Origin of the sequence: Streptomyces sp. NPDC014623, from assembly GCF_043088245.1 — a bacterium.
Classification (GTDB): Bacteria; Actinomycetota; Actinomycetes; order Streptomycetales; family Streptomycetaceae; genus Streptomyces.
This window is the reverse complement of record NZ_JBIBZU010000010.1, coordinates 1-114,666: the sequence shown is the minus strand read 5'-3', so window position 1 is coordinate 114,666 and position 114,666 is coordinate 1. Positions and strand designations below refer to the sequence as shown.

At 71.0% G+C, this 114,666-nt stretch carries 96 protein-coding genes and 3 pseudogenes; 53 read left to right on the top strand and 46 right to left on the bottom strand.

Annotation, left to right across the window (positions count from 1 at the left end; all coding sequences use genetic code 11):
- The first annotated feature begins 27 nt into the window (after nt 1-27).
- From ACF1FZ_RS18025 to ACF1FZ_RS17970, 12 genes are all read left to right on the top strand, one after another.
- The gene (locus ACF1FZ_RS18025; protein WP_391774351.1) at nt 28-621 is read left to right on the top strand and encodes a GNAT family N-acetyltransferase; all 594 of its coding nucleotides are present in this window, start codon (nt 28-30) and stop codon (nt 619-621) included.
- 133 nt (nt 622-754) lie between these two features.
- A complete protein-coding gene (locus tag ACF1FZ_RS18020) occupies nt 755-838 on the top strand; it encodes a putative leader peptide (protein WP_351391960.1) in 84 nt (27 codons plus the stop codon).
- A 114-nt stretch (nt 839-952) separates the two neighbouring features.
- The gene (locus tag ACF1FZ_RS18015) at nt 953-2,650 is read left to right on the top strand and encodes a nitrite/sulfite reductase (RefSeq protein WP_391774350.1); all 1,698 of its coding nucleotides are present in this window, start codon (nt 953-955) and stop codon (nt 2,648-2,650) included.
- Nucleotides 2,647-2,826, top strand: a complete 180-nt coding sequence (locus ACF1FZ_RS18010; RefSeq protein WP_391774349.1) for a hypothetical protein — start codon at nt 2,647-2,649, stop codon at nt 2,824-2,826. Before ACF1FZ_RS18015 ends, ACF1FZ_RS18010 begins: the two co-directional genes overlap by 4 nt.
- Nucleotides 2,823-3,539 carry a phosphoadenylyl-sulfate reductase gene (locus ACF1FZ_RS18005; protein ID WP_391774348.1) on the top strand — a complete coding sequence of 239 codons (717 nt, stop codon included), beginning with the start codon at nt 2,823-2,825 and terminating at the stop codon, nt 3,537-3,539. The genes ACF1FZ_RS18010 and ACF1FZ_RS18005 overlap by 4 nt, the downstream gene beginning before the upstream one ends.
- Nucleotides 3,539-4,108 carry an adenylyl-sulfate kinase gene (gene cysC / locus ACF1FZ_RS18000; protein ID WP_391774347.1) on the top strand — a complete coding sequence of 190 codons (570 nt, stop codon included), beginning with the start codon at nt 3,539-3,541 and terminating at the stop codon, nt 4,106-4,108. Before ACF1FZ_RS18005 ends, cysC begins: the two co-directional genes overlap by 1 nt.
- Complete coding sequence (gene cysD, locus ACF1FZ_RS17995) at nt 4,105-5,040, top strand: sulfate adenylyltransferase subunit CysD (RefSeq protein ID WP_391774346.1); 936 nt, start codon at nt 4,105-4,107, stop codon at nt 5,038-5,040. Before cysC ends, cysD begins: the two co-directional genes overlap by 4 nt.
- Entirely contained in the window at nt 5,041-6,378 is a 1,338-nt protein-coding gene (locus ACF1FZ_RS17990; RefSeq protein WP_391774345.1) for a sulfate adenylyltransferase subunit 1, read from the top strand.
- A 234-nt stretch (nt 6,379-6,612) separates the two neighbouring features.
- On the top strand, nt 6,613-7,722 hold the full coding sequence (locus ACF1FZ_RS17985; protein WP_391774344.1) for an aliphatic sulfonate ABC transporter substrate-binding protein: 1,110 nt from the start codon (nt 6,613-6,615) through the stop codon (nt 7,720-7,722).
- A gap of 48 nt (nt 7,723-7,770) precedes the next feature.
- Complete coding sequence (locus ACF1FZ_RS17980; protein ID WP_391774343.1) at nt 7,771-8,562, top strand: ABC transporter ATP-binding protein; 792 nt, start codon at nt 7,771-7,773, stop codon at nt 8,560-8,562.
- A complete protein-coding gene (locus ACF1FZ_RS17975; RefSeq protein WP_391774342.1) occupies nt 8,549-9,427 on the top strand; it encodes an ABC transporter permease in 879 nt (292 codons plus the stop codon). The genes ACF1FZ_RS17980 and ACF1FZ_RS17975 overlap by 14 nt, the downstream gene beginning before the upstream one ends.
- Nucleotides 9,428-9,433: 6 nt before the next feature.
- Nucleotides 9,434-10,198 carry a sirohydrochlorin chelatase gene (locus tag ACF1FZ_RS17970; protein ID WP_391774341.1) on the top strand — a complete coding sequence of 255 codons (765 nt, stop codon included), beginning with the start codon at nt 9,434-9,436 and terminating at the stop codon, nt 10,196-10,198.
- Between the two features lie 150 nt (nt 10,199-10,348).
- Here the strand turns inward: ACF1FZ_RS17970 and ACF1FZ_RS17965 are convergent, their stop codons facing one another.
- The 8 genes from ACF1FZ_RS17965 to ACF1FZ_RS17930 form a co-directional block, all read right to left on the bottom strand.
- Nucleotides 10,349-11,266, bottom strand: coding sequence for a S1 family peptidase (locus ACF1FZ_RS17965; RefSeq protein WP_391774340.1), 918 nt, complete (start codon nt 11,264-11,266; stop codon nt 10,349-10,351).
- Between the two features lie 541 nt (nt 11,267-11,807).
- Nucleotides 11,808-12,191 carry a DUF4440 domain-containing protein gene (locus ACF1FZ_RS17960; RefSeq protein ID WP_391774339.1) on the bottom strand — a complete coding sequence of 128 codons (384 nt, stop codon included), beginning with the start codon at nt 12,189-12,191 and terminating at the stop codon, nt 11,808-11,810.
- Nucleotides 12,184-12,732: a DUF1697 domain-containing protein gene (locus tag ACF1FZ_RS17955; protein ID WP_391774338.1), complete on the bottom strand. Its 549-nt coding sequence runs from the start codon at nt 12,730-12,732 to the stop codon at nt 12,184-12,186. Before ACF1FZ_RS17955 ends, ACF1FZ_RS17960 begins: the two co-directional genes overlap by 8 nt.
- An 87-nt stretch (nt 12,733-12,819) precedes the next feature.
- A complete protein-coding gene (locus tag ACF1FZ_RS17950) occupies nt 12,820-14,022 on the bottom strand; it encodes a S8 family peptidase (RefSeq protein ID WP_391774337.1) in 1,203 nt (400 codons plus the stop codon).
- Nucleotides 14,023-14,347: 325 nt separating this feature from the next.
- Nucleotides 14,348-15,556, bottom strand: a complete 1,209-nt coding sequence (mgt, locus tag ACF1FZ_RS17945) for a macrolide-inactivating glycosyltransferase (RefSeq protein WP_391774336.1) — start codon at nt 15,554-15,556, stop codon at nt 14,348-14,350.
- A 63-nt stretch (nt 15,557-15,619) separates the two neighbouring features.
- Nucleotides 15,620-16,909 carry an ABC transporter substrate-binding protein gene (locus ACF1FZ_RS17940; RefSeq protein ID WP_391774335.1) on the bottom strand — a complete coding sequence of 430 codons (1,290 nt, stop codon included), beginning with the start codon at nt 16,907-16,909 and terminating at the stop codon, nt 15,620-15,622.
- Nucleotides 16,909-17,748: a carbohydrate ABC transporter permease gene (locus ACF1FZ_RS17935; RefSeq protein ID WP_391774334.1), complete on the bottom strand. Its 840-nt coding sequence runs from the start codon at nt 17,746-17,748 to the stop codon at nt 16,909-16,911. The genes ACF1FZ_RS17940 and ACF1FZ_RS17935 overlap by 1 nt, the downstream gene beginning before the upstream one ends.
- Nucleotides 17,745-18,683, bottom strand: a complete 939-nt coding sequence (locus ACF1FZ_RS17930) for a carbohydrate ABC transporter permease (RefSeq protein ID WP_391774333.1) — start codon at nt 18,681-18,683, stop codon at nt 17,745-17,747. Before ACF1FZ_RS17930 ends, ACF1FZ_RS17935 begins: the two co-directional genes overlap by 4 nt.
- A 125-nt stretch (nt 18,684-18,808) precedes the next feature.
- On the opposite strand from ACF1FZ_RS17930, the gene ACF1FZ_RS17925 reads away from it, so the two are divergent.
- From ACF1FZ_RS17925 to ACF1FZ_RS17915, 3 genes and pseudogenes are all read left to right on the top strand, one after another.
- A complete protein-coding gene (locus ACF1FZ_RS17925) occupies nt 18,809-19,675 on the top strand; it encodes a phosphotransferase enzyme family protein (protein ID WP_391774332.1) in 867 nt (288 codons plus the stop codon).
- A gap of 37 nt (nt 19,676-19,712) precedes the next feature.
- Nucleotides 19,713-20,099, top strand: coding sequence for a hypothetical protein (locus tag ACF1FZ_RS17920; RefSeq protein ID WP_391774331.1), 387 nt, complete (start codon nt 19,713-19,715; stop codon nt 20,097-20,099).
- A pseudogene (locus tag ACF1FZ_RS17915) lies at nt 20,096-20,584 on the top strand (DUF4333 domain-containing protein); the annotation flags it as partial. The gene ACF1FZ_RS17920 and the pseudogene ACF1FZ_RS17915, both read left to right, overlap by 4 nt.
- Before the next feature lie 51 nt (nt 20,585-20,635).
- Here the strand turns inward: ACF1FZ_RS17915 and ACF1FZ_RS17910 are convergent.
- Together ACF1FZ_RS17910 and ACF1FZ_RS17905 are read right to left on the bottom strand one after the other, a co-directional pair.
- Nucleotides 20,636-21,394 (bottom strand): 3'-5' exonuclease, encoded by a 759-nt coding sequence (locus tag ACF1FZ_RS17910; protein WP_391774330.1) that lies wholly within the window; start codon nt 21,392-21,394, stop codon nt 20,636-20,638.
- A gap of 93 nt (nt 21,395-21,487) precedes the next feature.
- Nucleotides 21,488-22,720 (bottom strand): SAV2148 family HEPN domain-containing protein, encoded by a 1,233-nt coding sequence (locus ACF1FZ_RS17905; RefSeq protein ID WP_391774329.1) that lies wholly within the window; start codon nt 22,718-22,720, stop codon nt 21,488-21,490.
- A 380-nt stretch (nt 22,721-23,100) separates the two neighbouring features.
- On the opposite strand from ACF1FZ_RS17905, the gene glgX reads away from it, so the two are divergent.
- Nucleotides 23,101-25,257 (top strand): glycogen debranching protein GlgX, encoded by a 2,157-nt coding sequence (glgX, locus tag ACF1FZ_RS17900; RefSeq protein WP_391774328.1) that lies wholly within the window; start codon nt 23,101-23,103, stop codon nt 25,255-25,257.
- Between the two features lie 98 nt (nt 25,258-25,355).
- The gene (gene treY, locus ACF1FZ_RS17895; RefSeq protein ID WP_391774327.1) at nt 25,356-27,755 is read left to right on the top strand and encodes a malto-oligosyltrehalose synthase; all 2,400 of its coding nucleotides are present in this window, start codon (nt 25,356-25,358) and stop codon (nt 27,753-27,755) included.
- An 86-nt stretch (nt 27,756-27,841) separates the two neighbouring features.
- Here the strand turns inward: treY and ACF1FZ_RS17890 are convergent, their stop codons facing one another.
- A complete protein-coding gene (locus ACF1FZ_RS17890; RefSeq protein WP_391774326.1) occupies nt 27,842-28,501 on the bottom strand; it encodes a TetR/AcrR family transcriptional regulator in 660 nt (219 codons plus the stop codon).
- 307 nt (nt 28,502-28,808) lie between these two features.
- Between ACF1FZ_RS17890 and ACF1FZ_RS17885 the strand changes: the two genes are divergently transcribed.
- Nucleotides 28,809-30,692, top strand: coding sequence for an RICIN domain-containing protein (locus ACF1FZ_RS17885; RefSeq protein WP_391774325.1), 1,884 nt, complete (start codon nt 28,809-28,811; stop codon nt 30,690-30,692).
- A gap of 135 nt (nt 30,693-30,827) precedes the next feature.
- On the opposite strand, the gene ACF1FZ_RS17880 is transcribed toward ACF1FZ_RS17885, so the two are convergent.
- Nucleotides 30,828-31,394, bottom strand: a complete 567-nt coding sequence (locus ACF1FZ_RS17880) for an FHA domain-containing protein (protein ID WP_391774324.1) — start codon at nt 31,392-31,394, stop codon at nt 30,828-30,830.
- A 291-nt stretch (nt 31,395-31,685) separates the two neighbouring features.
- Between ACF1FZ_RS17880 and ACF1FZ_RS17875 the strand changes: the two genes are divergently transcribed.
- Nucleotides 31,686-32,129 carry a VOC family protein gene (locus ACF1FZ_RS17875; RefSeq protein WP_391774485.1) on the top strand — a complete coding sequence of 148 codons (444 nt, stop codon included), beginning with the start codon at nt 31,686-31,688 and terminating at the stop codon, nt 32,127-32,129.
- Between the two features lie 140 nt (nt 32,130-32,269).
- Here the strand turns inward: ACF1FZ_RS17875 and ACF1FZ_RS17870 are convergent, their stop codons facing one another.
- Nucleotides 32,270-33,685: a GH1 family beta-glucosidase gene (locus tag ACF1FZ_RS17870; RefSeq protein WP_391774323.1), complete on the bottom strand. Its 1,416-nt coding sequence runs from the start codon at nt 33,683-33,685 to the stop codon at nt 32,270-32,272.
- 203 nt (nt 33,686-33,888) lie between these two features.
- On the opposite strand from ACF1FZ_RS17870, the gene treZ reads away from it, so the two are divergent.
- Together treZ and ACF1FZ_RS17860 are read left to right on the top strand one after the other, a co-directional pair.
- Nucleotides 33,889-35,649: a malto-oligosyltrehalose trehalohydrolase gene (gene treZ / locus ACF1FZ_RS17865; protein WP_391774322.1), complete on the top strand. Its 1,761-nt coding sequence runs from the start codon at nt 33,889-33,891 to the stop codon at nt 35,647-35,649.
- Nucleotides 35,625-36,287 (top strand): annotated as a pseudogene (locus ACF1FZ_RS17860) (aldo/keto reductase); the annotation flags it as partial. The gene treZ and the pseudogene ACF1FZ_RS17860, both read left to right, overlap by 25 nt.
- Before the next feature lie 96 nt (nt 36,288-36,383).
- Here ACF1FZ_RS17860 and ACF1FZ_RS17855 read toward each other — a convergent pair.
- Complete coding sequence (locus tag ACF1FZ_RS17855; RefSeq protein ID WP_391774321.1) at nt 36,384-37,514, bottom strand: M24 family metallopeptidase; 1,131 nt, start codon at nt 37,512-37,514, stop codon at nt 36,384-36,386.
- A 94-nt stretch (nt 37,515-37,608) separates the two neighbouring features.
- Entirely contained in the window at nt 37,609-38,235 is a 627-nt protein-coding gene (locus tag ACF1FZ_RS17850) for a nucleoside/nucleotide kinase family protein (RefSeq protein WP_391774320.1), read from the bottom strand.
- An 89-nt stretch (nt 38,236-38,324) separates the two neighbouring features.
- Here ACF1FZ_RS17850 and ACF1FZ_RS17845 point away from each other — a divergent pair, with 89 nt between their 5' ends.
- The gene (locus ACF1FZ_RS17845) at nt 38,325-38,711 is read left to right on the top strand and encodes a VOC family protein (RefSeq protein WP_391774319.1); all 387 of its coding nucleotides are present in this window, start codon (nt 38,325-38,327) and stop codon (nt 38,709-38,711) included.
- A gap of 251 nt (nt 38,712-38,962) precedes the next feature.
- On the opposite strand, the gene ACF1FZ_RS17840 is transcribed toward ACF1FZ_RS17845, so the two are convergent.
- The 4 genes from ACF1FZ_RS17840 to ACF1FZ_RS17825 all read right to left on the bottom strand — a co-directional run bounded on the left by ACF1FZ_RS17840 (nt 38,963) and on the right by ACF1FZ_RS17825 (nt 42,908).
- Complete coding sequence (locus ACF1FZ_RS17840) at nt 38,963-39,868, bottom strand: LysR family transcriptional regulator (RefSeq protein WP_391774318.1); 906 nt, start codon at nt 39,866-39,868, stop codon at nt 38,963-38,965.
- A 29-nt stretch (nt 39,869-39,897) separates the two neighbouring features.
- Nucleotides 39,898-41,130 carry a glycine C-acetyltransferase gene (locus ACF1FZ_RS17835; protein ID WP_391774317.1) on the bottom strand — a complete coding sequence of 411 codons (1,233 nt, stop codon included), beginning with the start codon at nt 41,128-41,130 and terminating at the stop codon, nt 39,898-39,900.
- Between the two features lie 42 nt (nt 41,131-41,172).
- Nucleotides 41,173-42,201, bottom strand: coding sequence for an L-threonine 3-dehydrogenase (gene tdh / locus ACF1FZ_RS17830; protein ID WP_391774316.1), 1,029 nt, complete (start codon nt 42,199-42,201; stop codon nt 41,173-41,175).
- A 251-nt stretch (nt 42,202-42,452) separates the two neighbouring features.
- Nucleotides 42,453-42,908 carry a MarR family winged helix-turn-helix transcriptional regulator gene (locus ACF1FZ_RS17825; protein WP_391774315.1) on the bottom strand — a complete coding sequence of 152 codons (456 nt, stop codon included), beginning with the start codon at nt 42,906-42,908 and terminating at the stop codon, nt 42,453-42,455.
- A 133-nt stretch (nt 42,909-43,041) separates the two neighbouring features.
- Here ACF1FZ_RS17825 and ACF1FZ_RS17820 point away from each other — a divergent pair, with 133 nt between their 5' ends.
- Nucleotides 43,042-43,515, top strand: a complete 474-nt coding sequence (locus ACF1FZ_RS17820; RefSeq protein WP_391774314.1) for a MarR family winged helix-turn-helix transcriptional regulator — start codon at nt 43,042-43,044, stop codon at nt 43,513-43,515.
- 135 nt (nt 43,516-43,650) lie between these two features.
- Nucleotides 43,651-45,243: an MFS transporter gene (locus ACF1FZ_RS17815; RefSeq protein WP_391774313.1), complete on the top strand. Its 1,593-nt coding sequence runs from the start codon at nt 43,651-43,653 to the stop codon at nt 45,241-45,243.
- A gap of 79 nt (nt 45,244-45,322) precedes the next feature.
- Here the strand turns inward: ACF1FZ_RS17815 and ACF1FZ_RS17810 are convergent.
- A pseudogene (locus ACF1FZ_RS17810) lies at nt 45,323-45,632 on the bottom strand (alpha/beta hydrolase); the annotation flags it as partial.
- A gap of 196 nt (nt 45,633-45,828) precedes the next feature.
- Here ACF1FZ_RS17810 and ACF1FZ_RS17805 point away from each other — a divergent pair.
- Nucleotides 45,829-48,243 carry a GTPase-associated protein 1-related protein gene (locus tag ACF1FZ_RS17805; RefSeq protein WP_391774312.1) on the top strand — a complete coding sequence of 805 codons (2,415 nt, stop codon included), beginning with the start codon at nt 45,829-45,831 and terminating at the stop codon, nt 48,241-48,243.
- A gap of 80 nt (nt 48,244-48,323) precedes the next feature.
- Here ACF1FZ_RS17805 and ACF1FZ_RS17800 read toward each other — a convergent pair whose 3' ends face one another.
- Nucleotides 48,324-49,208 carry a peptidoglycan-binding protein gene (locus ACF1FZ_RS17800; protein ID WP_391774311.1) on the bottom strand — a complete coding sequence of 295 codons (885 nt, stop codon included), beginning with the start codon at nt 49,206-49,208 and terminating at the stop codon, nt 48,324-48,326.
- Between the two features lie 28 nt (nt 49,209-49,236).
- Entirely contained in the window at nt 49,237-49,395 is a 159-nt protein-coding gene (locus ACF1FZ_RS17795) for a hypothetical protein (RefSeq protein WP_391774310.1), read from the bottom strand.
- A 404-nt stretch (nt 49,396-49,799) separates the two neighbouring features.
- On the opposite strand from ACF1FZ_RS17795, the gene ACF1FZ_RS17790 reads away from it, so the two are divergent.
- From ACF1FZ_RS17790 to ACF1FZ_RS17780, 3 genes are all read left to right on the top strand, one after another.
- On the top strand, nt 49,800-50,273 hold the full coding sequence (locus ACF1FZ_RS17790) for a hypothetical protein (protein WP_391774309.1): 474 nt from the start codon (nt 49,800-49,802) through the stop codon (nt 50,271-50,273).
- Between the two features lie 298 nt (nt 50,274-50,571).
- Nucleotides 50,572-51,120, top strand: a complete 549-nt coding sequence (locus tag ACF1FZ_RS17785) for a TetR/AcrR family transcriptional regulator (protein ID WP_391774308.1) — start codon at nt 50,572-50,574, stop codon at nt 51,118-51,120.
- A 40-nt stretch (nt 51,121-51,160) separates the two neighbouring features.
- On the top strand, nt 51,161-53,332 hold the full coding sequence (locus ACF1FZ_RS17780; RefSeq protein WP_391774307.1) for an MMPL family transporter: 2,172 nt from the start codon (nt 51,161-51,163) through the stop codon (nt 53,330-53,332).
- Between the two features lie 102 nt (nt 53,333-53,434).
- Here the strand turns inward: ACF1FZ_RS17780 and msrB are convergent, their stop codons facing one another.
- The 4 genes from msrB to ACF1FZ_RS17760 form a co-directional block, all read right to left on the bottom strand.
- Entirely contained in the window at nt 53,435-53,842 is a 408-nt protein-coding gene (gene msrB, locus ACF1FZ_RS17775) for a peptide-methionine (R)-S-oxide reductase MsrB (RefSeq protein ID WP_391774306.1), read from the bottom strand.
- Between the two features lie 10 nt (nt 53,843-53,852).
- Nucleotides 53,853-55,247, bottom strand: a complete 1,395-nt coding sequence (murC, locus tag ACF1FZ_RS17770; protein ID WP_391774305.1) for a UDP-N-acetylmuramate--L-alanine ligase — start codon at nt 55,245-55,247, stop codon at nt 53,853-53,855.
- A 45-nt stretch (nt 55,248-55,292) separates the two neighbouring features.
- On the bottom strand, nt 55,293-55,745 hold the full coding sequence (locus ACF1FZ_RS17765) for an indole-3-glycerol phosphate synthase (protein ID WP_391774304.1): 453 nt from the start codon (nt 55,743-55,745) through the stop codon (nt 55,293-55,295).
- Between the two features lie 157 nt (nt 55,746-55,902).
- Nucleotides 55,903-56,682: a pyrimidine reductase family protein gene (locus tag ACF1FZ_RS17760; protein WP_391774303.1), complete on the bottom strand. Its 780-nt coding sequence runs from the start codon at nt 56,680-56,682 to the stop codon at nt 55,903-55,905.
- 118 nt (nt 56,683-56,800) lie between these two features.
- Between ACF1FZ_RS17760 and zapE the strand changes: the two genes are divergently transcribed.
- From zapE to ACF1FZ_RS17740, 4 genes are all read left to right on the top strand, one after another.
- Nucleotides 56,801-57,895, top strand: a complete 1,095-nt coding sequence (gene zapE / locus ACF1FZ_RS17755) for a cell division protein ZapE (RefSeq protein ID WP_391774302.1) — start codon at nt 56,801-56,803, stop codon at nt 57,893-57,895.
- Between the two features lie 81 nt (nt 57,896-57,976).
- Nucleotides 57,977-58,402, top strand: a complete 426-nt coding sequence (locus tag ACF1FZ_RS17750; protein WP_391774301.1) for an OsmC family protein — start codon at nt 57,977-57,979, stop codon at nt 58,400-58,402.
- Nucleotides 58,403-58,535: 133 nt separating this feature from the next.
- Entirely contained in the window at nt 58,536-59,912 is a 1,377-nt protein-coding gene (locus tag ACF1FZ_RS17745; protein WP_391774300.1) for an alkaline phosphatase PhoX, read from the top strand.
- Nucleotides 59,913-60,011: 99 nt separating this feature from the next.
- Complete coding sequence (locus ACF1FZ_RS17740) at nt 60,012-60,899, top strand: polysaccharide deacetylase family protein (RefSeq protein ID WP_391774484.1); 888 nt, start codon at nt 60,012-60,014, stop codon at nt 60,897-60,899.
- A gap of 19 nt (nt 60,900-60,918) precedes the next feature.
- Here ACF1FZ_RS17740 and ACF1FZ_RS17735 read toward each other — a convergent pair whose 3' ends face one another.
- The 3 genes from ACF1FZ_RS17735 to ACF1FZ_RS17725 are packed head-to-tail and all read right to left on the bottom strand — an operon-like array spanning nt 60,919 to nt 63,385.
- On the bottom strand, nt 60,919-61,098 hold the full coding sequence (locus tag ACF1FZ_RS17735) for a hypothetical protein (protein ID WP_391774299.1): 180 nt from the start codon (nt 61,096-61,098) through the stop codon (nt 60,919-60,921).
- Nucleotides 61,099-61,112: 14 nt separating this feature from the next.
- Nucleotides 61,113-62,714, bottom strand: coding sequence for an ATP-binding cassette domain-containing protein (locus ACF1FZ_RS17730; RefSeq protein WP_391774298.1), 1,602 nt, complete (start codon nt 62,712-62,714; stop codon nt 61,113-61,115).
- Nucleotides 62,711-63,385 carry an AIM24 family protein gene (locus tag ACF1FZ_RS17725; RefSeq protein ID WP_391774297.1) on the bottom strand — a complete coding sequence of 225 codons (675 nt, stop codon included), beginning with the start codon at nt 63,383-63,385 and terminating at the stop codon, nt 62,711-62,713. The genes ACF1FZ_RS17730 and ACF1FZ_RS17725 overlap by 4 nt, the downstream gene beginning before the upstream one ends.
- A gap of 74 nt (nt 63,386-63,459) precedes the next feature.
- Between ACF1FZ_RS17725 and ACF1FZ_RS17720 the strand changes: the two genes are divergently transcribed.
- A complete protein-coding gene (locus ACF1FZ_RS17720) occupies nt 63,460-64,224 on the top strand; it encodes a peptidyl-tRNA hydrolase (protein ID WP_391774296.1) in 765 nt (254 codons plus the stop codon).
- A gap of 172 nt (nt 64,225-64,396) precedes the next feature.
- Here the strand turns inward: ACF1FZ_RS17720 and ACF1FZ_RS17715 are convergent, their stop codons facing one another.
- Nucleotides 64,397-66,094, bottom strand: coding sequence for a DUF4157 domain-containing protein (locus ACF1FZ_RS17715; protein ID WP_391774295.1), 1,698 nt, complete (start codon nt 66,092-66,094; stop codon nt 64,397-64,399).
- A gap of 847 nt (nt 66,095-66,941) precedes the next feature.
- On the opposite strand from ACF1FZ_RS17715, the gene ACF1FZ_RS17710 reads away from it, so the two are divergent.
- The 3 genes from ACF1FZ_RS17710 (at nt 66,942) to ACF1FZ_RS17700 (ending at nt 70,162) form a co-directional block, all read left to right on the top strand.
- Nucleotides 66,942-68,234, top strand: a complete 1,293-nt coding sequence (locus tag ACF1FZ_RS17710; RefSeq protein WP_391774294.1) for a DUF692 domain-containing protein — start codon at nt 66,942-66,944, stop codon at nt 68,232-68,234.
- Between the two features lie 4 nt (nt 68,235-68,238).
- The gene (locus ACF1FZ_RS17705) at nt 68,239-69,267 is read left to right on the top strand and encodes a TIGR04222 domain-containing membrane protein (RefSeq protein ID WP_391774293.1); all 1,029 of its coding nucleotides are present in this window, start codon (nt 68,239-68,241) and stop codon (nt 69,265-69,267) included.
- Nucleotides 69,268-69,385: 118 nt separating this feature from the next.
- Entirely contained in the window at nt 69,386-70,162 is a 777-nt protein-coding gene (locus ACF1FZ_RS17700; RefSeq protein WP_391774292.1) for a TIGR04222 domain-containing membrane protein, read from the top strand.
- A gap of 284 nt (nt 70,163-70,446) precedes the next feature.
- Here the strand turns inward: ACF1FZ_RS17700 and hemQ are convergent, their stop codons facing one another.
- Together hemQ and hemG are read right to left on the bottom strand one after the other, a co-directional pair.
- Nucleotides 70,447-71,160 (bottom strand): hydrogen peroxide-dependent heme synthase, encoded by a 714-nt coding sequence (gene hemQ / locus ACF1FZ_RS17695; RefSeq protein ID WP_391774291.1) that lies wholly within the window; start codon nt 71,158-71,160, stop codon nt 70,447-70,449.
- A 4-nt stretch (nt 71,161-71,164) separates the two neighbouring features.
- Entirely contained in the window at nt 71,165-72,652 is a 1,488-nt protein-coding gene (gene hemG / locus ACF1FZ_RS17690; protein ID WP_391774290.1) for a protoporphyrinogen oxidase, read from the bottom strand.
- Nucleotides 72,653-72,853: 201 nt separating this feature from the next.
- Between hemG and ACF1FZ_RS17685 the strand changes: the two genes are divergently transcribed.
- Nucleotides 72,854-73,111, top strand: a complete 258-nt coding sequence (locus ACF1FZ_RS17685) for a hypothetical protein (RefSeq protein WP_391774289.1) — start codon at nt 72,854-72,856, stop codon at nt 73,109-73,111.
- Nucleotides 73,112-73,161: 50 nt separating this feature from the next.
- Entirely contained in the window at nt 73,162-74,541 is a 1,380-nt protein-coding gene (locus ACF1FZ_RS17680; protein WP_391774288.1) for an FAD-dependent oxidoreductase, read from the top strand.
- A gap of 10 nt (nt 74,542-74,551) precedes the next feature.
- Here the strand turns inward: ACF1FZ_RS17680 and hemE are convergent, their stop codons facing one another.
- Entirely contained in the window at nt 74,552-75,661 is a 1,110-nt protein-coding gene (gene hemE, locus ACF1FZ_RS17675; protein ID WP_391774287.1) for a uroporphyrinogen decarboxylase, read from the bottom strand.
- Nucleotides 75,662-75,753: 92 nt separating this feature from the next.
- On the opposite strand from hemE, the gene ACF1FZ_RS17670 reads away from it, so the two are divergent.
- The 9 genes from ACF1FZ_RS17670 to ACF1FZ_RS17630 all read left to right on the top strand — a co-directional run bounded on the left by ACF1FZ_RS17670 (nt 75,754) and on the right by ACF1FZ_RS17630 (nt 88,306).
- Entirely contained in the window at nt 75,754-76,413 is a 660-nt protein-coding gene (locus ACF1FZ_RS17670; protein WP_391774286.1) for a DUF3000 domain-containing protein, read from the top strand.
- A 219-nt stretch (nt 76,414-76,632) separates the two neighbouring features.
- Nucleotides 76,633-77,295 (top strand): response regulator transcription factor, encoded by a 663-nt coding sequence (locus tag ACF1FZ_RS17665; protein WP_033300087.1) that lies wholly within the window; start codon nt 76,633-76,635, stop codon nt 77,293-77,295.
- A gap of 117 nt (nt 77,296-77,412) precedes the next feature.
- The gene (locus ACF1FZ_RS17660; protein ID WP_391774285.1) at nt 77,413-78,687 is read left to right on the top strand and encodes an HRDC domain-containing protein; all 1,275 of its coding nucleotides are present in this window, start codon (nt 77,413-77,415) and stop codon (nt 78,685-78,687) included.
- Nucleotides 78,688-78,959: 272 nt separating this feature from the next.
- Nucleotides 78,960-80,180, top strand: a complete 1,221-nt coding sequence (locus tag ACF1FZ_RS17655) for a thiolase family protein (RefSeq protein ID WP_391774284.1) — start codon at nt 78,960-78,962, stop codon at nt 80,178-80,180.
- The gene (locus tag ACF1FZ_RS17650; RefSeq protein ID WP_391774283.1) at nt 80,177-82,309 is read left to right on the top strand and encodes a 3-hydroxyacyl-CoA dehydrogenase NAD-binding domain-containing protein; all 2,133 of its coding nucleotides are present in this window, start codon (nt 80,177-80,179) and stop codon (nt 82,307-82,309) included. The genes ACF1FZ_RS17655 and ACF1FZ_RS17650 overlap by 4 nt, the downstream gene beginning before the upstream one ends.
- 309 nt (nt 82,310-82,618) lie before the next feature.
- Nucleotides 82,619-84,454 carry a stealth family protein gene (locus ACF1FZ_RS17645; RefSeq protein WP_391774282.1) on the top strand — a complete coding sequence of 612 codons (1,836 nt, stop codon included), beginning with the start codon at nt 82,619-82,621 and terminating at the stop codon, nt 84,452-84,454.
- Nucleotides 84,444-84,623, top strand: a complete 180-nt coding sequence (locus ACF1FZ_RS17640; protein ID WP_391774281.1) for a hypothetical protein — start codon at nt 84,444-84,446, stop codon at nt 84,621-84,623. Before ACF1FZ_RS17645 ends, ACF1FZ_RS17640 begins: the two co-directional genes overlap by 11 nt.
- Nucleotides 84,624-84,734: 111 nt before the next feature.
- Nucleotides 84,735-86,327, top strand: coding sequence for a stealth family protein (locus ACF1FZ_RS17635; protein WP_391774280.1), 1,593 nt, complete (start codon nt 84,735-84,737; stop codon nt 86,325-86,327).
- Complete coding sequence (locus ACF1FZ_RS17630; protein ID WP_391774279.1) at nt 86,324-88,306, top strand: glycosyltransferase; 1,983 nt, start codon at nt 86,324-86,326, stop codon at nt 88,304-88,306. The genes ACF1FZ_RS17635 and ACF1FZ_RS17630 overlap by 4 nt, the downstream gene beginning before the upstream one ends.
- A gap of 78 nt (nt 88,307-88,384) precedes the next feature.
- On the opposite strand, the gene ACF1FZ_RS17625 is transcribed toward ACF1FZ_RS17630, so the two are convergent.
- Complete coding sequence (locus ACF1FZ_RS17625) at nt 88,385-89,419, bottom strand: hypothetical protein (RefSeq protein ID WP_391774278.1); 1,035 nt, start codon at nt 89,417-89,419, stop codon at nt 88,385-88,387.
- A 465-nt stretch (nt 89,420-89,884) separates the two neighbouring features.
- Between ACF1FZ_RS17625 and ACF1FZ_RS17620 the strand changes: the two genes are divergently transcribed.
- Nucleotides 89,885-90,946 carry an LCP family protein gene (locus tag ACF1FZ_RS17620; RefSeq protein WP_391774483.1) on the top strand — a complete coding sequence of 354 codons (1,062 nt, stop codon included), beginning with the start codon at nt 89,885-89,887 and terminating at the stop codon, nt 90,944-90,946.
- A gap of 17 nt (nt 90,947-90,963) precedes the next feature.
- Nucleotides 90,964-91,365, top strand: a complete 402-nt coding sequence (locus ACF1FZ_RS17615; protein ID WP_391774277.1) for an NTP pyrophosphohydrolase — start codon at nt 90,964-90,966, stop codon at nt 91,363-91,365.
- Between the two features lie 5 nt (nt 91,366-91,370).
- On the opposite strand, the gene ACF1FZ_RS17610 is transcribed toward ACF1FZ_RS17615, so the two are convergent.
- From ACF1FZ_RS17610 to ngcE, 9 genes are all read right to left on the bottom strand, one after another.
- Nucleotides 91,371-92,873 (bottom strand): amino acid permease, encoded by a 1,503-nt coding sequence (locus ACF1FZ_RS17610; protein ID WP_391774276.1) that lies wholly within the window; start codon nt 92,871-92,873, stop codon nt 91,371-91,373.
- A gap of 144 nt (nt 92,874-93,017) precedes the next feature.
- On the bottom strand, nt 93,018-94,931 hold the full coding sequence (dxs, locus tag ACF1FZ_RS17605) for a 1-deoxy-D-xylulose-5-phosphate synthase (RefSeq protein WP_391774275.1): 1,914 nt from the start codon (nt 94,929-94,931) through the stop codon (nt 93,018-93,020).
- Nucleotides 94,932-95,103: 172 nt separating this feature from the next.
- The gene (locus tag ACF1FZ_RS17600; RefSeq protein WP_391774274.1) at nt 95,104-96,381 is read right to left on the bottom strand and encodes a sugar ABC transporter permease; all 1,278 of its coding nucleotides are present in this window, start codon (nt 96,379-96,381) and stop codon (nt 95,104-95,106) included.
- Nucleotides 96,378-97,166 (bottom strand): ATP-binding cassette domain-containing protein, encoded by a 789-nt coding sequence (locus ACF1FZ_RS17595; protein WP_124275349.1) that lies wholly within the window; start codon nt 97,164-97,166, stop codon nt 96,378-96,380. The genes ACF1FZ_RS17600 and ACF1FZ_RS17595 overlap by 4 nt, the downstream gene beginning before the upstream one ends.
- Before the next feature lie 198 nt (nt 97,167-97,364).
- The gene (locus tag ACF1FZ_RS17590; RefSeq protein WP_391774273.1) at nt 97,365-98,474 is read right to left on the bottom strand and encodes a sugar ABC transporter substrate-binding protein; all 1,110 of its coding nucleotides are present in this window, start codon (nt 98,472-98,474) and stop codon (nt 97,365-97,367) included.
- A 119-nt stretch (nt 98,475-98,593) separates the two neighbouring features.
- A complete protein-coding gene (locus tag ACF1FZ_RS17585) occupies nt 98,594-99,793 on the bottom strand; it encodes an ROK family protein (RefSeq protein ID WP_391774272.1) in 1,200 nt (399 codons plus the stop codon).
- 275 nt (nt 99,794-100,068) lie between these two features.
- The gene (locus ACF1FZ_RS17580) at nt 100,069-100,986 is read right to left on the bottom strand and encodes a carbohydrate ABC transporter permease (RefSeq protein ID WP_391774271.1); all 918 of its coding nucleotides are present in this window, start codon (nt 100,984-100,986) and stop codon (nt 100,069-100,071) included.
- Nucleotides 100,987-101,083: 97 nt separating this feature from the next.
- Nucleotides 101,084-102,007 carry a carbohydrate ABC transporter permease gene (locus tag ACF1FZ_RS17575; protein WP_391774270.1) on the bottom strand — a complete coding sequence of 308 codons (924 nt, stop codon included), beginning with the start codon at nt 102,005-102,007 and terminating at the stop codon, nt 101,084-101,086.
- A gap of 50 nt (nt 102,008-102,057) precedes the next feature.
- The gene (ngcE, locus tag ACF1FZ_RS17570) at nt 102,058-103,506 is read right to left on the bottom strand and encodes an N-acetylglucosamine/diacetylchitobiose ABC transporter substrate-binding protein (RefSeq protein ID WP_391774269.1); all 1,449 of its coding nucleotides are present in this window, start codon (nt 103,504-103,506) and stop codon (nt 102,058-102,060) included.
- Between the two features lie 499 nt (nt 103,507-104,005).
- Here ngcE and ACF1FZ_RS17565 point away from each other — a divergent pair, with 499 nt between their 5' ends.
- The 3 genes from ACF1FZ_RS17565 (at nt 104,006) to ACF1FZ_RS17555 (ending at nt 109,597) form a co-directional block, all read left to right on the top strand.
- The gene (locus ACF1FZ_RS17565) at nt 104,006-107,854 is read left to right on the top strand and encodes a GH92 family glycosyl hydrolase (RefSeq protein ID WP_391774268.1); all 3,849 of its coding nucleotides are present in this window, start codon (nt 104,006-104,008) and stop codon (nt 107,852-107,854) included.
- Between the two features lie 329 nt (nt 107,855-108,183).
- Nucleotides 108,184-108,894 carry a hypothetical protein gene (locus ACF1FZ_RS17560; protein ID WP_391774267.1) on the top strand — a complete coding sequence of 237 codons (711 nt, stop codon included), beginning with the start codon at nt 108,184-108,186 and terminating at the stop codon, nt 108,892-108,894.
- A gap of 52 nt (nt 108,895-108,946) precedes the next feature.
- Nucleotides 108,947-109,597, top strand: a complete 651-nt coding sequence (locus ACF1FZ_RS17555) for a class F sortase (RefSeq protein WP_391774266.1) — start codon at nt 108,947-108,949, stop codon at nt 109,595-109,597.
- Here the strand turns inward: ACF1FZ_RS17555 and ACF1FZ_RS17550 are convergent.
- Nucleotides 109,574-110,416, bottom strand: a complete 843-nt coding sequence (locus ACF1FZ_RS17550; RefSeq protein WP_391774265.1) for an LCP family protein — start codon at nt 110,414-110,416, stop codon at nt 109,574-109,576. The two genes, ACF1FZ_RS17555 and ACF1FZ_RS17550, sit on opposite strands and share 24 nt — an antisense overlap.
- Nucleotides 110,417-110,857: 441 nt before the next feature.
- On the opposite strand from ACF1FZ_RS17550, the gene ACF1FZ_RS17545 reads away from it, so the two are divergent.
- On the top strand, nt 110,858-111,112 hold the full coding sequence (locus tag ACF1FZ_RS17545; protein ID WP_391774264.1) for a Scr1 family TA system antitoxin-like transcriptional regulator: 255 nt from the start codon (nt 110,858-110,860) through the stop codon (nt 111,110-111,112).
- A gap of 205 nt (nt 111,113-111,317) precedes the next feature.
- Here ACF1FZ_RS17545 and ACF1FZ_RS17540 read toward each other — a convergent pair whose 3' ends face one another.
- Nucleotides 111,318-111,944, bottom strand: a complete 627-nt coding sequence (locus ACF1FZ_RS17540; protein ID WP_391774263.1) for a histidine phosphatase family protein — start codon at nt 111,942-111,944, stop codon at nt 111,318-111,320.
- A 65-nt stretch (nt 111,945-112,009) separates the two neighbouring features.
- Entirely contained in the window at nt 112,010-114,238 is a 2,229-nt protein-coding gene (gene yicI, locus ACF1FZ_RS17535; RefSeq protein WP_391774262.1) for an alpha-xylosidase, read from the bottom strand.
- Between the last annotated feature and the right edge of the window lie 428 nt (nt 114,239-114,666).

Genomic DNA, 114,666 nt, shown 5'->3' with positions numbered 1-114,666 from the left:
GGCCCGAGCCGTGGTTCTCTGACCCCCATGAGCAATACCACGCGTTCCGCCACTCCTGCCCCCGACGTGACCGTCTGGTACCTGGAGCAGACGTCGCCCGCCGACCTGAGCCCCGCCGCCGCCCCCGAGGGGCCGGTCACGGTCGTCCGGTCGGAGACACCGCTGCCGGAGTTCAGCCGGTTCCTGTACACCGCGGTGGGCGGTGACATCCGGTGGACCGACCGGCTGGGCCTCACGTACGCGCAGTGGCAGGAGATCCTGGAGCGGCCGGGGGCCGAGACCTGGGTGGCGTACGAGAGCGGGACCCCCGCCGGGTTCATCGAGTTCGACCCCCAGGAGGGCGGGGCGGTCGAGATCTCCTACTTCGGTCTGGTCCCCGCGTTCCGGGGGCGCCGGATCGGCGGGCACCTGCTGTCGTACGGCGTGGCGCGCGCCTGGGACCTCGCGGACCGCCACCCGGAGCGGACCCCCACCGAACGGGTATGGCTGCACACCTGTTCCGATGACGGCCCGCACGCGATGGCCAACTACCTGCGGCGGGGATTCCGGCTGTTCGACACCAGGACCGAGCAGGGCTCCGCGGTCGCCACCCCCGGCCCCTGGCCCGGTGCGCACTCCTGATCACCCGCCCCTTTGTCACCTTGTCGACGTCCCCGGCGTGATCGATGCCACAGCGTCTCATACTTCGGGACCATCGCGTCCACATATTGGATCGTGGTGGACTGGTCCGAGATCCGCGTGACACGCTTCCGTCATGCCTGGAACTGGAATTGCCTTGGTGAGTCGGCGGCACGTCGACCTCGGCCGCATGTCCAGCGCCATCTGTCCGGTCCGCTGAGAGTCTCCAGCACCGCGATCCCCTGATGTTCCGCCTCACCCCTGCGCACCGCCGCGCTTCACGCGAGTGTGCAGTTCAGAGCCGCCCTCCTGCAGTCCCGAAGGACGTATTGCCATGGCCGCCAGCCCCGAGAAGCCTGCTACCGCCACGCCCCGCCGCAAGGCGGGACGTCACCGTGGTGAAGGTCAGTGGGCCATGGGTCACTTCACCCCGCTGAACGGGAACGAGCAGTTCAAGAAGGACGACGACAGTCTCAATGTGCGGACACGCATCGAGACGATCTACTCGAAGCGCGGATTCGACTCCATAGACCCGAACGACCTGCGCGGGCGCATGCGCTGGTGGGGGCTGTACACCCAGCGCCGGGCAGGTATCGACGGCGGGAAGACCGCCGTGCTGGAGCCCGAGGAGCTGGAGGACCGCTACTTCATGCTGCGTGTGCGCATCGACGGCGGGAAGCTGACCACCACCCAGCTGCGCGTCATCGGCGAGATCTCGCAGGAGTACGCGCGGGGCACCGCCGACGTCACCGACCGGCAGAACGTCCAGCTGCACTGGATCCGCATCGAGGACGTCCCGGCGATCTGGGCGAAGCTCGAGGCCGTGGGGCTCTCGACCACCGAGGCCTGTGGTGACTGCCCCCGCGTGATCATCGGGTCGCCCGTGGCGGGCATCGCCGCCGACGAGATCATCGACGGCACGTCCGCGGTCGACGAGATCCACGAGCGGTACATCGGCAGCAAGGAATTCTCCAACCTGCCCCGTAAGTTCAAGACCGCGATCTCGGGTTCACCGGTCCAGGACGTCGTCCACGAGATCAACGACATCGCCTTCGTGGGCGTCGACCACCCCGAGCACGGTCCCGGCTTCGACCTGTGGGTCGGCGGCGGACTCTCCACCAACCCGCGTTTCGCCGAGCGTCTGGGCGCCTGGGTGCCGCTGGACGAGGTCCCCGACGTCTGGGCCGGTGTCGTCGGGATCTTCCGCGATTACGGCTACCGTCGGCTGCGCAACCGTGCCCGGCTGAAGTTCCTGATGGCCGACTGGGGCCCGGAGAAGTTCCGCCAGGTCCTCGAGGACGAATACCTCAAGCGCCCGATGCTGGACGGCCCGCCGCCCGCCCAGCCCTCCTCCCGCTGGCGCGACCACATCGGTGTGCACCCGCAGCAGGACGGCCGCTTCTACGTGGGCTTCGCCCCGCGCGTCGGCCGGGTGGACGGCTCCACCCTGGCCAAGATCGCCGACCTGGCCGAGGCACACGGCTCGGGCCGGGTGCGCACCACCGTCGAGCAGAAGATGCTCGTCCTGGACGTGGAGCAGGATCAGATCGAGTCCCTGTCCGCCGGCCTGGAGGCACTGGACCTCCAGGTCAAGGCGTCCCCCTTCCGACGCGGCACGATGGCCTGCACCGGTATCGAGTTCTGCAAGCTGGCGATCGTCGAGACCAAGGCGCGCGGCGCCGCGCTCATCGACGAACTGGAACGCCGCATGCCGGACTTCGACGAGCCGCTGTCCATCAACATCAACGGCTGCCCCAACGCCTGCGCCCGCATCCAGACCGCGGACATCGGCCTCAAGGGCCAGCTCATGCTGGACGACGACGGCAACCAGGTCGAGGGCTACCAGGTGCACCTCGGCGGCGCACTCGGCCTGGAGGCCGGCTTCGGCCGCAAGGTGCGCGGCCTGAAGGTCACCTCGGCCGAACTCCCGGACTACGTCGAGCGGGTGCTCGGCAACTTCCAGGAGCAGCGCGAGGACGGCGAACGTTTCGCGACGTGGGCGGCGCGCGCCGACGCGGAGTCACTGTCATGAGCGAGCGAGCCGCGCCGTTCCACTGCCCGTACTGCGGCGACGAGGACCTGCGCCCGCACGAGGCAGGCCACGGCGCCTGGGAATGTGCTTCCTGCAACCGCGCGTTCCAGCTGAAGTTCCTGGGTCTGCTGACCCGGGGGCTCCAGCGCGACGACGCCGAAGGGAACGGGACATGACGGACACCCTGCAAGCGGCCGGACTCACCGACGAGGCCCTGAAGGACCTGGCGGTACGGGCCGGGCGCGAGCTGGAGGACGCCTCCGCGAGCGACATCCTGAAGTGGGCGGCCGACACCTTCGGCAAGCGCTTCTGCGTCACCTCCTCCATGGAGGACGCGGTCGTCGCGCACCTGGCCTCCCGGGTCTTCCCCGGCGTGGACGTCGTCTTCCTGGACACGGGCTACCACTTCGAGGAGACCATCGGCACGCGGGACGCGGTGGACGCCGTGATGGACGTCAGCCTCATCACCCTGACCCCGCGTCAGTCGGTGGCCGAACAGGACGCCGAGTACGGGCCGAAACTGCACGACCGCGATCCCGACCTGTGCTGCGCGCTGCGCAAGGTCAAGCCCCTGGAGGAGGGGCTGACGGCGTACGCCGCCTGGGCGACCGGGCTGCGCCGCGACGAGTCCCCCACCCGGGCGGACACCCCGGTCGTGGGCTGGGACGAGAAGCGCCGCAAGGTCAAGGTCTCTCCCATCGCCCGCTGGACCCAACAGGACGTGGACGCCTACGTCACCGAACACGGCGTGCTGACCAACCCGTTGCTGATGGACGGTTACGCCTCCGTCGGCTGCGCGCCCTGCACCCGGCGGGTGCTGGAGGGTGAGGACGCACGGGCCGGCCGCTGGGCCGGACGCGGCAAGACCGAATGCGGGCTGCACGGCTGATGACGACTGATCAGGAGATATCGATGAGCGTGACGGAGACGGGAGCCACCGTCTGGCTCACCGGTCTGCCGAGCGCCGGCAAGACCACCCTCGCCTACGAGCTGGCGGGACGGCTGCGCGCCGAGGGACACCGGGTCGAGGTCCTCGACGGCGACGAGATCCGGGAGTTCCTCTCCGCGGGCCTCGGCTTCTCCCGCGAGGACCGGCACACCAACGTCCAGCGGATCGGCTTCGTCGCCGAACTGCTGGCCGCCAACGGTGTGAAGGCCCTCGTCCCGGTCATCGCGCCGTACGCCGACAGCCGTGACGCGGTGCGCAAGCGCCACCAGCAGGAGGGCACCGCGTATCTGGAGGTGCACGTCGCGACCCCGGTCGAGGTCTGCTCCGAGCGCGATGTGAAGGGGCTGTACGCCAAGCAGGCGGCGGGCGAGATCAGTGGGCTCACCGGGGTCGACGACCCCTACGAGGCTCCTGCGTCGCCGGATCTTCGGATCGAGTCGCACCAGCAGACCGTGCAGGAGTCCGCAGCGGCGCTTCGTGCGCTGCTCACCGAGAGGGGCCTGGCGTGAGCACTGTCGCCACCGTGCCGGAAGGCACTGCCAATCCGTACGCGCTGAGCCACCTGGACTCCCTGGAGTCGGAGGCGGTGCACATCTTCCGTGAGGTGGCGGGTGAGTTCGAGCGGCCGGTGATCCTCTTCTCCGGCGGCAAGGACTCGATCCTGATGCTGCACCTCGCGCTGAAGGCGTTCGCCCCGGCCCCCATCCCCTTCACGCTGCTGCACGTGGACACCGGGCACAACTTCCCCGAGGTCCTCGAATACCGTGACCGCACCGTCGAGAAGCACGGGCTGCGCCTGCACGTCGCCTCCGTCCAGGAGTACATCGACGCCGGCAAGCTCCGTGAGCGTCCCGACGGCACCCGCAACCCCCTGCAGACGGTCCCGCTCACCGAGGCCATCCAGCAGCACCGCTTCGACGCCGTTTTCGGCGGCGGGCGGCGTGACGAGGAGAAGGCCCGGGCCAAGGAGCGGGTCTTCTCGCTCCGCGACGAGTTCTCCCAGTGGGACCCCCGCCGCCAGCGCCCCGAGCTGTGGCAGCTCTACAACGGCCGCCACGCCCCCGGCGAGCACGTCCGCGTCTTCCCCATCTCCAACTGGACCGAGCTCGACGTCTGGCAGTACATCGAGCGTGAGGGCATCGAGCTCCCCGGGATCTACTTCGCCCACGAACGCGAGGTCTTCAGCCGTTCGGGCATGTGGCTGACCGCGGGCGACTGGGGCGGCCCCAAGGACCACGAGAAGGTCGAGACCCGTCAGGTGCGCTACCGCACCGTCGGTGACATGTCCTGCACCGGCGCCGTCGACTCCGACGCCACCACCCTGGAAGCGGTGATCACCGAGATCGCCGCCTCCCGGCTCACCGAGCGGGGCGCGACCCGGGCCGACGACAAGATGTCCGAGGCCGCGATGGAAGACCGCAAGCGCGAGGGGTACTTCTAAATGAGCATCACCACCGAGCAGTCGTCGGCCACCACCCTGCTGCGGTTCGCCACCGCCGGGTCCGTCGACGACGGCAAGTCCACCCTCGTCGGACGTCTCCTGCACGACTCCAAGTCGGTCCTCACCGACCAGCTGGAGGCCGTCGCACTGGCCTCCACCAACCGTGGCCAGCAGGCGCCGGACCTGGCGCTGCTGACCGACGGGCTGCGGGCCGAGCGCGAGCAGGGCATCACCATCGACGTGGCCTACCGCTACTTCGCCACCCCGCGCCGCCGTTTCATCCTCGCGGACACCCCGGGCCACGTGCAGTACACCCGCAACATGGTCACGGGCGCCTCGACGGCCGAGCTGGCCGTCGTCCTCGTCGACGCCCGCAACGGCGTGGTCGAGCAGACCCGCCGCCACGCCGCCGTCGCCGCCCTCCTGCGCGTGCCGCACGTCGTCCTCGCCGTGAACAAGATGGACCTCGTGGACTACGCCGAGCCCGTTTTCGCCGCGATAGCGCAGGAGTTCACCGCGTACGCCGCCTCGCTCGGCGTCCCGGAGATCACCGCCGTCCCCATCTCGGCGCTGGCCGGCGACAACGTGGTGGAGCCCTCCGCCCACATGGACTGGTACGGCGGCCCGACGGTCCTGGAGCACCTGGAGACGGTGCCGGTCAGCCATGACCTCACCGAGTGCCACGCACGTTTCCCGGTGCAGTACGTGATCCGCCCGCAGACCGCCGAGCACCCCGACTACCGGGGGTACGCCGGCCAGATCGCCGCCGGCGTACTGCGGGTCGGCGAGACGGTCTCCGTACTGCCGTCCGGACGCACCACGACGATCGAGGGGATCGACGCGCTCGGTGAGAGCGTCGACATCGCCTGGGCCCCGCAGTCGGTGACGATCCGGCTGGCCGACGACATCGACGTCTCGCGCGGTGACCTGATCGCCCCCGCGGACGACGCTCCCACCGTCACGCAGGACGTCGAGGCGACCGTCTGCCACGTGGCCGACCAGCCGCTCACGGTGGGCCAGCGGGTGCTGCTCAAGCACACCACCCGCACGGTCAAGGCGATCGTCAAGGACATCCCCTCACGGCTCACACTGGACGACCTCTCCCAGCACCCGGCTCCCGGGCGGCTGGTGGCCAACGACATCGGCCGGGTCGTCGTCCGCACCGCCGAACCCCTGGCTCTCGACGCGTACGCGGAGTCGCGGCGTACCGGCTCGTTCCTGCTGATCGATCCCGCCGACGGCACGACCCTCACGGCCGGCATGGCGGGCGCGTCGTTCGCCGCCGTCGACGGCGCGGAGACGGACACCTCCGCGGAGGACGCGGAGTGGGACTTCTGATGGCCAGGGATTTCTTCTCGACCTTCGCGAAGGAGGGCGGCCGGGTCGGCAGCGGCGCCCTCGGCAGCGGACAGGGCGGGGTCGGGCGATGTGCGTGATGACGTACGCGCACCGCCTGCGCGCCCGCCTGAACCGACCGCACCACCAGTCCGTACGAAGACCTGCCGACTTCCCGGCCACGCCGCCCGACTCCAGGAGGGCGTGAGCACCGGGCCGACGAGAGGAAACCCTCCCGTGCCTGCCACCCGCACCACGCTCCGCCGCAGCCTGGCCACTGCCGCCGCCCTGCCGCTGCTCGCCGTGGCGCTCACAGCCTGCGGCTACGGCTCCCAGGCCGAGGAGAACGACACCGAGAACCCCTCCGCGGGCGGCAAGAAGCTCTCGGCGGACACCGTGAAGATCGGTTACTTCCCGAACCTCACGCACGCCACCGCCCTGGTGGGTATCCAGGAAGGCCTCATCGCCGAGGAACTGGGCGGCACCACGCTCAAGCCCTCGACGTTCAACGCCGGGCCCTCCGAGATCGAGGCGCTCAACGCGGGCGCGATCGACATCGGCTTCATCGGCCCCTCCCCCTCGGTCAACGGCTACAGCAAGTCCAAGGGCCAGAGCCTGCGGATCATCGGCGGCGCGGCCTCCGGCGGCGTGAAGCTCGTCGTGAACCCCAGGAAGATCAAGACCCTGGACGACCTCAAGGGCAAGAAGATCGCCACCCCCCAGCTCGGCAACACCCAGGACGTGGCGTTCCTCAACTGGCTCTCCGACAAGGGCTGGGAGGTCGACGCCCAGAGCGGCAAGGGCGACGTCTCCGTGGTCCGTTCGGACAACAAGGTGACCCCGGACGCCTTCAAGGCCGGTTCCCTGGACGGCGCCTGGGTCCCGGAGCCGACCGCTTCGAAGCTGGTCGCCGAGGGCGGCGAGGTCCTGCTCGACGAGTCGACGCTGTGGCCGGACGACAAGTTCGTCATCACGAACATCATCGTGTCGCAGAAGTTCCTCTCCGCGCACCCGGACGTCGTGGAAGCCGTGCTGCGCGGCACCGTGAACACCAACAAGTGGATCAACGCCAACCCCGACAGGGCGAAAGTCTCCGCCAACGCCGCTCTCGAGGAGCTGAACGGCAAGGCCCTGCCCGCCGAGGTCCTCGACCCGGCGTGGGAGTCCATCCGGATCACCGACGACCCGCTGGCCGCTACGCTCCAGGCCCAGGCGGACCACGCGGTCGAGGCCGGTCTGCTGGAGAAGCCCGACCTCAGCGGCATCTACGACCTGAGACCGCTGAACAAGATCCTCAAGGCCGCAGGCCGGCCCGAGGTCGCCGATGCCGGTCTCGGCGTCAAGTAACCCCCCGACCGCACCAGGATCCCTGAAGATTCCCAGGAGGTGACGACCATGGCGACCACCACCCTCACCAAGGCCGAGGACCGTACAGCGGTCGAGCACGCCGCTCGCGTCGAACACGTCTCCAAGTCCTTCACCGGGCCCACGGGGCAGCAGCTCGTCCTGGACGACATCACGCTCGACGTCGCGCCGGGGGAGTTCGTCACCCTCCTGGGAGCTTCCGGGTGCGGCAAGTCGACACTGCTCAACCTCGTGGCCGGACTCGACCGCCCGACCGCGGGGTCCATCGAGACCCCCGGCGGGCGGCCGGCCCTGATGTTCCAGGAGCACGCTCTCTTCCCCTGGCTGACCGCGGGAAAGAACATCGAACTGGCCCTGCGGCTGCGCGGGGTCCCGAAGCCGGACCGCCGCCCGGAGGCGGAGCGGCTGCTCGAACTCGTACGCCTCGGCGGGGCGCACGGGAAGCGGGTGCACGAACTCTCGGGCGGGATGCGCCAGCGGGTCGCGATGGCGCGTGCTCTCGCCCAGGACAGTCAGCTGCTGCTGATGGACGAGCCGTTCGCGGCACTCGACGCCATCACCCGCGACGTGCTGCACGACGAACTGACCCGGATCTGGCGGGAGACGAACGCCTCCGTCCTCTTCGTCACCCACAACGTGCGCGAGGCGGTGCGGCTCGCCCAGCGCGTCATCCTGCTGTCGTCGCGTCCCGGCCGGATCGCCCGGGAGTGGACGGTCGACATCGAGCAGCCCCGCCGCATCGAGGACACCGCCGTGGCGGAGCTGTCCGTCGAGATCACCGAACAACTGCGTGGGGAGATCCGCCGACATGGCCAGCACTGAATCGAAGGCCGACGACCTGGCGGGGCTCGAGGCGGGCCTGGACGCGCTCGACGCCGTACAGGTACGCAGGACCCCTGCCCGCGAGATCCTGACCGGCAAGGTCCTGCCGCCGGTCGTCGCCGTCGTCCTGGTGGTCCTTGTCTGGCAGATCCTGGTCTGGGCGAAAGTCACGGACGACTACAAGCTGCCGCCGCCGGCCGAGGTCTGGAACAGCCTGAAGGACATGTGGCTGCAGGGCACCCTGCTGGAGGTCGTCTGGACCAGCGTGTCGCGCGGTCTGCTCGGTTTCGTGATGGCCGTCGCGATCGGTACCCCGCTGGGCCTGCTGGTCGCACGGGTCAAGCTCGTCCGGGCCGCGATCGGCCCGGTCCTGTCCGGGCTGCAGTCCCTTCCTTCCGTGGCGTGGGTGGCGCCGGCCATCATCTGGCTCGGCCTCGACGACAGGACGATGTACGCGGTGATCCTGCTCGGCGCGGTACCCTCCGTGGCCAACGGTCTGGTCTCCGGCGTCGACCAGGTGCCGCCCCTGTTCCTGCGCGCGGGCCGCACGATCGGCGCGACGGGGCTGCGGGGGACGGTCCACATCGTCCTGCCGGCGGCGCTGCCCGGCTATCTGGCGGGCCTGAAGCAGGGCTGGGCGTTCTCCTGGCGCTCGCTCATGGCCGCCGAGATCATCGCCTCATCGCCCGATCTGGGCCTGGGGCTGGGCCAGTTGCTGGAGAACGGCCGGAACAACTTCGACATGCCGGGGATCTTCCTGGCGATCCTCCTCATCCTGTTCGTCGGTATCGCGATCGACCTGCTGATCTTCAGTCCGCTGGAGCGGCGGGTCCTGCGCAGCCGCGGCCTCCTCGTCAGGAGCTGAGCCTCCGTGTCCGCCCCCGTTCTCCTCGTCATCGCCCACGGAAGCCGTGACCCGCGGCACGCGGCGACCGTGCACGCGCTCACCGCGCGGGTCCGGTCGCTGCGGCCCGGGCTGCGCGTGGAGACGGGCTTCCTGGAGTTCAACGCCCCGTCCGTCCCCCGGGTCCTGGAACGTCTGGCCGCGGAGGGGGCGGACGAGGTCGTCGCGCTCCCCCTGCTGCTGACCCGGGCCTTCCACGCCAAGTCGGACATCCCCTCGGTGCTGCGCGAGGCCCGCGCACGGTTCCCCCGGCTGCGGATCGGCCAGGCCGACGTCCTGGGACCGTCCCCGCTGCTGAACGCGACAGTGGAACAGCGGTTGTACGAGGCCGGCGTGAGCCCCGGTGACAAGGGCTCGACCGGGCTGGTCCTGGCCTCGGCGGGCTCCACGGACCCGGAGGCGATCGCAGTGATCGCTGAAATCGCGCGGGAGCTGCGGCACACCGGTTGGTGCGCCGTGCGGCCTGCGTTCGCCTCCGCTGTAGTTGCCGGCGGCTTCTCCCGCACCGCCGACGTCGTACGCGCCCTGCGGGCCGACGGCGTACGGCGGGTCGCGGTGGCGCCGTACGTCATCGCCCCCGGCCGGCTCCCCGACCGCATCGCCGCGGGCGCCGGGGAGGCCGGGGCCGATGTCCTGGCCGGCGTCCTCGGGGCGTCCCCCGCGCTCGCCCGGCTGCTGCTCACCCGGTACGACGGGGCATCCGCCCCGGTGGACAGGGCGATGAGCGCCTAAGGGCTCAGTTAGCCACCCCCGGGGGTGGTGAGGTGCGGCCCGGCGCATGGCCGCCGGCCCGGTAGGGCGTTCGCCCCCGCGGAAAGCGGACACGGCAACGGGCCGCGCTCGAGGAGCGCGGCCCGTCGGCAGGTGGGTCCGGAGGAGGTCCTAGAAGATGCTGACGCCGTAGGCGCTCAGCGCCTCGGTGACGGGCTGGAAGAACGTGGTGCCGCCCGAGCTGCAGTTACCGCTGCCGCCCGAGGTGAGGCCCAGAGCCGTGGTGCCCGCGAAGAGCGAGCCGCCGCTGTCGCCGGGCTCGGCGCAGACGTTGGTCTGGATCATGCCGTAGACGACGTCACCGCCGCCGTAGTTCACCGTGGCGTTGAGGCCGGTGACGGTGCCGCTGTGGACGCCGGTGGTGGAGCCGCTGCGCTTGACGGCCTGGCCCACGCGGGCGCTCCCCGCAGAGGTGATCTCCTGGTAGCTGCCGTTGTAGAGGTAGACCCGGCCGTCCGCGGCGCCGGAGTTGGCGTGCCGGATGATCCCGTAGTCGTTGACGGGGAAGCTGGAACCGGTCCTGGTGCCGAGGGTGGAGCTCTGGCTGGAGTTGGTGTACCAGGTGCTGCCGATCTCGGTGCAGTGCCCGGCGGTCAGCGCGTAGTAGGTGCTGCCGCTGCGGACGTTGAAGCCGAGGGAGCAGCGTCCGCCGCCGGCGTAGATGGCCTGTCCGCCCGCGATCAGCTTGTTGAACGTGCCCGGGGTGCGGTTGATGTCGGCCTTCGCGCCGGAGTCGGTGACCGACTTCTTGATCTCGGCGATCTCGGCGGCGGTGACCGTGCTGTCGACGGTCACGACGACCTTGCCGGTGCTCGCTTCGGTGTACCAGGCGGTACCCGCGATGTCGGCACCGCGCACGGCCGAACTGGCCGAGGCCAGTTCGGCCTTCGTCACGGTGGTGTCCGGGGCCGCCTGGGCGACCGCGGTGGGTGCCGCAAGCGCCACGGCGGTGACCAGACCTGAGGTCGCGGCGATGAGGCGAGCACGTCTGGAGATCGAGCCGAGGGGAGCGAAGCGCTTGAAGGTCACAGGATCCTCCGTCTTTGGGGGGTGTCCGGCCGCTGGGTGGGCGGGCCGAGGGTGTGCGGCTGTCCGTGACCATCGGGTACTGGTCGTGGACCTGCCAACCGCACGCCTCGAATCCTTGACTTCGCTCGAACAGGTGACAAGGTCCTCTTCCGGACCACGGCGGACAACGGACCGTGAACTCCGATATGCGTGCGGATGACCTCCGGGCAACGGCATCCGCTCACCGAACGGAAGCGATCAGCGAATTGCAGCAAAGCCCGGAACGAGGGGCGGACGTCGGCCGCTGTCCGTACACATCGCTTTCCCACACGCCGCCCTTGCCCGGGAAGGACGTGCGTGCGGGCACCGGCGGTCCGGGCCGGACCCGTCGGGCCACGGCCTCTTCGGGTGGCTTACCGGCGTTTTGCCCAGGTGCTCCGAGTGGCCGGAATCAATCCTTCCGGCGAGATCCGGCCGGACTCCGGGGCCGGATCAGACCGGGGCGGCGCTCTTGCGGCGCCACTCCGGGATGTGCTGCCGGGCGATGCCGGGGAGCCGCGGGTCAGACCTCGGCGAACGGGTCGTCGATGAAGGGCGTGGCCTGGTGGAAGTAGAGCAGCCAGCCGCTCCCGGTCAGCCGCCACAGTGAACTGCGGTGCGAACGCAAGCCCTTGGACTCGGTGTCGAAGGTGAGGTGCACCAGGTCCACCGCGAGCTGGTCGCCCCGCATCCGCGACGCGGTGAGCGGACCGGGGCGTGGTGCGTCCGGGGCTGTGAGCATCGCGATGATCGTGTCCCGCTCCCAGAGCCGGCCACTGGTGCCGATCTCCCGGAAGTCGGGGTGCAGCAGAGAGGCCAGCATGTCCTCCGAGGCCCGCACCACGGGATCGAGGAGCCGGAGCTCCCCCTCGATGGCTGCGGCCACGGCGGGCGAGGGCTCAGTCACGCGTCATCTCCACGAGCTTGGCCACGGTGTTCCAGTTGCGGCTGGTGGCGACGAGGCCACGGGTGAAGGCGGGCCGCCCGAGCGCCACGGCGAGCTTGGAGCGCCCGAGCCCGTCGGGCGTGTACAGGTAGAGGGCACGGTCCCCCAGGCGGAACTCCTCCGGGCGGAAGGCGTCCGCGTCGAGCGATGCGAATCCGGCGGAGTCGACGGCCTTGTCGAAGTACGTGACGTGCACCTGCTTGCCTTCGAGTTCGGCGGCCGGGAACGGACAGGCGCCGGCCACACCCGCGAGGTAGGCGCCCGACCGCACGAGACAGTCGACCGGAAAGCCGAACCGTTCCTCGATCGCCCGCTCCAGCCCGGCGGCGAGGGCGCTCTCGTCGCCCGTCGCACTGCGGAACACGGCGTTCCCGCTCTGCAGATACGTGGCGACGTCCTCGTGCCCCAGCTCTTCGAGCAGCGTCCGGAGTTCCGCCATCGGGACCCGGCGGTGCCCGCTGACGTTGATCCCGCGCAGCAGCGCCGCGTACATCGTGCTCATGGGCCCTACCTTAGAGCTCTCCACAGGCGGCGGCCGCCGCGCCCCGTGGGGGGAGGGCGCGGCGGCCGCCTGTCCGTTCCGGTCCGCCTACTCCACGATCTTCAGGAGCTTGTTCGCCGTGCCCTCGGTCGCGTTGGAGATGACGTCCGGGGTGGCCCCGCCGGTGAGCGCCGTGGCGACCTCCTCAGGGGTGGCGTCCGGGTGTCCGCCGAGGTAGACGGCCGCGGCGCCCACGACGTGCGGGGTCGCCATGGACGTGCCGGAGATGGTGTTCGTGGCGTCGTCGCCGTCCTTCCAGGCCGACGTGATGTCCGAGCCGGGAGCGTAGATGTCCACCACGGACCCGAAGTTGGAGAACGACGACTGCTCGTCGTCCACCGTGGACGAGGCGACGGTGATGGCCTCGGGGACGCGGGAGGGGGAGCCCGCACCCGCGTCGGCGGCCTCGTTGCCCGCGGCGACGCCGAAGGTGACACCGGAGGCGATGGCCTTCTGCACCGCGGCGTCGAGGGCGGGGTCCGCGGTTCCGCCGAGACTCATGTTGGCGACGGACGGGCCCTCGTGGTTCGCGGTGACCCAGTCGATCCCCGCGACGACCTGCTCGGTGGTGCCCGAGCCCGCGTCGTCCAGGACGCGGACGGCCACGATCTTCGCCTTCTTGGCCACCCCGTGCGAGGCACCCGCGATGGTCCCGGCCACGTGGGTGCCGTGTCCGTTGCCGTCGTCGGCGTCGTCGTCGTCGTCCACGGCGTCGAAGCCCGAGGTGGCCCGGCCCTCGAAGTCGCTGTGGGTGACGCGGACACCGGTGTCGATGACGTACGCGGTGACGTCCCCGCCCGCGGCGTCCGGGTAGGTGTACGCGCCGTCACCGGCGGTTTCGGACTGGTCGACCCGGTCCAGCCCCCAGGACGGCGGGTCGTCCTGGGTGGCGTCGATGTGGAATTTCTTGTTCTGGACGACCTTGGAGACGGCCGGGTCGGCGGCGAGCCGCCTGGCCTCGGTCTCCGAAAGCCCGTCGGCCGAGAAGCCGTTGATGGCCGACTTGTAGGTCCGCCGGAGCTTGCCGCCGTACTCCTCGGCCAGACCGGCCTTGTCCGCCTTCTGGTCCAGCATCACGATGTAGCTGCCGGCGACGGCCGTCGCCGCGTCCGCGCCGTGGACGGTGCCCATCGCGGGCGCCGTCGCGGCCCCGGCGAACGGGGTGCTGAGCAGGGTGACACCGGCGGCCGCCGCCACCGCGGTTATCGCGGCGGTGAGCCTGAGGGAGCGTGCGCGCTTGTGCATTGCCATGAAGAGGGGTCTCCTCGTCATTCTTTGTGGGGGGATCGGCCCTCGGCCGGAAGATCTCCGTGGGCTGGCTCGAAACACTGCTCGATTGACGCGCCCAGATCAAGACCTTCATGTAGCCGTCACGCACTCGGCAAGCTTCCGCCACAGAAAACCGGTGCACTCCCCGCCATGTCGGGCAAGCGGCCGGCCCTCTCCCGGACCTCTGGGCGCACATGACTTCCGGGCAGGTGGACTTGACGCGTCCGGGCGCCCTCGGCGCCAGCTCCTCGCCCGGCAGGGCGGAACGGAATGACATGACCCTGTTTCCGTACGGCGAAGGGCTTCCTCAGGAAGCCAGTTCGGCCTCGATGAGGTCGGCCGCCCGCTTCGTCCCGCCCTCCCCCGCCATCCGCTCCTTGATCGCCGCCAGCCTCGCGGCGACCTCCGGATCGTCCGCCAGGGCGAGGACCGCGGCGCGCAGGGACGCGGCGTCGGCCTCCTCCTTCGGGAGGTGCCGGGCGACACCGAGGGCCTGGAGCATGTCCGCGTTGCCGAACTGGTCGACGGCCTGCGGGACCGCCACCATGGGGGTGCCGGTGGCGAGCCCTTCCTGACTGCCACCCGCACCCGCATGGGTGATGAAGGCGTCCGCCTGCTTCAGCACGGACAGCTGGGGGACCCAGGAGTGCACCTCGACGTTGTCGGGTACACCGCCGAGTTCGGACGGATCGACGTGCGCGCCGATCTGGAGCACCACGTGCCAGTCCGGCAGGTCCCCGAAGGCCTTGAGGCACTCGCGGTAGAACGCGGGCTCGTCGGTGTACGACGAGCCGAGCGAGACCAGCAGGACCTTTCCGGCGCCGGCCGGCCGCTTCCACTCCCCCTGGTCGGCCCGCTCGCCCTGGCACGCGCCGACGAAGGTGAACCGGGCGTGGTCCACGCGGTCGGCGTTCGGCTGGAGCGCCTCGGGGATCAGCACCAGACCGCGGCGCGGCCGGGCCACGAAGTCGTCCGCCGAGAGGCCGCCCAGGCCGTTCTCCGTGAGCCAGGCCGCGAAGCGTCCGAAGTACGCCCGGCCCTGCTCGGTCTGCTTCAGTTCGGCGTTCGCGGGGTCGCCGACCTCTTCCGCGTACCCCTCCCAGGGCACCAGGTTGGGCCAGAGCTGGACGGCGGGCACGCCCCAGCGGTGGGCGAGGACGCGGGCCGGGTACGCGGTGATGTCGTGCAGGACGAGGTCCGGTTCGTCTCCCTCGAAGGCGTCGACGAGCTGCGGGAGTGCCTGGACCGCGTCATCGAGGAACGGCTCGATGTAGTCGATGGGTTCGCTGCCCCAGTCCTCCGGAGCGGTGGGCAGCGTGGAGGTGTAGATCACCGGCTCGGCTCCGGTGGCGGCGACCTTCTCGGCGAAGGAGGCCGGAATGGCGTAGCTGACGCGGTGCCCGCGGGTGACGAGCTCCCGGATCACTTCGAGGCTCGGGTTCACGTGCCCGTGGGCGGCGATGGAGAACATGGCGAGGTGGGCACGGGGAGGCGCGGCATGCGGGCGCGTTGTCATGCCGCCAACGTATGCGAGACGAAACGTCTCGTCCAGTTATTTTCCGGCCCGTGTCCGGCCGGCTCAGCGCTGATAGCGCGCCAGGACCCGGTTACCGTCCTCGACCAGGCGTTTCCTCAGCTCCTCGGTGTCGATGGCCCCGCTGTAGTACTCCTGGAGCGCGGGCGTGGCGACCTTGTCCTTCCACTCGGGATAGCCGCGCACCGACTGCGCGGGGGCGGGGTGCAGTGTTCCGGCAAGAGCGGTGCCCGTCGCCCAGCCGTTCTCCTCGGTGTGCAGCGCGGGATCCGCCAGCGCCTCGGTGCCGGTCGGAAGCATCCAGTCGCCCCTGGCCAGCCGCACCATGTTCGCGGGGCGCAGCAGGAAGTCGATGAACCGCACGGCCTCCTTCTTGTGCGGGCTGTCCTCGGCGACCGAGAGGGTCTGCGGGCTGACCCCCTGCGCGAGTCCGCCACTGCCGGCCGGGGTGGGCAGCACCGTCCACCCGAAGCCCTCGGGCGCCTGCTCGACGACTTGCTGACGGTAGGAGAAACCCAGCGGGACCATGGCGTACCTGCCGCCGAAGAAGCCGGGGAGTGTGTCCGAACCTCCCATACCGAGCGCTGAACGAGCCGCGCTCCGGGCGGAGTTGACCTGGTCCCGGACCGTACCGGGCATGACCCGGTCACCTTCGTGGAACCGGACGGTCACTTTGCCGTCCGCACCGCGGTGGAAGAGCTGCCCTCCGGCGGAAAGACCCAGGTTCAGGGTGACGGAGACCGGCTCCTTGAGCGGCCAGGCGACCCCGTACGTCCCTTTCTTGGTCAGTTCCTCGGTGACCTGCCGGAATTCCGGCCAGCTCCAGGGGTCCCCGGGGGTCGGGATCCGCACGCCCGACGATTCGAGGATCTTCGTGTTCGCGATCAGGACCTTGGGCTCCTGGAGGAAGGGGACGCCGTAGACACCGCCGCCGAAGGTGGTCGCGTCCCAGGACCGCTGCGGAATGTCCCCGGTCAGCCGGTCCGGCAGCAGGGCCCGCAGATCGGCGAGGTAACCGCCGTACGCGAAGTCCGCCAGGTCGTCCGAGGCGTCGTGGATGACGTCGGGCGCCTCACCGCCCTCGAAGGAGGTGAGCAGCTGGTCGTGGACGTTGTCCCAGCTGCCCTGGACGTAGTCCACCTGGATGTCCGGGTGGGCGGCGTTCCACTCGCGCACGAGCCGCTTGTTGACGTCGACCGACTCCTTCTGCCAGGCCAGCGACTGGAAGCGGAGCCGGATCGTGCCGTCCTCGTCCCGTTCGCCCTCCCCCGAGCAGCCGGCCAGCAGGAGGGCGAGCGCGGTCACCGCGGCGCAGAACCCGGGCAGCCGGCGCATCAGTCCTTCACCGCCCCGGCCGTCAGACCACCCGTGATGCGCTTCTGGATGACCGCGAAGAGCACCAGTGAGGGGAGGGTGGCGAGGAACGCGGCGGCGGCGAGCGGCCCGAGGTCGGCCACGCCCTCCGCGCCGAGGAAGTGCGTGAGCACGACCGGCAAGGTCTGCTTCTCCGGGGTCTTGAGCAGGACGAGCGCGAAGAAGAACTCGTTCCATGCGGTGATGAACGCGAAGAGCGCGGTGGCGACGATCCCCGGGGCCAGCAGCGGCGCGGTGACCGAGAGGAGGATCCGCCCTCTCCCGGCCCCGTCGACAGCGGCGGCTTCCTCCAGTTCGGGTGGCACGGCCCGTACGTAACCGGCCAGCATCCACAGGGCGAAGGGCAGCGACCAGACGACGTACACCAGGATCAGCCCCCACAGCGAGTTGATCAGATGCAGGTACTTGAGGACCAGGAACAGCGGAATGATCACCAGGACGAAGGGGAACGCCTGGCTGACCACGACCCATCCGGTGGCGGCGGTGGAGAGCCGGCCCCGATGACGGGCCATCACATAAGCCATGGGTGTCGCGATGAGGACCGCGACGAGAGCGGCGCAGAGCGCGGCGGTGAGCGAGTTGGCCGCGGCCCGCAGCAGCGGCTGTTCGTCGAAGGCCTGCCGGAAGTTGTCCGTCGTCGGGTCCTGGGGGATCCACGTCGGGTGCAGCGAGCCGAGCTCGCGGGCCGGCTTGAAGGCGGTGGAGATCAGCCAGAGGAAGGGGAACGCCAGGAAGACCAGATAACACAGGAGGGCGGTGTACTGTCCGGCGCGCGCGATCCTGCCCGTACGGAGGCTCATGCGTCCTCGCCTCCCCTGAGCCGGCCTACGAGGTGGACGGCGAGGAGCACCGAGATGACGGCGACCATCACGCATCCCATCGCGGCGGCGTAACCGAACTGTCCGTAGCGGAACGCCTCCTCGTAGGCGAAGAGCATGGGCAGACGGGTGCGGCCTCCCGGTCCGCCGCTGGTCAGGACGTAGACCAGGGCGAAGGAGTTGAAGTTCCAGATGAGGTTGAGCGCGCTGACGGCGAGTGCCACGGGCCGGAGGGCGGGCCAGGTGACGGCACGGAAGCGGCGCCAGGCCCCGGCTCCGTCGAGGGCGGCCGCCTCGTGGAGTTCGTGCGGGGTGTTCTGCAGCCCGGCCAGCAGCGCCACGGTGGTCTGCGGCATGCCGGCCCAGATGCCGACGATCACCACGGCGGGCAGCGCGGTGGCGAGTCCGGTCAGCCAGTCCCTGCCGTCCCCGAGGCCGAGATCGCGGATGGTCTCGTTGAGGATGCCGGCGTCGGGGTTGTAGACCAGGCGCCACATGATGCCGACGACGACCTCGGGCATGGCCCAGGGGATGATCGCCAGCGCCCTGGCGAGCCAGCGCATCCGCAGGTTCGCGTTGAGCAGCAGGGCGAGGCCCAGGGCGAGCACGAACTGCGGGACCGTGACCCCGACCGCCCACAGCAGGCCGATCCGGAACGAATCCCAGAACAGGGTGTCGTGCAGCAGGTCCTGGAAGTTGAGGACGCCGACCCACTGGGTGGAGCGGGTGCGGCCCGACTGGGCGTCGGTGAAGGCCAGCACGATGCCGTACAGCAGCGGGCCGACGCTCAGGATCAGGATGGGGATCAGTGCGGGCAGCACCAGGAACCAGGCGGCGCCGTCCCGTCGGCGGCCTTCGCCCCGCCCGCCCTGCGGGGCCTTGCGCCCGGACCGCGTCATCGCGGTCGCCGGTGTCATGAATTCGACCCCTTTGTCCTCTTGGATCGGTTTCATTCCTGTATTGCCGCTCCGGTGGCCCCCGTCATCGTGCTGACGGGCCGCCCGTTCGTCAAGGTGGCCTGCGGAGATGAGAAAATCGGGTCATGGACGACATGCGTGCGCGCGAGGTACTGACCGCCGCCGGACTGCCCGCCGGTGCGGAGCTCCTCGCACTCGGCGAGAACGCGGTGTTCGCCGTCGGTGACCTGGTGGTCAAGGTCGGCCGGGACGCCACGCACCACCCGGAGCTGCGGGAGAGGGCCGAGCGCGAGGTGGCCGTCGCCCTGTGGCTCGCCGACTCGGGCGTGCCCGCCGTACGGGCCGCCGAACCTCTGGCCCGCCTGGTGGAGGGGCACCCGGTGACCCTGTGGCACCGGCTGCCCGAGGCCGTGCGCCCGACCGAGCCGCGCGATCTGGCCCCGTTGCTCACCCTGGTGCACGCGCTGCCCGCTCCTGAAGGCTTCGCCCTGCCGCGCCGTGAGCTGCTCGGCGGGGTCGAGCGGTGGCTGCGGCTCGCGGGCGACGCGATCGATCCCGCCGACGCGGACTATCTGCGCGGCCGGCGCGACGGCTTCGCGAAGGCCGCCGCGGCCCTCACCCCGCACCTGCCGCCGGGCCCCGTCCACGGCGACGCCCTTCCGCGCAATGTCCACGTCGGTCCGGACGGGCCGGTGCTGGTCGACCTGGAGACCTTCTCCGCCGATCTGCGCGAGCACGACCTGGTGGTACTCGCGCTCTCCTGCGACCGGTACGGCCTGCCCGCCCCCGCGTACGACGCGTTCACCGAAGCGTACGGATGGGACGTACGCACCTGGGAAGGGTGCGCGGTGCTGCGCGGTGCCCGCGAGACGGCGAGCTGCGCCTGGGTCTCCCAGCACGCCCCGGCGAACCCCAGGGCTCTGGCCGAGTTCCGGCGCAGGGTGGCGTCACTGCGCCAGGACGACCCCGAGGTTCGCTGGTACCCCTTCTGAGCCTCACGGCCATCCGGCCCGCACGGATCGTTGCTTCATGGGGCTCTTCGGCAAGATCACCGGAACCAGGCACCCCGAGGGCGGGATCACGCCACGCGCAGCCGGGGGGCTGCGGACTTCCCTGTTCAGCCTCAACCAGCCGGACGTCCCCTACGTCATCCGCGACGACACGGCGCATGATGCCGGTCTGGCGGCGGAGTGGCGGATCGCCGAGCCGGCCCGGCAGACCTTCTTCATCGGATCCCAGCTGACGCACGCCCCCCGGATCCGGATGCGCCTGGTCGAGGAGAGCCCCCAGGTACGTGCCGCCGAGGAGCAGGGGGAGGTCACGCGGGCCGGGAATCCCCCGCGGCTCCCGGCTTCGGCGGAGCACTCGCGCGGCTCGGGCAGGGCGGTCTCCCGGCGCTGGACGCTCCGCGCGTGAGGAGGACGGCCGCCTCGAAGCGGCGGAGACCTTCGGTTTCGGCAGTGTGCGACCGGCCGGCCCCCCGCGGAGCACCGCCCCCGAGTCGGGCTGGACCTGGCGCGGAGCGGTCTTCGGCAAGCCGTGAGGGCCGACGGGGCCGTTTCGTGGTGCCGCGTGTCCTTCCGCCGTCTGTCTTGATCATCCGAAACGGGGCCCTCAGGACCACAGTCCGCGTGGCCGCAGCGAAGTGGGGCCTCTCGGCCGTGGCCGCCGGTGTGCTGCTCGTGGGCTGCTCCACGCCGGCCGACGTCAATACGTCCGAGCCGAAGCTGTCCGCGGACAAGCCGGCCACCACCGTCTCCGAGAAGCTCGCCGGCACGACGGGCCAGCCGAAACCGGACCTCACCCGCCCCGAAGACCTCGCCGGGAAGGCCGGCACCACCACCCGTTGCAAGCTCACAGCGGGCGACGGCAGCACTCTGGGCGTGGTGGTCGAGATCACCTCGGTCGAAGGAAAGCAGATCAGCTTCGCCATCAAGACCGACGAGACGGCTTCACCGGCTCCGAACCGACACCCCCGGGCCGCCTTCCTCCGCCGGCCGCCGCCTCCGGGGAATGAGCGGCCAGGCCGGTTCGACGACGGCCGCCGGATCCGCGGTGCGCCGCAGATAGGCCTGCAGGGAGAGCGACTGCTCGGCTGCCGCGTCCGTCTGAAGGCTGTGCAGGTCCTCCAGCGGCATCACTGCGACCTGCTGGTGCCTCTCCCCCATGCGTCGCACCACGCGGGCAGCGGCGACGGCATCGGCCCTGGCATCGTGCGCGTCGTCGAGCGGCACCCCGTAGTGGGCACACAGCGCGTGGAGGGCCCGCTTCCCCTTCCGGTACCTGTCGACGTGCTTGTCGATCACCAGTGGGTCGATGACGGGCGAAGGAGTGCCCCCCAGTCGCTCGCTGACCGACTCCACCGCGTACCGCAGGCATTCACGGTCCAGCAGGGACAGGTCGTAGCGTGCGTTCATCACCACCAGCGGCGTCCCTGAGCGCAGCCCGTCGGCGACGGCACGTGTGATCTCCTCGATCGCGGCCGCGGCCGGCGCCCCGTGCTCGCGGGCACGCTCCGTCGAGATGCCGTGGATCGCCGAGGCCTGCTCGGGTATGGCCACGCCGGGATCCAGCAGCCAGGTCCGCTCCCGCGACACGGATCCGTCCGCTTCCAGCCGGACGACCGCCGCCGTCACGATCCGGTCGGTCTCGACGTCCGTTCCCGTGGTCTCCAGGTCGAACGCCAGCAGCGGCCCGCTGATCCAGCTCATCCCGTACCTCCTTCTGTGGTGCTTTCCCCCAGGTGCTGACCACCTTCGCACGCACCACTGACAGCAACAGGGGCACCAACGCCGGAAGAGATGTCAGGAGACGGGCCGGGAATCCGTCCAGACCGACTCGAACTCCTCCCGGTACGTCTCGAAGAGGCCGTGCTCACTGTCCTGCCCCGCCCTGACGACCGCACGCCCTCCGCCGCGCAGCACCAGCACGGGCGCCTCCATACCGCGTGCGCGCCGCAGATACGGCTGGACGACACCGACCGCGCCGGGGCCGTCGCCGTCCACCAGGTAGGCCGTGAAGCGCGGAGTCTCGTCGAAGACGTGGATCTGGAAGGCGCCCGGGTCGCGGAGCTTGGAGCGGACCCGGCGCATGTGGAGGATGTTCATCTCCACGGAGCGGCTCAGTTCACCCTTCTTGAGGCCCAGTTCCCGCTCCCGGCGTTTCACCGCGCTGCTCGCCGGGTTGATGAACAGCAGCCGGACCCGGCATCCGGACTCCGCGAGGCGGACGAGCCGGCGCCCCGAGAAGTTCTGCGTGAGGAGGTTGAGCCCGATGCCGATCGCGTCCAGCCGGCGCGCCCCGCCGAACAGGTCCTCGGCGGGCAGCTGCCGCTGCAGCCGGACCCGGTCCGGGTGGACGGAGACCACGTCGGCATAGCGGTCACCGACCAGCTCCTCCACCGCGTCCACGGGCAGCCGGTCGGCCGACGGGACCGCGGCCCCGCTGCCGAGGATCTCCAGGAGCCGCGCGGAGGCCCGCTCGGCCTGCGCCAGGACCGCCTCGTTCAGCGCACGGTTACGGGAGACGACGTTGCGCGCCACCTCCAGCTCGTCCAGGGCGAGCTCCACCTCGCGGCGGTCGTCGAAGTACGGCTCGAAACACGGCCAGTGCTGGACCATCAGCTCACGCAGCTGCGGCAGCGTCAGGAAGCTCAGGACGTTGTCGTCCGCCGGGTCGAGCAGGTAGCCCTTGCGACGCGAGACCTCCCGGACCGCGACGGCGCGCTGCACCCACTCCTGCCCCGCGGGTCCGGCGGCGGCCACCACCCAGTCCTCGCCGTGCACCGGCTCGTAGATGGGCCGGACCACGGCGGAGACCACGGCTCGCAGCCTCTGTTCCACCAGATTCAGCCAGATGTACGCACGCCCCGCCCGCTGGGCCCGTGTGCGCACCTCGTTCCAGGAGTCCGCTCCCCAGTCCAGCGCAGCGCCGATCTCCATGGGCTGTGCGAGGGAGACAGCCCCTGGCGGGGCATCGGTCGATTCCCCCTCGTGACCTGCGTCACCTGGGGGCAGCTCGAACCCTCCCGAGCTCACCCGTGTACCGCCTTCCAGTCCCCCCCACCAACGATCAAGGAAGGGTACTCCGGCAGTGGGAGCCGGTGCAGCCGGATGCACAGGCTCCTCACTCAACTCCCCGATGTGGCGGGCCCGTTCCTTGCGGTGAGATCAGATGGAGTGAGATGGTTCATAGCGATTGCGCACCCCCTGGCAAGGGTCGCACCGGACGGAGGAGCTGCCCGGCGGCCCGGGCCCCCCGTCCGGGCGACACCCCGGTGTCGCAGGTTGACCGGTCCGGCGGGATCGCACGACGGCACCCGGCCGCACCGGCCGACGTACTAGGTACAGGACCGCCTTTCGGGGAGTATCGGGTCGAAAACCCCTGAACCCGGATCAGAAGTGGAAGAATCCTATCTATGCAGGTCTGGCCGGGACACGCGTATCCCCTCGGCGCCACCTACGACGGCGCCGGAACCAACTTCGCGGTCTTCTCGGAGGCCGCCGACCGAATCGAGTTGTGCCTGCTGCACGACGACGGTTCGGAAACGGCGGTGGAGCTCCGTGAGACCGACGCCTTCGTCCGTCACGCCTATCTGCCCGGCGTGATGCCGGGGCAGCGCTACGGCTTCCGGGTGCACGGGCCCTACGAGCCGCAACGCGGGAAGCGCTGCAATTCGGCGAAGCTGCTCCTCGATCCGTACGCCCGTGCGATCTCGGGGCAGATCCAGTGGGGCGAGGCGGTGTACGGCTATCCGTTCGGCAAGCCGGACGAGCGCAACGACCTCGACTCGGCGCCGCACACCATGAGCTCGGTCGTGGTCAACCCCTACTTCGACTGGGGCGACGACCGCCGCCCGCGCACGGACTACCACCGCACGGTGATCTACGAGGCCCACGTGAAGGGCCTGACGATGCTCCACCCGGGCCTGCCCGAGGAGCTGCGCGGCACCTACGCGGGTCTCGCGCATCCCGAGATCATCGCCCATCTGACGGAGCTGGGTGTCACCGCGATCGAGCTGATGCCGGTGCACCAGTTCGTCCAGGACCACCGTCTCGCCGACGCCGGCCTGGCCAACTACTGGGGTTACAACACCATCGGTTTCTTCGCCCCGCACAACGCGTACGCCTCCTGGGGTGACCGCGGCGAACAGGTGCTGGAGTTCAAGCAGGCGGTGAAGGCGCTGCACCAGGCCGGCATCGAGGTGATCCTCGACGTCGTCTACAACCACACCGCCGAGGGGAACCACCTCGGTCCGACCCTCTCGTTCCGGGGTCTCGACAACGCCTCCTACTACCGCCTGGCCGACGACCAGAAGTACTACATGGACACCACCGGCACCGGGAACTCCCTGCTGATGCGGTCGCCGCACGTCCTGCAGCTGATCATGGACTCGCTTCGGTACTGGGTGACCGAGATGCACGTGGACGGTTTCCGCTTCGACCTGGCGGCGACGCTCGCGCGCCAGTTCCACGAGGTGGACCGGCTGTCCTCCTTCTTCGACCTCGTGCAGCAGGACCCGGTGGTCAGCCAGGTCAAACTGATCGCCGAACCCTGGGACGTGGGCGAGGGCGGATACCAGGTGGGTAATTTCCCGCCGCTGTGGACCGAGTGGAACGGCAAGTACCGGGACACGGTGCGGGACCTGTGGCGGGGCGAGCCCCGGACCCTCGCGGAGTTCGCGGGGCGCCTGACGGGCTCCTCGGACCTCTACCAGGACGACGGCAGACGCCCGCTGGCCTCGATCAACTTCACCACCTGCCACGACGGTTTCACCCTGCACGACCTCGTCTCGTACAACGAGAAGCGCAACGATGCCAACGGCGAGGGCAACCGGGACGGCGAGAGCCACAACCGTTCATGGAACTGCGGGGTGGAGGGAGAGACCGAGGACAAGGAGGTCCTGGAGCTGCGCAGCCGCCAGATGCGCAACTTCGTCGCCACGTTGATGCTCTCCCAGGGCGTGCCCATGCTGAGCCACGGCGACGAGTTCGCGCGGACGCAGCGGGGCAACAACAACGGTTACTGCCAGGACAACGAGCTCTCCTGGGTCCACTGGCCCGATCCGGCCGCCGCGTCGCACGCCGGGGACGGCGAGGAGGACGCGGGCGGCACCGACACGAGTCTGCTGGAGTTCACCCGGGCGATGGTCTGGCTGCGCCGCGACCATCCGGTCTTCCGGCGCAGGCGTTTCTTCCACGGCCGACCGGTGGAGGGCACGCACGACGAGCTGTCCGACATCGCGTGGTTCACTCCCCGGGGGGAGGAGATGACCCAGCGGGACTGGCAGGCCGCTCACGCCAAGGCCATGACGGTCTTCCTGAACGGTCGTGCGATCTCCGAGCCGGGCCCGCGCGGTGAGCGGATCACCGACGACTCGTTCCTGCTCATGTTCAACGCGGCCGCGGAGAGCCTGGAATTCACCGTCCCGATGAACCACGGCAAGCGGTGGCAGGTCGTCGTGGACACCGCCGTTCCGGACGGGGTGCCGCCCGGTGCGGGGCCCAAGGTGTCCGCGGGCGAGCGGGTGACGCTGGTCGGGCGCAGTCTGACCGTGCTCAAGCGTCCGGCGTAGGCCGATGAGGTGAGGGGCACCGGCCGGGCCGCCGCCGGGCCGGTGCCGGGTGGCCGGGAAGGTGGGAGAGAGGCGCCCGGCTGGGTACGTACGCATTCATGACGCCCACTGCCACGTACAGGCTGCAGCTCCAACCGGATTTCCCGTTCGCCGCCGCTGCGGACGCCGTGCCGTATCTCGCCGAGCTCGGCGTCTCCCACCTGCACCTGTCCCCCGTCCTGGAGGCCGTGCCCGGTTCCGGACACGGTTACGACGTCGTCGACCACAGCAGGGTGCGGGCCGAGTTCGGGGGCGAGGAAGGCTTGCGGGAGCTGGCCGCCACGGCACGCGCCCACGGCCTCGGGCTGATCCTGGACATCGTGCCGAACCACATGGCCGCCGTGCCCCGGCACAATGTGCCGCTGTGGGAGGTCCTGCGTGAGGGCCCCGGGTCCCCGTACGCCCGCTGGTTCGACATCGACTGGGCGGCCGGCGGCGGGAAGGTGCTGCTGCCCGTGCTGGCGGGACGCGTCGGCGAGGAGAGCGGCGGCCTGGAGCCGGGCACCAGGGACGACGGCACGCCCGTGCTGCGCTACGGCGACCTGGAGTTCCCCCTGCGCGCGGGTACGGAGGGCCTCGCGCTGCCCGAGCTGCTGGCCGCCCAGCACTACCGGCTCGCCTGGTGGCGGCTGGCCAGGACCGAGCTGAACTACCGGCGGTTCTTCACCATCTCCGATCTGATCGGTGTCCGGGTGGAGCACCCCGAGGTGTTCGACGCCACCCACGGCAAGATCCTCGAACTGGTCCGCGACGGAGTCGTCGACGGGCTGCGCATCGACCACCCGGACGGGCTGGCCGATCCCGCCGCGTATCTCGGGCGGCTCGGTGAAGCCACGGGCGGGCGGTGGACGGTGGTGGAGAAGATCCTCACCGGTCCCGAGGCGCTGCCGGCCGGCTGGGCGGTCGCGGGGACGACCGGATACGACGCGCTGCACCGGATCGACGGCGTGTTCACCGACCCGATGGGTGCGGCGGATCTGCTCGGCCGCTACCGGGACTTCGCAGGCCCTCCCGGGGACCGCGGCGGCTACTGGACAGCGACCGTCCGCCGCGCGGCGTACCGCGTGGTCACCCATGAGCTGGCCGCCGAGACGGAATGGCTGACCCGCCTCGCCGTCGAGGCGTGTGCCGGGGATCCCGCGCTGCACGACCACGCGCCGTGGGCCCTCCACACGGCGGTGCGCGAGCTGCTGGTGCGGGTGCCCGTGTACCGGCCGTACGTGACGGCGGGCGGCCCGCTCACCGGGATCGCCGAGGCGGCGCTCCCCGCCGGGGCGGTGCGGGACGCCAAGGCGGTCTTCCCGGTCCCGCAGGAGGCGGAGGCCGTCGATGTGGTGCGCGACCTCGCGCTGGGCCGGCTCGGGGACGGACCGGAGCACGCGGCGTTCTGCGCCCGGTTCGCGCAGACCGCGTCCGCGCTGCACGCCAAGTCCGTGGAGGACACGGCGTTCTACCGTTACGTCCCGCTGGTCTCGGCGACCGAGGTGGGCGGTGATCCGGGGCAGCCGGCGGTGAGCCCGGAGGAGTTCCACGCCTTCTGCGCCCGCCTCGCGAGGGACTGGCCGGCGACCGGCACGGTGCTCACCACCCATGACACCAAGCGCAGCGGGGACGTGCGGGCCCGGATCGCGGTCCTGTCCCAGTGCCCCGGACGGTGGTCCTCACTGGTGGCGCGGCTGTCCCGGGCGACGTCCGTGCCGGCCCCGGATCCGCAGCTGGCCTGGCAGGCGTGGCAGTCGGCGTACGGCTGCACGGGGCTGCCCGCCGGGGAGGCGGCGGGCCGGCTGGAGCCCGCGCTGCTGAAGGCCGTGCGCGAGGCGGGCCTGTTCACCAGCTGGACCGAGCCTGATCCGGCGTACGAGCGGGCCGTGGCCGACTTCGTGGCGGCCGGCCCGGGCAGCGACGCGGGCGAGGCACGGTCGATGCTGACCAAGTTCGCGGAGACGCTCGCCCCCTTCGTGCGGGCCAATGTGCTGGGTGCCGCGCTGGTGCATCTGACGATGCCCGGGGTCCCCGACCTGTACCAGGGCACGGAGCGGGAGTACATCGCGCTGGTCGACCCGGACAACCGGCGGCCCTTCACGCGGCCCGCCGGAGGCGTCGGCGAGAAGGCCGTGCTGACCACGGCCGCGCTGCGCCTGCGCCGGGATCGCCCGGAGCTCTTCGGCGAGTCGGGCACCTACGCCCCGCTGGCCGCGCAGGGTCCTGCGGCCTCCCACTGCCTGGCGTTCTGCCGGTCCGGCGAGGTGGTCACGGCGGTGACCCGGCTGGCGCTGCGACTGGACGAGGAGGGTGGCTGGCGCGATACGGAGCTGACGCTGCCCGACGAGGGCCCGTGGACCGATCTCCTGTCGCCCGGAAGGGAGTTCACGGGACCCACGGTCGGTGTGGCGCGGCTCTTCGCCGATCGGCCGGTGGCGCTTCTGTCGCGGGCGCGAGCGGTTTCCGGTCGCGGGTGAGGGGCCGCACCGGTCTTGGCCCCGCCCGTGCCGGTTCGTGGAGGGAGTCGGGCGTAGGAAGGGGCGGCCTGCGCCACGGGAAGCGGTCAGCGTTCCGCGGCGGGTCCGAACTTCCGGGGCGCGAGGGTCGCCAGCAGCGAGTTGACCACGAGGTCGGTCGAGGCCGCCATGTCCACGGTTCCGGGTGAGAGGAGCCACTGCACCTGGAGTCCGTCCATGACCGCGATGATGGCGTCGGCCGCGGTCTCGGCCCGGTCCCCACGGCCGGCGGGAAGGTCGCAGGCCTCGCGCAGGGCGTCGGCGACGAATGCGCGCAGTCCGCTGTAGCGGTCACGGAAGTAGGCCTGGGCGGGGTGGTTGTCCGTGACCGACTCCGCGGACAGCACGGCGTACAGCCGGACGATGCCCTCCCGTTCGGCGTTACGGAGCGCGGTGTCCACCAGGTGGCGCAGAAAGTGGAGGCCCTGGGGCCGGTCGGCCCCCAGCTGTTCGATGTCCGCCTGGTCGCGCAGCTCCAGGACGCTGGTGAGCAGGAGGGCCTTGGAGCGGAAGTAGTGCAGGACGCCCGCCTGGGTCAGACCGGCCTGTTCCGCGATCTCGGCGAGTGAGGCGTTGTTGTAACCGCGGGCACCGAAGGTGTCCATCGCGATGTGCAGGATGCGCTGCTGCCGCTGCTTGGCCTCCGCGCTGCGCGGGGTGCGGGGACGGGCCTTGTGGGCGGGTGTGCCCGCTGAAGGGTTGCTCACCCGCGCAGCCTAATCCCGCGCGTCCTCTCGACCGGTGGTCTCACCGCACGCCGCCGAATAAGTGACTCACATCACTTACTAACCACTCAGTGAGTGTGTTTTCATATCGACGTCCCTGAACTCCCCCTCATCGAGCGGCGCTTGACCACCGGTAACGCGATCGTCGGCCCGAAGTGGGACCGATGGGCCACCGGCCCCGTGCGCACCACCCCTTCAGGTAAGCCGCCGGCCCGCGCCTCGCCGAACACCACGGCGAGGCGCGGGCCGGCGAACCACCCGTACAGGTACGAACCGAAGGAGCCGCACCATGTCACCAGTCAGTCCCGCCCGCCGGCGGGCGGGAGCCGCGGGCGCCGCCCTGGCCCTGGCCGCCACCTGCCTCGGTCTGTCCGGCCCGGGCGCCGCCCAGGCCGCCGATCCCACGGCCCGGGTATGGATCACCACGCCGGACGGCAGCAGGAAACTGGCCGCCGAGGGCCCCATCCCCTTCACGGCCACGCCCCAGCCCGTCGACATACGTATCGACAGCAGCAGCAAGGGCCAGAAGTTCACCGGTGCGGGCGCCTCGGTGACCGGAGCCTCCGCGCACCTCATCCGGAGCCTTCCGCAGGACAAGCGTGACGAGCTGATGAGATCGCTGTTCTCCACCAGTGACGGCATCGGGCTCAACTACCTGCGTCAGCCGCTGGGAGACTCCGACTTCAACGCCACCGCCGGTTTCCACAGTTACGAGGACACCCGCGGCGCCTTCTCCGTCGCCCGCGACAAGAGCGAGATCATCCCGGTCCTGAAGCAGGCCGCCGGCATCAATCCCGCCATCCGCTTCATGGGGTCCCCCTGGTCCCCGCCCGCCTGGATGAAGACCAACAACTCGCTCATCGGCGGCAGCCTGAAGACCGGGAGCTACCAGGACTACGCCGACTACCTGGTCAAGGCCATCCGGGCGTACGGGCAGGAAGGGATCGGCCTGACCGATCTGACCGTGCAGAACGAACCGGAGTTCGCCGCCGGCTATCCCTCGATGACCATGACCTCGGGCGAGCAGGCGGCCTTCTTCAAGGTCCTCGACCGCACCCTCACGGCCGCGGGCCTCCCCACCAACCTGCTGGCCTACGACCACAACTGGGACCACCCGAACTACCCGGTCGAGGTCTTCGACGGGACCCGGGGCATCAACCGGGTGATCGGTGCGGCCTTCCATTGCTACGGCGGGACTCCCTCGGCCCAGCAACAGGTCGTCGACGCGGGCGAACGCGTCTTCTTCACCGAGTGCTCGGGGACCGACAGCGCGAACCCGGCCACGACCTTCGCCGACACACTGCGGTGGCACGCCGAGAACCTCGTCGTGCAGAACATGCGCCACGGCGGCGAGACCGTCATCAACTGGAACCTCGCTCTCGACCGGAACGGCGGTCCTCACCAGGGAGGTTGCGGCACCCGCTGCAACGGCGTCGTCGACATCGCGAACGGTGACGTCAGCCGCAACGCCGAGTACTACGTCCTCGGCCACGTCACCAAGTTCATCGAGGCCGGTGCCGACCGCATCGGTTCCACCAGCCAGGGCAGTGGCGGTGTGCAGAACGTCGCCTTCCAGAACCCCGACGGCAGCAGGGCCGCCTACGTGGTCAACACCGCTGCCGGTGCCCAGCGGTTCTCACTGACCGACAACGGCAGGTCCCTCGTCTACACCCTGCCCGCCGGCGCGGTCGCCACCTTCGTCTGGGACGGCACCACCACACCGCCCGCCGGCCCGATCGACCCGAACACCTGGTACCAGGTCAGGAACAGCAACAGCGGGGCCTGCCTGGACGCCGCCGACTGGGGCACCGCCGACGGCACCGCGCTCCAGCAGTGGGCCTGTGGCACCGGCGCCAACCAGAGCTGGCAGTTCCGCCCCACCGGCGACGGCGACTACCAGGTCGTCAACCGGCACAACGCCAAGGCCTGGGACGTCGACGGCGGCCCCGGTGCGACCGGTGACGGCGTCCGGGTGCACCTGTGGACCTACGCGGGCGGAAGCAACCAGCAGTGGAAGCCCCAGGCCGCCGGCACCGGCGGACAGTACCGCTTCACCGCCCGCCACAGCGGCAAGTGCCTGACGGTGGAGGGATCTTCCACGGCCGACGGTGCCAAGCTCTCGCAGCGGCCGTGCGACGGGTCCCCCGCCCAGGCGTTCACCCTGACCGGGTGACGCACAGGCGCGGCGGCCGGCGGCCTCGCCCCTGAAGAGGTGCCCGTCCGGGGGAGGCGCCCACGGCCCGCCGTGACGGGCCTGTCAGGAGAACGACGCCGTCTCCCCGCCCGGCCGGGCGGGAGGCGGCCTCTCTCAGACCGGGGGCACCGGCAGCGACGCCGTGAGCCGGAAGGCCATCCGGCCGAAGCTCACCTGGTCGCCGTCACGCACCACGACCGAGCCGACGACCCGCTGGCCGTTCACGCACGTGCCGTTCGTCGAACCGAGGTCACGCAGAACCCATCGGCTCCCGTGCGCGGTCAGTTCGGCGTGCGTCCGCGACACCGTCTCGTGGCTGAGCCTGAGCCCGTTGCCCGGGTCGCGGCCGATGCGCAGCGGGTGCGGCCCCGGCACCGGCAGCAGGAGTTTGGGCAGCCGCTCGGACTGCCACGCCCTGCGCACCCGGGCCGGAAAGGCGGATACTTCCTCCACCGCGCGGAACAGGCCGCGGGACCAGCGCCCGCCGGAGTCCAGATCGGAGGTGAGCGCCGCGAGTTCTTCGGGGCGCCGGGCTGTCAGGGCCAGTTCCATACGTCGCAGGAAGGTGTCGTGGGAGAGCTTTCCCTGCGCGGCACCGTCTCTGAGCACACCGAGCACACGGTCGCGCTGGGCGTCCGACAGCCGCGCGGGGTACGTGTAGGACTCGAAGGAGGACGTCACAGCACCGATTGTCGGGCCGACAGGCCCGAGGTGTCCAGACGGTGCCCGTTTCCGGCCGCCCTGATCAGGGCGGCTGTGAGCAGGTGCCCTCCCCTGCCACCGGGACGTCGTCGCCCTCGCGCGTTGCCCGGTGCCCGCGTCACGCCCCCTTCGAGCGCGCCTTCGATCGTGATCCGGACCAGCCGTGGACCGGCGGGGAGGGCGCCGCGGACGCCGTGCTGTCGGTGCCCCACGCGCCGGAAGCCTTCAGTGATCGCTGCGACCTCGCGGCAGACCTGGGCCCAGCGCCCGATGGGCACGAGAGCGCCTGCTCCCTGGAGTCTGTGCCACCCGTCATGCCCGCCGCGGGCCCGCACCGCCCGTCCGTCGCGTGACCTCCGGGCGGCGGAGCGCTTCTGGGTCTCGGGGCTCGGTCTCGAGGTCCTGTACCGGCAGGAGGCGGACGGTACTCCTGGCCGGCACTCGCTTCTCATGGTCGGCCGGCCCGATGCCACCTGGCATCTGGAACTCGTCCACGATCCCGCTGTCCCCGTGGATCCGCGGCCCACCCCGGAGGACCTGCTGGTGGTCTGCCCCGGCGAGCCGCTGCCCGGCTCTCTGGTGGAACGGCTCGGAAGGCAGGAGAGGAAGCGGGTGTCTGCTCGTAATCCGTACGGGGACCCCTGGGGTGTGACTCTCCAGGACACGGACGGGTATCCGCTGGTGCTGTCCACCCGCGCCTGGTCCAATCCGTAGAGCCCACCGCATGTGCTGGTCCCAGCCACTCGTCGACGGCAGCGACGAGCACGGTTGCCTCGTGACGGACCGCGCGCTCGTCGTGTCCCGCCGAATCCCTCCCGGTGGCCGCCGCGTTCGCCGCCGGCCGGTGCCGGGGCTCACACGGGCCGGCCACCGCGTCCCCCAGGAGCGCGTTCACCTGGGGTGAGTGCCGTTTCGTGCGTGCCGCCCGTGCGCTGCGCGCGGATGACGTCGCGGTACCAGGCGTAGGACTCCTTGGGGGTGCGCCGCAGGGTCTCGTAGTCGATGTGGACCAGACCGAACCGCTTGCTCGCGCCCTCGGTCCACTCGACGTTGTCGGTCAGTGACCAGGTGAAGTAGCCCCGTACGTCGACGCCCGCGTCGATGGCCGTGCGCAGTGCCTCCAGGTGCCCTTCCAGGAAGGTGATGCGGCGGCCGTCTGCGACGGGTTCGTCGACCGCACAGCCGTTCTCCGTGATGTAGACGGGCGGCAGCCGGTCGCCGAACCGGTCCCGGAGCCGGCCGAGGGTCTCCGCGAGCCCCTGCGGGACGACCGGCCAGCCGAAGTCGGTCGTGTCGTAGCCCTCGATCTCCCTGATGCCGAAGGGAAGCCCGGCGGGCATCGGGTAGCCGGAGAAGGAGTCGAGCGCTTCCGGCCTGGGGGCACCGACGAGGGTCGGGTTGTAGTAGTTGACGCCGTACCAGTCGAGGGGCGTGGAGATGGTCCTGAGATCGTCCTCGACCGGTCCCGGCATCAGGGCGGCGAATCCGTCGTCGGGGTAGCGGCCGGTGAGGACCGGGTCGGCGAACAGCCAGTTGGCCAGGGTGTCGTAGAGCTCTGCGCCCGTGCGGTCCTCCTCGGTGTCCCCCGCCGTCCAGACGGGGGTGTGGGAGAGCGCGATCCCGATGTTGCCGGCGCCCGCGGCGCGCAGAGCCCGTACGGCCAGGCCGTGGGCGAGCAGCTGGTGGTGGGCGGCCGGGAGGGCGTCGAAGAGGAGCGTGCGTCCGGGGGCGTGCTCACCGAGGGCGTAGCCGAGCATGGTCACCTCGGCGGGTTCGTTGATGGTGATCCACATGGGCACCCGGTCGGCGAGGTGTTCGGCGACGATGCCCGCGTACTCGGCGAAGCGGTAGGCGGTGTCCCGGTTGAGCCAGCCGCCCGCCTCGTCCAGCGGGAGCGGGGTGTCCCAGTGGTAGAGGGTCGGGGCCGGGGTGATGCCGTGGGCGCAGAGTTCGTCGACGAGGCGGTCGTAGAAGTCCAGCCCGGCAGGGTTGAGCGAGCCGCTGCCGCCGGGGACGACGCGGGGCCAGCTGATGGAGAAGCGGAAGGCGTCAGCGCCCAGTCCGGCGAGCAGGGCGACGTCCTCACGGTAGTGCTCGTGGAAGCCGGTGCCCCGGGTGGTGTCCGTGCCGTCCTTGATCCGGCCGGGCTGGGCGGCGAAGGCGTCCCACCCCGAGAGCCCTTTGCCGTCGGTGTCGAAGGCTCCCTCCGTCTGGAAAGCGGAGGCGGAGGCACCCCACAGGAAGCCGGGTGGGAAGGTCGGCACGGTCATCTCGGCCTCCAGCAGCCGTGGGAGGAACCTCGTGTTACTGCCCGGGTTCACCGCGAATGAGCAGAACCCGGTAGGGCAATGATCAGGACCAGACCTTAATCGCCAGTTACGGGCTCGCTCCAGTGTCCCGGGGCGGTGCGTGCGAATTCCGCTGATCATGGGGCTTCTGGCGGGGCATCCGGTTCATGGACGAGGAGTGATGGATGCAGTTCGAGGTGTGGGCCCCTGAGGCCGGTTCGGCCGCGCTGTGCACGGCGGGCGGCCGCAGGCCGATGGAGCGCGACCCGCTGCGTGCGGGCTGGTGGACGGCCGAGGCCGAGGCGGCGGACGGTGACCGTTACGGCTTCGCGCTCGACGGCGGGCCCGTGCTGCCCGATCCGCGTTCCCGCCGCCAGCCGGACGGGCCCCACGGCGAGAGCGCCGTCGTCGACCACGCCGCGTACGCCTGGCGCGCCGAATGGGCCGGGCGCGGGCTGCCGGACGCCGTCCTGTACGAGCTGCACATCGGCACGTTCACGGAGGCGGGTACCTTCGACGCCGCGGCCGAGCGGCTCGGCCACCTCGTGGACCTCGGCATCACCCATGTGGAGCTGATGCCCGTCTGTCCCTTCCCGGGCACGCACGGGTGGGGCTACGAAGGAGTGTCGCTCTGGGCGGTGCACGAGCCCTACGGCGGTCCGGAAGGGCTCAAGCGCTTCGTCGACACGGCGCACGGCCTGGGGCTCGCGGTCGTCCTGGACGTGGTCCACAACCACCTGGGTCCCTCGGGCAACTACCTGCCGGTCTTCGGCCCGTACTTCACGGACACGCACCACACCCCCTGGGGCTCGGCGGTCAACCTCGACGCCCCTGGATCGGACGAGGTGCGCGCCTATCTGCTGGGCAGCGCTCTCGCCTGGCTGCGGGACTACCGCCTCGACGGGCTGCGCCTGGACGCCGTCCACGCGCTGGCCGACGGTCGCGCGCTCACCTTCCTGGAGGAGCTCTCCGGCGCCGTCGACACCCTCGCGTCGGAACTCGGCCGTCCGCTCAGTCTGATCGCGGAGTCCGATCTCTGCGATCCGCGTACGACCACTCCGCGCACGGAGGGCGGTATCGGTCTGCACGCCCAGTGGAACGACGACTTCCACCACGCCCTGCACACCGCCCTCACCGGCGAGTCCCAGGGCTACTACGCCGACTTCGCGGCAGCCCCGCTGGCCGCCCTGGCCAAGACCGTGACCAGAGCGTTCTTCCACAACGGTACGTACTCCAGCTTCCGGGGGCGGACGCACGGCCGCCCCGTCGACGTCACCCGGACGCCCGCCCAGCGTTTCGTCGGGTACGCCCAGACCCACGACCAGATCGGCAACCGTGCCCTCGGCGACCGGCTCGCCGCCGGGCTCTCCCCCGGGCTCCAGGCGTGCGCGGCGGCGCTCGTGCTCACCGGGCCCTTCCTCCCGATGCTCTTCATGGGCGAGGAGTGGGGGGCCCGCACCCCGTGGCAGTTCTTCACCGACCACACCGACCCGGATCTCGCCCGCGCCGTACGCGACGGCAGGCGACGGGAGTTCGCGGCGCACGGCTGGGCCGAGGGGGACGTTCCCGATCCGCAGGACCCGGCCACCCGGGCCCGCTCCTGCCTCGACTGGGGCGAGCCTGAGCGCGAGCCCCACGCCCGGCTGCGCGCCTGGTACCGCGAGCTGATCGCCCTGCGCCGCGCGCTTCCGGACCTCTCCGATCCGGATCTGGCCTCGGTGCGGGCGGCGTACGACGAGGAGGCCCGCTGGATCGCGTACCGCAGGGGCGATCTGCGGATCGCGGTCAACCTCTCCGGGAAGCCCGCCGCCGTCCCGCTGGGCGCCGGCCGTCACCGGACAGGCGGGGGGAGGGTACTGGCCGCGTGGGAGCCGGCCGTGGCTCCGGGCGCCGGCGGAGTGCTGCACCTGCCGCCGGAATCATGTGTCGTGCTCGCCGACGACTGAGCAACGCCCTTGCGTTCGTGTGCATTTCAGCTCCTGTGGTCACCGGCGTCTACCGGGGATCAGGCGGAGGGGGATCCATGAGGCAGCGTTTTCCGGGGCGTGCGGGGCTGCGCGTCAGCGAGCTGCGCCCCGGCACCCTGGTCAGGGCCGGAAAGGTGCGCTGTCTCGGCGCGAGCAACCTGTCCGCCTCCCAGCTCCGGCGCTCCCAGGACCTGGCGCACCGCAACGGCTGGGAGCCCTACGTCAGTCCCCAGCCGCTCCACGGCCTGCCGGCGCGCGAGACCGGAGGGGAGCCGGTCCCGGTGAGCCCGGCGGAGGGCATCGGTGTCATCCCCGTCAGCCCACTCCAGAGGGCTGACGGGGAAGTACCGGCGGGGCGCGTGACCGCTGCGGAGCCCGGCATCCGAGAGCCCCACCAGCAGGAGCCGGGCCGTGAAGCCTGGCGGGAGAGGGACGACGAGGAGACGTGGCGGGTCGTCGCGGTCGCGGAGGAGACCGGACGGACACCGGCGCGGGTGGCTCCGCGCCGGCTGCTCGGACGCCCCGGTGTCACGGCCCCGATCGCCGGGGCGCGCACACCCGGGCAGCCCACCGGCAGTCTCGGCGCCACCGGCCGGGAGCCGGCTCCGGAGCGGACGGCTCGCCTCGACGCGGCGAGCGGGCGTCCGCTGCCTCGTCCCTACGACGTGCCGCACCGGTTCCGCGGCCGCGAGCCGCAGGACCGAGGACAGGTGCTACTCGACGATCGCCAGTTCACGCGCGGTGGTGTTCAGTCGCCTGCCCCCGTTCTCCGTGACCGTGACGATGTCCTCGATGCGGACGCCGAAGCGACCGGGCAGGTAGATGCCCGGCTCGACGGAGAAACACATCCCGGGGACCAGCGGCTGCTCCTCGCCCTCGATCATGTAGGGCGGTTCATGGGTGGTGACGCCGATGCCGTGGCCGGTGCGGTGGATGAAGCGCTCGCCGTAGCCGAATTCGGTGATGACGGCGCGGGCCGCCCGGTCGATCTCCTGGCAGGCCACCCCGGGCCGCACGGCACGGCAGCCGGCCTCCTGCGCCTCCCGTACGACGTCGTGGACCCGCCGCTCCTCGGCGGTGGGTTCGCCTACGTGGACCGTGCGGGAGGTGTCGGAGCCGTAGCCGTGCATCAGCCCGCCGAAGTCCAGGACGACCATGTCCCCCTGCTCGATGGTGCGGCCGCCCGCCTCGTGGTGCGGGTTCGCGCCGTTCGGGCCCGAACCGACCACGGTGAAGTCGACCTGCGAATGCCCGTGTTCGGTGAGGAGCGCGGCCAGATCGGCGGCCACCTCGCTCTCCCGGCGGCCGGAGAACCGGACCTTCAGGATCTGCTCGTACGCCGCGTCGGCGGCGGCCCCCGCGGCGGCGAGCCTCTCCAGCTCGGCGGTGTCCTTGACGGCACGCAGCATCGGCAGGACCTCGGTGAGCGAGGCGTAGGAGGTGTCGGGGAGAAGCTTGTGCAGTGCCAGCAGGTGCAGTGCCCAGGCGTTGTCGCTGATCCCGAACCGGCCCTCGGTGTGCAGCAGTCCGGCGGTCAGGGTGTACGGGTTCGCGGCGTCGGTCCAGTCCCGCAGGGTGAGCGCGGGGGCGCCCGCCGCGCGCTCGGCGTCCGCCGCCTCGAGGGCGGGGACGACGAGGACGGGGTCGTGGCCGGCCCTGAGGACGAGCAGGGTGAGACGCTCGGTGTCCGCCGTCGGCCGGTAACCGGTGAGGTGGTCCATGTCGGGCCCGGGTGCCACGAGGACACCGGCCAGGCCCGCGGCTTCGGCGGACTCGGCCGCGCGGGTCATCCTGGCCCGGTAGTCGTCGGCGGTGAAGGGCACGGGCTGGTCGTCACTGGGCATGGGAAACCTCCTGGCGGGACGCGACGCGGCACTCAGCATCCTGCCCGTCGGCGCGGACGGACGCGAGCGGGATACGGGAACGCGCCGGGCGTGCTCAGCCGAGCCGTACGACGAGGTCGGCGCGGTCGCGGTGCCGCTCGACCAGCCGGGCGTTGCGCTCGTCGGAGCCGGCGGCCCAGCGCTCGGCGTACGGGCGGGGCTTGCCGAAGCGCACGTGCCGGTCCACGAGTCTGCTCATCCGCAGCCCCGGGTCGGCGTCCAGGAACCACGCCTCGTCCAGCAGGCCGCGCACAGGCGCCCAGGGCCCCTCGTCCAGAAGCAGGTAGTTGCCCTCGGTCACGACGAGCGGGACGTCCGCGGGGACGCACACGGACCCGGCGACCGGTTCCTCCAGCGCCCGGTCGAAGGCGGGCGCGTACACCGGGTCCAGGCCTTCGGGGTGGCGCAGCCGGCGGAGCAGGGCCGCGTAGCCGGCCGCGTCGAAGGTGTCGGGGGCACCCTTGCGGTCCGCCCGCCCGAGGCGTTCCAGCTCCGCCCCCGCAAGGTGGAAGCCGTCCATCGGGACGAGGACCGCGCGTTCCTCGAGCTCCCCGACGATCCGGGCGGCCAGGGTGGACTTCCCGGCGCCGGGCGCTCCCGCGATGCCCAGGATCCGCCGGCGGCCGCCGGCGGCGAGGCGGCGGGCGCGGTCGGTCAGCGCGGCGGGGTCGTTCGAGTCCATGACGGGCATTGTCCCCGGCCCGGCCCCGCCCACGTTAGTGTTACGTATAACCATCTACCCGTACCCCCCTGAGGACGAGGATCGGTCCCATGTCCCACATCGCCCTGGTCACGCTGGTCGTCCACGACTACGACGAGGCCCTCTCCTTCTACACCGGCGCCCTCGGCTTCGAGCTGGCGGAGGACACGGACCGGGGCGACGGGTCCCGCTGGGTCGTCGTGCGGCCGCGGGGCTCGACGGGTACCGGTCTGCTGCTGGCGCGCGCCAGGAACGAGGCCCAGCGGGCGGGCGTCGGGGCTCAGGCGGGCGGCCGGGTCGGCTTCTTCCTGCACACGGAGGACTTCGCGGGCGACCACGAGCGGATGCGGGCCGCCGGGGTCCGCTTCCTGGAGGAGCCGAGGCACGAGCCGTACGGCTCCGTCGCGGTGTTCGAGGACCTCTACGGCAACCGGTGGGACCTGCTGCAGCCGGTGTGAGCACGCCCCTTCCCGGGGGAGCACCGCCCCTGCCATGAGCAGCCCACGGCACCGAATGACAGTCCGCCGGCCTGCGAGGCACGGTACGGCTGGGATCGCAGGGCATCGGCGGTCGTGGCCGCTCCCTTCACCGCGGCCCTGGCGGTGGCGGGCTCCGGGCCGCCCTCACGGCCGCCGTCCTCCGGTACGCCCCGGACGTGCCGGTGGCCGGAGGCCGGGCGGCCGGCACACCGGTGAGCACCGGACACCGGCTACGCGGGGTCTGCCGCCGCACGCAGCGCTTCGAGGACCGGCTTGATCAGCGGGTGCCCCTCGGCTCCCTGCCGTACCGCGGCGAAGACCCGCCGGGTCGGGGCGACGCCCTCCACCGGCCGTACGACGAACCCGCCGGGCTCCGTGCCGCGCAGCGCCGAGCGGGGCACCAGTGCCACCCCGGCGCCCGCTCCGGCCAGGGCGACCACGGCGTGGAAGTCGTCCGACGAGTGCTCCAGCAAGGGCTCGAAGCCTGCGTACTCGCAGGCCAGGACCACTACGTCGTGACAGGGGTTGCCGGGGTACGGGCCGATCCACGTGTCCTTGGCGAGCTCGGCGACGGCGACGTGGTCCTGGCCCGCGAGACGGTGGCCGGCCGGCAGCACCGCGTCGAAGGGCTCGGAGTACAGCGGCACCCGGGTCAGCCGCCGGTCGTCGTCACCGGGCGCGCCCCGGTATTCGACGGCGACCGCCACATCGACCTGACGGTCCAGCACCATCGGTACGCTCGCGTCGCCCTCGGCATCCTGCACCCGGACCCGGATCCCCGGCGCGGTGCGGGTGAGCCCGGCGATCGCGGGGGCGAGGACGAGCCCGATACCGGTGGCGAACGCGGCGACGGTGACCGTCCCCGCGACGCCCGCGCTGTAGTCGGCGAGTTCCGCCTCCGCCCGCTCCAGTTGGGCGAGGACGGCATTGGCGTGGGTCAGCAGGATCTCCCCGGCGGCGGTCAGCCGGGCGCCCCGGGCCCCGCGCTCGACCAGCCGGTGGCCGGTCTCCTGCTCCAGGGCGGCGAGCTGCTGGGAGACCGCCGAGGGGGTCAGGTACAGCGCGGCGGCGGCTGCGGTCACCGTGCGGTGGTCGGCCACCGCACGGAGGATACGCAGCCGCCGTGCATCGATCATGCGCTCATTGTCCCAGCTCGGAGGCGCTCCTACGCCTCCAGCGCGGCCCGTGCGTCGACGAACGCGTCCACGGCCCGGTGGACGTCGTCGGTGGAGTGCGCGGCGGAGAGCTGGACGCGGATGCGTGCGGCCCCCTGCGGGACGACGGGGTACGAGAAACCGATCACGTAGACGCCGCGCTCCAGGAGCAGCTCCGCCATCCGGCCGGCCTTCGCCGCGTCCCCGATCATCACGGGGGCGATGGCGTGGTCGCCCGGCAGGACGTCGAAGCCCTCCTCGGTCATCCGGGAGCGGAAGAGCGTGGTGTTGGCGTCGAGCCGCTCCCGCAGCTCGTCCGCGGACTCCAGCAGGTCGATGACCTTGAGGGAGGCCGCGGCGATGACCGGGGCGAGCGAGTTGGAGAAGAGGTACGGGCGCGAGCGCTGGCGCAGCAGCGCGACGATCTCGGCGCGCGCGGCGACGTACCCGCCGGACGCGCCGCCCAGGGCCTTGCCGAGGGTGCCGGTGATGATGTCGACGCGGTCCATGACCCCGTGCAGTTCGGGGGTGCCCCGGCCGCCGGGGCCGACGAAACCGACCGCGTGGGAGTCGTCGACCATGACCATGGCGCCGTAGCGGTCGGCGAGGTCGCAGATCTCCGCGAGCGGGGCGACGTAGCCGTCCATGGAGAAGACCCCGTCGGTGACGACGAGCCGGCGCCGGGCCCCGGAGGCCTCCTTGAGCTGCTGCTCCAGGTCGGCCATGTCGCGGTTGGCGTAGCGGTAGCGCTTCGCCTTGGAGAGGCGGATGCCGTCGATGATGGAGGCGTGGTTGAGGGCGTCGGAGATCACCGCGTCCTCGGGGCCGAGGAGGGTCTCGAAGACTCCGCCGTTGGCGTCGAAGCAGGAGGAGTAGAGGATCGTGTCCTCCTGCCCGAGGAAGGACGACAGGCGCTGCTCCAGCTCCTTGTGGACCTCCTGGGTGCCGCAGATGAAGCGGACCGACGCCAGCCCGTAGCCCCAGCGGTCCAGCGCCTCGTGGGCCGCGGCGACGACCTCGGGGTGGTCGGCGAGGCCCAGGTAGTTGTTGGCGCAGAAGTTGAGCACCTCGCCCGCGCGGTCTTCCCCGGGCTCCCGGCTTCGCTCGAGCAGGGGGGACCCCATCGAGGTGACGGAGACTCTGGCGGACTGCGGGGTGCCGATGACCCGCTCGGGCTTCTGGAGTCCGGCGTCACGGATCTCGTCGAGAGTGGTGCGCAGGTCGTCGCGTACGGAATCGAACATGAAGGATGTCTCCCAGGTGGATACGGGTGCGTACGAGGAGCTTCAGGCAGCCCAGTCGAGCAGGACCTTGCCACCGAGACCACTCGCGGCGTCGTCGAACGCGGCCTCGAAGTCGCGGTAACCGTACCGGCCGGTGATCACCGGGGCGAGGTCCAGCCCGCCTTCCAGGAGTACGGACATGGCGTACCACGTCTCGTACATCTCGCGGCCGTAGATGCCCTTGATCGTGAGCATCGAGGTGACGACCCGGGACCAGTCGACGGGGAACTCGGCGGACGGCAGGCCGAGCATCGCGATCCGGCCGCCGTGCGTCATGTTGGCGATCATGTCCTGCATGGCCTCGGGGCGTCCGGACATCTCCAGGCCGATGTCGAAGCCTTCGCGCAGCCCGAGCCGGCGCTGGCCGTCGGCGACGGTCCCGCTCCCGACGTTCAGGGCGAGATCCACCCCGACCTTCCTCGCCAGTTCGAGCCGGGCCTCACTCACATCGGTGATGACGACGTTGCGGGCTCCCGCGTGGCGGGCGACCGCCGCGGCCATGATGCCGATCGGGCCCGCGCCGGTGATCAGCACGTCCTCGCCGACCAGCGGGAAGGACAGCGCGGTGTGCACGGCGTTGCCGAACGGGTCGAAGATCGCGGCGACGTCGAGGTCGACCTCGTTCCGGTGCACCCAGACGTTCGACGCGGGCAGCGCCAGGTACTCGGCGAACGCCCCGTCACGGCCCACGCCGAGCCCGAGGGTGGAGCGGCACAGGTGCCGGCGCCCGGCGAGACAGTTGCGGCACTTCCCGCAGACCAGGTGGCCTTCGCCGCTGACCAGGTCGCCGACCTCGATGTCGACGACGTCCGCACCGATTCCGGCGACCTCGCCGACGAACTCGTGGCCCAGGACGAGCGGTGTACGCACCGCCTGCTGCGCCCAGCCGTCGTAGTCACGGATGTGCAGGTCGGTGCCGCAGATCCCGGTGCGCAGGACCTTGATCAGGACATCCCCGGGGCCGGTCTCCGGCTCCGGCACGTCCATCAGCCACAGTCCCGGCTCGGCCTTGTGCTTCACGAGTGCCTTCACGGCTGCGGCTCCCTGTACCCGGTACCTGGTGGACACCCCGCCCCGGGCATGCCGAGGACGGCCTGCGCGAGGTGGCGGGGGCGCGACGGACGGGACAGGGCGAAACGCCTGTCCACGCACTCTCCGCCGTCACCGAGAAATGTGCCGTACCCGGGCCCGCGGGTCCATCGAGGATTTCTTAAGCGCGGCCGTAGGTCCGCTTCAGACCTCCGCGCTCCGGCCCTCTCCGGGCGCTCCGCCCGGACCGCGCCTCAGGGGCGGGGCCAGGGCCGCCCGTCGAGGTTCTCGATGTCGCTGTTGAGGCGCTTGAGGTAGGCGGCGAAGACGGTCACCTCGTCGGGCGACCAGTCGGCCATGACCCGCTCCAGGCCGCTGATGTTCTCCGCGCGCTCCGCGTCGAGACTGCGTTCACCCTCAAGGGTGATGCGGAACTTGCGGGCGATGCCCCCGTCGGGATCCGGGATGCGTTCGACGAGCCCGGCCCGCAGCATGGCGGCCGTCTGCCGGTTCAGGGTGGAGGCGTCGAGACCGAAGGCGTCGCTGAGCTGCCCGATGGACATCGGCCCCTGCATACGGATCCTGCTCAGCAAGGTGTACGCGCTGCGGTCGAGGCGTCCGCCGCCGCGCCTCGACCGGGGCGCCCCCGGCTGGAGGTGCCGGCCGAGCAGCATCGTCTCGAACTCGATCAAGTGCGTCGGCTTGTCCATCGGTCCTTCTCTCGACCGCCTTCGCGGCGCCTCGGGGCTTTCCACGGCACATATACCACTCACGGCTCCGCCCGGGCTCACACCACATTTAAGTATGTTGACATAGCTATCTTTTCGTATCTATGCTGCGGGCGTGCCCGACCCCACTGCGCCCGGCCAGGGCCCCGACCACGTAGCCTGCGTGCTCGTGACGGTCCTGCCTGCGCTGCACCGGGGGCTGGAGCGGAAGATCGCGCACGAGTTCCCCCATCCCCGGCTTCCCGACGGCCAGATGGCGTTGCTGTTCCTCGTCGAGGAGCGCGAAGGAATCACCGTCCGCGAGGCGGCCGAGGCGCTGCTGATGAAGCCGAACAACCTCAGCGCCCTCGTCTCCCAGCTCACCGACGTGGGGCTGCTGGAGCGCAGGCAGGACGCGGAGGACAGGCGGGTGGCCCATCTGCACCCGACGGCTACGGCCCGGGAGCGGCTCGCCGAAGCGCGGACGATCAAGGAAGCCCACCTGGCACGCGCCTTGCACACCCTCACCGAGGGGGAGCTCGACGCCCTCGGGGCGGCCCTGGGCGCGCTGGTGTCACTGAACGGGCGCCTCCACTCCCCCACCCGCTGACTCCCCCGCCGGGTACGGCCGTGACCTGGCCCCGGGCCCGGCCGCGGCCGGGTGCCGCCATGTGCGCGGCTGCGGCACGGCCGCCGTGAGGCACGCCTCCTCGTCATTCCGAAGTTTCACAGACAAGGCTTTCACATGTCCTCCACCACCGTGGACACCCCCTCCCTGCCCGAGAACAGTCCACCCGGCGCGTCCAAGGGCAGGCGCAGCAATCCCTGGCTGACACTGATCGCCGTCGCGATCGGTCTGTTCATGGTCAACCTCGACGGCTCCGTCGTCTCGATAGCCAACCCGGAGATCGGCCGGGACCTCGACGCGTCCACCGCCGATCTGCAGTGGGTCACCAACGCCTATCTGATCGCCATGGCCGCCCTCCTGATCCTGGGCGGCAAGCTCGGCGACCGTTTCGGGCGGCACACGGTCTACATGGCCGGCACCGTGGGCTTCACCCTGGCCTCGGTCGCGATCGGTCTCGCCGGCTCGATCGGAGGCGTGATCGCCTTCCGTGCGGCACAAGGGCTCTTCGCCGCCCTCCTGATCCCCAACACCCTCGGTCTGCTGCGTGCGGTCTTCCCGCCCCGGAAGTTCGGTATGGCCGTGGGTCTGTGGGCCATGGTGGCGTCCTGCTCCACCGCGCTCGGCCCGATCGCCGGCGGTCTGCTCATCGAGCACGTCAGCTGGGAGTCGGTCTTCTACATCAACGCCCCCATCGGCGTCGCCGCACTGGTCATGAGCCTGCTGGTGCTGCCGAAGAGCAAGGACTCCACCGGGCGCCACCGCTTCGACGTGCCCGGCGTCGTCCTTCTGGCTGTCGGCCTGGTGGCCCTGGTCTTCGGTGTGGTCAAGGGCGAGACCTGGGGCTGGACCTCCGGCAGCACGCTGGGGTCGATCGCCGCGGGCCTCGTCGTGCTGGCCGTCTTCTGCTGGTACGAGACGCGCCAGGCGCACCCGCTGCTGCCGATGCGTCTCTTCCGCAACCGTTCGCTGACCATCGGCACGCTCGTCACGGCGATCAACTTCTTCGTCCTGCTCGGTGTCATCTTCTTCCTGATGCTGTACCTGCAGAACGTGCGCGGCTTCACCCCGGTCGAGGCCGGCGTCCGCACCCTGCCGCTCAGCCTGGCCACCGTCGTCGCCTCACCGCTCGGCGCCGCCCTGACCCAGCGCTTCGGGCCGAGGCTGACCATGCCCGTGGGCATGGTGCTCCAGGCGGCGGCCTCCCTCTGGATGCTGACCTGGGACGCCGGTTCCCCGTACGCCGCGATGTGGCCGCCGTTCCTCGCCATCGGACTGGGCGTCGGCATGGTGATGTCCGCGTCCTCCGACGCCATCGTCGGCAACGCCCCGAGGAAGGACGGCGGCGTCGCGGGCGGTCTGCAGGCCACCTCGCTGCAGATCGGCGGTGCGCTCGGCACCTCCGTGCTGGTCTCCCTGATCAGCGGCAAGGTGGGGTCCACCCTCACCGGCGAGCTGACCTCCGCCGGTGTCCCGGCGAATGCGGCGGCCGGCTTCGAGGGGTCCGAGGACGCGGTGGCCATGGGTGTCTCGCCCGTATCGGCCGGCATGCCGGCGCAGCTGAGGGCCGCGGTGATCGAGGGCAGCGGAAACGCGTTCATGAACGGCGTGCACTCCGCCGTGACCGTCACCGCGGTCCTGTGCGCCGTCGGCGCGCTGCTGGCCGGCTTCGGCATGCGCCGTCACGCCGGACCGGAGGCCGTGGAGGACTGAGGACCGCCGGGCCTCCTCACGCCGGCGGTACGAACGTCCTGAGGGCCTCGTTCAGCCACTGCGGCCGGTCCTCGGGGACGAGGGCCTGCGCCCCGCCCCGGTCGCTCATCACCAGCGTGACGTCCCTGAGGTCCGGCTCCTCCGGGAACTCCGCCACCAGGCGGGCGACTCCCGGAACCGTGAGGTCGGCGCCGGGACGCGTCGGCCTGCGGCGGGCACCCGGCAGCAGCGTGGGCACCGCGCACCGGGAACCGGAGCGCAGCCCGGGGACGAGGTGGCAACCAGAGCGAACCGTTCATCGCCACCCCGTGCGGCGGGACCGCCACGGACCCTTCGCCGCCCGTGTCCTCGTACCCCACCACTCCTGCGGAAAGCGCCACTTCGGTCATACGGCCGGCCCAGGACGTCCTCGTGCGACGTGTGGCCCAAGGGACCGTCAGGGCTTGATAGCGTCGCCCGCACGACTGCGGAAAGCTCCCCGCCGGGGTCGTCGCTCCGCCGGGCCGGGCCGCACCGACAGGGCGGCGAGCGGCGGCCGGTGCGTGTGACGGGGACGCACGTGGCAGGGACGATGAGGGCCTACGCATGAGCCTCCCGCAGTTGCACTACACCTTTGCCCCGGCCGGTGACGGGGGGACAGGCGGCCGGTTCACCGCCGCCGACCCCGCGATACCCGGGCCGGTGCGCGCCGAGGCCGCACCGCTCCTGGCGTACGAGGCGCCGGCCGGGACCCCTGAGCGGCTCTCCGACGCCCAACTGCGCGCGCTTCCGGTGGCGTTCGGTCACGTCGCACTCTCCGACGGCAGTCATCTGCTCAGCCGTACGGTGGCCACGGGAGCGGGGGGATTCCACGCCCACGCCGTGCATCTTCCGCCCGGCACAGCGATACCCGGCCGGGTGCTCCCGGTCGACGCGTGGGGGGCCGCGGGGTGGCTCTCCACGGCGCCGGACCGCATGCCGCCCGATCCCCTGACCTCGATGTCCACCGCGCGGGGCCCGTCACGAGGGCTGACCCGGGAGGGCCTCGGCGACTTCGCGGTGTCCCGCAGCCCATGGCTCGCCGCCGTACTCAGCGATCTGCGCCGGGTGAGCCAGGACCCGTCCGCGCCCCCGGTCGTGCTCGTCGAGCGGCAGAGCGCGGACGTGGCCCGCTGGGTCGCGCTGGCCACCGCCGCACTCCCCCCGGAGCACGCCGAGCGGCTGACCTTCACCACGTACACCCGGTATCCCGGACGCACCGCGCACCAGGTCGTCGGTGTCCTGCCCGAGGACGCGCCCGACGTCCGCGATCCCCGTTTCCGTGTCCACGCCGCGTCAGGTCCGCGCCCGTCCGGGACGGTGGACGACGCCTGGGCGGGGACCGCCGCCCGCATCTGGCGCAGCCGGTCCCCCGAGCTCTTCCGGGAGGCGGCGGATCTGCCGGGCGAGCCCTTCGCCGCCGGACCCCTGGCCGTCACGGCGCTCGGCGCCGGCATCGCGCTCGGGTCCGTCGAGCGGGCCGCAGCGGCCGACTGGGCGGCCGAGCGACCCTACGCGCTGGACGAGAAGCGCACCCTGCAGCTGACCGACGCGCTCACCGCGCCCGCCGACGACCGCACGGCCGGTGAGTGTGCCGCGGCGCTCCGGCTGCTGACGGCGCTCGACGGCCGCTGCTCCGCGTCCGTCACCGCACCGCTGGCCGCTCTGCTGGTCACGGAGGCGGTGCGGGGCGGCGACGTGGCCCTGGAGCCGCCCGCGCGTTCGGCGTTCGGGGAGCCCGCGGGGGAGCGTGCGCTCGCCGCGCTGGTCGAGGAGCTCGGCGGAGAGCTCCTGGCCGAGCTCTCCGCCGGGGAACCCCGGGGCGTCGCACGGACGGTGCAGCTGCTGCGGATCGCCCGGCTGCTGGGCGTCGACCGCGCTGAGCTCCTTCCCGGCGTGGTGGGCCGGCTGGCCCGCGCCCTGCTCGACGACCCCGAGGCGGGCGCCTGCCGCACGCTGCTGGATCTGCTGGACGAACAGTTCGACGTGCGTACGGCGCTGCTGGGTGAGCTGGACCGGATCGCCCCGGACCACCCCGCCGGCACCGAACGGCTGCTGACCCGGGTGGCCCTGCCGTTCACCGGGACGCAGTCCCTGCCGCATCTGCGGATGTGCGCCGAGGCACCCGGCGCGAAGGCGCGGGGCACGGACCGGGCGGGGGTCCTGCACACGGTGCTCCGCGCGGCGGGCATGTCCCCGTTCACCGAACCTCTGGTGCTGCGGACCGCTGTCGGCCTGGTGTGGGGCGAGGAGACCCCGACGGCGGGTGAGGCCCGGTCGCTGCTGGGTGAGACCACCTCGGACGCCCACCGGGCGGCCGGTACGTGGGCGCGCCTGGTCGACTCCGCGCTCGCGGCGCCCGTCGGCGACGAGGACGCCCCCGAGCTCGCCCACGAACTGCTGCGCGGCTTCCCGCAGGAACTCGGCGCCCGGGTACGCGCCTGCCTGATGCTGCTGGACTTCGCGCGCGACGTGCGCTCGGGGACGGCGGAACCCGGCTGGACGGACCGTGTCCGGACGCTGCGCGACCATGCCGGACCGGCTTGCCCCCTGGCCCTGGAGCACGCCTCCGGTGCCCTGGCCGAGCGTCTCCTCGCTCCCGGCCGGCCGGAGGAGGAGCTGTACGCGTTCGTCCACAGCGAGGACGAGAGCCTGATCGCGGCGTACGGCAGGGCCGCCCGCCGCGACACGGTGCTGACGCTGCTGCGGACCGATCCCGCGTACGTGGCGGACTGCTTCACCGTGTGGAACTCCCACCCGCACGCGGGCGGTGACTGGGCCCGGACCCGTACCGCCCTGCTGGAGGAGGTGTTGCGCCCCGTGGTGCGCGCCCTGCCTCCCGACGGTCTCGGCGCGGTGGAGCAGGCCGTGGAGCGTGAGGGGAGCAGCCGCACCCTCGATGCCTTCCGCGCGTGGAACCGGCCGTCCCGCTCGATCGGGCGCCTCGGCAGAAGGATCGTGGGGCGGGTCCGCCGGGGCTGACCGGGGGGGGCGGCGTGACACGGACGGCGTCCGGGCGGGCGGCCCCGACGGGATCGCCCGCCCGGCGTCGCACGGCGGGCTCAGACGTGAGGAACCCTGAGTCTGTCCCAGCTGGTCCTGCCCGGGATGCCGTCCGCGTCGCTCCCCGAGTAGCCCAGCTTGCGCTGCCATGCGGCGTAGGACTTGCGGTCCGCCTCCGACCAGTCGGGGCCCGGGCCGACCTCGTACTTCCCGCAGCCCTCGGACACCAGTCTCCTTCCCATCGCCGTCACGACGGCGCTGCGCCGGCCGACCCGGAAGAACGCGGCTCCGGGGAACGGCTGGTACTTCGCCGGGGGTTCGGGGGCGGGCGGCTTCGACGGGCCCTCCGGCTTGCCTCCGAGCCGTGTCTTCACCCTGCTGCGCATCGAGTCCATCGTGAACCCGCGCGGGTCGATCTTCCCCGGTTGCCACTCCTTGTGGCCGATCACCGAGCGTTGGTTCCAGCCGTGTGCCCGGCATATCGCGGCGGCCGCCTTCTCGACGGCCGCCAGCTGCGCGGCCGGCCACGGGTCCTTGCCGTCGCCGAGGTTGATGCACTCGAAACCGTAGAAGAAGCGGTTGCCGTCGGTGTTGGCCTCGTTGTCGGCGGGCAGTGCCGTTTCGTTGATCACCGCGCGCAGGACCTCGTCGTCACCGAGCCCGGCGTGGTTGGCCCGGCCGTGGCCGACCAGGTGGACCGTGCCGTCCTTGGCGATCACGCCGTGGCACAGCGGGCCCGGCAGACCGGAGTAGCCGTTGTAGCAGAGGTCCACGGAGCTCTGCGTGCCCGAGGTCACGGTGTGGTGGATCATCACTCCGTGCACGGGCCCCCACGGCCCCTTGTGATTGCGGTTGTGTGTACGCCAGTTCCGGTGTTCGACGACGTGCAGGCCCTCGTTCCGCAGGGCTCTGAGCAGTTTGTCGGCAGACAGGGGCGTTGCCATCGTGGCGCTCCTTTACCCAGATGGTGCCTCAGTGCTCGGGCTCTTCCCCGTCGTCCTGCCCCGCGGTCCGGCCGTCCGAACCGGCTGCGGTCCCCGCGGACCCGGCCTGCGCCCCGGTCTGCGCCTCCGCGGCGAGCTGCTGTCCGTCCGCCGCGGGGACGAAAGCGGCCAGGGGAGCGAACGCCATGCGCGGCTCGGCGCCCGGCCTCTCCCCCCAGCACCCGGCCCGGCGGGGCGTAATGCGCCCTGACGCCCTCGGGAGCCTGCAGGAGCGGGCGGCGGCCGAGGTGAGCGTCTCCCCCTCCGGGGAGGTCACCGGGTGCACGTCCTCGTCGTACGGGCGAGCAGCGCCGGGACGGTCGTCCGTGGTCCGGTGAACGTGTCCGCGAGGGCGGGCGGACCGCCCGGGGTGAGGGGCACGGGCGCTCCGGCGAAGACGTCCACGTAATCCACCCGGGCACGAAGGGGGCCGTCGCCGGCGCGTCCGACAGGTGTGCGGGGCTGCCCAGCTCACGGGCGCGGAGCGCCAGGTACCGTAGGGGGAAGATTTCGTGGGCCTCCTGGCGGGCTGCGTACACCCAGGAGGAGCACATGACGACGAACCGCGGACGCAAGGACGTGATCCGGGACCGGATGGCCGCGACCGGCGAGTCGTACAACGTCGCCGCGCGGAACCTGAAGGCGATGAAGGACATGGGGGCGACCCGTGACGCCGTGCTCGTCCAGCGATGGCGGCCCGCGGAGTCACTGGACGTGCCGTGTCCGTGCGGCGGTACGTGTGAGCCGGGCGAGACGTGCGAGCGCTGCCACGCCCGGCACCGGCACGTGAAGCGCTACCCGGGCAGCGTCACGGACGTGGAGACCTGGGCGGACCGCTACGAGTGCACGGGCTGTCCGGCCTCGTACACGCTGACCGTCCACCTGGCGGGACGCCCGTGGGGCGTGGCCGAGACCGTGGTGCAGGGCGGTGCGGCCGAGGAGGTCGTGCGGGCCCGCGTGTTCCCCGGAGTGGTGCACCCGTTGCTGCGGGCCGAGGCGGCCGGCCCCGGGCCCGGCGAGGACTGACCCCTCCGCCCTTCCCGGCCGACCCGGCCGGGAAGCAGCGTCCGGGCCCTCCTCGGTCCCCGTGCCGCACCTGACGCCCGCGAGACCTCACCACCGGTCGTCGCCCCCGCCCGGGACGGCATGCACAGACGGCTCTCCGGCCTCGGCGGAGGGCCGTCCCCCCTCCGTACGCCGTTACGCGGGCCAGCCGCGCACACCTCCCGCACGCACGGCGGCCACGCCTCGGAGTGGCGCGCGTCACCGAAAACCCCTGACCGATCGGTCAGGGGCTGACCGATCGGTCAGCTACGGTGGGCCCATGCCACGTCCGCCTTCCGCGATGCGCCGTCAGATCCTCGACTCCGCACTGCGTCTCTTCGCCGAGCACGGCTTCAGGGGAACCTCGCTGCACGACATCGCAGTCGAGGCGCACTGTTCCAAGGCGTCCCTGCTGTACCACTTCACCGGCAAGGACGCGATCCTCACCGAGCTGCTGACCCCTCCGGCCGAGAGCCTCACCGCCATGGTCGAGGAGCTGGCGGCCCTGGACGGCGATCAGGCCGTGGAAACGGCCGTCACGGTCTACGTCGGCCTTGCGATGCGCTTCCACCTGGAAGTAAAGATCATTTTCGCCGAACTGCCCGAGATGCTCGGTCATCCCGTACTGGCCGTCATCCCCCGGGCGGTCGACCAGCTCGCGGCTGCGCTGGCGGGCCGGTCGGAGGAGCCGCGTGCGCACGTCCGGGCGCAGATGGTGATCGGCGGCGTGGCTGTCACGGTCGCCGCCGACGTGGACGCCCCACCCGGCACGATGCGTGCCGAACTGATCCAGGGGTCGCTCAGGACCCTCGGGCATACGACCGGCTGACAGAAGTCGTCCAGACCGAAGAGAAAGACGCCTCTTTCGCATGGCAATCCTGTTGTACCGGCTCGGCCGGCTGTCCTTCCGCCGGCGAGGACGTGTCCTCGCCCTCTGGCTCCTGCTGCTCGCACTGCTCGGAGGGGGAGCGGCAGCCTTCAGTGGACCCACCACCAGCAAGTTCTCGATACCGGGCACCGAATCGCAGAAGGCCCTGGACTCGCTTGCCCGGGAATTCCCCCAGGCCGGCGGCGCGACGGGGACCATAGTCGTCGCCGCACCCGAGGGCGGGAAGCTCACGCCCTCGGCTGTGGCTCCCGTGACCGCTGAGGCAGCCGAGGTCCCCGGAGTCCTCGCCGCCGTCGACCCCTTCGCGTCCAAGGCGGTGTCGCAGGACGGTCGTTACGCCCTGGTCCAGGTGCAGTTCGAGTCGGGTGCCGACGGCATCACCGACGCACAGCGGGAGGCGTTCACCGAGGCGGGTTCCTCCGTCACGGACCTGCGCGTCGAGCACGGCGGTGAGATCATGCGGGGCGTGCCGGAGGTCGGTTCCACCGAGATCATCGGTGTGGCCGTCGCCGCCCTCGTGCTCGTCCTCACCTTCGGTTCCCTGGTGGCGGCAGGTATGACCCTGCTGAACGCCCTGGTCGGCGTGGCGGCCGGAATGGCCGGGCTGTTCGCTCTCAGCAGCACCGTGGAGCTGACCAGCACCGCACCCATCCTGGCGCTCATGCTGGGCCTGGCGGTCGGCATCGACTACGCGCTGTTCATCACCTCCCGCTACCGCCATTACCTCTCGGAGGGCATGGACGGGGAGGAGGCGGCCGGCCGGGCGGCCGGGACCGCCGGTTCGGCCGTCGTCTTCGCGGGCGCCACCGTCGTCATCGCGCTGGCCGGGCTCACCGTCGCCGGTGTGCCCTTCCTGACGGTCATGGGCCTGGCGGCCGCGGCCACGGTCGCTCTGGCGGTGCTGGTGTCCCTCACGCTCCTGCCTGCCGTCCTCGGCTTCGCGGGGAAGCGCGTCCTCCCCCGCAAGCAGCGGACCAAGGACCGGACACCCGCCTCCGCTCCGGTGAAGGCCGAGGAGGGCTTCGGCTTCCGCTGGGGCCGGACCCTGGCACGGCTGCGCGTCCCCGTCCTCGTCCTGGGAGTGGTCGGTCTGGGCGCTCTCGCCCTGCCCGTGCAGGACATGCGTCTGGCCCTGCCCGACGCGAGCACCGAGGCGGTCGGGACCCCCAACCGCGAGGCCTACGACCTGACCACCGAAGGATTCGGCGAGGGTTTCAACGGCCGGCTGGTCGCCGTCGTGTCCGGCGGCACCGCACAGGCGACCGGCACGGCGGTCAAGGAGACCGCCGCGCTCATCACGGAGACCGACGGGGTGCTGGCCGTCGCCGCCCCGCAGATGAACGAGAAGGGCACCACCGCCCTCCTGGCCGTGATCCCCGAAACCGGCCCCACCGCCGCCGCGACGGAGGACACGGTCAACGAGATCCGTGACCGGGTGAAGGACGTCAAGGGCGCGTCCATCGCGCTGACCGGCGCCACCGCGGTCGGCATCGACGTCTCCGAGAAGCTCGCCGCCGCGCTGCCCGTCTACCTCCTGCTGGTGGTCGGGCTGTCCGTCCTGCTGCTGATGCTCGTCTTCCGGTCGATCCTGGTGCCCCTCAAGGCGGCCCTGGGCTTCCTGCTGACCATCGGCGCCACCTTCGGTATCACCGTCGCGATCTTCCAGGAGGGCCATCTGACGGACCTGGTCGGCCTCGACACCCCTGGGCCGCTGGTCAGCTTCCTGCCCATCCTCCTGATCGGCATCCTCTTCGGGCTGGCCATGGACTACGAGGTCTTCCTCGTCTCGCGGATGCGGGAGGACTTCGTCCACGGCGCCGACGCCCGCGAGTCCGTCATCAGCGGGGTCGGCCACAACGGGCGCGTGGTCACGGCCGCGGCGGTGATCATGACGGCCGTCTTCGGCGGCTTCGTGTTCATGCCCGACCCGATCATCAAGTCCATCGGCTTCGCCCTGGCGATCGGCGTGCTCATCGACGCCTTCGTCGTCCGTATGGCCCTCGTGCCGGCGGTGATGCACCTCCTGGGACGCGCCGCCTGGTGGCTGCCCCGCCCGGTCGACCGGGTGCTGCCCGACCTCGACATCGAGGGCGAGCGGCTGCAGCGGGAGATTCCGGTGCAGCAGCAGGCGTCCGAGCTCGTGAAGACGTGAGCACGCCCCTGCGTCCGGCCTGAGGGCCGCCGCAGCCGCCGGAACGGCCCGCCAGGAACTCGAGCGAGTTCCTGGCGGGCCGTTCCGGCGGAGCCGGCCGGCTCAGCTCTCGTCCGGCGCCAGTGTCAGCGAGATCGAGTTGATGCAGTACCGCTGGTCCGTGGGCGTCGGATAGCCCTCGCCCTCGAAGACATGCCCCAGGTGCGAGCCGCAGCGGGCACAGCGCACCTCGGTGCGGGCCATGCCGAGGCTGTTGTCCTGCAGGAGTTCGACCGCGTCGGTCTCCTTCGGGTCGTAGAAGGACGGCCAGCCGCAGTGCGACTCGAACTTGGTGTCGGAGCGGAACAGCTCCGCTCCGCACGCGCGGCAGGAATACACTCCCGGCGTCCTGGTGTCGGTGTACTCACCCACGAAGGCGGGCTCGGTGCCGGCCTTGCGCAGCACCGCGTACTCGGCGGGCGTCAGTTCCGCCCGCCACTGCTCGTCCGGCTTCTCGACGTCGTACGGCACGGTGGCTCCCTCAGCTCGACAGGTGGTCCAGGATCTGCGGGCCGAGGTCGGTGACATCGCCCGCTCCCATGGTGAGAACCAGATCGCCGGGCTTCGCCATTCCCGCGACGGCGGCGGGGACCGCCGCCTTGTCGTGGACGGCCGTGACATCGGCGCCCGCGGCCTTCGCGGCGTCGGTGATCAGTGCGCTCGTGACGCCCGGGACCGGGTCCTCCCTGGCCGGGTAGATGTCCAGGACCAGCGAGGCGTCGGCGAGGGCGAGGGCCTGGCCCATCTCGGTGCCGAGCTCCTGGGTGCGGGAGAAGAGGTGGGGCTGGAAGACGACCAGGAGGCGGGACCCGGTCGCCGCGCCGCGCATCGCTTCCAGGTCGGCGGTCATCTCCGTGGGGTGGTGCGCGTACGAGTCGATGACCTGGACGCCGGCCGCCTCGCCCTTGAGCTGGAGACGGCGCTTGACCCCGGTGTACTTGCCGATGGCGGAGGCCAGGTTGTGCGCGGGGATGCCGAGGGCGACACCCGCGGCGAGCGCGGCGACCGCGTTGTGCGCGTAGTGGCGGCCGGGCACGGAGACCGTGAAGGTGAGGTACCTGCCGTTGAGCACGACCGTGACCTCGCTGGTCAGGCCGCGCGGGGTGACCTTGTGGACGCGTACGTCCGCGCCCTCGGACTCGCCGTAGGTGACGACGGTGAGGGAGGAGAGCTCGCGGACCCGCCGGGTCAGCTCGGCGGCGCCGGGCTGGTCGGCGGCGATGACCAGGGTGCCGCCGGGGACGACCTTGCCGACGAAGGTCTCGAAGGACTCGTAGATCTCGTCCATCGACGCGTAGTTCGCGTGGTGGTCCAGCTCGACGTTGAGGACGATCGCGACCTGGGGGTCGTACTTCTGGAAGCTGCGGTCGCTCTCGTCCGCCTCGGCGACGAAGATGTCGCCCTCGCCGTGGCTGGCGTTGGTGCCGGGGCCCTCCAGGTCACCGCCGATGGCGTACGAGGGGTCGAGGGCGAGCTCGGACAGGGCGACGGCGAGCATCGACGTGGTGGTGGTCTTGCCGTGCGTGCCGGCGACCGCGATGGAGCGCAGGCCGCCCATCAGGGAGGCGAGCGCGTCGGAGCGGTGCACGACGGGGATGCCCAGCTCGGCGGCGCGGACCAGCTCGGGATTGTCGGCGCGGATGGCGCTGGAGACGACCACGGAGGTCGCGTCGTCGGCCAGGTGGGCTGCGGCGTGCCCGATGTGGACGGTCGCTCCGAGCGCCCGGAGCGCGTCGGCGGTGGCGGACTCCCTGGCATCGCTGCCCGCCACCTTCGCGCCACGCTGGGCCAGGATCTTCGCGATGCCCGACATTCCGGCGCCGCCGATGCCGATGAAGTGCGGCCGTTCCAGAGCGGCAGGAATACCGGGTGCCATACGTGTCTCTCCCGAGGTGTGACGTGGTTCTGGGTCCGCCCCAGCCTATTCGCTGTGCGCGAAGAGCTTGAGCACCGGTACGCCGACCTTGTGACGGGCTCTGGACGCCCAGTCACGGTGGAAGAACTCCTCCACGTAGTGCGGCGCCGTCAGCACGATGACCTCATCGGCCCCCGAGTCGTCGACCACGGTCTTCAGCTTGTCCAGGGGGTGGTCCTCGACCACCTGCCCGACGGCCTCCGATCCCGCCTCGCGCAGCTCCCGGAGCGAGTACTCCAGAGCCATCTCGGCGGGTTCCCTGGCTTCCTCGCCCTCCGGCCGCTCCCCTTCGCGGACTGCTTCCCGGAGCTCGCCGATCGCCACGTCGTCGATCGCGCGCAGCAGCACATCGGCCTGGTCGGTGCGGGGCTGCATCAGTACGACGAACGAGGTCCGCTCCTCGCCGTGGAGGGTGGTGACGAATTCCACGTCCTCGGGGGTGAGGGGCTTCTCGATCATCAAAACGCTTGTGTACACGGCAGGCGCCCTTCCGCTTCATCTCGTCGGCCGCGGGACGGCCGCTGCTGCTGAAACCATCCTTCCCCGCGATCGCACGGGGTAGCGAGACCATGTGTGCCCACCCGGGACTAACCGGAATGAACAATTCCGCTATGAGTCAGATCTTCCCGTACCGGGTGAAGAGGAATCCTGCCTCCTCCAGGAGCGAGATGAGGGAGAAACGTTCCGGCACGGAGACGGCGGGTCCGCCCGCGATGCGCTGCGCGTCTCCGGCGGTGAGCAGCGGGGACAGGGTCAGACAGAGCTCGTCCAGCACCCCGGCCGCCACGAACTGGCCGAGCAGACGCGGCCCGCCCTCGGTGAGGAGCCGGGTGAGCCCCCGTCCGGCCAGTTCCGCGAGCGCGCGTGCCGGGTCGACGGCGGCACCGTCCCCGGCGAACAGCACCTCCGCCCCCGCTTCCCGCGCGGCGTGCACCCGGTCCGAGGGCGCCGCCGTCCCGGTGATCACGAAGGTCGGGACCAGCGGCGAGACGAAGAGCGGGAGCGCGAAGTCCAGGTCCAGGCTCGCGCTGACGACCGCGATGGCCGGCGCGGGCCCCTGCCCGGCCGCCTCGCGCCGGGCGGCGAAGGCGTCGCGGGCCCGCGCGGGCCGGTAACCCTCCAGGCGCACCGTCTCGGCCCCGACGACGACCGCGTCCGCCAGACCGCGCAGGGTGCCGAAGATCCGCATGTCGGCGGGGCACGAGATGCCCTGGGAACGGCCGTCGTGCTGGGCGGCGCCGTCCAGGGTGGCGACCATGTTGGCGCGGAGCCAGGGGCGCTCGCCGCCGGGATAGGCGTAGGCGCCGGCCAGCTCGTCGAGCGTCCACTCGCGGTCGGCGGCGGCAGCGGCCGGGGCTGGGGTCGTCGGGTCCGTCACAGGGAGCAGGCGTCGCATGCCCAGCAGTCTGGCACGGTCCCTCAGGACCGTCCGGCACATGACGGGGCGGGCGGCGTCGCGGGGCCGGGTACACGAGTCCGCCCGCCGTGTACCGGACGGTCTAAGGTGGAGTGTTGTGTCGTCCTCCACAGCCCGGCCGGGGCAGAGCCCCATAGCCGAAACGTCTCCGCAGTCCCTGTGCGCCCTCGAGCCGCGCGTCCCCGCAGACCGTCTGGTCGCGGAGATGGTGCCGCCGCCGCGCTTCGACTCGGTGCGCTTCGATACGTACGTGCCCGACCCGGGCCAGCCGAGCCAGAGCGAGGCGGTCGAGGTCCTCAGCTCGTTCGCGGCCGGCCTCGGCGGGGCGCACGCCCTTGGCTCCGGCAAGCGCAGGTGGTTCGGCAGGAAACAGGCTGCCGCGCCCACCGGTCCGCGCGGTGTGTACCTCGACGGCGGATACGGCGTCGGCAAGACGCACCTGCTGGCCTCCCTCTGGCACGCCGCCCCGGCCGCACCCTCGCTCAAGGCCTTCGGTACCTTCGTCGAGCTGACGAACCTCGTGGGCGCGCTGGGCTTCCAGCAGACCGTGCAGACCCTGAGCGGGCACCGGCTGCTCTGCATCGACGAATTCGAACTGGACGACCCGGGCGACACCGTCCTGGTGTCTTCCCTGCTCAGCAGGCTCGTCGAAGCAGGCGTCGCACTGGCCGCCACGTCGAACACGCTCCCGGGCAAGCTCGGTGAGGGCCGTTTCGCGGCGGCCGACTTCCTCCGGGAGATCCAGGGGCTGTCCGCGCACTTCCGGCCCCTGCGGATCGATGGCGAGGACTACCGCCACCGAGGACTGCCCGAGGCACCGCCTCCGTACTCCGACGATCAGGTCACCAGGGCCGCGTACACGACTCCGGGCGCTTCGCTCGACGACTTCCCGGCCCTGCTCGGCCACCTCGCCCGGGTCCACCCGAGCCGGTACGGCGCGCTGACGGACGGGCTCACGGCGGTCTGTCTCACCGATGTGCGGCCGGTGCCCGACCAGTCGACGGCACTGCGTCTGGTGGTGCTCGCGGACCGGCTGTACGACCGCGAGGTCCCGGTGCTGGCCTCCGGGCTCCCCTTCGACCGGCTCTTCAGTGACGAGATGCTGAACGGCGGATACCGGAAGAAGTACTTCCGGGCCATCTCGCGGCTGACGGCACTGGCACGTGACGCAAAGGGACTGGTGGCGCAGTAGGTTCGGGGGTTGAAGGACGTACGGCGCCTCCGGGTGCCGGGTACGTCCGTCGACCGTGCACACCGTTTGAAGGGATCCAGCATGGCTACCACGCGTCAGGCGCACACGATCTGGGAAGGCAACCTGCTCGAGGGCAAGGGTGTCGTCACCTTCGACTCCTCCGGGACCGGGGAATTCCCGGTCTCCTGGCCGTCCCGCGCGGAGGAGGCGAACGGCAGGACCAGCCCGGAGGAGCTCATCGCGGCCGCGCACTCCAGCTGCTTCTCGATGGCCCTGTCCAACGGCCTGGCCACGGCGGGCACCCCGCCCACCGAGCTGAACACCCGGGCCGAGGTCACCTTCCAGCCCGGTACCGGCATCACCGGTATCCACCTCACGGTGGCGGGTGTGGTTCCGGGTCTGGACGAGGCGGGCTTCGTGAAGGCCGCCGAGGACGCCAAGGCGAACTGCCCGGTCAGCCAGGCGCTCACCGGCACCACCATCACGCTCACCGCGTCGCTGGCCTGATCCCGCTCGTCCCCGGGGCCTCTTCCGCCCCGGGGACACAGGGGGCACCTCGGCTCGCGTGGTTCCCGTGCGTCACGGCGCGTGGTACACACATGCGGGTCACTTCACCTGTCCGCCAACAGGGAGTTGCCTCATGTCATCCGCACCTCGACGACCCGCGACACGACGACAGGTCCTGGCCGGCAGCGCCGCGGCCGCCGCCTCGGTCGCCTTCACCGGGGCCTTCACCGAACTCTTCGCCGGCACGGCAGAAGCCCGGGGCCACAGCGGCTACGGTCCCCTCCTGCCGGACCCGGACGGCCTGCTCGATCTGCCGAAAGGTTTCCGCTACCGGGTGCTCTCCCGGGAGGGCGACCCGCTCCGCTCCGGCGAGGGCCTGGTTCCCAGCAACCACGACGGGATGGCCGCCTTCGCCGGCCGCCACGGCCGGGTCCATCTCGTGCGCAACCACGAGAACCGCGTCACCGGGAAGATCGGTGTCCCCACGGTCGAGGGACTCACCTACGACCCCATGGGCAAGGGCGGTTGCACGTCCCTCGAACTCGACGGCCGCGGCAATGTACGCGGCGAGCGCGTCGCCATCGCGGGTACGGCCGTCAACTGCGCGGGGGGACCGACCCCGTGGAACACCTGGCTGACCTGCGAGGAGACCGAGGACAAGGCCGGCTCCAACGGCTACACGAAGGACCACGGCTTCGTCTTCGAGGTGGACGGCGCCGATCCCCGCCGCACCGGGGCCGTCCCCCTGACCGCCATGGGCCGCTTCCAGCACGAGGCCGTCGCGGTCGATCCGAAGAACGGAATCGTGTACGAGACGGAGGACGCGTTCGAGAAGCCGTTCGGGCTCTTCTACCGCTTCCTCCCGGAGAAGCCGCTCGGCGGGACCGGTTCGCTGCGGGCCGGCGGCGCGCTCGAGGCCATGCGGGTCCCCGGCGTGCCCGACCTCTCCGCGATCCAGGAGACGGGTGCGAGCTTCGACAGGATCGAGTGGGCCCCCGTACCGGATCCCCAGGCCGCGCAGACGCCGATCCGGCTGCAGGACTTCGGGCCGAAGGGCGTCACGCACGCCCAGAAGCTGGAGGGCTGCTACTGGGGCGGTTCGTCGGTGTACTTCGTCTCCAGCTTCGCGCACAGTTCGGAGGGGTCGGCCGCCGACCACTTCGGCCAGGTGTGGCGGTACGAACCCAAGCGGCGCAGGCTCACCCTCGTGATCGTCTTCGGGCCGGACACCGACGTCCGGCTGCCGGGCGAGTCCCCGGACAACATCTGCCTCGCCGCCGGGGGCGGCCTGATGGTCTGCGAGGACGGGGGTGGTGCCCAGCACGTGCTGGGAGTGACACGGCGCGGTGAGGTCTACCCGATGGCACGGGGACGGCAGAACACCGGGACGGCCGAGGAGCCGGAGTGGGGCGAGTTCGCAGGCGTCACGTTCTCACCGGACGGCGGGACGATGTTCGTGAACTGCTACACGCCGGGGACGACGTTCGCGGTGACGGGCCCCTGGCGCTGACCCGGGTGCGAGCAGACGGGTGATCCGGCGGTCCGGCGCCCGGGTGGCCGGAGCGCCGTGGGCGTCGTCCGCTGGACCACCGGCTAACGTCTTTCAGTGATCAAATACGTTCGTACGACAATCGTGCTGACTGTTTTGAGTGGGGTGCTCGCCGGTTGCGGCAGCTCCGAGGGCACCCGCGCCCGGACCGCCGCACGTCCGCCGGCCTCTCCGGAGCCGGTGACGGGCCCCGTGTCCCCGTCACCGGCTCCGGAGAGCGAGCCGTCCGTGCCGGCCCCCGGCCCCGGTGGCCTCACGCCGGTCTTCGAACGACGGACGGAGGACTCCGGCGACCGGAGCGGGGCGGGCGGGAGCGGCAAGGTCGTGGCCCTCACCTTCGACGCCGACATGACGGCGGATCAGGGCCCGCGTGCCGCTGCCGGCGAGCACTTCGACAATCCCGGGCTGATCGCGTCGCTACGCCGGCTGAAGGTCCCCTCGACCGTCTTCATGACCGGCAGGTGGGCGCAGGAGTACCCGGTGCAGGCGCGCTCGATCGGCACCGATCCCCTGTTCGAGATCGCCAACCACTCGTTCAGCCACTACGCCTTCGCCTCTCCCTGCTACGGGCTGCCGGCCGTCGGGAAGACGGACATGCGGCGCGATGTGGAGCGGGCCTTCACCGCGATCAGGAAGACGGGGGCGCGCAATGTCGTGCCGTACTTCCGCTTCCCCGGCGGCTGCTACGACGACGCGTCGCTGAAGGCCCTGGCGCCGACCGGCGTGACAGCGGTGCAATGGGACGTGGTCAGCGGTGACGCCTTCGCCACGGACGCGGGCGCGGTGGCCGGGCAGGTGCTGGCAGGGGTGAGGCCGGGCTCGGTGGTGGTCATGCACTGCACCCGCAGCGCGGCGCCCGTCACCGACGACGCCGTACGCCGGATCGTCCCGGAGCTGCGCGAGCGCGGCTACCGCTTCGTCAAGGTCTCCGAGCTGATGCGCGGCTGAGCACTCCGCCGCCCGAGCCTCAGCCGGAGCAAGCGGTGCGGCCGGCCTCCTGCCAGGCACAGACCGGGCAGAGGGTGCTGCCCTTCGTCGACTCCGGGTGTTCGGTCGGCTTCCGGCACAGCACGCACTCGGCGTACGGCGGACCCGCGTCCACGGGCGCGGGGGCCGACTCGGGTGTCTCGCAGTACGCGTCATCCATGCGTCCGAGCGTACTCAGTCGCGCAGAGCGGCGATCCGCGAGGTGAGGGCCGCCACTGCGACGGCGGCGACGGCCGCCCCGGCAAGCGGCAGGAGCGGCATCCGCACCGTGCCGGCCTGCGAACCGGAGACCAGGCCCGTCACCGCGGCCTTCGCGGGTGAGCCGTCGGTCACCAGGGCGAGCAGCGCGCCGAGCGAGGTCGCGGCGAGCGACCAGCCATGGCGGTGCAGGAGCGGCCGGGCACAAAGCGCCCCGACCGCCGCTCCCAGCAGGGCGCAGCACCCTGCCGCGAACAGTCCGGCGAGCGCGGCGGGCAGAAGCGGTACGGCGACGGTGTGGTCGGTGCTGACCGGTTCACTGATCAGGAGGACGGTCCCCGCACCCGCGCCGCCCAGGGCGAGCGCGCATACCAGACCGGTGACCAGCGAGGCGCAGTGGGCGCGCCACGGTCCGGCGGCGGAGGCGGTGACGGTCCGCGCGGCGGGCGGTTCCTGGGTGACGCAGAGCCGCACGGACCAAGCGGCCACAGGGAGCAGCGCGGCGGCGGCGTAACCGAGCGAGTCCAGCAGGGGCTGCCCCGCCTGTACGCCGACGGCGAGGACGGCCGCGTACAGGAGGAGGGGCGCGAGCCAGCGCTGCGAGCGTGCCAGCAGAGCTGCCTGATAGCGCATCAGGGCGGTCGTGCCACGGACCGGTGAACCTGCCTCACGGGCGGGGCGGGCCGGACGATCCCTCCTGTCCGGCCCGGAGTCCGCGGTCACCGAAGCCGGAACCGGAGACGGCGCCGGGAGCTGTGAGAGCCCGGTGATGTGCCATGGCGGGCGGGCCGCGATCAGAGCGTGGAGCAGGGGGTCGGAGTGGGCCACGGTGGTCGTGAGCCGGATCGCGGACGGGTTCGCGGCGTCCCGTTCCACCACCGGGGCGCCCGGCAGCCCCGGGGGGAGGACGGCGGACGCCTGGCCCGTCGCCTCGATCCGGACGGCCGGACCGGGGCCGCCGGGCGGAACAGCCACCGCGGTGAGGGCCCGCCCCTCCAGACGGTAGGCGGCGTCGGCCCTTCCCGCGAGCCTCCTCGGGTCATGGTCGACGAACACCACCGTGGCACCGTCGGCCACCCGCCCGGTGACGGCCCGGTCCAGTTCGTCACGGGCCGCTGCGTCCAGTCCGGTCCAGGCCTCGTCCAGGACGAGGAGTTCCGGCTCGGCGAGGAGCGCCTGGGCGACGGCGACCTTCTGGCTCGTGCCCTTGGAGAGTTCCGCGAGGGGCGTACGAGCATGGCCTGCGGCCCCGAAGCGTGCCAGCCACTCCCCGGCCCGTGCGGCGGCCTCGGCGGTCGGGAGCCCGTGGACCCGGCCCATGTGCACCAGGTAGCCGGCAGCGGTGAACGGCAGCGCCGCGGGGAAACGCTCGGGGACGTACGCCGTGCGCGGCCGGCCCGCGACACGTCCCTCCGTGGGCGCGTCGATACCGGCGAGCAGTCTCAGCAGGGTCGACTTGCCGGCGCCGTTGGCTCCCTCGATCCGGACCAGGGTGTGCGCGGGCAGGTCCAGGTCGAGCCCTCGCAGCACCCACGGGCCGCGCAGGCCGTACCGCCGGCCCGCGCCACGCAGTATCACGACGACGGCTTCTCCGGCTTGAGTTCGCTGGGACGTACGATCACGAATCCCTCACCCTGGAGCATCAGCTGGACCGCCTCACCGGATCCGCCGCGCACCATGGAGCCGACGCTCTGCGAGCGGTGCAGGGAGGTGGAGAGCTGAGCGCTCCAGCCGACGACCGCGTCCGTGTCGACGTACACCGGCTGCTGCGCGGTGACGGGGATCACGATCGGGTGGCCGTCGCAGATCAGTCCGAGCTTGCCGAATCCGCTGAAGACGCTGTTGAAGAGCCCGCCGCCGGTCATTCCGGCACCCTTCACGGTCTTGATCTCGTAGGACAGGCTCGCGTCGAAGCACAGGACGTTGCGGCCGTTGACGGTCAGGACGTCGCCCTGTTCCATCTCCACGACGAAGCAGTTGGCCGCCTCGTGGGCGAACCACGCCTCGCCCTGCCCCCTGACCGCCATCAGGGCCAGCCCTTCGCCGGTCACCGCGCGCTTCAGCATGCCGCCGATGCCCTGGCCCTTGCGTTCGAACTGGAGATTGCCGCGGAAGGCGATCATCGATCCCTGGCGCGCGTGCATCTCACCGTTGACGGCGTACTTGATGGATTTGGCGTTCTGCAGCGTCATGCCCGGGGCGGTGGCCGGCTGCGCGATGTGCTCGCTGGAAAAGAGGTCGCTCTTCATGCGGTGCATCCTCACCTGGAGCCGTGTGTTCCGCCAAGAACGGGTTGCCGGCGGGGCCTGGCACACTGGGGCGTGTGACCAGCGACAGCATTTCCGAGCCCCTCCCCGCAGCGCCGGAGGCCCCCTCCGGCAGCCCGTTCCGCACGGAGCCGACGCCTCGTGACGAAGCCCCGCAGTTCGTGCTGCCGCTGGTGGTGCACCTGGAGAAGACCGACCCTCCGGCGCGCAACGACGCCCTGGTGACCGCCGCCCGCGCGGTGCTCACGATCCTGTCGGACCCCCGCTCCCAGGGCGAGGACGAGGGTAGGGCCGAGGGCGAGTGGGCGCAGGCCGTGCGGGACTGGCAGGACGCCCGGATCCGCAAGGTGGTCCGGCGGGCGCGCGGGGCGGAATGGCGCAAGGCGTCCGCGCTGCCCGGGATCACCGTCGCGGGTGGGCATGCCGAGGTGCGGGTGTTCCCTCCGGTGCCCCTGGACGGCTGGCCCAGGGAGCTGGCCAAGCTCCAGGTCTCGGGCACCGACCTGGACGATCCCGAGCCCCCGGCGGCGCCCGATCCGGCCGGTGCTGTGCTGTGGATGAATCCGGATGTCGCCATGTCGGCCGGCAAGGCGATGGCACAGGCCGGGCACGGAGCGCAGCTCGCCTGGTGGGAGCTGTCGGACACGGAGCGCAAGGCCTGGCGCGAGGCGGGGTTCCCGCTGTCCGTCGCCATCCCTGACGCCGCCCGCTGGCGCGAACTCGCCGCGAGCGGGCTGCCGGTGGTCCGGGACGCCGGCTTCACCGAGGTCGCCCCCGGCTCCTGCACGGTCGTCGCCGACCACCCGGCCCTGCGCCGCTGACCTGACCCGCTGTCCGGCACCGCCGGCGAACGCCCCGTACGGCTCCTGGTGCGGTCGTGGGCGCGTGTTCACGGCACGGATGCCAGGCCGGGAAGGGGCCGGTCGCCAGGACCGGACGCAGACGCACCCGCAGCGCCGTGCGAAAGCGCCGGGGAGCGTGGGCGAGGGGTTCCTACGGGTAGACCTCGCCCGTCCGGGGAGATGCCTCGTACTTCTCCTGCGCCTTCTTGTCCGCCTCGGCGGCGGAGAGCCCCTGCTCCATGAGCTCCTTCTGCAGGTCCGCCTTCAGTTTCTTGCTCCCCTGGACCGCCGCGTTCACGGACCACGGTGTGCGGCAGGCGTAGATCAGCAGCGCGCTGTATCCGCTGAACGCCTGCGCCTTCTCGATGATGACGGGAAGGGGTGGGGTCTCGGCCTTACGCGCTTCGGCGTACTCAGCGGCGAGCACGCTGTCGTCCGCCCACTCGAAGTCCATCAGAACCGCCACGTCGCAGTCGTTCACCAGCCCGACCACGCGGTCGATCTCCAGCGTGAGTTCGGTGGCGTGGTGGGGCTGGACGTACATGCCGGGGGCGTCGTTGGTGGGCTCGATGACGGAGTTCGCGAAAGCGTCGGGCAGGGATGCGAAGACCTCGGCCGAGGCGCCGATCCGGTTCAGGCTCTGCTCCTCCTGCACGGCGAAGCCGTACTTCCTCCTGGTGTCGATGGAGATGCGGTGCTTGTCCTCGTAGCCGTGCGAGAACCAGGAAAGCATGCCGGGATGCTTGGGACCCGAAGGACTCCTGAGCATTCCGACCGTCCCCCTGCCCAGGCCCTCGATCGCGAAGGCCACCTTCTCGAGCCTGGGTATCTCCTTCGCCTTCTCCCGCCAGATGCGATCAGCGTCGGCGACGGTCTTCTCAGCCTTCACCGCGTACTGCTCCATCGACTCCTGCTGTGCGGGGGGCGCAGCCGAAGCGCCGGGCCCCAGCTCCGCGTCCATGGCGGCCCTGTCGATTCCTTTGCGGGCCAGCAGTTCCAGGGCCTCGGCCTCCGGTAACTTCTTCACCTTCGCGTCGCCGCCCGCGTGTTCGGTGAGCTTGCTCCACAGCCACTTCTTCTGGTCCGGCCTGAGAGCCGGCCCCGTGCCGGCCCACTTGTCGTAGAAGCCGCGTGCGGTCTTCAACACCATCCGCTGGACGGCGCCGTCCTGAGCCGGGGCCGTCACCGGGGTGTGGCTCTGTTCCCGGGCCACGGAACGCCGGCCGCCTGCCGCCCCCTGCCCCAGCCTCGTCGCCGTGCTCTCGGCGTCGCGCTCCAGGAGGTCGGCGGGATCGCTGACGCCCGAGGGCACACGCCCCGCCCGCTGCTGGCGGACGTGTTGCAGTTCGTGGCGCATGGTGTGGTCGTCCATGTCGGCCGCGCTGCGGAAGACGATGTGGTCGGTCTTCGTGGTGTAGGCCTTGGCCCCGACGGCCTCGGCCGAACCGCGGTCGACGTGGACGCGGACACCGCCGAAGTCCTCGCCGCCGAAGTCGTTCTCCATCCTGTGCCGGACGTCCGCCCTCATCGGCCTGCCCGAGGTGCGCGTCACCGCGTCCACCCGGGCCATGGCATCACGCTGTACGGCCTGCTCGTCGGCGACCCGCTGCGTGGCGGCACCGTGGTCACACCCCGCACCGTGCGGGGGGCGCTCCCGCTCCACCAGCCGGGCGACCGCGGCGTTGCCGAGTGTCCGCTGGAGGGAGAGCGCGGCTGCGGGAGACATCCGCCCGACGGGCCCGGCAGCGGCCGTCCCTGAGTGCGAGGAGGCCGGGGCCTGGTCGGCACGCCGGGGAAGCCCCCGGGTGCGGTCGGACTCCGCGAGGCGTTGCTGCCTGTCAGCACGCATGGCTGTCTCCTCTCGTGGGGGCACGCACAAGACGGGTCCTCATGCTGCCGGCCGGCTGCGGGACAGAAGGACGACGAGGGCGGCCCGGAAGGGACGGGACTCCCCGAACGTACTCGACCGGAACAACGCCGCGATGCGGGGATACTACTCAACTTGATTGCCACCGGCGGTTGTTCGTCCGACAATGGCCGGGTCCGGCCGGTGGGTGCGTGGCGTGAGAGACGCGCAGGACGCAGGCCCCGCTCTCTCGCGGGAGATGACGGGCAGGACCCGCACCCCCGTTTCCCGCCCGGCTGAACACCCCTGCGCCGGCGTACACGCCTCCCCTTGCCGCCGTACCGGCACCACCGCCGAGCAGATCGCCCCCGTACCGGTCGAGGGCCGGTCCGGCGCTGCCACGCATCTGCCCGGAAGGCGTCTCGCATCGACGGAACGGCCCTCGTCATCGCCGCACCGGCCGCCGCGCCCGCTTCTGCCGTGTGGTCCTACGCCGGCCCGTCCGGACACGTCCGGCGTGGCCACCCGGCGGACCCGCTCCCGGCGAGCGGCCGGGGCCTGTCGCGCAGGTGCGGCAGCCGGCCTCCGGCGCGGCGGACGGTGCCCGGCCCCATCACGGTGCCGGAGCACACCGGTTCGCCGGTTCCGGCGGCCTGGCGCACGCGGCCGCCCGCCTCCCGCCCGGTGCTTCCGGCCGTGGCCCCACCGCTCGGTCCTGGGACCGGCTCCGCCCGCGCGACACCACCGGCAACGGTCCGGGAACCTCAGATCCAGCTCTGAACGTCCCCCCTTTCGGGTTCGGCGGCACCCGGCGGGGCCATCACCCCTGTACGGAACGGGGAGGGACACCATGAAGCTCGGAATCGGCATCGGATGGCGGCCGGAGATCGCGGACGCCGTCGAGGCTCTGCCGGGGATCGACTGGGTGGAGGCGGTCGCGGAGAACCTCTGCGCGGACCATCTCCCCGAGCCCCTCGTGCGTCTCCGGGAACGCGGGGTCACGGTCGTGCCGCACGGGGTCTCCCTGGGCCTGGGCGGGGCCGGACGTCCGGACCCGGGCCGTCTCGCAGGTCTGGCCGCACGGGCCGTGCTGCTGGGCGCGCCCCTGGTGACGGAGCACATCGCGTTCGTACGCGCCGGAGGGCCGCCCACCGCCTCGCCGGTACTGGAGGCGGGCCATCTGCTGCCGGTGCCGCGGACCTGGGACGCGCTGGACGTGCTCTGCGAGAACGTACGGATCGCGCAGGACTCGCTGCCCGTCCCCCTGGCCCTGGAGAACATCGCCGCGCTGATCTCCTGGCCCGGCGAGGAGCTGACCGAGGGGCAGTTCCTCGCGGAACTGGTCGAGCGCACCGGCGTGCGGCTGTTGATCGACGTCGCCAACCTGCACACCAACCACGTCAACCGCGGTGAGGCCCCCGCGACCGCACTGGACGAACTGCCGGTGGAGGCCATCGCGTACGTCCATGTGGCGGGCGGCGTCGAGAAGGACGGCGTCTGGCACGACACGCACGCCCACCCCGTGACACGCCCCGTCCTGGACGTGCTGAGCGAACTCCGCTCCCGCGTGGACCCGCCGGGGGTCCTGCTGGAGCGGGACGACGACTTCCCTCCGGCCGAGGAGCTGGCCGGTGAACTGACCGCGGTCCGGGACACGCTGGAGGCCGCCGCCACCGCTCCGAGGAGCGGCCGGAAGCGGCCGGCCCGGCCCGCGGAACCCGCCGCACGCGTCGCCGGGGCCCGCGACCGGACCGCCGTGGCGCAGACCGCGCTGCTCTCCTCCCTCGTGGCCGGTACGCCCGCGCCGGACGGTTTCGACCACCGGCGCCTGGAGGTGCAGAGCCGCGCCCTGGCCGCGAAGCGGGCCGACGTCGTCGCCAGGGTCGCACCGGAACTGCCCGGGATCCTCGGCGACGGCTACCGCAGGGCGTTCCTCGAGTACGCCGGGAACCGGCCGATGTCCGCCGGTCACCGCCGTGACGCCCTCGACTTCGCCGAGCACCTGCTCATCGCGGGTGGACCGGCCGACGACGGGGCCAGGCGGAGGCTGACCCGGTGGTGGCAGGACCGTGCGGCGCCACGTCCGCCGCGCCGCGGCGCCCGCCTGGTCCGCGCGGCCCGTACCGCCCTCCTGGGGAGGTGACCCCGTGAACGCCCTCGCCCTCCTGCTGACCCTCGCCGTGGCCGTCTCCTCGGCACTCCTGGTCATCGCGACCCTCGAAGCGGGGCGGCGCCGAGGCTCCACCGGCGTCCAGCTGCACGACCTCTCCGAGGCGGCCTTCCTGGCCGGCGGACCGGCCAGGGTCGTGGACACCGCGCTCACCGCCCTGCACGCGGACGGGCGGCTCGTGGTCGGCGGCCCGGGCATCGTCGCCGCTCACCAGCAGGCCGAGGCCCGTGACGCGGTGGAGCGTGCCGTGCTCCAGGAGCTGGGCGCGGCTCCGAGCGGGGCCCTGCACACCCTGCGGGAGGCCGTGATGCGGCATCCGGCGGTGCAGGAGATCGGCGACGGGCTCGCCGCCCGCGGGCTGCTGGTCGCGCCGGACCGGAGCCGGCCCCGCCGCCGGTGGGCGATCACCCAGGTGACGGTCTGCACCGTCGGTGTTCCCGTCAGCCTGGTCCTGACCTTCGTCCAGTACGGCCTGCACCCGGGTTACGCGGACACTCCGTACCCGTTCGTCGTCAAAGTGCTGCCCGCGCTGGCGATCGGTGGCCTGATCGGCCTGCTCGCCGCGGCGTCGGCCCGGAGGCGGATCACGCACGCGGGACGCCGGGCCCTCGACGGCTTCCGCGCCTCGTACGCCCATGTGACCGGCCCGGCCCTCCTGGTGGCCGTCCATGGGCTGCGGGCGCTTCCCGAGCCGGGGCTCCGGGCGCAGTTGGTGGCGGCCGCACGGCAACGGCCCGCCGGGCGCGGCTCGTCGGTCCCGCCGTCCGACGCCTCCTCGGTCACGGCCGCCGCGCTGGTCCCGGTGGTGTGGTGCGCCGGTGCGAGTCCCGGCGGTGGGAGCTGCGGCAGTTCCGGCGGCGGGGGCGGCGACCCGGGACCGGGGTCCGCCTGTGGTTCGGGGGCCGCCTGCGGGGGCGGCGGGTCCAGCTGCGGCAGTGGGTCGAGCGGCGGATCGAGCTGCGGCGGCTCCAGCGGCGGTGGGTCCGGTTGCGGCAGCAGTTCCTGAGGAGCGTGGAGCTGGCAGGCATACGGATTCAGCCACGGGTGACCACCTGTGACCGTCTTAAGTCCATATCGTGAACAAGGCATGGTGCTCCCCTGCCGGTTTCGCATAGAACTCCGCCATGCTCTGGGTCCTGCTTCTTCTCGTCGCATGGGGCGCGGCCGCCCTCACCTGTATCCGGCTGTGCCTCGTCACCGCGGGTGCCGCCGAGCGGTCGCACCGCGCCGCACGGACCCCCCTCTCCCACGAACTCAATCTGTACGAGACGGCGTTCCTGGCCGGCGGACCGCAGCGGGTGGCCGACCTGGCGATGGTCTCCATGCACCTGCGGCGCCGGCTGCTGCTCGCCCGCACGGGCTGGGCGACGGTCGTCGACCCGGAGGGGCGGGACGAGGTCGAGCGCACCGTGATCCGCGCGATAGGCCCGGGCGGGCAGTCCCGGATAGCCCCCCTACGCGCCGCCGCCGCGGCGGCCGATGCCGTGCGCGCCCTCGCCGACCGGCTCGTCGCGGCGGGCCTCGCCGTGCCGCACGGGACCCGGACGAGCACGGAGGCGGCGGTGCGGGCCGTGCGGGGCGCGGCGGTCCTGGTGGTGGTCCTGGCGGCCGTCGCCTTGCTGACGCCCGGCCAGGAGACGGGCCACGCCGGTCCGGTGGCCGCCTGGTTCGGGCTGCCGCTCGTGCTGACGCTGGGCTGCCTGGCCATCGCCCGGGTGGAGAACCACCCGTACAGCCCGTGGGCCTCCCCGTCCGGGCAGCGCTGGCTGGACTCGCTGCCGGCCCCGGCGCACGGCGCGGACCGCGACCTCCTGGCGGCGGTGGCGGTCCGGGGCGTCGGAGCGCTGGAGGACCCGGACCTGCGTGCGGCCATGCTGAGCGGGACGCGGACCGGGGGCTGACCCACCGGTCGGAGACCGTGAACCACCAGGGCCGCTCCCGGCGACGGGAGCGGCCCTGGTGGTGTCATATCCAGTTGTTCGGCCCGGGACACATCGGCCGGACCGGCGAGGAGCGGCGGCCCGCGGGGAGGAATGGCTGACTCCCCCGCGGGCCACGACAGTCCGCCGGCCGTCGGCCGATGTGCGCCCGGCACCGGACCCGGTGTCGCTGGAACGACGGGCGGCGTCTCACACACCGTTGCCCGTCAACTGATCTTCCGGGTCGGGATGACCGGAAACGCTGGCTATGCGAGTCCGGCCACCAATTCTGCGACGGTCTTCCTGCGCCCCGTGTAGAACGGGACCTCTTCGCGGACGTGCAACCGCGCCTCGGAGGCCCTCAGGTGACGCATGAGGTCGACGATGCGGTACAGCTCGTCGGCTTCGAAGGCGAGGACCCACTCGTAGTCGCCCAGCGAGAAGGAGGCGACCGTGTTGGCACGCACGTCGGGGTAGCCACGGGCCATCTTGCCGTGGTCCGCGAGCATACGGCGGCGGTCCTCGTCGGGCAGCAGGTACCAGTCGTAACTGCGCACGAAGGGGTACACGCTGATGTAGTCGCGCGGGGTCTCGTCGGCCAGGAAGGCCGGCACGTGCGACTTGTTGAACTCGGCGGGGCGGTGCAGCGCCATGTTCGACCAGACCGGCTCCAGCGCGCGGCCCAGCCTGGTGCGCCGGAAGAGGTTGTACGCCTCCTGGAGCTCGTCGGAGGTCTCGGCGTGCCACCAGATCATCAGGTCGGCGTCGGCCCTGAGACCCGACACGTCGTAAGTGCCCCGGACCGTGACGTCCTTGGCCCCGAGCTGGTCGAACAGCTCCTGGACCTCGTCGGCGTAACCGGCGCGGTCGGCGGGAAGGACGTCCTTCAGCCTGAAGACGGACCACAGGGTGTAGCGGATGACCTCGTTGAGGTCCTTGGCCTTCTTACCTGCGTTCGGAAGCTTTTCTGGCGCGCTCATACGGCTATTGTCCCGCCTCGCCACCGGCGCCCCGAACCCGGGTCGGCGTGTTGTCGATCTCTCCCGTGGCGGGACCCGTGAGATCCCGCACGATCTCGTCCGCTGCACGGTGCGCGCTCGCCACGCAGGCCGGGATCCCGACGCCGTCGTACACCGCTCCGCACACCCGCAGTCCGGGCAGCTTGGCGACCTCGTCGCGGATCCGGGCGACCCGGGCCAGATGACCCACGGGGTACTGGGGCAGCCCGCCGATCCACCGGGTGACCCCGGTGTCCACAGGCCGGGCCGTCAGCCCGGTCGCGGTGGCGAGATCGGCCAGGGAGGCGTCGACGAGCTCGGAGTCCTCACGGTGGAGGTGCTCCTCCTCGCCGTAGCGGCCGAGGGAGGTACGCAGCACGAAGAGGCCGGGAGCCGCGTCGGCGACCCACTGCCACTTGTTGCTGGAGAAGGTGGCGGCCTTGATCGTGCGCCCGTCGACGGGCGGCACGAGGAATCCGGACCGTCCCCGGAGCGCGTCGGCCCCCTCGGCGTCGGAGCGCCGGAAGGCCATGGTGACCAGTGCCATCGAGGCGTACTCGACGGCCGCGAGCTCGACCGAGGCGGCCGGGCACTCGGCGGCGAGCAGCGTGGAAGCGGACCAGGCGGGGGTGGCCAGGACGAGGGCGTCGGCGGCGATCACCCGGCTGTCGGTGCGCACGTCCCAGCCCTCGCCGGTGCGGGTCAGGCCGAGCACCGGGGTCTCGGGGAGGATTTCCCCTCCTCCGGCCCGGACGGCGGCGGCCACGGCGCCCGGCAGGGTGCCGATGCCCCCTTCGATGCCCTGGAACACCGGACCGGTCCGCTGCCGGGCGGCGGCCCGTTCCTGGAGGCGCAGGACGCCGTCGAGGAGCGGGCCGCCCTCCTTCACGGCCTCGAAGAGCTGAGGCACGGCCGCACGCATCGAGATCCGGTAGGCGTCACCCGCGTAGACCCCGCCGAGCAGCGGTTCCACGAGCCGGTCGACGACCTCACGTCCGAGCCGGTCGGCGACGTACGAGCCGACCGCGACGTCGTCCCCGACGGCGGTCGGGGTGAGGTCGCGCTCCTCGGCGATCCTGGCCAGGCCTTCGGGCGAGAGCACGCCGCTGAGCGCTGCCGGGTCACCCGGTACGCCCATCACGTGCCCTTGGGGCATGGGGCGCAGGGCGTCACGGGTCCAGACCGAGGCGGTGGCGGTGGCAGGCGGCTGGAGCCGGTCGCCGAGCCCCACCGCGGTCGCCAGCTCGACCGCTTCGGGCCGGCGCGCGAGCATCGACTCGGCGCCGAGGTCCACCCGGGTGCCGGCGATCTCACCGGTCATCAGCTTGCCGCCGAGCCGCGCGGTCGCCTCCAGGAGGGTGACCCGGAGGCCGGAGGCCAGCAGCCGGTGGGCGGCGGCGAGTCCGGCGATGCCACCGCCGATGACGACGGCATGGCCCGTGCGTGTGGTGTCGCGCTGAAGAGGACGCTGCATGGGTCCACTCTCTCAAACCCGTCCCGAGGCCCGGACGTGACCACTTCGAAACCGCAGGCAGGCGCCCCGCGCACGGGTCCGCAGGCCGGACGCCGAGGACGTCACCGGCCAGGCCGTCGACGTGGGGAGCCGTCTCTCCCCCGGCGCGCGAGCGTCGCGCGGGTCCGTGGCCTGACGGCCGAGGCGGGGAAACTCACCGGGGTGGTGCCACCGGGAGCCGAACCGGGCAGCCGCCGGGCCGGTCCGGAGCCGCTTCCCGCCCGGCAGGAGTCGCCGCAGGACCGCGCCTCGCCGGCGGCGGCCGCCCCCGAACTCGGTGAACCGTACGAGGCCGGCAGGGACTCCGGTTTCCTGGACGCACGGCCGGCGGCCCGGGACGCGTTCATGACGACGCCGCGGTGGAACGCGGTGGCGATCGGCGCCGCCGGAGGTGCCACGCAGGGCCCGTCGGCCCCGTAGGCACCGTAGCGTGGGCCCTGATCCTGCATACGGCGGCGAAGGGACCTGGCATGACGGCGGAGCGACTGGTGGTCGTCGGAGGCGACGCGGCGGGCATGTCCGCCGCCTCGCAGGCCCGCAGGCTCAGGGGCCCGGACGAGATGAGCATCGTCGCCTTCGAACGCGGCGACTTCACGTCGTACTCCGCCTGCGGCATCCCGTACTGGGTGAGCGGCGACGTCGAGGGGCCCGACGCCCTCATCGCCCGTACGCCCGGGGAACACCGGGCCCGTTCCATCGATCTGCGCACCCGCACCGAGGTGACGGAGATCGACGTCGCGGGGCGCCGTGTCCGGGCGCTGGACCGCGACAGCGGCGAGACGTACTGGACGGACTACGACAAGCTGGTGATCGCCACGGGTGCCCGGCCGGTGCGCCCCGCTCTGCCCGGGATCGACGCTCCGGGCGTCCACGGCGTGCAGAGCCTGGGTGACGGCCAGGCTCTCCTGGAATCGCTCGACCGGGCCCCGGGGCGCCGGGCGGTCGTGGTCGGCGCGGGCTACATCGGTGTCGAGATGGCCGAGGCGATGCTCAAGCGCGGCTTCGAGGTGACGGTGCTCAACCGCGGCGCGCAGCCGATGGCGACACTCGATCCGGACATGGGGCGACTGGTCCACGACGCGATGGACGGACTGGGCATCACCACGGTCAACAACGCCTCGGTCATCCGGATCGACACCGGTCCGGACGGCCGGGTCACGGCGGTCGCCACGGACGCGGACACCTACCCGGCGGACGTCGTCGTGCTCGGCATAGGGGTCGAGCCGGAGACCGCCCTGGCCGGTGGAGCCGGACTGCCGCTCGGGCCGCACGGAGGTCTCCTGACGGACCTGTCGATGAGGGTCGTGGGGCAGGACGCGATCTGGGCGGGCGGGGACTGCGTCGAGGTCCTGGACCTCGTCGCCGGACGCACCCGGCACATCGCGCTCGGCACCCACGCCAACAAGCACGGCCAGGTCATCGGCTCCAACGTCGGCGGCGGCTACGGCACGTTCCCCGGCGTGGTCGGCACGGCGGTGAGCAAGGTCTGCGACCTGGAGATCGCCAGGACCGGACTGCGCGAGAAGGACGCGGCGGCGGTCGGCCTGCGCTACGTCACGGCGACGATCGAGTCGACGGGCCGTGCCGGCTACTACCCGGGGGCGAAGCCGATGACGGTGAAGATGCTCGCGGAGTACCGGACCGGACGCCTCCTCGGGGTGCAGATCGTCGGCCGTGAGGGGGCGGCGAAGCGCGTGGACGTCGCGGCGGTGGCGCTCACCGCCGGGATGACGGTGGAGGCCATGACGGCCCTCGACCTCGGCTACGCCCCGCCGTTCTCCCCGGTGTGGGACCCGGTCCTGGTGGCCGCCCGCAAGGCCGTGTCGGCGGTGCGGGCGGCGGGCCGTTAGCCGTGGGCGGTCAGTGCGCGGTCTGCTGGTGGACGTACTCCACGAGGCGGGTCAGGGCGTCCGGGTCGGTGGCCGGCATGACTCCGTGTCCGAGGTTGAAGATGTGACCCTCGAGACCGGCGGCGGCGTCGAGCACCTCGCGGGTCTTCTCCTCCACCGCCTCGGTCGGCGCGAACAGCACCGCCGGGTCGAGGTTGCCCTGGAGCGCCTTGCCGGGGCCGACCCGGCGGGCGCCCTCGTCCATCGGGACGCGCCAGTCCACGCCGACGACGTCCGCGCCGGCCTCGCCCATCAGGCCGAGCAGCTCGCCGGTGCCGACGCCGAAGTGGATGCGCGGGACGCCGTACGGCGCGACGGCGTCGAAGACCTTCGCGGAGGCCGGCATCACGGAGCGGCGGTAGTCGGCCGGGGCGAGGGCGCCGACCCAGGAGTCGAAGAGCTGGACCGCGGACGCGCCGGCCTCGATCTGGACCTTCAGGAACGCGCCGGTGATCTCCGCGAGCCGGTCGAGCAGGTCGGCCCAGAGCTCCGGGTCGCCGTACATCATGGCCTTGGTGCGCTCGTGGTTGCGGGACGGGCCGCCCTCCACGAGGTAGCTCGCGAGGGTGAACGGCGCACCGGCGAAGCCGATCAGCGGCGTGGCGCCGAGCTCGGCGGTGAGCATGCGGAAGGCCTCGGTGACGTACGGGACGTCCTCGGGGGTGAGGTCGCGCAGCCGGGCCAGATCGGCACGGGTGCGGATGGGCTCGGCGATCACCGGTCCGACGCCGGGCTTGATGTCGAGGTCGATGCCGATGGCCTTGAGCGGTACGACGATGTCGCTGAAGTAGATCGCGGCGTCGACCTTGTGGCGGCGTACGGGCTGCAGCGTGATCTCGGTGACCAGCTCCGGCATCATGCAGGAGTCGAGCATCGCGACGCCCTCGCGGACCTTCAGGTACTCGGGCAGCGAGCGCCCCGCCTGACGCATGAACCAGACCGGGGTGTGGGGCACCGGCTCACGGCGGCACGCCTTCAGGAACGCCGAGTCATGGGTGGCGGGGGTTGTCCGCAGGCCCGAGGACGGGCCCTCCCCGGATCGGACGGAGCTGAGCTCTGGGGGAAGGTCGTTGGCACTCACGCACAGAATCTTCGCACGGAGTGACAACGACCCTGACGTCGCGTGGGTGTCCCTCCCTGCGCGGCGCCCCGGTTCCGCCTACTCTTCCCCGCATGGCTCCGGCTCAGGGACAATTTTCCGATCATTCCGATGGCGCTGACAGCGAGGAGAGCGTGGACGGCGACAGCGTCCCGCGTGCGTTCCGGTCGGCGGTCGACGCGCTGCGTTCCGCGCGCCTGCGCCCCGAACTGGAGGTCGAGCCCACACGGCCGCCGCAGCGGCTCGCCCCGCACGCGTATGCCGTGGAGGCCGCCGTCGTGGAGGGTGAGGACGACCTCGCCGACGGCCGCCTGGTCCTCCTGCACGATCCCGCCGGGCACGACGCCTGGCAGGGGACGTTCCGCTTGGTGACGCTCGTCCGGGCCGAACTGGAGCCGGAGATGGCGGCCGACCCGCTGCTGCCCGAGGTGTGCTGGTCCTGGCTCACCGGGGCGCTGGACGCCCGGGGCCTCCCGTACGGCGAGGCCGGAGGCACGGTGACGCACGCCGGCTCGCACTACTTCGGTGCGCTGTCCGCGCGCCGCCCGGCGACGCAGATCGAGATCCGGGCCTCGTGGACGCCCCGCGAGGGGCGCGGCGGGGTGCCGGACATGGGGGCGCATCTGGTCGCGTGGGGTGATCTGCTCTGCCAGCTCGCCGGCCTTCCGCCGTCGGACACGGCCGAAGCGGCGGTGGTGACGCTGCCCCAGCGGCGCGGACCTCGGATCCCATGACACTGCGTCACCTTCGGGGAGAGCCGGTCGCACAGGGACCGGCTCCCTTTTCGTACAATCGATCGCATGTCCTATTTGCCCGAATTGTTACTCACTAAATCGTGATCTTCCTCTAAAGGAGGACGCACCTGCTGCCGAAGAGGTCAATGACCCTTCAAGCACGGATCGCCCCGGCTTCACCCCCGAGCCGGCCCGTCCCGCCACTCCCCAGGAGGCCTGGTGTCCGTTCTCCTCGAGCAGCCCGCAAGCCTGGTCGCCTACCGCCCGAACAAGCCGACGGCCATGGTCGTCGTGGCCGACCCGCGCGTCCGTTCCACCGTCACCCGCCATCTGTGGGCCCTCGGAGTTCGTGACGTCATCGAGGCGTCGTCCATCGCGGAGGCCCGCCCCCGCGTCGGCAACCCACGCGACATCTGCGTTGCCGACGTCCACCTGCCCGACGGTTCCGGGCTGACCCTGTTGTCCGAGACCCGAGCCGCCGGCTGGCCGAACGGCCTCGCCCTCTCCGCCGCCGATGACATCGGCGCGGTGCGCAACGCCCTCGCGGGCGGGGTGAAGGGCTATGTCGTCACCGGCACCCGCACCAACATCGGCCACCCCACCCGCCCCGGCGTAGCCCCGATCGGCGCCAACGCCGCCCGTATGCACCGCAGGCCCCCCGGTTCCCCGAGCCACCCGGGCGGCTACCGCGAACTCTCCGGCCGTGAGGTGGAGGTGCTCCGCCTGGTCGCCGAAGGCCAGTCCAACAAGGCCATCGGCGTCTCCATGGGCCTGTCCGCACTCACCGTCAAGAGCCATCTCGCCCGCATCGCCCGCAAGCTCGGCACCGGAGACCGCGCCGGAATGGTCGCCGTGGCCCTGCGTACGGGCATCATCCACTGACCGCCCGGCCCCGCCGGCACCTGCGCGGATGCGTAACCGGCCGGTTTACGTGCATGGCCGCCCGTCGACGGAACGTTCCGTCGACGGGCGACGCGCATACACAGATACCCTTGGCATGTGACCGACGCCCAAGAGACCGCAGCAGACACTTCACTGCGAACCACCGGGGGCGCTCCCCCGGACGACGTCGCCCCGGCGCCGATCCCCTTGCTCGAACCGCGCGAGGGCATCCCCCCGGTGGTGGCGACCGACGACGCGCTGGCCCGGGTGATCGCGGATTTCGCCGCCGGCACCGGCCCCGTCGCCGTCGATGCCGAGCGAGCCTCGGGCTATCGATACGGCCAGCGCGCCTACCTGGTGCAGCTGCGCCGCGAGGGCGCGGGGAGCGCGTTGATCGACCCGGTCGGCTGCCCCGACCTGTCCGGGCTCGGCCAGGCCCTCACCGGGGCCGAGTGGATCCTGCACGCCGCCACCCAGGACCTGCCCTGCCTGCGCGACATAGGCATGACCCCGACCTCTCTGTTCGACACGGAGCTCGCCGGGCGGCTGGCGGGATTCCCGCGTGTCGGCCTGGGCGCGATAGTGGAGAACGTCCTCGGCTACGCCCTGGAGAAGGGCCACTCCGCGGTCGACTGGTCCACCCGCCCCCTGCCCGAGCCCTGGCTGCGCTACGCCGCGCTCGACGTCGAGCTGCTGGTGGACCTGCGCAACGCCCTGGAGGAGGAGCTGGACCGGCAGGGCAAGCTGGGATGGGCCCTGGAGGAGTTCGCCGCCATCGCCTCGGCGCCGCCCGCTCCCCCGCGCAAGGATCCCTGGCGCCGGACCTCCGGCATGCACAAGGTGCGCCGCCGCCGTCAGATCGCGGTCGTACGGGAGCTGTGGACCGCCCGGGACCAGGTGGCGCAGCGGCGGGACATCTCGCCCGGCAAGGTCCTCGGGGACGCCGCGATCATCGAGGCGGCCCTGGCGCTCCCGGTGAACGTGACCGCGCTCACCGCGCTGCCCGGCTTCGGGTCCCGTATGGGACGCCGCCAGCTGGAGCAGTGGCAGGCGGCCGTCGACCGCGCCAAGGCGCTGCCCGAGTCGGAGCTGCCGCAGCCCGGCCAGCAGCCGGCGGGGCCGCCGCCGCCCCGCTCGTGGGCCGACAAGGACCCGGCCGCCGCCGCCCGGCTGTCGGCGGCCCGCACCGCGGTGTCGGAGCTCGCCGAGCGGTTGCGCATGCCGCAGGAGAACCTGATCACCCCGGACACCGTGCGCCGGCTCTGCTGGGAGCCGCCCAAGGCACTGACCCCGGACGCGGTCGAGGCCGCGCTGGCCGGTCACGGGGCACGCCACTGGCAGATCGAGCAGGTCGGCCCCCTGCTGCTGCGGGCCCTGGACACGAGCGCCTGACACGTTCCGGCACGCGTACGCCCCCTGGCCGATCCGGCAGGGGGCGTACCCGTGTCGGATCCGCACCCCGGGCCGCCTCATCCAGGAGGGTCGATTTCACGCCAGTTACCCGGCTGTCCCGGACCATGGGTGACGCACCTCCCGCATGTGACGTTCACCGCTCCGGTGGTGGGGGGTGGGCAGTCTGGTTACCCGCAAGTAGCATGAGGGTCGTGGCGCGCCGATGTGTGCGCCCGCAGCAGTGCCATCCCGCACCCTGGAGGAGAGCCACCGTGCCTCGTACCATCCGGGACGTCGTCTTCGTCGACGGCGTCCGCACCCCGTTCGGCAAAGCGGGCCCGAAGGGCATCTACCACGAGACCCGCGCCGACGATCTCGTCGTGAAGGCCATCCGGGAGCTGCTGCGCCGCAACCCGGACCTGGACCCCGCGAAGATCGACGAGGTCGCCATCGCCGCGACCACCCAGATCGGCGACCAGGGCCTCACCCTCGGGCGTACCGCCGGGATCCTGGCCGGTCTGCCGCAGTCGGTGCCCGGTTACTCCATCGACCGCATGTGCGCGGGCGCGCTGACCGCCGTCACCTCGACGGCCGGATCCATCGCCTTCGGCGCGTACGACGTCGTCATCGCCGGCGGTGTCGAGCACATGGGCCGCCACCCGATGGGCGAGAGCGTGGACCCGAACCCGCGCCTCGTCTCGGAGAAGCTGGTCGACGAGTCCGCCCTCTTCATGGGCATGACGGCGGAGAACCTGCACGACAGGTACCCGTCGATCACCAAGCAGCGCGCCGACGCGTACGCGGTCCGCTCGCAGGAGAAGGCCGCCAAGGCCTACGCCAACGGCAAGATCCAGCAGGACCTGGTGCCGATCTCCGTGCGCCGTACCAACGCGGAGGCCGGTGAGACGGGCTGGGGCCTGGTCACCGCCGACGAGCCGATGCGCCCGGGCACCACGCTGGAGTCCCTGGCCGGGCTGAAGACCCCGTTCCGCGCCCACGGCCGCGTGACGGCCGGTAATGCCGCGGGTCTCAACGACGGCGCCACCGCCTCGCTCCTCGCGTCCGAGGAGACCGCCCGCGAGCTGGGCCTCCCGGTCAGGATGCGCCTCGTGTCGTACGCCTTCGCGGGCGTCGAGCCGGAGGTCATGGGCTACGGCCCGATCCCGGCGACGGAGAAGGCCCTGGCCAAGGCCGGTCTCTCCATCGACGACATCGGTCTCTTCGAGATCAACGAGGCCTTCGCCGTGCAGGTGCTCGCGTTCCTGGAGCACTACGGCATCGCCGACGACGACCAGCGCGTCAACCAGTACGGCGGCGCGATCGCCTACGGCCACCCGCTCGCCTCCTCCGGCGTCCGCCTGATGACTCAGCTGGCCCGCCAGTTCGAGGAGCAGCCGGAGGTCCGCTACGGCCTGACGACCATGTGCGTCGGCTTCGGCATGGGCGCGACGGTCGTCTGGGAGAACCCGAATTTCGACGGAGGCAACAAGTGAGCGCCACCACCACTGAGCTTCTGAAGGGCGCGGCCGAGCTGTTCCCCGGCGAGGTCGTCACGCAGGCACACGTACGCCACCTCGACCTTCCCGGCGGCGCGGGCCGGTTCGCCCTCATCACGCTGGACAACGGCTTCGACCACACCAAGCCGACCACCATCGGCCCGCAGTCGCTGGCGAACCTGAACGCCGCCATCGACCAGGTCGAGAAGGAGGCGGCCGAGGGCTCGATCACCGGCGTGGGTGTCACGGGGAAGCCGTTCATCTTCGCGGTGGGCGCCGACCTCAAGGGCGTCGAGCTCCTCAAGGAGCACAAGGACGCGCTGGCCATCGGCAAGGGCGGTCACGACGTCTTCCGCCGCCTCTCCGGCCTCGCGGTCCCGACGTTCGCGTACTACAACGGCGCGGCCATGGGCGGCGGCGTCGAGATCGGCCTGCACTGCTCGTACCGCACCGTCTCCAAGGCGCTGCCCGCGTTCTCGCTGCCCGAGGTCTTCCTCGGTCTGGTCCCCGGCTGGGGCGGCTGCGTGCTGCTCTCCAACCTGATCGGCGCCGACCGTGCCGTGTCGGTGATCATCGAGAACTCGCTGAACCAGAACCGTCAGCTCAAGGGCAAGCAGGTCTTCGAGCTCGGGATCGCCGACGCGATCTTCGAGGGTGCGGACTTCCTGGAGCAGTCGCTGATCTGGACCGCGTCGGTCCTCAAGGGCGAGATCGCGATCGAGCGCCCCGAGGTCGACCGCGGTGACGCCTGGGACCAGGCCGTCGCCCGCGGCAAGGCCGTCGCGGACTCCAAGGTGCACGGCGCGGCCCCGGCGGCCTACCGCGCGCTGGAGATCATCGCCGCGGCGAAGAGCGGTGACCTGAGTGCCGGCTTCGACGCCGAGGACCAGGCCCTCGCGGACCTGATCATGGGCGGCGAACTGCGCTCGGGGATCTACTCCTTCAACCTGGTCCAGAAGCGCGCCAAGCGCCCGGCCGGTGCGCCGGACAAGGCGCTGGCCCGCCCGGTCACCAAGGTCGGCGTCGTGGGCGCGGGCCTGATGGCGAGCCAGCTCGCCCTGCTCTTCCTGCGCCGCCTGGAGGTCCCGGTCGTCCTCACGGACATCGACCAGGACCGCGTCGACAAGGGTGTGGGCTACGTCCGGGCCGAGATCGACAAGCTGCTCGGCAAGGGCCGCATCAACCAGGACAAGGCCAACCGGCTGAAGGCCCTGGTCTCCGGTGTGCTGGACAAGGCGGAGGGCTTCTCCGACGCCGACTTCATCATCGAGGCCGTCTTCGAGGAGATCGGTGTCAAGCAGCAGGTGTTCGCGGAGGTCGAGGCGGTCGCCCCGGCGCACGCGATCCTCGCCACGAACACCTCGTCCCTCTCGGTGACCGAGATGGCGTCGAAGCTGAAGAACCCCGAGCGGGTCGTCGGTTTCCACTTCTTCAACCCGGTCGCGGTCCTCCCGCTCCTGGAGATCGTGCGCGGCGAGCAGACCGACGACGCCTCGCTGGCCACGGCCTTCGGCGTCGCCCGCAAGCTGAAGAAGACCGCGGTCCTGGTGAAGGACGCCCCGGCGTTCGTCGTCAACCGCATCCTCACCCGCTTCATGGGCGAGATCCAGAACATCATCGACGAGGGCACCCCGGTCGCGACGGCGGAGAAGGCCATCGAGCCGCTCGGCCTGCCGATGTCCCCGCTGGTGCTGCTGGAGCTGGTCGGGCCGGCCATCGGCCTGCACGTCTCCGAGACCCTGAACCGCGCCTTCCCGGAGCGCTTCACGGTCTCCGGGAACCTCGCGGCCGTGGTCAAGGCGGGCAAGCGCGGCTTCTACGTCTACGACTCCGGGAAGCCGGAGCTCGACCCGGAGGTCGCGGCGCTCCTCGAGCAGGGCGACACCGTCCTGACGGAGGACCAGGTCCGTGACCGCGTCCTGGACGCGGTGGCGCAGGAGATCGGCCTGATGCTGGCCGAGGGCGTCGTCGCCGAGCCCCAGGACATCGACCTCTGCCTGATCACTGGCGCGGGCTGGCCCTTCCACCTGGGCGGCATCACGCCGTACCTGGACCGCGAGGGCGTCTCGGAGCGGGTCAACGGGAAGCGGTTCCTGGAGCAGGGCGTGGCGAGCGTTCCCGCCTGAGGCATCGCACCGCACCTCCTCACCGAATCCGCGTGACCAGCGCGGAGCGGGCCGTACGGATCACCGTACGGCCCGCTTCCGTGTGTACGGAAAAGTCGAATACGTAGCCGAATCGGAACCATTTAATTGCGAACTCAACCTTAGAATCTTGTTATTCTTCACCTCTGCGACACGTTTGCTTCACTTGGCTGCATTTTCCGGCGGATCCCCACCTCCGCGCTCCGCCTGCCGAGCCCGACGCACTGTCGCCGTGACGCGTGATGGTTGCTCGCCGTGAGGCCGAGCGGGGGAACACGGAGTGGACGAGCGATGAGCAACCCGGAGGCCTCTACACTGCTGCGCCTTTACCGGCGCGTGCTGCCGCACGCCTTGAGGCACTTCCTCGTACGGCTCCTCCCGGCCCGCAACCGGCTGATCCTCCAGCACGGCCTCTCCGGGCTCGGCACGACATCGCGCGTCCTGCGCAAGCACCTGGGCGTACGGCTGAGCAAGCGCCTGCGGCGCGACGCCCGCAGGCCGGGCGTGAAGCTGGTCTGGTACGCGCGAGGCGTGCGCGCCGCCGAGGTGACGGAAGGGCTGACGCCGTCCATCGCCCGTGCCACCAACCTCCTGCGCGTGACGGACGTGCTCGAACGCCACGGCATCCCGTACTTCTGTGTGCGTGGCAATTCCGTCACCATGACCGCCGTCGGCGTACCGGCGGGCGAACGGCAGCGCACCGAGAGGGCGCTGCGGGTGAGCGGGCTCTCCGCGGGCGCCCTGATGGCCGGCGGCGCCGCCGGCGGCAAGCCGCTGCACGCGGATCAGCGCGCCTCCTGGTCCCAGACCTCAGCTGAATCGATTCTGCGGATGTGGTGGCTCCTCACCGATCCCGAAGGCCGGTGGACGCTCGGCCCCAACCACGCGTGCGTCATCGAGTACTGGAACGAGGACGACGGGCTGCTGCTCGCCCCCGTCCCGAACCTCACCGCGACCGCCGTGGTCGCCGCGGAGATCCCGGTGCGGGTGCCGGTCAGCCATTTCACCGGTCCGGTCAGCGGCCTGGTGGGCCCCACGCCGGAGGTCGGGACACGGTCCGAGTTCACGCTGTCCCTGCCCGACGAGGTCACCTTTCCCGTCGACGCGGTCTACACGTGGGTCGACGGCGCGGACCCCGAGTGGATCCGCCGCCGGGCCACCGCGCTCGGCCGGACCGACTACCACGAACAGGCGGTGAGCGCCGCGCGCTTCACCAGCCGTGACGAACTGCGCTACTCACTGCGTTCGCTGCACCAGTTCGCGCCGTGGCTGCGCACCATCTACCTGGTCACGGACGGGCAGGTGCCCACGTGGCTCCGCACCGCCCACCCCCGGCTCGAGGTGGTCCCGCACAGCGAGATCTTCAGCAACGCCTCGGCCCTTCCGACGTTCAACTCGCATGCCATCGAGAGCCAGCTGCACCACATCCCGGGGCTCTCGGACCACTTCCTGTACTTCAACGACGACGTCTTCCTCGGCCGCAGCGTGACTCCGGAGGACTTCTTCCACGCCAACGGGCTCTCGAAGTACTTCCCCTCCAACGCGCTCGTCCCGATGACCCCGCCCTCGGCTCAGGACCCGCCGTCGGAGATCGCCGCGAAGAACAACCGCGTCGTCATCGCGGGGACGTTCGACCGTGTGCTGACCAGGAAGATGAAGCACGTGCCGCATTCGCTGCGCCGCGACATCCTCCAGGAGATCGAGGACCGCTACCCCGTCGAGCACCGGCAGACACAGCACTCGCACTTCCGCAGTCCGACCGACCTGTCGATCACCTCGTCGCTGCACCACTACTACGGGCAGCAGACGAGCCGTTCGGTACCGGGGCGGATCCGCTACACCTATCTGGACCTGGCCGCCCCCAATACCGGCAGGCACCTCAACAGGCTGCTCGCGCAACGGGATTACCACACGTTCTGCATCAACGACACCGTGGACGACCCGGACACCGCGGAGGCCAGGACCGCGATGCTCAAGGCGTTCCTGGAGACGTACTTCCCCGTGCCCAGCCCGTACGAATCACCTGGGCCGGGTGTCCCCCGGCTCTCCCCCGGCCCGGTGGCCGCCATCCGGCCGGAGCCCGCCTTCGGCCTGCCGAACTGTGTGAGCGGAACCCATGACTACTGACCCCCAGGTGATACGGGCCGGCGCTCCGGTGACCGGGGAGGACGAGATGGAGGCCGCGGTGCGTGTGCTGCGCAGCGGCCAGGCCGCCGTGGCCGAAGCCGTTCTCGAGGCCGCCGCGCGGCGGAGCACGGTGCCCGTGGGGGCCGGTCGGCCGGCCGCCTCCGTCTGACCGGGCCGCCCGGGTGGGCGGAGTCCTTCCGGCGCCTCGACGGCGCACGATGTTCTGGAGTATTCGGTGATCCATCCGATCGACACAACGGCTGCACGGCCCAGTCGGGCCGTGCCCGTCGGCATGCACGAGATCCCCGTCGGCATGCACCGGCGGCTGGCCCACGTCCAGCCGGGCCTGACGCCCCTGGCGGTGCGCGCCCTGCACCTCCAGCTGGTGTCCACCGCGCTGACGCAGGCCGGCGTCGAGCACTTCGTGGTGCCCGGGACGGAGGACACCTCCTCGGCAGTCGGCGTACGCGACACCCAGCGGGGCCGGGTGTCCCAGACGCTGCGGTCGCTGTTCAGCCGCAGCCCCGGGTACATCCAGCGCAGGGTCCCCGTCCGGCGCACCGGCGAACTGCTGCACCCGGGTGCCCGGGAGGCCTCCTGGCAGGACATGGAGAGCGTGGACGTGCTGCGGGCCATCTGGTTCCAGGCCGATCCTTCGGGCGAGCTGGTGTACGGCACGGAGTACGGCTGCGACATCGAGTTCTGGCGTGAGGAGGAGGGGCGCCTGCTGCCGCCCCGGATCAACCGGGGCGCGAGCTTCCTCCCCCTGGAGGGGGAGATGACGCTCGTCTCGCCGCACCGCTTCTCCCGGCTGGCGCCTCCGCTCCGGACCGAGCCGGCGCCGAAGCAGCGGCGCTGGGGGCGCAAGCCGGAACCGGCCGGCCTTCCGACCCGCCGGGAATTCGTCTGCACCGGGCCGGACGAGATCACCTTTCCCATCGACGTCGTCTACACCTGGGTGGACAGCGACGACCCGGCCTGGCAGCGGCGCAGGGCCGAGGCGTCCGGTGACGTCTTCCACGAGGAGTCCGCGAGCGCCGGGCGCTACATCAACCGCGACGAGCTGCTGTACTCGATGCGCTCGCTGCACGTGTACGCCCCGTGGGTCCGCCACATCTTCCTGGTGACCGACGACCAGGTGCCGCGCTGGCTGGACGAGGCCGCCGAGGGCATCACCGTGGTCTCGCACCGCGAGATCTTCCGGGAGACGGACCGCCTGCCGGTCTTCAACTCGCATGCCATCAGCGCGCAGTTGCACCGTGTTCCCGGGCTCTCCGAGCACTTCATCCACTTCAACGACGACGTGTTCGTGGGCAGGCCGGTCACCCCGCACGAGTTCTTCCTGCCGAACGGGGCGTCGAAGTACTACCCGGACACGGTCCGCATCCCGATGGGCCCGGTACGGCCGGACGACCTGCCGCACGAGGTGGCCCGCAAGAACGTCCGCGCCCTCCTGGAGGAGAGGTTCGGCCGCACGATCATCGACGCGATGAAGCACACGCCCGTGCCGCTGCGGCGCAGTGTGCTGGAGGAGATGGAACGGGAGTTCGCCGAGGTGTTCCGTGCCACCGCGGCGGCGAGGTTCCGCAGCAGGACCGACATCGACGTCGGCACCTGCATGTATCCGTACTACTCGTACTTCACGGAGCGCGGGGTGCCCGACACCATTCCGTACGCCTATCTGCACCTCTCGATGGTCCAGCTCTCCAAGAAACTCGACCGGCTGCTCAAGCGGCGCGACGCGGCCGTCTTCTGTGTGAACGACTCGTTCACCACCGAGGACGACGTGGCCGACCAGGAGGCGCTGATCCACCCCTTCTTCGAGGCGTACTTCCCCCTTCCCAGTCCTTACGAGAAGCCGGCACAGCGGTGAAGATCGATTTCCTGGTCCAGAACGTGTTCGCGGCGGACGGGGCGACCCGCGCCGTCCTCAACCTCGCCGGTGCGCTGGCCGACACGCACGAGGTCCGGGTCGTCTCGGTCTTCCGCTGGCTCGACCGTCCGGCCGTCGCGCCCGCCCACGGCGTGCGCGGCCTCTCGCTCCTGGACCTGCGGGAGGGCCGGCGGCCCGACAAGCAGGACATCCGCAGGCTCAGCCCGTCCGTGGTCATCCCGCGCACGCAGGAGATGTCCTGGCGCTACAGCCGGCTGACCGACGACAAGGTGGAGGAGTACCTCACCGGGACCCAGGCCCAGGTGGTGGTGGGTACCAGCCTGGAGCTGGCCGCGTACGTATCGCGCTGGGGCCGCCCGAGGGCGCTGCGGCTGGGCCAGCTGCACCAGCTGAGCACCGTCCTGTCCCCCCAGGAGCAGAGCCGCGCCTGGGCGGGACTGGGCCGGCTCGACGCCGTCATCGTGCCGAGCGGCGCCGAGGCGCTGGCCGTCACGGAGGCGGGCCTGCCGGGTGGCGTCGCGGTGTACGCCCACCCCGACTGCGTGCCCGACGCCAGGGTGCGGCCGGCCGACGGGCGGTCGCGGATCGTGATGGCTGCCGGGCGGCTCGTCCCCGAGAAGCGCTTCGACCTGCTGATCCAGGCCTTCGCCCAGGTGGCCGGACGCCACCCCGACTGGCAGCTGCGGATCTTCGGCACCGGCCCCGAGTACGGCGCGCTCCGTTCGCTGGTCGCCGATCTCGACCTGTACAACCACGTCTTCCTGATGATGGAGGAGCCCGGGCTGGAGGCGCACTGGGCGGCCTCCGCCATCGCCGCCGGCACGTCGGACCGGGAGTCGTTCGGGATCGCGCTGGCGGAGGCCATGCGCTGCGGCCTGCCCGTGGTCTCCACCGACTGCCCCGGCGGCCCCTCCGAGATCGTCCGGCACGAGGCCAACGGTCTGCTCACCCCGGCCGGCGACGTGGACGCGTTCGGCGCCGCCCTGTCGCGTCTGGTCGAGGACGAGGCCCTGCGGACGGGCATGGGCCGTCAGGCGCTCCAGGACTCCCACCGCTACGGCCCGGAGGCGGCGGCGGGGCGGTTCGAGAAGGTCATCAGGATGTCCCGGCGCACCCGCCGGGAGAGCCGCCCCGCCGCCGAGGTCTCGGTGGGCTGCGCGGTGCAGGCGGACGGCCTGATCGCTCTGCACCTGGCTGGGGTGCGCGAAGGCCGTGAGGATCTGCGGCTCGTCCTGCGCAGGCGCAAGGCCGCGCGCGGTGAACGACCCGTCCGGCTGCCCTTGCTGCCCGCCGGCCACCTGGGGCCGCACCTCTACACCGCGGTGGTCCCGCCGCAGCCGGACGTGCTCACGGAGGGCCGCTGGGACGTCCATCTGGACACCGGTGAGGGCAAACCCGCGAAGGTGCGGCCGGGTGCGCTCGACCTGAGGGGTTTCGGTCCCGTGGCCAGCGGTCCCGACTGCACCGTGGTCCAGCTTCCGTACGCGTCCGGGAGCGGCCACCTGGCGCTGCGCACCTGGACGCGGGAACGTCACGCCGAGGCCACCGAGGTCTGGGTCACCGAGGGGGTCATCCATCTCCGGGGCGCCCTGTACGGCTGCGACTTCGGTGACGCGGAGCCCCTGCTCCTGATGCGCCGTCGCGGGACCGAGGGACACAGTTTCTGGCTGCCCGGCAGTTCGTCGGGCGCCGCCGACTTCTCCTTCGCGCTTCCCGCCCCGGACCTTGCCGAGCAGCTCGTGGGCCGCCACGAGCTGTGGGACCTCTGGGTGGGCCGGCGCTACGACCCGGTGGTCGCGCGGCTCGGCCGCTTCCTCACCGACGTGGTGGACGTGAAGGGTGTCTTCGCCTACCCCAACGCCGTGGTGCAGTCCGAGGACGCCCCGGACGTCCTCGTGAAGCCGTACTACACCGCCGGCACCGAACTCTCGGTCCGTGTCGCCGAGAAGGCGGAGTGACGGGGAGGCATGGCCATGACCCAGCCGCCGTCCGGCCCGGGCAGCCCCGCGTACCGCGTGGGGCACGCGGGCGCGGGCTCAGAAGCGGCGCCAGGACTCCAGCGCCATGCCCTGCTGATCCGTCCGCTGCCTGGTCACGCTCAGCCCGCCTTCCCGGTTGATCACCGCCACGACCAGCCGGCCGGCCCGGTCGCGGGCGAGTGCCGGCGCGCCTTCGCAGGGTTCGCGGGTGTCGGCCCACCATGCGCCTGCGGATTCCGTCTCGGTCGGGTAGGCGGTCACCGCGAGGGTGCCCGTCTCCTCGGCCTGGGCGAGCACGGTGCAGTCGTAGCCGTCCACCAGGCACCGGGACAGCGCGAGGGGGCCGCGTCCCGAGCGGCCGCCCAGCGGGGCGGGGGCGACGTCCTGCTCGCCGGGGGCGGGGATCCGGTAGGCGACGACCTCCCCGGTGGCGTCCTCACGCCAGTAGTGGGTGACCCTGTCCTCGTAGGACTCGGTGCCCGAGGCCGTCTCCGGACGGGCGATGAAGACCAGGTTGGGGGCGCGGTCCAGGGAGCCGCCGGGCTTCTCCTGTCGCCACACGTACACGCCCTTGTCGGCCGGCATGAAGAGCTCGACCCGGCCGGACCGGGTCACGGTCGCGGAGATGCCGTCCCGTACCCGCTTGCACGGCAGCGCCGTCCACTTGTTCCAGGTGCCCTCGCGTCCGCGCCGGCGGGTGAACACCCCGCCGGTGGCGCTGCGGACGAAGACATGGACGACGTCGTTGCCGTCGACGACCGCCACCGGCGCGCCGACGGCCGCCGCTTCCGCGGTGTCCGTGTGCGGGTTGCCGATCGAGTGCCATCCGGTCATCGGGCGGCCCGTCTGGTACTGGGACGCGAAGACGATCTCGACGGGCGCCTGGGGGCCCTTGCCCCTGCGCCGCGTCCCGAAGAGGTCGACGTACCCCTGAGGGCTCCGCGCGACGGAGACGTACGGGAGCAACTCGGCTTCGGGGAGCAGGATTTCGGGCCGCGACCAGTCGTCGGACCGCGCGGACTGGGTCCAGCGCACGATGCCGCCGGACCTGGCGACGGCGTACGCGGTGAGACGGCCTTCGCCGTCCGGCACGAGCCACCCTGTCGTGCGGGGCGCGGCTGCGGCGGCGCGCTGCGCGGGGGCGGTCTGTCCGGCAGGTGCGGAAGAGGTCCCCCCGACAGGATGACCGGCACGCCTGCGCCCTGAACGCAAACCCATTGCTCCCCGCCCGTTCTTCACCGAGTACTTCCTCCGGTGCCGAACGGCGATGGGCGGAGTCCCGTGGTTTCTCTGTCGAATGACCGTTTTTGCTTTCACAGCGTCAACTGGTGTCACAATAATACTCGACAGGGGTCGATTTCAGAGTGCTTCCTATCACAGAATGCGACTTCGAGGCGTGAACGGCGCCTGGACGAAACGCGGCACAGGGACGGCTCCGGCACACACGGACCGGAATGTCCGCCCTCCCTTTCCTCTCCTCTCGCACGCGCCGAGCGCGTCCCGACGGAAGAACCAGACGAGCCCATGACAGACCAGACCACCGGCGCCGGATCACGGATGTCCGACGAGCCCCGCTCCGGACGCGCGCCCGAGCCCCGCAAGCGCCGGCGCGGACTCAGGATCACACTCGGCGTCCTGCTCGTCCTCCTGCTCGCGGGCGGCGGCACGGCGTACTGGATGTACCAGGACCTCGAAGGCAACATCAAGGGCGTCGACATCGACGAGGCGCTCGGGGAGGACCGCCCCGAGAAGCTGCCCACCACCGGTCAGAACCTGCTCGTCCTCGGCTCCGACTCGCGTGCCGGGGCGGAGAACAAGGAGCTGGGCGGGGGCGGCGGCGTCAGCGGGGCGCGGTCCGACACCGCACTGGTGGTGCACATACCCGAGGGCCGCACCGAGGCCGTCGCCGTGTCCATTCCGCGCGACACGCTGGTGACCCGGCCCGAGTGCGTCAGGCCCGACGGTTCGGCGATGGCGTCCGCCGAGCGCGTCATGTTCAACTCCGTGTACTCGCAGGCCGGTCCGGCTTGTGTGGTCAAGACCGTCGAGAAGCTGTCCGGGGTACGGATCGACCACTACCTGGAGATCAACTTCGCCGGGTTCAAGGATCTGGTCGACGCGATAGGCGGCGTCACGGTCGAGGTCGAGGAGCCGATCAAGGACGACGCCTCGGGGCTCGACCTCACCGCCGGCACGCACAAGCTGAGCGGCACCGAGTCCCTCGCCTACGTCCGTACCCGGCACGGCGTCGGCGACGGCAGCGACCTGGGCCGGATCGGGCTCCAGCAGCAGTTCCTCCTCGCGCTGCTGACCGAGATCAAGTCACAGGACCTGCTGGGCAGTCCGGCGACCACGTACAAGATCGCCAGCTCCGCCACCACGTCGCTGACCACCGACGAGGGGCTCGCCTCCCTGACCTCGCTCAGCGAGTTCGCCCGCTCGATGAACGGCGTCGATCCCTCCTCCATGGAGACGGTCATGCTGCCGGTCGCCTACGACGAGCAGGACCCGAACCGTGTGGTGGCCGCGGAGCCGCAGGCCGGCGACCTGTGGAAGGCGATCCGCACGGACGGCACGATCCCCGAGTCGGCGAAGAAGTCCCCGGCCACCGGCGGCTGACCTGACATCCTTCGGGGATGACCGGTGAGAAGACCCTGGTGATCGTCGACGCCGCCAATGTGGTGGGGTCGGTTCCGGACGGCTGGTGGCGGGACCGGCGCGGTGCCGCCGAGCGGCTGCGGGACTCGCTCGTCCCGTACGCCGCCGAAGGGCTGCCCGGGCATCCCGGCCCGTTGGATCTCGTGCTGGTCGTGGAGGGCGCGGCCCGGGAAGTGGCGTCCGTGTCCGGGGTGCGTGTGGAGGCGGCACCCGGCAGCGGTGACGATCTGATCGCGGAACTGGCCGCGGCCGCCCGCGGCGTGCGGCCCTGTGTCGTGGTCACCGCCGACCGTGGACTGCGGCAGCGGGCCGAGGCGTACGGGGCCCACTGCACGGGCCCGCGCACGGTGCGGCCGCTGCCGCCTCCACGAAGGAGCTGAGGGGCTCAGGAAGTCTTCGCCATACGGCTGTTCCTGCGCCCGTACACGAAGTAGATCAGCACGCCCAGCACCATCCAGACCCCGAACCGGAGCCATGTCTCCGCCGGCAGGTTCAGCATCAGCCAGACCGAGGCCGCGACCGACACGACAGGGAGCAGCGGTACCCACGGGGTGCGGAAGGCACGGTGCAGGTCGGGTCGGGTGCGGCGCAGGACGATGACGCCGAGGGCCACGACCACGAAGGCGAAGAGCGTGCCGATGTTCACCAGGGTCGCCAGCTCGTTGATGCTCGTGAAGCCGGCCACGACCGCGATGACCACACCGAGCAGGACGGTGGGGCGGTACGGGGTGCCGAAGCGCGGGTGCGTCACCGAGAAGAACCTCGGGAGCAGCCCGTCGCGGCTCATGGCGAAGAACACCCTGGTCTGGCCGAGCAGAAGGATCATGCAGACCGTGGTGAGCCCGACCGCCGCACCGAAGCTGATGACACCCGCGTAGAAGGGGTGTCCCACGGCCTTGAACGCGTCGGCCAGCGGGGCGCTCACGGAGAGTTCGGAGTAGTGCTGCATGCCTGTGACGACGATCGACACGGCGACGTAGAGCAGCGTGCAGATGACGAGCGAGGCCAGGATCCCACGCGGCATGTCCCGCTGCGGGAGCTTGGTCTCCTCTGCAGCGGTGGCCACGACGTCGAAGCCGATGAAGGCGAAGAAGACGATGGAGGCGGCGGTGAAGATACCCATGACGCCGAAGTTCGTCGGCTGGTAGCCGAAGATCAGCTGGACCAGCGGTGCGTCCAGACCCGAGCCCGCGGGCTGGTTCTCGGCCTCGGGGATGAAGGGCGAGTAGTTGGCCGACTTGACGAAGAACAGGCCGGCGATGATCACGATGCCCACGACCGCCAGCTTGATGGCGACGACGACCGTGGTCACCCGGGCCGAGAGCTTCATCCCGAGGACCAGGACGACCGTCAGGACCAGCACCAGGGCGAACGCCAGGATGTCGAAGCCGAAGCCGCTCGCCACATCGGGGCCGGAGAGCGCCTCCGGCATCGTCCAGCCGACGTTGTCCATCAGCGAGCGGACGTAGCCGGACCAGCCGACCGCCACCACCGCGGTGCCCAGCGCGAATTCCAGCACCAGGTCCCAGCCGATGATCCAGGCGACCAGCTCGCCCAGCGAGGCGTACGAGAAGGTGTACGCCGACCCGGCCACCGGGACGGTGGAGGCGAACTCGGCGTAGCAGAGCGCGGCGAGCGCGCAGACGACGCCCGCCGCGACGAAGGCGAGGGCCGTGGCGGGACCCGCCGTCTCCTTGGCGACCTTGCCTGTGAGGACGAAGATCCCGGTGCCGATGATGACACCCACGCCGAAGACCGTGAGGTCCAGCGCGGAGAGGGACTTCCTGAGCGCGTGCTCCGGTTCCTCGGTGTCGCGGATGGACTGTTCGACCGTCTTGGTCCGGAACAGTCCCTTTCCGCTGGGGGGCGTGTCCTGCTGCGTGCTCACCGGCGTACCTCCACGCACTCGTCGTGCACGCCATGATTCGGAACTAATCGCCTCGAAACGCCCCTTACCTCGCCATTTCACGCAAATGGGCCGGTCGGACCACCCGTGCGGGGTGGGCGACCGGCCCATTGCGGTACGGGCGGATCAGTCGCGGACGGGCTCCGCGGTGCGGCTCTCGTACCGGCCGTCGAGCTTGGCCACGAGGCCCGTGACCTGGCGGGCGATGTCCGGTGCGGTGAGCCCGATCTCGGCCATGACCTCGCCGCGCGAGGCGTGGTCGAGGAACACCGGCGGGATGCCGAAGTCGCGCAGCGGCACGTCGACGTCGGCGTCGCGCAGGGCCTGGGCGACGGCGGAGCCGACACCGCCGGCCCTGCTGTTGTCCTCGACGGTGACGACGACCCGGTGCTCCGCGGCGAGCGGGGCGAGCGCCTCGTCGACGGGCTTGACCCAGCGCGGGTCGACCACGGTCGTGGAGATGCCCTGGGCGTCCAGCAGGGCGGCGACCTCCAGGCACATCGGCGCGAGGGCGCCGACGGAGACCAGGAGGACGTCCGGCGTGTCCGCTCCCGCCCTGCGCAGGATGTCCATACCGCCCGCCGTGCCGACGGCCTTGACCGCAGGGCCGACCGCACCCTTGGAGAAGCGGACGACGGTGGGCGCGTCGTCCACGTCGACGGCCTCGCGCAGCTGCGCGCGGACCTGGTCGGCGTCACGCGGGGCGGCGATGCGCAGGCCCGGCACGCACTGCAGGATCGACATGTCCCACATGCCGTTGTGCGAGGCGCCGTCCGTGCCCGTGACTCCGGCCCGGTCCAGGACGAAGGTCACCCCGCACCTGTGCAGGGCGACGTCCATCAGGACCTGGTCGAAGGCGCGGTTCAGGAAGGTCGCGTAGACCGCGAAGACGGGGTGCAGTCCGCCGGTGGCCAGGCCCGCCGCGGAGACGGCGCCGTGCTGCTCGGCGATCCCGACGTCGTAGATCCGGTCCGGGAAGGCCTCCTCGAACTTGCCGAGGCCGACGGGCTGGAGCATGGCCGCCGTGATGGCGACGATGTCCTCGCGCTCACGGCCCAGTTCGACCATCTCCTCGCCGAAGACCGAGGTCCAGTCCAGGCCGGAGGTGGAGATGGGCAGTCCGGTGTCCGGGTGGATCTTGCCGACCGCGTGGAAGCGGTCGGCCTCGTCCTGGAGGGCGGGGGTGTAGCCGCGGCCCTTCTCGGTGAGGCAGTGCACGATGACCGGGCCGCCGAAGCGCTTGGCCCGCTGGAGCGCGGACTCCAGGGCCTCGATGTCGTGACCGTCGATCGGTCCGACGTACTTCAGGCCCAGGTCCTCGAACATGCCCTGCGGGGCGATGAAGTCCTTGAGGCCCTTCTTGGCGCCGTGCAGGGTCTCGTACAGCGGCCTGCCGAGGACGGGCGTGCGCTCCAGGAGGTCCTTGCCACGGGCCAGGAACCGCTCGTAACCGTCGGTGGTGCGCAGGGTGGCGAGGTGGTTCGCGAGGCCGCCGATGGTCGGGGCGTACGAGCGCTCGTTGTCGTTGACGACGATGACGAGGGGGCGGTCCTTGGCGGCGGCGATGTTGTTCAGCGCCTCCCAGGCCATACCGCCGGTGAGCGCTCCGTCGCCGATGACGGCGACGACGTGGTCGTCCTTCTTCAGGAGCTCGTTGGCCTTGGCGAGGCCGTCGGCCCAGCCGAGCACCGTCGAGGCGTGCGAGTTCTCGATGACGTCGTGCTCGGACTCCGCGCGGGAGGGGTACCCGGAGAGTCCGCCCTTGCTCTTGAGCTTCGAGAAGTCCTGCCGTCCGGTGAGCAGCTTGTGCACATAGCTCTGGTGGCCGGTGTCGAAGAGGACCTTGTCCTGCGGGGACTCGAAGACCCGGTGCAGGGCGATGGTCAGCTCGACCACGCCCAGGTTCGGTCCGAGGTGACCGCCGGTCTTGGCCACCTCCTCGACGAGGAAGGTCCGGATCTCGCCGGCGAGCTGGTCGAGCTGCTCGAGACCGAGCCGGTCCAGGTCGCGCGGTCCCCTGATGCGGGTCAGCAGGTCCACCCGTGCCTCCTTGCGTGTGAGCTGGTCGAGCGTGTCGATCCGATGAGTCTAATGTTCCGCCGGCGGCCCCGGTCATCGGGCGCCGTATTGCTCCGCGCCGCACCGGGGCGCTCCGGACGCGCGTGTGCCCGGCATCGCGGGGATGCCGGGCACATGTGCGCAGGTAGGGCGATCAGGCGCGGCCCGCGGTCTTCTGTGTCTTGCGGGTGATGGAGTCGATGACGACCGTGATGAGAAGAACAGCACCGGTGATCATGTAGTTGATCGGTGTGGCAATGCCTTCCAGGGCCAGGCCGTACTGGATCGAGACGATCACCATGACACCGAGCAGCGCGTTCCAGGTGCGGCCCCGGCCACCGAAGAGGCTGGTCCCGCCGATGACGGCTGCGGCGATGACGTTCATCAGGAGGTCGCCGCCGCCGGAGCCCTGGTTGGCCGCCGCGATCTTGGAGGCCCAGAAGAGTCCGCCGATCGCCGCGAAGGTGCCGGCGATGGCGAAGACCGAGACGCGGATCGCGGTGACGTTGATACCCGCGCGGCGGGACGCCTCGACGCTGCCGCCGAGCGCGAAGATCTTCCGCCCGTAGGAGGTGCGGCGCAGGACGAAGTCCGTGCCGACCAGCACGACGAGGAAGAGGACCAGGGCCAGCGGGAGACCGCGGTACTGGTTGAACATGAACGCCGCGCCGAAGGCGAACACCGCGAGGACGACGGTGCGGACCACGATGTCGACGACCGGCCGCGACGGGATGCCCGCGGCCTCACGGCGGCGGGTGTCCAGGAACGCGGAGAGGAAGTAACCGATCACCGCGACGGCCGCGAGGCCGTAGGCGGCGGCGATGTCCGAGAAGTAGTACGTGGTCAGCTTGCCGACGACCCCGTCGCTGTCCAGGTTGATCGTGCCCGTGTCACCGAGCAGCTGGAGCATGAACCCCAGCCAGAACAGCAGACCGGCGAGGGTGACGGCGAACGCGGGGGCGCCTATCCGCGCGAAGAAGAAGCCGTGGATGGCGCCGATGACCGCGCCGCTGAGGATCGAGACGAGGACGGCGAGCCATTCGTTCATGCCGTGCGTGACGCTGAGCACGGCGACCACGGCACCGGAGACACCGGAGACCGAGCCGACCGAGAGGTCGATCTCGCCGAGGAGCAGCACGAAGATGATGCCGACGGCCATCATGCCGGTGGCCACCATCGTCACGGCGATGTCGCTGACGTTCTTCGCCGAGAGGAACTCGGAGTTCAGGCTCTGGAAGACGACGCAGATGATGAGCAGGCCGATGACCACGGGGATCGAGCCCAGGTCACCGCCGCGCATCTTGCGCTTGAACTCGGTGAGGTAACCGGCGAGGCCCTGCTCGCGCACGAGGAGCCGGGGGTCGACCACGGTGTCGGCCCCCTTGGCCGCCTCCGGGTTGACCACTGCGGTGGACGTCTTGTCGGTTGTCACTTCTGGGCCTCCGCGTTGCGCGCCGCACGACGGGTCACGGCGTTCTCCGTGGCGCCCGTGATTGCGGAGATGATCTCTTCCTGCGAGGTGGTCTTCACGTCGAAGACGCCGTTGTTCCGGCCCAGCCGGAGCACGGCGACCTTGTCGGCGACGGCCTTCACATCGGCCATGTTGTGACTGATGAGGATGACCGCGTGGCCTCGCTCGCGCAGCCGCTCGACGAGGTCGAGGACCTGCGCGGTCTGCTCGACGCCGAGTGCGGCGGTGGGCTCGTCGAGGATGACGAGCTTGGGCTCGCCCAGCATCGAGCGGGCGATCGCGACCGTCTGGCGCTGGCCGCCGGAGAGCGACGCGATCGGGATGCGGACGCTGGGGATGCGGATCGACAGCGTGCTCAGGAGCTCGCGGGAACGCCGCTCCATCTCGACCTCGTCGAGGATTCCGAACTTGCGGAGCTCCCGGCCGAGGTAGAGGTTGCCGACGACGTCGATGTTGTCGCAGAGCGCGAGGTCCTGGTAGACGGTCGCGATCCCCAGGTTCTGGGCATCGTGCGGCTTGCTGATCTGGACCGGCCGGCCGTCCCACTCGATGACTCCGTCATCGATGGGGTGGACCCCGGCGATCGTCTTGACCAGCGTTGATTTACCGGCGCCGTTGTCGCCCACCAGGGCGACCACCTCACCGGCGTGGACCTCAAGCTCTACGTCGGTGAGCGCCTGGACGGCACCGAATCGCTTGGAGACCCCTCGCAACGCCAACACGGGCGTAGCGGACACGTGAACCATCTCCTTCGCCGCCTGACCCGGCGGGGATACCGCGCCTGGGGGAAGGCACGGTGGTCTGAGCAGAAGAATTGAGGAAGAGCGCCGAAGCGTTCCGTCCGGCGCCCCGCCCGGCAGCGGGACAGTCGGTGGGCGGGGCGCCGGACAGGCTTCGGGTCCGTCCGGCCGGCCGCGGAGGGCCGGACACGGACGGGCTGGGGCCTACTGGAGCCCGACGGTGGCGCAGGCGGCCTTGTACTTGGCCGTGCAGATCTCGTCGAGCGTGTAGATGCCGTCCTTGATGACGGTGTCCTTGATGTTGTCCTTGGTCAGCGAGACGACCGGGACGAGCACGGTGGGGATGCCCTTCGTGCCGGCGTTGTCGACCTTGGACGTGGCGATGGTGTCGAGCTTCTCGCCCTTGGCGAGCGCGACGGCCATCTCCGCGGCGACGATGCCCTCCTGCGGGTACGGCTTGTAGACGCTCATGAACTGCTCACCGGTGACGATGCGCTGCACACCGGCGAGTTCGGCGTCCTGGCCGGTGACCGGCGGGAGCTTGGAGATGCCGGCGGACTTGAGGGCCTGGATGATGCCGCCCGCCATGCCGTCGTTGGCGGAGTAGACGCCGGCGATCTTGTCCTTGCCGAGAGCCGTGATCGCACCCTCCATGTTGGCGTTGGCGTTCTCCGGCTTCCACTCCTTGGTGTCGTACTCCTTGCCGTACGTCACCTTGCCGTCGAGGACGGACTTCGCGCCCTTCTTGAAGAGCTTGGCGTTCGGGTCGGTGATCGCACCGTGCATCATGACGACGGTGGGCTTGGCGGCGCCGCCCAGGGCCTCCAGCAGGGCCGTGCCCTGCACGCGGCCGACCTCTTCGTTGTCGAAGGAGGTGTAGGCGTCGATCGGGCCCTCGGCGAGGCGGTCGAAGGCGACGACGGGGATGCCCGCGTCCTTGGCCTTCTTCACGCTGTTCTCGATGGCCTTGGCGTCGACCGCGTCGATGATCAGCGCGTCGACCTTGCCCGTGATCATGGTGTCGACCTGCTGCGCCTGCAGCGTGGCGTCCTGCCTGGCGTTGGCGTAGGTGACCTCCGCCTTGCCGCTGGTGAGTTCGCTGATCTTCTTCTCGATGATCGGCTTGTCGAACTTCTCGTAACGGGCCGTGACGTTCTCGGGGAGGAGCAGACCGATCTTGAGATCGTCGCCCTTCTTGGCCGAGTCGGTGGTGGCCTTGTCGCCCGACTCCTTGGCGCTCCCGCAAGCAGCGAGCGAGACGGCCATGGTGGTGGCGGCGACGACAACGGCGGCACGACGCATACGCGTGTTCATTTCGAACCTCCCTGACGAGGCCGCGACGTTGCGGCCGAGGTGGCTGGAAGTCAACTCGGCCACAGGGGCGGCGTCAAGGAGTAAATTCTTAACGAGATGACAACGGTGCCATTCGTTATCTAAGTGAAGGCGGGAGTCGCCGTGGGGAGGGTGCCCTCCAAAAGGGTCGAATCCCCCATCTCGCTGAGTACGAGGGCCAGTGCGCCCAGGACCTCGGCCCGCCCTCCGAGCGCCCCGGGGAGTACGGAGAGCTGCCGCGCGGCACTGGGGATGGCGTAGCGCGAGACCGAGTCCCGGATGGGCCCCAGCACCAGCTCCCCCGCCTCCGCGAGGGAGCCGCCGAGCACCACCCTGCTCGGGTTGAGCAGATTGCACAGGTTCGCCACGCCGCTGCCGATGTGCCGGCCGACGTCCCCGATGACCCTGCGGCATCCCGGATCTCCTTCGCGGGCCAGCTGGACCATCCGCTCCATGGTGAGGTCCTGCCCGTGGCTGGGCTTCAGCAGCGGCAGGACGTACCGGGCGGCGGTGAAGGTCTCCAGGCAGCCGCGGTTGCCGCAGCGGCAGACAGGGCCCGATTCGTCGAGGGTGATGTGGCCGATCTCGCCGGCCGTCCCGCCGGGCCCCCGGTAGATGTGCCCGTCGATCACCAGGCCGGCGCCGACACCGCTGGCGACCTTGATGTACGCGAGGTCCCTGACGCCCCTGCCGCTGCCCCAGACCAGTTCCCCGAGCGCGCCGAGGTTGGCATCGTTGTCCACGTACACCGGCACGCCGAGGCGTCCGGCGAGCTCCTGGCTGGGATTGATGCCCGTCCAGCCCGGGAGGATCGAGGTGGAGCCCAGCGTGCCGGATTCGACGTCGATCGGGCCCGGTACGCCGAGGCCCACGCCGATCACCTTCCCGGGACTGATCCCGGTGGTCTCGACCAGGCGGTTGACCAGCTGCTCCGCCCGGCCGAAGCCCTGCGCCGACGAGGCGTCCACGTCCAGCGGCTCGGACTCCTCGGCCAGCACCTGGTGGGCCAGGTTGCCGATGGCCACCCGGAGGTGGGTGTGCCCGAAGTCCACCCCGATGACGATGCCCGCGTCCCCGCTGAGGGAGACGCTCCTGGCGCGGCGCCCACCGGCCGAGGTGGGGGTCACCTCGACCGTGCCGCCGTCCTTGAGTTCACGGACGATGTTGGAGACGGTGGCTGCGGAGAGACCGGTGCTCCTGGCGATCTCGGCCTGGGTCAGGGACCCCGCCATCCTCACGGCACGTACGACCCGCTCAAGGTTGGCCCGATGCAGAGATGTCTGCGACCCCGGAGTCTCCATCGACTCACTCACTCCTGCCGTTTTCTCCAACATGTGAACCCTAAGCTGAGCGTTTTGGGGTGCCCCCCGTCAAGACCTTGAGCAGCGACAGCCTCCGATGAGCATCGGGCCTCCACATCCGGACAGGCGCGAAACCCGAAGAAAGGGCATGAAACCACCCCTCGGCCGGTGGCCGAGGGGTGACTGGCGGCCCGACGGGGCCTGTTCGTTTCTGGTGACTGTTGTTGCCCGGGTGACGACAGGGGTTGATACGTGAACGCGCGCCGGGGGCCGTCCTACTTCAGCGCCCCCGCCGTCAGCCCCGCGACGACCTGGCGCTGGAAGACGATGTAGGCGGCGAGGACCGGCAGCATCGCCATGACCAGCCCCGCGAAGAGGCCCGACCAGTCCCCCTTGTACCCCTGGCTGGTGGCCAGTTCGACGAGGCCCTGGGACAGCACCTTGCCGTCCGGATCGGTGTTCAGGACGGTCGGCAGCATGTACTGGTTCCACTGCCCGAGGAAGTTGAAGATGCCGACGCTGATCAGGCCGGGCTTCGCCATGGGCAGCATCACCTGGAAGAACGTCCGGGTGTGCGAGGCGCCGTCCAGCATGGCGGCTTCGGCGATCGAGCTCGGCAGGGTCCGGAAGAACGAGGTGAGGAAGAAGACGGTGAAGGGCAGCGAGTACGCGATGTAGACCAGGATCAGCCCGTGCACCGAGTTCAGCAGGCCCATGTTGTTCATGACGAAGAACAGCGGGACCAGCGCCAGGATGACCGGGAAGCTCATCCCGCCGATGAAGAGGAAGTAGACGAAGCGGTTCCCGGGGAAGTCGAACCGCGCCAGCACGTACGCCGCCATGGAACCCAGCAGCAGTGTGCCGATGAGTGAACCCCCCACCACCAGGATGGTGTTGAGGAAGTAGTCACTCATGTGGGCCTGGCTCCAGGCGCGTGACCAGTTCTCGAAGTGGAGCTTGTCCGGCAGCGCCCAGGGCGCCGACAGGATCGAGTCGTCCGACTTGAAGGACGACATCACCGCCCACAGCAGCGGCATGACGACGAGGACCGCCCAGATGATCAGCACACCGTGCGAGAAGACGTTGAGGACCTTGCCCTCGCTGCTCTTCGCCGGCTCGCCCACGGGGTCGTCCGTCTTCGTCACCGGCGAGCGCGGGGCCGGGACGGCGGGAGGAGTCTCAGTGACCTTCATGTGTGCTCACCTCGTACAACTGTCGGGCCGGCCCCCGGGACCGAGCTGATCTTCCTGGAGCCGCACGCCAGGTCGCCGTGTTCCGCAGCGGCCCGCATCAGAACTCCAGCCGCTCGCGCCGGCCCAGACGCATCACGATGCCGGCGAAGAGCATGGTGACGATGAGCAGCCCGACGCCGATCGTGGTCGCGTAGCCGGCCTGCGCGTCCCGGAAGGCCGTCTGGTAGACGTACAGCGGCAGCACGGTGGTGGAGTAGTCGGGGCCGCCGGGGCCGACCGTCATGACCTGTACGGCGGTGAAGGCCTCCACGCCGAGCGCCAGGATGCCCATGTAGACCCAGCCGGACTGCACGGTGTCCCAGAGCAGCGGCAGCGTGATCTTGAAGAACGTCGTGAAGCGGCTGGCTCCGTCGAGCAGGGCGGCCTCGTAGAAGTCCTTCGGGATCGACGCCATTCCGGCGGAGAAGAGGACGACGAAGAATCCGACCGTCGACCAGATCAGCACGACCATCACGCAGTACAGGGCCAGATCGGGGTCGCCCAGCCAGTCCGGCTGGAGGCTCTTGAGCCCCACCGCCTTGAGGGTCTCGTTCAGCATTCCGGACGTGGGGTTGAACGCGAACTGGAAGAGCAGGGCGACGATGACGATCGACAGGACCTGGGGGAAGAAATAGGCGATCTTGTAGAACGAGGAGCCCCGCACGCCGGCGACCGCGGCGTTCTTGCGCCGCCGGCCGCCGACATTGAGCATGAAGGCGAAGAAGAGCGCGAGGCCCAGTGTCACCAGCGGCAGCAGCAGCGCCAGCAGCACACTGTGCTGCAGCGACTTCCAGAAGATGTCGTCGTCGAGCATCCGGCTGTAGTTGTCGAAGCCGACCATCTGGAAGTCCGGGCTCAGTCCGGTCCAGTCCGTGAACGAGTAGTAGATGGACTGGACGAAGGGCCAGATGACGAAGATGGCGTACAACGCCAGCGGGGCTACCAGGAATCCCGCGATGAACCGGTACTTGCCGTGCTGCATCGTTTACCGACCCCGATCTCTGAGCGGGTGCCGCCGCTGGTGACGGTTGCTCACTGGTGCTTGTAGTGCTTGATGGACTGGTCCTTGGCCGCCGCGTCGGCGAAGCCCTGGATCTTCTTGATGGTCTCCGCCGGGGTCGCGCGGCCGGCCATCATCTCGCCGATCCCGGCGATACCGATCTGCTCCTTCTGCAGCTTCGCGTACCAGTCCTGCAGGCGCGGGTTCACCACGTTCTCGCCGGCCTTCGCCAGGACGTCGACGCCGGACTGCAGCGCGGTGGACAGGGTCAGGCCGTCGGTGCCGCCGTTGAGGGCGGTCAGCGACTTGACCTTCTGGGTGAAGTTCCTGGAGGACTCCTCGCTGAGCATGATGCGCAGCTGCTCCATGCCGCCCTCGGGGTTCTTCGCGTTCGCCGGGACGATGAACGGCTCACCGCCGGACGCCCAGACGGTACCGAAGGGCATTTTGTCGGACGAGTCGAGACCGGACGGCGCGCCGACCGTCATCTTGAAGTCGTCCGGCGTGGTGGGCGCGGCCTCGTTCTCCACCCACGAACCGTTCGGGATGAAGAGCGCCTTGCCCTTGGTCCACTCGGTCTGGGACTGGATGTGGGTCAGGCCGGGCGTGCCCTTGAGGATGTAGCCCTTGGCGAAGAGCTCGTAGTACGCCTCGAAAGCGGCCTTGACGGCCGGGTCCTTCCAGGCGTTCGGCTCCAGGTTGTCGATCTTGTCGAGGACCTCGCGGCCGCCGATCTTGGCGATGAAGGGGTAGAGCGAGAAGGGCAGGTAGTACGGGTACTTGCCCGGGTACGTCCAGCCGGCGATGCCCTGCTTCTTCGCCTTGGCGCACAGCGCCAGCATGTCGTCCCAGGTCTCCGGGTACGTCGCGTCGAGCTTCTCCAGCGCGGTCTGCGAGTACCAGACGCCGTAGACCGTGTACGCGTAGTACATGATCCAGACCGGGTCGCCGTCGAACTGGCCCATCTCCAGGACTCCGGGGCGCAGCGTGTCGCGCACCTTCTTGGCCGGGTCGTCGTAGGACGGGGCGTCCATCAGCGGTGTCAGGTCGGCGAGCTGCTTCTTGCCGACCAGGACGCCCATGTCCATCTGCTCGGCGCCCGAGTTGTCGATCAGGTCCGGCGGGGTTCCGCCGTTGAAACGCGGCTGCAGGATCGACTGGATCTTCTCGGTCGCGGAGTGCTTGACCTTCGGCGCCTTCGGGAAGGCCTCGTTGTACTTCTTCTCCGCGTCGATCGCGTACTGCTCGCCGAAGCCACCGTTGAAGATGACGACTTCGAGGGCGGCGGCCTCATTGACACCGAGCGGGTTCTTCGCGCTCTTGGTGCCCTTTTCCGCCTTCTCGTCACTTCCGCCGTCGCTGCTCGCACAAGCCGACAGGAAGCTCATCGTCGGAACAGTGATCAGGCCGAGTGCGGCAGAACGCTTGATCACATCGCGACGGCCAAGGCCCTCATTCGTGCGGCCGGAGGTGGATCCCATGCTCAAGTCCTCGCCTTCTCCAGGACTCAGGCGGTGTACCGGTCACCCGTAGTGAATTCGCCTAGGCGAAGGGCCCCGCCACCGCGGTCAGTTGCGCTCGGGTCGTGCAGATTGCCGTATTGCCGGATGCGGTGGAGGACTTGACGGGAGAACGCGCGGCGGGCCACCTCGCGCGCCCACAGCCGTTCCACCCTCCCCCGCGTCCGCAGGCCTCTGTGAAGCGGCTGTGCAGACGCCGACAGGTATAGTCCACTTGCCGCCAACTGGGCAAGATCGAATGCATGGTTGAGCGGCAGTCTTTCCCGAGTTGAGACCTCATGGACACCTCGGCGGCGCGCCCCCTCACGCAGAAACGCCGTTTTCCGCAATACGGCCGAATCGCCGGCGTCGACCGCACGCAACACCCTTGACACATGCAGTCACTTGGCTCCCTACTGGAACCCGCATCCCATGATGACAACGTTGTCCAGAGCATGCCCCCCGGGAGGAACGGCTCCGTATGCAGCCCCTACGTGGTCCTCAGCACGGCTCACGCCACAGACACAGCCACTCCGCCGCGGTCCTCGCGGCCTCTCTCGTCCTGACCCTGGCGGCGCCCACCGCTGCCCTCGCCCAGCCGTCCGGCCCCGCACAGAAGCCCTCCGGCGAGACCTCGTTCAGCTCCTCGTTCGAGTCCGACGAGAAGCAGCCGGACTGGCGCAACACCGTGGAGGAGGGCGCCGACGGGAAGAAGCGGGCGTCGGGTGTCGACGGCGGGTTCTCCACCGGGATACCGGGCAACGTCACCGATCAGGTCACGGATCTGCGTGCCAGCGGCGAGAATGCCGGCGGTGGTGAGGTCAAGGAGAACCTGACCGACGTGGAGCCCCGCACCAAGTGGCTGGCCTTCGAGTCCACGGGCTGGGTCGAGTTCGACCTCGCCGCACCCACCAAGGTCGTGACGTACGCCCTCACTTCGGCCAACGACCACGCCGAGCGGGACCCCAAGGACTGGACCCTGAAGGGATCGGCCGACGGCAGGAGCTGGACGGACCTGGACACCCGCACCGGCCAGACGTTCTCCGAGCGCTTCCAGACCAAGTCGTTCGACTTCACCACGGAGACCGCCTACCAGCACTTCCGGCTGGAGATCACGAAGAACAACGGCGCCTCCGACGCGCTCCAGCTCGCCGACGTACAGTTCTCGAACGGGGACGCCTCCACCCCCGAGCCCGGCGACATGCGCACCCAGCCCGACCGCGGCCCCTCCGGCTCCCCCACCGCCAAGCAGGGCGCCGGCTTCACCGGGAAGAAGGCCCTGCGCTACGCCGGTACGCACAAGCCGGACGGCCACGCCTACTCGTACAACAAGGTCTTCGACGTCGACACGGCGGTCACCAAGGACACCCAGCTCTCCTACCTCGTCTACCCGCAGATGGGCGAGACGGACCTGAACTACCCCGCGACCCACGTGGCGGTGGACCTGGCGTTCACCGACGGCACCTACCTGAGCGGACTGAAGGCCACCGACAGCCACGGCGGCCTGCTCACCCCCCGGGGCCAGGCCGACGCCAAGCGGCTGTACGTGAACCAGTGGAACAAGGTCGCCTCGCGGATCGGCACGGTCGCGGCCGGCAAGACCGTCGACCGGATCCTGGTGGCGTACGACTCCCCCAAGGGCCCCGCGAAGTTCCAGGGCTGGGTCGACGACATCACGATCGCCCCGAAGGCCCCGGAGAAGCGCAAGACGCACCTTTCGGACTACGCGTCGACCGTGCGCGGCACCCATTCCAGCGGTGGCTTCTCGCGCGGCAACAACATCCCGGCCACCGCGGTCCCGCACGGCTTCAACTTCTGGACGCCAGTCACCAACGCCGGGTCCACGAGCTGGCTGTACGACTACGCGCGGGGCAACAACGAGGACAACCTGCCCACGCTCCAGGCGTTCAGCGCCAGCCATGAGCCGAGCCCCTGGATGGGTGACCGCCAGACCTTCCAGATGATGCCGTCGGCGGCCTCCGGCACTCCCGACGCCTCCCGCACGGCTCGCGCGCTGCCGTTCCGCCACGAGAACGAGATCGCGAAGCCGCACTACTACGGGGTGACGTTCGAGAACGGCCTCAAGGCCGAGATGACGCCGACCGACCACGCGGCGCGGATGCGGTTCACCTACCCCGGTGACGACGCGAGCCTGGTCTTCGACAACGTCGACAACAGGGGCGGGCTCACCCTCGACCCGGAGACGGGCTCCTTCTCCGGCTATTCGGACGTCAAGAGCGGCCTGTCCACCGGGGCGACACGCCTGTTCGTGCACGGCGTCTTCGACGCACCGGTCACCGACAGCGGCAAGCTGAAGGGCGGCGGCGGTGACGACGTGACCGGCTTCTTCCGCTTCGACGCGGGCAAGGACCGTACGGTCGGCCTGCGGCTGGCCACGTCGCTGATCAGCGTCGACCAGGCGAAGAAGAACCTCGCCATGGAGCTCCCGGCCAGAACCTCCTTCGACAAGGTCAGGAAGAACGCGCAGAAGGCCTGGGACAAGATCCTCGGCAAGGTGGAGGTCGAGGGGGCGAACGCCGACCAGCTGACCACGCTCTACTCCAGCCTGTACCGGCTCTACCTCTACCCCAACTCGGGCTTCGAACAGGTCGACGGCAAGAGCGCCTACGCGAGCCCCTTCTCGCCGCAGACGGGCACCGACACCCCGACCCACACCGGCGCGAAGATCGTCAAGGGTGAGGTGTACGTCAACAACGGCTTCTGGGACACCTACCGGACGACCTGGCCCGCGTACTCCTTCCTCTCCCCGAAGCAGGCCGGCAAGCTGGTCGACGGCTTCGTCCAGCACTACAAGGACGGCGGCTGGACCTCCCGCTGGTCCTCCCCCGGTTACGCGGACCTGATGACCGGTACCAGCTCCGACGTGGCCTTCGCCGACGCGTACGTCAAGGGCGTCGACTTCGACGCCGAGGCGGCGTACGACGCGGCGGTCAAGAACGCCACGGTGGCGCCTCCGTCCTCGGGCGTCGGCCGCAAGGGCATGGAGACCTCGGTCTTCACCGGATACGCCGACACCTCGACGCACGAGGGGCTTTCCTGGTCGCTGGAGGGCTACCTCAACGACTACGGCATCGCGGAGATGGGCAAGGCGCTTTACAGGAAGACGAAGAAGGCGCGCTACAAGGAGGAGTCCGAGTACTTCCTCAACCGCGCGCAGAACTACGTCAAGCTCTTCGACGGGAAGGCGGGCTTCTTCCAGGGCAAGAAGGCGAACGGCGACTGGCGCGTGCCCTCCGACCGGTACGACCCCCGTGTCTGGGGCTACGACTACACCGAGACCAACGGCTGGGGTTACGCCTTCACCGCCCCGCAGGACAGCCGTGGCCTGGCCAACCTCTACGGCGGGCGTGACGGCCTGGCCGAGAAGCTGGACACGTACTTCTCGACCCCCGAGACCGCCGGACCCGAATTCGTCGGCTCGTACGGTGGCGTCATCCACGAGATGACCGAGGCGCGCGACGTGCGGATGGGCCAGTACGGTCACAGCAACCAGGTCGCACACCACGCCACGTACATGTACAACGCGGCCTCCCAGCCCTGGAAGACCCAGGAGAAGGTCCGCGAGGTCCTCGGCCGGCTGTACACCGGCAGTGAGATCGGCCAGGGTTATCACGGTGACGAGGACAACGGCGAGCAGTCGGCCTGGTTCCTCTTCTCCTCGCTCGGCTTCTACCCACTGGTCATGGGCAGCGGTGAGTACGCGATCGGCTCGCCGCTCTTCACGAAGACGACCGTGCACCTGGAGAACGGGCGCGAACTGGTCGTCAAGGCCCCGAAGAACAGCGCGAAGAACATCTACGTCCAGGGCCTGAAGGTCAACGGCAAGAGGTGGGCCTCCACTTCACTGCCGCACGGCCTGCTCGCCAAGGGCGGCGTGCTGGAGTTCGACATGGGCTCCGAGCCCTCCTCGTGGGGCACGGGCAAGGACGCGGCCCCGGTCTCCATCACCCGGGACGACAAGGTGCCCGCCCCGAGGGGTGACGTGCTCGAGGGTGAGGGCGCGCTGTACGACGACACCTCCGCGACATCGGCCCCGGTCGAGTCGGTGGAGCTGCCCGCCGCCGCGGGCACGAAGGCGGTCCGGTACACGCTGACCTCCGCCACGGCGGCGAAGGCCCCCACGGGCTGGGTCCTGCAGGGTTCGGCCGACGGCACGTCGTGGAAGGACCTCGACAAGCGGTCCGGCCAGACGTTCGCCTGGGACAAGCAGACCCGGGTGTTCTCGGTACAGGCGCCGAAGGCGTACGCGAAGTACCGGCTGGTGAGCACGACGGCGGCGACTCTGGCGGAGATCGAGCTGATCTCCTGACCGCCTGACCGGAATCACGGGCCGGGGGCCGGCCACCCGCACAGGGGGTGGCCGGCCCCCGGTGTCGTGCTCCGCATGCCCCACGGATGCGGGGCACCGTCCATCCGGCTGCCTGCTCCGCGAGTCCGGGTACCGCCCTCGCCATGACGCCTCGTCTGTTTTCGCTCCCTCGGGCTGCCCACACCTGGGACACGCCGTACGCTTTGGGCTAGTCAGGGCATCTTTGCGTGCTTTTCCGGTGTCCTGACTAGCCCTCAAGAAGATCTATGGCATCCCTTAAGCGATCAGGTGATCAGTACGACAATCATCTCGGCTTGAAGGAGCCCAGCATGCGCATTTCCGCTTCCGTCCGCTCCCGCAGCGCCCGCACGGGCGTCACGATGGCTGCTGCGGTCGCCGTCGCCGGTGCCACCCTGGCCGGAGCTCCCGCCGCCTACGCCCTGCCCGGGGACAGCGGCGACATCGAGATCACGTCGGTCGGCTGGCACTCGCGCGGAGACCGCGACGGCGTCGAGGTCTGCAAGTTCGTGCTCAGGGCGAGCAACTTCGAGTCCTTCCCCTCCGTCCCCTGGACGATCACCGAGCAGCCGCCGACCGTCCCCCCGGGCAACACGCTGCTGGGCACCCTCCCGCTCGTGAACGGCCAGGCCCGCAGCCAGCAGTACCTGCTCCCCGAGGGCACGTACCAGCTGGTATGGACCGTCCCGTCGGGTCCGAAGCAGCGGAGCTTCGAGGTCGACTGCTCCAAGCACGAGGGCCGGGGCGGGTCCGGCGACCACCACAAGGACGGTGACGACCGGGGTTCGTCGTCCGAGTCGGAGACCGGGAAGACCGGGGAGAAGAGCGCCGAGAAGTCCTACGACAAGCCGTCCGGCGCGGTGCCGGCGGGCGGCGGCGGCGTCCCCGACATGGGAGGCGTCAGCAACGAGAGCGAGTCGGACATCGGGCCCTCGGCCGCGCTGGTCGCCGGTGCCGCCGGAATCGCGGGGCTGCTCATGGTCCGTCGCTCCGCGCGCCGTCGTGCCCGCCACGAGGCATAACCCGCACGGCCGACGGCGACGGCGGGGGCCGAGCCGCGCATGCCGGCTCACGATGACCCTGAGTGTGGCCTTCTCGCTGGTGACCGGCATCGTGTGGCTGAGCTCGGACTCGTCCGAGGACGTCACGTCGGTCACCGCTGCCCGCGGCAGCGACGCCGCGGGCGGCGGGGCTCCACCGTTCGAGGGAGCATCGCACCAGCCGCAGGCGAAGGTGCCCGCCTCGCACGCCCCGTTGGTGCATTCACGCCCGGTGAAGGTGGCCATCCCCGCGATCTTCATCGAGACCCCGGTCGTCGGCCTCGGTCTGGACAAGAAGGGCCGGCTCGGCGCCCCGCCGTTGAGCCGGCCGATGGAGGTGGGGTGGTACAGGAAGGGCCCGTCCCCCGGGGAGGCGGGAACAGCCCTGCTCGTCGGCCACCGGGACACCGCGACGGGGCCGGCCGTCTTCCTCAATCTCAACGCCCTGCGCCGGGGTGAGACCGTGAAGGTCACCCGGGCGGACAGACGGACCGCGGTCTTCACCGTCGACGAGGTGAAGACGTACACGAAGGACGAGTTCCCCGACGACAAGGTGTACGGGGCGACCGGCCGCCCGGAGCTCAGGCTCCTGACGTGCGGTGGACGTTTCGACAAGAAGAACGGCTACTCGGCCAACGTCGTCGTCTTCGCCCACCTGACGTCACTCGAGAAGAAGGCGGCCTGATCCAGGGCACGCCACACGGAACCGGCCGGCACCCCGGGGCGAGGTGCCGGCCGTCCTTCTCGCTCCGGGGCCGCGAGGCCACCCGCCCTCGGCGGGTCTACGCCCCGCACACGTCCTGGTCGGCCCGTGACTGCTTGACCTCCGTCTTCTTCGGCGGGGCAAGGGGCCGGCCGGCCTCCGTGCCGGTCGCGGAGGAACGACAGCGCGGCCTCGCCCCCCGGTCCCGCTCTCGCCGGCCGGCAGGTCGAGCTGGGACCCGCCGCCCTCGTCCTTGACGGGCTTCTCGAGACACACCTTGACACCACCGACCGCGGTGGACAGCGTCTTGACCGCGTTGGGGTCGGACATCATGAAGTGGTCGGCCTCGAGGTCCGTGATGCCCTCGACCGTGCGCATGGTGCGACCGGGGTCACGCCCTTCACCCGGAGGACTCGTTGAACCTGGTGGGGGCCCCGACCCCGCGATGACCCCGGTCGAGCCGTCGGACTGCCTGGTCCCGCAGTCCGGGTCGGTGGTCGTGAGGTCCCGGGGGATGCTCACCACGGTCGCCTCGGAGCGGTCGCCGGATATGTGGAAGAGGAGGGTGGTGTCGGCGTGGCCGGTGACGTTGTCCCGGTCGCCGTAGTCCTCGTCGCCCTTGCCGACGCGTACGTCGTCGCCGATGACCAGGATGCCGGCCGGCCCGTCCTCCAGGACGCCGCCGCTCCCCACGTCACCGATGCCGACGGTGCTGATGCTGCCGTCGAGGCGGTTGTACCAGTAGCAGGCGTACGCCGGCGTCCCGACGAGGACCAGCACGAGGGCGCCCCCGGTCCACACCAGCCCCTTCTTCTTGCCGCCTCGCCTGCGCTTGCCGCGTCCGGGTCCGCGCGGGGTGTCCGTGGAGGGTGCGCTGCGGCGGTTGCGCTGCCGGGGGACGCGGGCGGGTGCGGTCGCGGGGGGCCGGAATCGGCGCCGCCGTCGCTCCGGGGACGAGGTGCGGAAGGGCCGTCCGGACGCAGTTCGTACGCGCCGGTCCCGGGATTGACCACCCACTGGCCCGCGGGGTCCACCTCGTCCGCCTCTCCGCATGTCTGCGCGTCCATGCTGTCCGGTCCCCTGTCAGGCACCACACGAGTCGCTTAGTTGTTCGACGCGCCCTACTGCCGAGGCCTTACGCCGTTCAACGGCTTCCACGTCACCTCGAAGGTGCTCCAGGAATAATTCACGTTCGTCACGGACGGGCCGTCGTACTCGTTGCTGTGAAACGCTGTCGGACGTGTGAGGGCCGATGCTCCGGCAGGGTCGAACCCTCTCCTGGACACGGCGGTGACACTGATGCACTTCGCCGATGCCCCTCCTGCCGGTTGTACGGAGGCGGCCTACAGCGGTCAACTGGTCGAGGATGCCGGTCTGGTGGAGCAATTCCCTTCCGCATGCGATCTGGCCAGGACTTCCTCGCTCTCCCCGGAAGCATCCTCGTCCCTCGTCGGATCGGCTGCGAAGGGCCGTGCGACAGATGCTCGCCTCCCGTGACCCGTGCTCAGTGACGTGGCGCAAGTCGTCCTACGGCAACGGAGACGGGGGACCGTCCCGAGATCGCCGACGGCTTCCCCGGCCTCGCCCCCGTCCCGACAGCAAGGCTCCCGGCGGCCCCGCGCCGGTCTTCGGGACCGCGCGCCGGGCGCCGTTCGCCGAGGCCCTCAGGAGCGGCGCCCTCTGACGGTCGCCCGGTGCCGGGTCAGCAGCCCGCCGCCTCGAACATGCTCCTCGGGATGGCGATGTTCATGGCCTTGACGACCGGCTTGCCGTGTTCCCGGCCGAGGCGCGAGACCGCGCCCGTGGCCAGCTGGAAGAGTTCCCCGCCGGTCACCGGCAGTCCCAGGTAGCGGGCGGTGAGGGCGCGCAGGAAATGGGAGTGGGCGACCAGGGCGATGTCGTCGTGGCCCATGCGGGACGCCGCTGCCGCGACCTCGGCCAGGACCCGGTCCGCGCGGTCCGCGACCTCGGACGGGGATTCACCGGGGTGGTCCTCGGGGCCTGGGGCGACGCCGTCCCTCCAGAGGTCCCAGTCGGGGCGGGTGCGGCGGATCTCCACCGTGGTGATGCCCTCGTACGCGCCGTAGTCCCACTCGTGCAGGTCCGGTGTCACACGGGGCGCGCGCAGGCCGGCCAGTTCCGCGGTGCGGCGGGCGCGCAGGAGGGGGCTGACCAGGGTGAGGCCGACACTGCGTTCCGCCAGGACGGGAACGAGCGCACGGGCCTGGCGCTCCCCCAGTTCGGTCAGCGGCAGGTCCGTGTGACTCGTGTGCTGCCCGGAGCGGGACCATTCCGTCTCGCCGTGCCGGATCAGAAGCAGCTCGCCCATGGACTCCACCTTGCGCCGGGGAGCCGGCCCCGGTGCGGGGCCGGCTCGGAAAGGGTCGTAGGAGGTCAGCCTACGACCGTGACCGTGTACGGCCGGTCGGTGTCCGTGGTGACGCGGACCTCGCCGCCCTCACAGGTCACCTCGTACGTCGCCGCCACCGCACCCGTGCGGTCGGGGACCGTCACCGTGCGGGTGAAGTCGCCGGTGCCCGCCGGGGCGTGGACGCGGAGTTCGAGGTCGTCGAGCCACTCGCCGTCCGGGCGGGACTCGTCCGCACCGAGTGGCAGCACCGCTCCCTGGCGGACCAGCAGCGGGAGGCTGTCGAAGCCGTGGGTCTCGCGGTGCCAGGCGGGGCCGGTGACCGTGTCGCCCGTCAGCAGGTGGGTCCAGGTGCCCTGGGGCACGTAGTACTCGACCTCTCCGTCGTCGGTGAAGACCGGCGCGACCAGGACGTCCGGGCCCAGGAGGTACTCACGGTCCGCCGTGCGGGCCGTCGGGTCGTCGGGGAACTCCAGCAGCAGCGGGCGCATCGTGGGGACACCCGTGCGGTGGGCCTCGACGGCCACGCCGTACAGGTACGGCATGAGGCGGTGCTTGAGGCGGGTGAACTGCCGGGCCACGTCCACCGCTTCGTCGCCGAACTCCCACGGCACGCGGTACGAGGACGAGCCGTGGAGCCGGCTGTGCGAGGAGAGCAGGCCGAAGGCGAGCCAGCGCTTGAAGACGGCCGGGTCGGGGGTTCCTTCGAAGCCGCCGATGTCGTGGCTCCAGAAGCCGAAGCCGGACAGGGACAGCGACAGCCCGCCGCGCAGGGACTCCGCCATGGCCTCGAAGGAGGACCAGCAGTCACCACCCCAGTGGACCGGGAACTGCTGCCCGCCCGCTGCGGCCGAGCGGGCGAAGAGCACGGCCTCGCCCTGGCCGCGCTCCCGCTCCAGGATCTCGAAGACGGCCTTGTTGTAAAGGTGCGTGTAGTAGTTGTGCATGCGTTCGGTGTCGGAGCCGTCGTGCCAGACGACGTCCGTCGGGATGCGCTCGCCGAAGTCGGTCTTGAAGCCGTCGACGCCCTGGTCGAGCAGACCCTTCAGCTTGTCCTGGAACCAGGCGGTGGCCTCGGGGTTCGTGAAGTCGACCAGCGCCATGCCGGCCTGCCACTTGTCCCACTGCCAGATGTCGCCGTCGGCCGTCCGGACGAAGTAGCCCTTCTCGGCGCCCTCTTCGTACAGGGCGCTCTTCTGCCCGATGTACGGGTTGATCCAGACGCAGATCTTCAGGCCCTTGTCCTTGAGCCGGGCGATCATCCCCTCCGGGTCGGGGAAGACGGCCGGGTCCCACTCGAAGTCGCACCACTGGTACTCGCGCATCCAGAAGCAGTCGAAGTGGAACACGCTCAGCGGGATGCCGCGCTCGGCCATCCCGTCGACGAAGGAGGTGACGGTGGCCTCGTCGTACGAGGTGGTGAAGGAGGTGGTCAGCCAGAGGCCGAACGACCAGGCCGGAGGGAGGGCAGGGAGGCCGGTGAGGGCCGCGTACCGGGACAGGACCTCCTTCGGGGTGGGGCCCGCGATGACGAAGTACTCCAGCGTCTGGTCCTCGACGCTGAACTGCACCTGCCCGACGGCCTCGGATCCGACCTCGAAGGAGACCTTGCCGGGGTGGTTGACGAAGACGCCGTAGCCGCGCGAGGACAGGTAGAACGGGATGTTCTTGTACGCCTGCTCGCTGCTGGTGCCGCCGTCCGCCTGCCACATGTCGACGACCTGGCCGTTCTTCACGTACGGCGTGAAGCGCTCACCGAGGCCGTGGACGGTCTCGCCCACACCGAGGGCGAGCTGGGCGAACATGTGGTGACTGCCGTCCTCCACGGTGGCGAACGCGCTGCCCTTGCGGCCTGCGGTGGTCAGGACCCGGCCGTTTCCGTCGAGGAACTCCAGACCGAAGGCGCCTTCGGTGGGGAGCCGCAGGGTGAGCGGGCCGCTGGTCAGTTCGGCGGCCGAGTCCTGGGTGCGGGTGGTGGCGGCGGACTGCTCCGCCGCGCCCGGCAGTTCGAAGTCGGGGCCTTTGCGGCGCTTGCCGGCGTGGTGGGTGAGGCGCACCGCGATGACGCCTTCGGCCGGCGCGTGGGCCTCCACGGTGATCAGCGGGGCGTTCAGTGTGTCGCCGCGGCGCTCGACGCGCTTGACGGAGGCGTAGGCGGCGAGACGGTCGTCGTCGAGGCGGACGTCGCGGACTTCCGTGGCGTACGAGGCGTGCACACCACTGCGCATCTGCCAGAAGCCGTCGGTGAACTTCATGGGGGTGGTCCTTAGCCGGTCAGGAGGTGCTGGGCGGGACGTCAGGGCGCCTGCGGCAAGCGCGGCTGCGGGTCCTCTCAATTTTGATCGTACACAAAACAAATATGACCGACAGGACTGGCATGCGACGGGAATTCCCGGATTGCCCGATTCACCGAATCGTACGCCGCGATCCCAGAACTGCCACGTTTGCACCACGTGACCGATACGTCACGGAAATGGTCTGGAAACCATCGACGGGATGGCGTATTAGTACTGCAAGCAAACAAATTGGCCGGTCGGCGGAGCTGTCGTCCGGACCTGACGTCGACAAGAGGCTGTGCAATGCCGGACCGCTTCACTCCCACCCCTGCGGACAGGTTCACCTTCGGTCTGTGGACCGTGGGCTGGCGTGGCAACGACCCGTTCGGTGACGCGACGCGTCCGGC

Coding starts and splice junctions, on each gene's coding strand:
- ACF1FZ_RS17855 (WP_391774321.1), bottom strand. CDS start 37,514: ATGCCCAGTGACGACCAGCCCGTGCCCTTCACCGCCGACGACTACCGG.
- ACF1FZ_RS18010 (WP_391774349.1), top strand. CDS start 2,647: ATGAGCGAGCGAGCCGCGCCGTTCCACTGCCCGTACTGCGGCGACGAG.
- ACF1FZ_RS17935 (WP_391774334.1), bottom strand. CDS start 17,748: ATGAGCCTCCGTACGGGCAGGATCGCGCGCGCCGGACAGTACACCGCC.
- ACF1FZ_RS17745 (WP_391774300.1), top strand. CDS start 58,536: ATGTCATCCGCACCTCGACGACCCGCGACACGACGACAGGTCCTGGCC.
- ACF1FZ_RS17760 (WP_391774303.1), bottom strand. CDS start 56,682: ATGCGACGCCTGCTCCCTGTGACGGACCCGACGACCCCAGCCCCGGCC.
- ACF1FZ_RS17565 (WP_391774268.1), top strand. CDS start 104,006: ATGCAGCCCCTACGTGGTCCTCAGCACGGCTCACGCCACAGACACAGC.
- ACF1FZ_RS17700 (WP_391774292.1), top strand. CDS start 69,386: ATGCTCTGGGTCCTGCTTCTTCTCGTCGCATGGGGCGCGGCCGCCCTC.
- treZ (WP_391774322.1), top strand. CDS start 33,889: ATGCAGTTCGAGGTGTGGGCCCCTGAGGCCGGTTCGGCCGCGCTGTGC.
- ACF1FZ_RS17850 (WP_391774320.1), bottom strand. CDS start 38,235: ATGGACTCGAACGACCCCGCCGCGCTGACCGACCGCGCCCGCCGCCTC.
- murC (WP_391774305.1), bottom strand. CDS start 55,247: ATGGCACCCGGTATTCCTGCCGCTCTGGAACGGCCGCACTTCATCGGC.
- ACF1FZ_RS17990 (WP_391774345.1), top strand. CDS start 5,041: ATGAGCATCACCACCGAGCAGTCGTCGGCCACCACCCTGCTGCGGTTC.
- ACF1FZ_RS17670 (WP_391774286.1), top strand. CDS start 75,754: ATGGCTCCGGCTCAGGGACAATTTTCCGATCATTCCGATGGCGCTGAC.
- ACF1FZ_RS17710 (WP_391774294.1), top strand. CDS start 66,942: ATGAAGCTCGGAATCGGCATCGGATGGCGGCCGGAGATCGCGGACGCC.
- ACF1FZ_RS17580 (WP_391774271.1), bottom strand. CDS start 100,986: ATGAAGGTCACTGAGACTCCTCCCGCCGTCCCGGCCCCGCGCTCGCCG.
- ACF1FZ_RS17645 (WP_391774282.1), top strand. CDS start 82,619: ATGAGCAACCCGGAGGCCTCTACACTGCTGCGCCTTTACCGGCGCGTG.
- ACF1FZ_RS17910 (WP_391774330.1), bottom strand. CDS start 21,394: ATGAGCTGGATCAGCGGGCCGCTGCTGGCGTTCGACCTGGAGACCACG.
- ACF1FZ_RS17790 (WP_391774309.1), top strand. CDS start 49,800: ATGACGACGAACCGCGGACGCAAGGACGTGATCCGGGACCGGATGGCC.
- ACF1FZ_RS18005 (WP_391774348.1), top strand. CDS start 2,823: ATGACGGACACCCTGCAAGCGGCCGGACTCACCGACGAGGCCCTGAAG.
- ACF1FZ_RS17875 (WP_391774485.1), top strand. CDS start 31,686: ATGGGCACGAGAGCGCCTGCTCCCTGGAGTCTGTGCCACCCGTCATGC.
- ACF1FZ_RS17955 (WP_391774338.1), bottom strand. CDS start 12,732: ATGAGCACGATGTACGCGGCGCTGCTGCGCGGGATCAACGTCAGCGGG.
- ngcE (WP_391774269.1), bottom strand. CDS start 103,506: ATGGGATCCACCTCCGGCCGCACGAATGAGGGCCTTGGCCGTCGCGAT.
- ACF1FZ_RS17925 (WP_391774332.1), top strand. CDS start 18,809: ATGGACGACATGCGTGCGCGCGAGGTACTGACCGCCGCCGGACTGCCC.
- ACF1FZ_RS17560 (WP_391774267.1), top strand. CDS start 108,184: ATGCGCATTTCCGCTTCCGTCCGCTCCCGCAGCGCCCGCACGGGCGTC.
- ACF1FZ_RS17725 (WP_391774297.1), bottom strand. CDS start 63,385: ATGAAGAGCGACCTCTTTTCCAGCGAGCACATCGCGCAGCCGGCCACC.
- ACF1FZ_RS17765 (WP_391774304.1), bottom strand. CDS start 55,745: ATGATCGAGAAGCCCCTCACCCCCGAGGACGTGGAATTCGTCACCACC.
- ACF1FZ_RS17825 (WP_391774315.1), bottom strand. CDS start 42,908: ATGGACAAGCCGACGCACTTGATCGAGTTCGAGACGATGCTGCTCGGC.
- ACF1FZ_RS17805 (WP_391774312.1), top strand. CDS start 45,829: ATGAGCCTCCCGCAGTTGCACTACACCTTTGCCCCGGCCGGTGACGGG.
- hemQ (WP_391774291.1), bottom strand. CDS start 71,160: ATGAGCGCGCCAGAAAAGCTTCCGAACGCAGGTAAGAAGGCCAAGGAC.
- ACF1FZ_RS17555 (WP_391774266.1), top strand. CDS start 108,947: ATGACCCTGAGTGTGGCCTTCTCGCTGGTGACCGGCATCGTGTGGCTG.
- ACF1FZ_RS17980 (WP_391774343.1), top strand. CDS start 7,771: ATGGCGACCACCACCCTCACCAAGGCCGAGGACCGTACAGCGGTCGAG.
- ACF1FZ_RS17835 (WP_391774317.1), bottom strand. CDS start 41,130: ATGTTCGATTCCGTACGCGACGACCTGCGCACCACTCTCGACGAGATC.
- ACF1FZ_RS17575 (WP_391774270.1), bottom strand. CDS start 102,007: ATGCAGCACGGCAAGTACCGGTTCATCGCGGGATTCCTGGTAGCCCCG.
- ACF1FZ_RS17540 (WP_391774263.1), bottom strand. CDS start 111,944: ATGGGCGAGCTGCTTCTGATCCGGCACGGCGAGACGGAATGGTCCCGC.
- ACF1FZ_RS17595 (WP_124275349.1), bottom strand. CDS start 97,166: ATGGTTCACGTGTCCGCTACGCCCGTGTTGGCGTTGCGAGGGGTCTCC.
- ACF1FZ_RS18015 (WP_391774350.1), top strand. CDS start 953: ATGGCCGCCAGCCCCGAGAAGCCTGCTACCGCCACGCCCCGCCGCAAG.
- ACF1FZ_RS17735 (WP_391774299.1), bottom strand. CDS start 61,098: ATGGATGACGCGTACTGCGAGACACCCGAGTCGGCCCCCGCGCCCGTG.
- ACF1FZ_RS17920 (WP_391774331.1), top strand. CDS start 19,713: ATGGGGCTCTTCGGCAAGATCACCGGAACCAGGCACCCCGAGGGCGGG.
- glgX (WP_391774328.1), top strand. CDS start 23,101: ATGCAGGTCTGGCCGGGACACGCGTATCCCCTCGGCGCCACCTACGAC.
- yicI (WP_391774262.1), bottom strand. CDS start 114,238: ATGAAGTTCACCGACGGCTTCTGGCAGATGCGCAGTGGTGTGCACGCC.
- ACF1FZ_RS17815 (WP_391774313.1), top strand. CDS start 43,651: ATGTCCTCCACCACCGTGGACACCCCCTCCCTGCCCGAGAACAGTCCA.
- ACF1FZ_RS17780 (WP_391774307.1), top strand. CDS start 51,161: ATGGCAATCCTGTTGTACCGGCTCGGCCGGCTGTCCTTCCGCCGGCGA.
- ACF1FZ_RS17870 (WP_391774323.1), bottom strand. CDS start 33,685: ATGACCGTGCCGACCTTCCCACCCGGCTTCCTGTGGGGTGCCTCCGCC.
- ACF1FZ_RS17715 (WP_391774295.1), bottom strand. CDS start 66,094: ATGCGTGCTGACAGGCAGCAACGCCTCGCGGAGTCCGACCGCACCCGG.
- ACF1FZ_RS17930 (WP_391774333.1), bottom strand. CDS start 18,683: ATGACACCGGCGACCGCGATGACGCGGTCCGGGCGCAAGGCCCCGCAG.
- ACF1FZ_RS17785 (WP_391774308.1), top strand. CDS start 50,572: ATGCCACGTCCGCCTTCCGCGATGCGCCGTCAGATCCTCGACTCCGCA.
- ACF1FZ_RS18020 (WP_351391960.1), top strand. CDS start 755: ATGCCTGGAACTGGAATTGCCTTGGTGAGTCGGCGGCACGTCGACCTC.
- mgt (WP_391774336.1), bottom strand. CDS start 15,556: ATGACAACGCGCCCGCATGCCGCGCCTCCCCGTGCCCACCTCGCCATG.
- ACF1FZ_RS17795 (WP_391774310.1), bottom strand. CDS start 49,395: ATGGCGTTCGCTCCCCTGGCCGCTTTCGTCCCCGCGGCGGACGGACAG.
- ACF1FZ_RS17590 (WP_391774273.1), bottom strand. CDS start 98,474: ATGAACACGCGTATGCGTCGTGCCGCCGTTGTCGTCGCCGCCACCACC.
- ACF1FZ_RS17885 (WP_391774325.1), top strand. CDS start 28,809: ATGTCACCAGTCAGTCCCGCCCGCCGGCGGGCGGGAGCCGCGGGCGCC.
- ACF1FZ_RS17800 (WP_391774311.1), bottom strand. CDS start 49,208: ATGGCAACGCCCCTGTCTGCCGACAAACTGCTCAGAGCCCTGCGGAAC.
- ACF1FZ_RS17940 (WP_391774335.1), bottom strand. CDS start 16,909: ATGCGCCGGCTGCCCGGGTTCTGCGCCGCGGTGACCGCGCTCGCCCTC.
- ACF1FZ_RS17620 (WP_391774483.1), top strand. CDS start 89,885: ATGTCCGACGAGCCCCGCTCCGGACGCGCGCCCGAGCCCCGCAAGCGC.
- hemG (WP_391774290.1), bottom strand. CDS start 72,652: ATGCAGCGTCCTCTTCAGCGCGACACCACACGCACGGGCCATGCCGTC.
- ACF1FZ_RS17585 (WP_391774272.1), bottom strand. CDS start 99,793: ATGGAGACTCCGGGGTCGCAGACATCTCTGCATCGGGCCAACCTTGAG.
- ACF1FZ_RS17615 (WP_391774277.1), top strand. CDS start 90,964: ATGACCGGTGAGAAGACCCTGGTGATCGTCGACGCCGCCAATGTGGTG.
- ACF1FZ_RS17845 (WP_391774319.1), top strand. CDS start 38,325: ATGTCCCACATCGCCCTGGTCACGCTGGTCGTCCACGACTACGACGAG.
- ACF1FZ_RS17680 (WP_391774288.1), top strand. CDS start 73,162: ATGACGGCGGAGCGACTGGTGGTCGTCGGAGGCGACGCGGCGGGCATG.
- treY (WP_391774327.1), top strand. CDS start 25,356: ATGACGCCCACTGCCACGTACAGGCTGCAGCTCCAACCGGATTTCCCG.
- ACF1FZ_RS18025 (WP_391774351.1), top strand. CDS start 28: ATGAGCAATACCACGCGTTCCGCCACTCCTGCCCCCGACGTGACCGTC.
- cysC (WP_391774347.1), top strand. CDS start 3,539: ATGACGACTGATCAGGAGATATCGATGAGCGTGACGGAGACGGGAGCC.
- ACF1FZ_RS17975 (WP_391774342.1), top strand. CDS start 8,549: ATGGCCAGCACTGAATCGAAGGCCGACGACCTGGCGGGGCTCGAGGCG.
- ACF1FZ_RS17640 (WP_391774281.1), top strand. CDS start 84,444: ATGACTACTGACCCCCAGGTGATACGGGCCGGCGCTCCGGTGACCGGG.
- ACF1FZ_RS17840 (WP_391774318.1), bottom strand. CDS start 39,868: ATGATCGATGCACGGCGGCTGCGTATCCTCCGTGCGGTGGCCGACCAC.
- ACF1FZ_RS17950 (WP_391774337.1), bottom strand. CDS start 14,022: ATGGCAATGCACAAGCGCGCACGCTCCCTCAGGCTCACCGCCGCGATA.
- ACF1FZ_RS17750 (WP_391774301.1), top strand. CDS start 57,977: ATGGCTACCACGCGTCAGGCGCACACGATCTGGGAAGGCAACCTGCTC.